This is a genomic window from Paucihalobacter ruber (genome assembly GCF_006494535.1).
GTDB lineage: Bacteria > Bacteroidota > Bacteroidia > Flavobacteriales > Flavobacteriaceae > Paucihalobacter > Paucihalobacter ruber.
In genome coordinates, this window is the sequence record NZ_VHIQ01000006.1 from 1 (window position 1) to 115,343 (window position 115,343).

Annotated in this window: 97 protein-coding genes and 1 rRNA gene (1 of these 98 running past the window's edge); 34 read left to right on the top strand and 64 right to left on the bottom strand. The window is 35.7% G+C overall.

From position 1 onward, the window contains the following. Window positions 1–87: ribosomal RNA gene (gene rrf / locus FJ651_RS11850) — 5S ribosomal RNA — on the top strand; the annotation flags it as partial. A 457-nt stretch (window positions 88–544) separates the two neighbouring features. Here the strand turns inward: rrf and FJ651_RS11855 are convergent. The 12 genes from FJ651_RS11855 to FJ651_RS11910 all read right to left on the bottom strand — a co-directional run bounded on the left by FJ651_RS11855 (window position 545) and on the right by FJ651_RS11910 (window position 28,695). Then, window positions 545–11,305, bottom strand: a complete 10,761-nt coding sequence (locus tag FJ651_RS11855; protein WP_140990750.1) for an HYR domain-containing protein — start codon at window positions 11,303–11,305, stop codon at window positions 545–547. A 358-nt stretch (window positions 11,306–11,663) separates the two neighbouring features. Continuing rightward, window positions 11,664–16,040 carry an immunoglobulin-like domain-containing protein gene (locus FJ651_RS11860; RefSeq protein ID WP_140990751.1) on the bottom strand — a complete coding sequence of 1,459 codons (4,377 nt, stop codon included), beginning with the start codon at window positions 16,038–16,040 and terminating at the stop codon, window positions 11,664–11,666. Between the two features lie 142 nt (window positions 16,041–16,182). Next, complete coding sequence (locus FJ651_RS11865) at window positions 16,183–16,413, bottom strand: DUF6095 family protein (protein WP_140990752.1); 231 nt, start codon at window positions 16,411–16,413, stop codon at window positions 16,183–16,185. Next, the gene (gene murQ / locus FJ651_RS11870) at window positions 16,391–17,221 is read right to left on the bottom strand and encodes an N-acetylmuramic acid 6-phosphate etherase (protein WP_140990753.1); all 831 of its coding nucleotides are present in this window, start codon (window positions 17,219–17,221) and stop codon (window positions 16,391–16,393) included. The genes FJ651_RS11865 and murQ overlap by 23 nt, the downstream gene beginning before the upstream one ends. Window positions 17,222–17,320: 99 nt before the next feature. Beyond that, window positions 17,321–18,136 carry a DUF4249 domain-containing protein gene (locus tag FJ651_RS11875; RefSeq protein ID WP_140990754.1) on the bottom strand — a complete coding sequence of 272 codons (816 nt, stop codon included), beginning with the start codon at window positions 18,134–18,136 and terminating at the stop codon, window positions 17,321–17,323. Between the two features lie 3 nt (window positions 18,137–18,139). After that, window positions 18,140–20,515 (bottom strand): TonB-dependent receptor, encoded by a 2,376-nt coding sequence (locus tag FJ651_RS11880; protein ID WP_140990755.1) that lies wholly within the window; start codon window positions 20,513–20,515, stop codon window positions 18,140–18,142. A gap of 79 nt (window positions 20,516–20,594) precedes the next feature. Beyond that, the gene (locus tag FJ651_RS11885) at window positions 20,595–22,820 is read right to left on the bottom strand and encodes an NADP-dependent isocitrate dehydrogenase (protein WP_140990756.1); all 2,226 of its coding nucleotides are present in this window, start codon (window positions 22,818–22,820) and stop codon (window positions 20,595–20,597) included. A gap of 750 nt (window positions 22,821–23,570) precedes the next feature. Continuing rightward, window positions 23,571–23,921 carry a 50S ribosomal protein L19 gene (rplS, locus tag FJ651_RS11890; protein ID WP_140990757.1) on the bottom strand — a complete coding sequence of 117 codons (351 nt, stop codon included), beginning with the start codon at window positions 23,919–23,921 and terminating at the stop codon, window positions 23,571–23,573. Window positions 23,922–24,058: 137 nt separating this feature from the next. Continuing rightward, window positions 24,059–24,742 carry a tRNA (guanosine(37)-N1)-methyltransferase TrmD gene (gene trmD / locus FJ651_RS11895; RefSeq protein ID WP_140990758.1) on the bottom strand — a complete coding sequence of 228 codons (684 nt, stop codon included), beginning with the start codon at window positions 24,740–24,742 and terminating at the stop codon, window positions 24,059–24,061. Between the two features lie 6 nt (window positions 24,743–24,748). Then, the gene (locus tag FJ651_RS11900; RefSeq protein ID WP_140990759.1) at window positions 24,749–25,369 is read right to left on the bottom strand and encodes a tRNA (guanine-N1)-methyltransferase; all 621 of its coding nucleotides are present in this window, start codon (window positions 25,367–25,369) and stop codon (window positions 24,749–24,751) included. Window positions 25,370–25,684: 315 nt separating this feature from the next. Further along, window positions 25,685–27,133 (bottom strand): glyceraldehyde-3-phosphate dehydrogenase, encoded by a 1,449-nt coding sequence (locus FJ651_RS11905; RefSeq protein ID WP_140990760.1) that lies wholly within the window; start codon window positions 27,131–27,133, stop codon window positions 25,685–25,687. A 143-nt stretch (window positions 27,134–27,276) separates the two neighbouring features. Then, a complete protein-coding gene (locus FJ651_RS11910; RefSeq protein WP_140990761.1) occupies window positions 27,277–28,695 on the bottom strand; it encodes a S1C family serine protease in 1,419 nt (472 codons plus the stop codon). 122 nt (window positions 28,696–28,817) lie between these two features. Between FJ651_RS11910 and dapF the strand changes: the two genes are divergently transcribed. From dapF to FJ651_RS11935, 5 genes are all read left to right on the top strand, one after another. Beyond that, window positions 28,818–29,600 (top strand): diaminopimelate epimerase, encoded by a 783-nt coding sequence (gene dapF, locus FJ651_RS11915; RefSeq protein ID WP_140990762.1) that lies wholly within the window; start codon window positions 28,818–28,820, stop codon window positions 29,598–29,600. Continuing rightward, window positions 29,594–30,118, top strand: coding sequence for a GNAT family N-acetyltransferase (locus FJ651_RS11920; protein WP_140990763.1), 525 nt, complete (start codon window positions 29,594–29,596; stop codon window positions 30,116–30,118). Before dapF ends, FJ651_RS11920 begins: the two co-directional genes overlap by 7 nt. 1 nt (window position 30,119) lies before the next feature. Next, a complete protein-coding gene (gene mltG, locus FJ651_RS11925; RefSeq protein WP_140990764.1) occupies window positions 30,120–31,160 on the top strand; it encodes an endolytic transglycosylase MltG in 1,041 nt (346 codons plus the stop codon). Next, window positions 31,160–32,050 carry a DUF2279 domain-containing protein gene (locus tag FJ651_RS11930; RefSeq protein WP_140990765.1) on the top strand — a complete coding sequence of 297 codons (891 nt, stop codon included), beginning with the start codon at window positions 31,160–31,162 and terminating at the stop codon, window positions 32,048–32,050. The genes mltG and FJ651_RS11930 overlap by 1 nt, the downstream gene beginning before the upstream one ends. 107 nt (window positions 32,051–32,157) lie before the next feature. Beyond that, window positions 32,158–32,832: a peptidoglycan-binding protein LysM gene (locus FJ651_RS11935; protein WP_140990766.1), complete on the top strand. Its 675-nt coding sequence runs from the start codon at window positions 32,158–32,160 to the stop codon at window positions 32,830–32,832. A 3-nt stretch (window positions 32,833–32,835) separates the two neighbouring features. On the opposite strand, the gene FJ651_RS11940 is transcribed toward FJ651_RS11935, so the two are convergent. The 3 genes from FJ651_RS11940 to dnaA form a co-directional block, all read right to left on the bottom strand. After that, window positions 32,836–33,546 carry an SAM-dependent methyltransferase gene (locus tag FJ651_RS11940; RefSeq protein ID WP_140990767.1) on the bottom strand — a complete coding sequence of 237 codons (711 nt, stop codon included), beginning with the start codon at window positions 33,544–33,546 and terminating at the stop codon, window positions 32,836–32,838. 67 nt (window positions 33,547–33,613) lie between these two features. Next, complete coding sequence (locus FJ651_RS11945) at window positions 33,614–34,069, bottom strand: low molecular weight protein-tyrosine-phosphatase (protein ID WP_140990768.1); 456 nt, start codon at window positions 34,067–34,069, stop codon at window positions 33,614–33,616. 9 nt (window positions 34,070–34,078) lie between these two features. Further along, window positions 34,079–35,506, bottom strand: a complete 1,428-nt coding sequence (gene dnaA, locus FJ651_RS11950; protein ID WP_140990769.1) for a chromosomal replication initiator protein DnaA — start codon at window positions 35,504–35,506, stop codon at window positions 34,079–34,081. A gap of 188 nt (window positions 35,507–35,694) precedes the next feature. Here dnaA and FJ651_RS11955 point away from each other — a divergent pair, with 188 nt between their 5' ends. Next, window positions 35,695–36,105 carry an acyl-CoA thioesterase gene (locus tag FJ651_RS11955; protein ID WP_140990770.1) on the top strand — a complete coding sequence of 137 codons (411 nt, stop codon included), beginning with the start codon at window positions 35,695–35,697 and terminating at the stop codon, window positions 36,103–36,105. Here the strand turns inward: FJ651_RS11955 and FJ651_RS11960 are convergent. From FJ651_RS11960 to ribD, 4 genes are read right to left on the bottom strand one after another with little or no spacing between them, the layout of a single operon-like run. Beyond that, window positions 36,102–36,710 (bottom strand): IMPACT family protein, encoded by a 609-nt coding sequence (locus FJ651_RS11960; protein WP_140990771.1) that lies wholly within the window; start codon window positions 36,708–36,710, stop codon window positions 36,102–36,104. The genes FJ651_RS11955 and FJ651_RS11960 overlap by 4 nt on opposite strands. Continuing rightward, window positions 36,710–37,573, bottom strand: coding sequence for an EamA family transporter (locus FJ651_RS11965; protein WP_140990772.1), 864 nt, complete (start codon window positions 37,571–37,573; stop codon window positions 36,710–36,712). Before FJ651_RS11965 ends, FJ651_RS11960 begins: the two co-directional genes overlap by 1 nt. Further along, window positions 37,570–38,181, bottom strand: a complete 612-nt coding sequence (locus FJ651_RS11970; protein WP_140990773.1) for an HAD-IA family hydrolase — start codon at window positions 38,179–38,181, stop codon at window positions 37,570–37,572. The genes FJ651_RS11965 and FJ651_RS11970 overlap by 4 nt, the downstream gene beginning before the upstream one ends. Then, window positions 38,174–39,223 (bottom strand): bifunctional diaminohydroxyphosphoribosylaminopyrimidine deaminase/5-amino-6-(5-phosphoribosylamino)uracil reductase RibD, encoded by a 1,050-nt coding sequence (ribD, locus tag FJ651_RS11975; protein ID WP_140990774.1) that lies wholly within the window; start codon window positions 39,221–39,223, stop codon window positions 38,174–38,176. Before ribD ends, FJ651_RS11970 begins: the two co-directional genes overlap by 8 nt. Window positions 39,224–39,257: 34 nt before the next feature. Here ribD and FJ651_RS11980 point away from each other — a divergent pair, with 34 nt between their 5' ends. From FJ651_RS11980 to FJ651_RS11995, 4 genes are all read left to right on the top strand, one after another. Further along, window positions 39,258–39,749, top strand: a complete 492-nt coding sequence (locus tag FJ651_RS11980; RefSeq protein WP_140990775.1) for a GNAT family N-acetyltransferase — start codon at window positions 39,258–39,260, stop codon at window positions 39,747–39,749. Continuing rightward, window positions 39,746–40,609: a peptide chain release factor N(5)-glutamine methyltransferase gene (gene prmC / locus FJ651_RS11985; protein WP_140990776.1), complete on the top strand. Its 864-nt coding sequence runs from the start codon at window positions 39,746–39,748 to the stop codon at window positions 40,607–40,609. The genes FJ651_RS11980 and prmC overlap by 4 nt, the downstream gene beginning before the upstream one ends. Before the next feature lie 16 nt (window positions 40,610–40,625). Continuing rightward, window positions 40,626–42,620, top strand: a complete 1,995-nt coding sequence (gene ligA / locus FJ651_RS11990) for an NAD-dependent DNA ligase LigA (protein ID WP_140990777.1) — start codon at window positions 40,626–40,628, stop codon at window positions 42,618–42,620. A gap of 95 nt (window positions 42,621–42,715) precedes the next feature. After that, entirely contained in the window at window positions 42,716–43,456 is a 741-nt protein-coding gene (locus FJ651_RS11995; protein ID WP_140990778.1) for a hypothetical protein, read from the top strand. 4 nt (window positions 43,457–43,460) lie between these two features. Here the strand turns inward: FJ651_RS11995 and FJ651_RS12000 are convergent, their stop codons facing one another. Further along, the gene (locus FJ651_RS12000) at window positions 43,461–44,372 is read right to left on the bottom strand and encodes a metallophosphatase (RefSeq protein ID WP_140990779.1); all 912 of its coding nucleotides are present in this window, start codon (window positions 44,370–44,372) and stop codon (window positions 43,461–43,463) included. Window positions 44,373–44,375: 3 nt separating this feature from the next. Beyond that, window positions 44,376–45,131 (bottom strand): 5'-nucleotidase C-terminal domain-containing protein, encoded by a 756-nt coding sequence (locus FJ651_RS12005; protein ID WP_140990780.1) that lies wholly within the window; start codon window positions 45,129–45,131, stop codon window positions 44,376–44,378. A 69-nt stretch (window positions 45,132–45,200) separates the two neighbouring features. On the opposite strand from FJ651_RS12005, the gene FJ651_RS12010 reads away from it, so the two are divergent. The 12 genes from FJ651_RS12010 (at window position 45,201) to FJ651_RS12065 (ending at window position 56,890) form a co-directional block, all read left to right on the top strand. Beyond that, a complete protein-coding gene (locus FJ651_RS12010) occupies window positions 45,201–45,722 on the top strand; it encodes a DUF6913 domain-containing protein (protein ID WP_140990781.1) in 522 nt (173 codons plus the stop codon). Next, window positions 45,719–46,594 carry a 4-hydroxy-tetrahydrodipicolinate synthase gene (gene dapA / locus FJ651_RS12015; protein WP_140990782.1) on the top strand — a complete coding sequence of 292 codons (876 nt, stop codon included), beginning with the start codon at window positions 45,719–45,721 and terminating at the stop codon, window positions 46,592–46,594. Before FJ651_RS12010 ends, dapA begins: the two co-directional genes overlap by 4 nt. Window positions 46,595–46,701: 107 nt before the next feature. Continuing rightward, window positions 46,702–47,502, top strand: coding sequence for an outer membrane protein assembly factor BamD (locus FJ651_RS12020; RefSeq protein WP_140990783.1), 801 nt, complete (start codon window positions 46,702–46,704; stop codon window positions 47,500–47,502). A 10-nt stretch (window positions 47,503–47,512) separates the two neighbouring features. Then, window positions 47,513–47,842: a DNA-directed RNA polymerase subunit omega gene (locus FJ651_RS12025; protein WP_216746151.1), complete on the top strand. Its 330-nt coding sequence runs from the start codon at window positions 47,513–47,515 to the stop codon at window positions 47,840–47,842. A gap of 11 nt (window positions 47,843–47,853) precedes the next feature. Next, complete coding sequence (gene coaBC, locus FJ651_RS12030; RefSeq protein WP_140990785.1) at window positions 47,854–49,065, top strand: bifunctional phosphopantothenoylcysteine decarboxylase/phosphopantothenate--cysteine ligase CoaBC; 1,212 nt, start codon at window positions 47,854–47,856, stop codon at window positions 49,063–49,065. Then, window positions 49,058–49,945, top strand: coding sequence for a type IX secretion system protein PorD (porD, locus tag FJ651_RS12035; protein WP_140990786.1), 888 nt, complete (start codon window positions 49,058–49,060; stop codon window positions 49,943–49,945). The genes coaBC and porD overlap by 8 nt, the downstream gene beginning before the upstream one ends. Before the next feature lie 68 nt (window positions 49,946–50,013). Further along, window positions 50,014–51,666, top strand: a complete 1,653-nt coding sequence (recN, locus tag FJ651_RS12040) for a DNA repair protein RecN (protein WP_140990787.1) — start codon at window positions 50,014–50,016, stop codon at window positions 51,664–51,666. A gap of 126 nt (window positions 51,667–51,792) precedes the next feature. Further along, the gene (locus FJ651_RS12045) at window positions 51,793–52,611 is read left to right on the top strand and encodes an enoyl-ACP reductase FabI (RefSeq protein ID WP_140990788.1); all 819 of its coding nucleotides are present in this window, start codon (window positions 51,793–51,795) and stop codon (window positions 52,609–52,611) included. Window positions 52,612–52,821: 210 nt separating this feature from the next. Continuing rightward, window positions 52,822–53,829, top strand: coding sequence for a glycosyltransferase (locus tag FJ651_RS12050; protein ID WP_140990789.1), 1,008 nt, complete (start codon window positions 52,822–52,824; stop codon window positions 53,827–53,829). 110 nt (window positions 53,830–53,939) lie between these two features. Beyond that, complete coding sequence (coaE, locus tag FJ651_RS12055; RefSeq protein WP_140990790.1) at window positions 53,940–54,524, top strand: dephospho-CoA kinase; 585 nt, start codon at window positions 53,940–53,942, stop codon at window positions 54,522–54,524. Window positions 54,525–54,604: 80 nt separating this feature from the next. Further along, complete coding sequence (locus FJ651_RS12060; RefSeq protein ID WP_317130888.1) at window positions 54,605–56,176, top strand: sensor histidine kinase; 1,572 nt, start codon at window positions 54,605–54,607, stop codon at window positions 56,174–56,176. Window positions 56,177–56,179: 3 nt separating this feature from the next. Next, a complete protein-coding gene (locus FJ651_RS12065; protein ID WP_140990791.1) occupies window positions 56,180–56,890 on the top strand; it encodes a response regulator transcription factor in 711 nt (236 codons plus the stop codon). A 49-nt stretch (window positions 56,891–56,939) separates the two neighbouring features. Here the strand turns inward: FJ651_RS12065 and miaA are convergent, their stop codons facing one another. From miaA to FJ651_RS12095, 6 genes are all read right to left on the bottom strand, one after another. Then, window positions 56,940–57,848 (bottom strand): tRNA (adenosine(37)-N6)-dimethylallyltransferase MiaA, encoded by a 909-nt coding sequence (miaA, locus tag FJ651_RS12070; protein WP_140990792.1) that lies wholly within the window; start codon window positions 57,846–57,848, stop codon window positions 56,940–56,942. Beyond that, window positions 57,841–58,674: an ion transporter gene (locus tag FJ651_RS12075; RefSeq protein WP_140990793.1), complete on the bottom strand. Its 834-nt coding sequence runs from the start codon at window positions 58,672–58,674 to the stop codon at window positions 57,841–57,843. The genes miaA and FJ651_RS12075 overlap by 8 nt, the downstream gene beginning before the upstream one ends. Before the next feature lie 71 nt (window positions 58,675–58,745). Continuing rightward, window positions 58,746–60,701: a DUF3857 domain-containing protein gene (locus FJ651_RS12080; protein ID WP_140990794.1), complete on the bottom strand. Its 1,956-nt coding sequence runs from the start codon at window positions 60,699–60,701 to the stop codon at window positions 58,746–58,748. A 45-nt stretch (window positions 60,702–60,746) separates the two neighbouring features. Next, window positions 60,747–62,108 (bottom strand): exonuclease domain-containing protein, encoded by a 1,362-nt coding sequence (locus FJ651_RS12085; protein WP_140990795.1) that lies wholly within the window; start codon window positions 62,106–62,108, stop codon window positions 60,747–60,749. A gap of 76 nt (window positions 62,109–62,184) precedes the next feature. Continuing rightward, a complete protein-coding gene (locus tag FJ651_RS12090; protein WP_140990796.1) occupies window positions 62,185–62,874 on the bottom strand; it encodes an ABC transporter ATP-binding protein in 690 nt (229 codons plus the stop codon). 61 nt (window positions 62,875–62,935) lie between these two features. Next, entirely contained in the window at window positions 62,936–63,712 is a 777-nt protein-coding gene (locus FJ651_RS12095; protein ID WP_140990797.1) for an O-methyltransferase, read from the bottom strand. 113 nt (window positions 63,713–63,825) lie between these two features. Here FJ651_RS12095 and FJ651_RS12100 point away from each other — a divergent pair, with 113 nt between their 5' ends. Both FJ651_RS12100 and FJ651_RS12105 read left to right on the top strand, forming a co-directional pair. Continuing rightward, on the top strand, window positions 63,826–64,053 hold the full coding sequence (locus FJ651_RS12100; protein ID WP_140990798.1) for a hypothetical protein: 228 nt from the start codon (window positions 63,826–63,828) through the stop codon (window positions 64,051–64,053). Next, window positions 64,053–64,625: a phosphatase PAP2 family protein gene (locus FJ651_RS12105; protein WP_140990799.1), complete on the top strand. Its 573-nt coding sequence runs from the start codon at window positions 64,053–64,055 to the stop codon at window positions 64,623–64,625. Before FJ651_RS12100 ends, FJ651_RS12105 begins: the two co-directional genes overlap by 1 nt. Here FJ651_RS12105 and FJ651_RS12110 read toward each other — a convergent pair. Genes FJ651_RS12110 through FJ651_RS12120 form a run of 3 tightly spaced genes read right to left on the bottom strand, consistent with a single transcriptional unit; the run spans window position 64,612 to window position 67,571 of the window. Next, window positions 64,612–66,195 carry an ArnT family glycosyltransferase gene (locus tag FJ651_RS12110; RefSeq protein WP_246085369.1) on the bottom strand — a complete coding sequence of 528 codons (1,584 nt, stop codon included), beginning with the start codon at window positions 66,193–66,195 and terminating at the stop codon, window positions 64,612–64,614. The genes FJ651_RS12105 and FJ651_RS12110 overlap by 14 nt on opposite strands. Before the next feature lie 31 nt (window positions 66,196–66,226). Then, entirely contained in the window at window positions 66,227–66,850 is a 624-nt protein-coding gene (locus FJ651_RS12115; protein WP_140990801.1) for a lipid-A-disaccharide synthase N-terminal domain-containing protein, read from the bottom strand. After that, window positions 66,843–67,571, bottom strand: coding sequence for a glycosyltransferase family 2 protein (locus FJ651_RS12120; protein WP_140990802.1), 729 nt, complete (start codon window positions 67,569–67,571; stop codon window positions 66,843–66,845). The genes FJ651_RS12115 and FJ651_RS12120 overlap by 8 nt, the downstream gene beginning before the upstream one ends. A 98-nt stretch (window positions 67,572–67,669) precedes the next feature. Between FJ651_RS12120 and FJ651_RS12125 the strand changes: the two genes are divergently transcribed. After that, the gene (locus tag FJ651_RS12125; RefSeq protein ID WP_140990803.1) at window positions 67,670–68,611 is read left to right on the top strand and encodes an NAD-dependent epimerase/dehydratase family protein; all 942 of its coding nucleotides are present in this window, start codon (window positions 67,670–67,672) and stop codon (window positions 68,609–68,611) included. On the opposite strand, the gene meaB is transcribed toward FJ651_RS12125, so the two are convergent. Both meaB and FJ651_RS12135 read right to left on the bottom strand, forming a co-directional pair. Further along, complete coding sequence (gene meaB / locus FJ651_RS12130) at window positions 68,606–69,676, bottom strand: methylmalonyl Co-A mutase-associated GTPase MeaB (RefSeq protein WP_140990804.1); 1,071 nt, start codon at window positions 69,674–69,676, stop codon at window positions 68,606–68,608. The two genes, FJ651_RS12125 and meaB, sit on opposite strands and share 6 nt — an antisense overlap. A 7-nt stretch (window positions 69,677–69,683) precedes the next feature. Continuing rightward, complete coding sequence (locus tag FJ651_RS12135) at window positions 69,684–70,256, bottom strand: DUF2911 domain-containing protein (protein WP_140990805.1); 573 nt, start codon at window positions 70,254–70,256, stop codon at window positions 69,684–69,686. A 137-nt stretch (window positions 70,257–70,393) separates the two neighbouring features. On the opposite strand from FJ651_RS12135, the gene FJ651_RS12140 reads away from it, so the two are divergent. After that, window positions 70,394–71,083 (top strand): peptidoglycan DD-metalloendopeptidase family protein, encoded by a 690-nt coding sequence (locus FJ651_RS12140; RefSeq protein ID WP_140990806.1) that lies wholly within the window; start codon window positions 70,394–70,396, stop codon window positions 71,081–71,083. A 55-nt stretch (window positions 71,084–71,138) separates the two neighbouring features. Here the strand turns inward: FJ651_RS12140 and secA are convergent, their stop codons facing one another. The 8 genes from secA to FJ651_RS12180 form a co-directional block, all read right to left on the bottom strand. Beyond that, window positions 71,139–74,495: a preprotein translocase subunit SecA gene (secA, locus tag FJ651_RS12145; RefSeq protein ID WP_140990807.1), complete on the bottom strand. Its 3,357-nt coding sequence runs from the start codon at window positions 74,493–74,495 to the stop codon at window positions 71,139–71,141. A gap of 165 nt (window positions 74,496–74,660) precedes the next feature. Beyond that, a complete protein-coding gene (locus FJ651_RS12150) occupies window positions 74,661–74,882 on the bottom strand; it encodes a DUF2795 domain-containing protein (protein ID WP_019387375.1) in 222 nt (73 codons plus the stop codon). 110 nt (window positions 74,883–74,992) lie between these two features. Continuing rightward, complete coding sequence (locus tag FJ651_RS12155; RefSeq protein ID WP_140990808.1) at window positions 74,993–75,568, bottom strand: cob(I)yrinic acid a,c-diamide adenosyltransferase; 576 nt, start codon at window positions 75,566–75,568, stop codon at window positions 74,993–74,995. A gap of 49 nt (window positions 75,569–75,617) precedes the next feature. After that, on the bottom strand, window positions 75,618–76,283 hold the full coding sequence (locus FJ651_RS12160; RefSeq protein WP_140990809.1) for a YggS family pyridoxal phosphate-dependent enzyme: 666 nt from the start codon (window positions 76,281–76,283) through the stop codon (window positions 75,618–75,620). Between the two features lie 3 nt (window positions 76,284–76,286). Then, on the bottom strand, window positions 76,287–77,525 hold the full coding sequence (locus FJ651_RS12165; protein ID WP_140990810.1) for a DUF1015 domain-containing protein: 1,239 nt from the start codon (window positions 77,523–77,525) through the stop codon (window positions 76,287–76,289). A gap of 56 nt (window positions 77,526–77,581) precedes the next feature. Continuing rightward, on the bottom strand, window positions 77,582–78,469 hold the full coding sequence (locus FJ651_RS12170) for a 3-hydroxybutyryl-CoA dehydrogenase (protein WP_140990811.1): 888 nt from the start codon (window positions 78,467–78,469) through the stop codon (window positions 77,582–77,584). Window positions 78,470–78,486: 17 nt separating this feature from the next. Beyond that, a complete protein-coding gene (locus FJ651_RS12175; RefSeq protein WP_140990812.1) occupies window positions 78,487–79,119 on the bottom strand; it encodes a sterol desaturase family protein in 633 nt (210 codons plus the stop codon). Window positions 79,120–79,126: 7 nt separating this feature from the next. After that, window positions 79,127–80,089, bottom strand: coding sequence for a Gfo/Idh/MocA family oxidoreductase (locus FJ651_RS12180; protein WP_140990813.1), 963 nt, complete (start codon window positions 80,087–80,089; stop codon window positions 79,127–79,129). A 129-nt stretch (window positions 80,090–80,218) separates the two neighbouring features. Between FJ651_RS12180 and FJ651_RS12185 the strand changes: the two genes are divergently transcribed. Beyond that, a complete protein-coding gene (locus tag FJ651_RS12185) occupies window positions 80,219–80,860 on the top strand; it encodes a protein-L-isoaspartate(D-aspartate) O-methyltransferase (RefSeq protein WP_140990814.1) in 642 nt (213 codons plus the stop codon). Here FJ651_RS12185 and FJ651_RS12190 read toward each other — a convergent pair. The 3 genes from FJ651_RS12190 to smpB all read right to left on the bottom strand — a co-directional run bounded on the left by FJ651_RS12190 (window position 80,857) and on the right by smpB (window position 84,525). Then, complete coding sequence (locus tag FJ651_RS12190; RefSeq protein WP_140990815.1) at window positions 80,857–81,399, bottom strand: hypothetical protein; 543 nt, start codon at window positions 81,397–81,399, stop codon at window positions 80,857–80,859. The two genes, FJ651_RS12185 and FJ651_RS12190, sit on opposite strands and share 4 nt — an antisense overlap. A gap of 125 nt (window positions 81,400–81,524) precedes the next feature. After that, a complete protein-coding gene (locus tag FJ651_RS12195; RefSeq protein WP_140990816.1) occupies window positions 81,525–83,996 on the bottom strand; it encodes a DUF5686 and carboxypeptidase regulatory-like domain-containing protein in 2,472 nt (823 codons plus the stop codon). Window positions 83,997–84,069: 73 nt separating this feature from the next. Next, window positions 84,070–84,525, bottom strand: coding sequence for an SsrA-binding protein SmpB (smpB, locus tag FJ651_RS12200; RefSeq protein ID WP_140990817.1), 456 nt, complete (start codon window positions 84,523–84,525; stop codon window positions 84,070–84,072). 89 nt (window positions 84,526–84,614) lie between these two features. Here smpB and FJ651_RS12205 point away from each other — a divergent pair, with 89 nt between their 5' ends. Next, window positions 84,615–85,364: a DUF6503 family protein gene (locus FJ651_RS12205; protein ID WP_140990818.1), complete on the top strand. Its 750-nt coding sequence runs from the start codon at window positions 84,615–84,617 to the stop codon at window positions 85,362–85,364. Here FJ651_RS12205 and FJ651_RS12210 read toward each other — a convergent pair. From FJ651_RS12210 to clpB, 4 genes are all read right to left on the bottom strand, one after another. After that, window positions 85,357–86,241: a histidine phosphatase family protein gene (locus tag FJ651_RS12210; RefSeq protein ID WP_140990819.1), complete on the bottom strand. Its 885-nt coding sequence runs from the start codon at window positions 86,239–86,241 to the stop codon at window positions 85,357–85,359. The two genes, FJ651_RS12205 and FJ651_RS12210, sit on opposite strands and share 8 nt — an antisense overlap. A gap of 53 nt (window positions 86,242–86,294) precedes the next feature. Beyond that, window positions 86,295–86,993: a purine-nucleoside phosphorylase gene (gene deoD, locus FJ651_RS12215; RefSeq protein WP_140990820.1), complete on the bottom strand. Its 699-nt coding sequence runs from the start codon at window positions 86,991–86,993 to the stop codon at window positions 86,295–86,297. Between the two features lie 27 nt (window positions 86,994–87,020). After that, window positions 87,021–87,683 (bottom strand): deoxyribose-phosphate aldolase, encoded by a 663-nt coding sequence (deoC, locus tag FJ651_RS12220; protein ID WP_140990821.1) that lies wholly within the window; start codon window positions 87,681–87,683, stop codon window positions 87,021–87,023. A gap of 332 nt (window positions 87,684–88,015) precedes the next feature. Next, on the bottom strand, window positions 88,016–90,625 hold the full coding sequence (gene clpB / locus FJ651_RS12225; RefSeq protein WP_140990822.1) for an ATP-dependent chaperone ClpB: 2,610 nt from the start codon (window positions 90,623–90,625) through the stop codon (window positions 88,016–88,018). A 162-nt stretch (window positions 90,626–90,787) separates the two neighbouring features. Between clpB and ytxJ the strand changes: the two genes are divergently transcribed. Continuing rightward, a complete protein-coding gene (ytxJ, locus tag FJ651_RS12230) occupies window positions 90,788–91,174 on the top strand; it encodes a bacillithiol system redox-active protein YtxJ (RefSeq protein WP_140990823.1) in 387 nt (128 codons plus the stop codon). Window positions 91,175–91,181: 7 nt separating this feature from the next. On the opposite strand, the gene FJ651_RS12235 is transcribed toward ytxJ, so the two are convergent. The 5 genes from FJ651_RS12235 to FJ651_RS12255 form a co-directional block, all read right to left on the bottom strand. Further along, the gene (locus FJ651_RS12235) at window positions 91,182–92,354 is read right to left on the bottom strand and encodes a hypothetical protein (RefSeq protein WP_140990824.1); all 1,173 of its coding nucleotides are present in this window, start codon (window positions 92,352–92,354) and stop codon (window positions 91,182–91,184) included. 75 nt (window positions 92,355–92,429) lie between these two features. Then, the gene (locus FJ651_RS12240) at window positions 92,430–93,992 is read right to left on the bottom strand and encodes a M28 family peptidase (protein ID WP_140990825.1); all 1,563 of its coding nucleotides are present in this window, start codon (window positions 93,990–93,992) and stop codon (window positions 92,430–92,432) included. An 82-nt stretch (window positions 93,993–94,074) separates the two neighbouring features. Then, window positions 94,075–95,109 (bottom strand): M28 family peptidase, encoded by a 1,035-nt coding sequence (locus FJ651_RS12245; RefSeq protein ID WP_140990826.1) that lies wholly within the window; start codon window positions 95,107–95,109, stop codon window positions 94,075–94,077. Between the two features lie 84 nt (window positions 95,110–95,193). Continuing rightward, the gene (locus FJ651_RS12250) at window positions 95,194–95,532 is read right to left on the bottom strand and encodes an FUSC family protein (protein WP_140990827.1); all 339 of its coding nucleotides are present in this window, start codon (window positions 95,530–95,532) and stop codon (window positions 95,194–95,196) included. Window positions 95,533–95,535: 3 nt separating this feature from the next. Beyond that, window positions 95,536–96,309, bottom strand: coding sequence for a DUF3108 domain-containing protein (locus FJ651_RS12255; RefSeq protein ID WP_140990828.1), 774 nt, complete (start codon window positions 96,307–96,309; stop codon window positions 95,536–95,538). A 204-nt stretch (window positions 96,310–96,513) separates the two neighbouring features. On the opposite strand from FJ651_RS12255, the gene FJ651_RS12260 reads away from it, so the two are divergent. Together FJ651_RS12260 and FJ651_RS12265 are read left to right on the top strand one after the other, a co-directional pair. Then, window positions 96,514–97,362, top strand: coding sequence for a DUF2911 domain-containing protein (locus tag FJ651_RS12260; protein ID WP_140990829.1), 849 nt, complete (start codon window positions 96,514–96,516; stop codon window positions 97,360–97,362). 66 nt (window positions 97,363–97,428) lie between these two features. Then, window positions 97,429–98,304 carry a hypothetical protein gene (locus tag FJ651_RS12265; RefSeq protein ID WP_140990830.1) on the top strand — a complete coding sequence of 292 codons (876 nt, stop codon included), beginning with the start codon at window positions 97,429–97,431 and terminating at the stop codon, window positions 98,302–98,304. On the opposite strand, the gene FJ651_RS12270 is transcribed toward FJ651_RS12265, so the two are convergent. The 11 genes from FJ651_RS12270 to FJ651_RS12320 form a co-directional block, all read right to left on the bottom strand. Further along, on the bottom strand, window positions 98,301–99,287 hold the full coding sequence (locus tag FJ651_RS12270; protein WP_140990831.1) for a Gfo/Idh/MocA family protein: 987 nt from the start codon (window positions 99,285–99,287) through the stop codon (window positions 98,301–98,303). The two genes, FJ651_RS12265 and FJ651_RS12270, sit on opposite strands and share 4 nt — an antisense overlap. Next, the gene (locus tag FJ651_RS12275) at window positions 99,277–100,974 is read right to left on the bottom strand and encodes a sodium:solute symporter (protein ID WP_140990832.1); all 1,698 of its coding nucleotides are present in this window, start codon (window positions 100,972–100,974) and stop codon (window positions 99,277–99,279) included. Before FJ651_RS12275 ends, FJ651_RS12270 begins: the two co-directional genes overlap by 11 nt. Window positions 100,975–101,103: 129 nt before the next feature. Further along, the gene (locus FJ651_RS12280) at window positions 101,104–103,614 is read right to left on the bottom strand and encodes a PIG-L family deacetylase (RefSeq protein WP_140990833.1); all 2,511 of its coding nucleotides are present in this window, start codon (window positions 103,612–103,614) and stop codon (window positions 101,104–101,106) included. A gap of 113 nt (window positions 103,615–103,727) precedes the next feature. Further along, complete coding sequence (gene corA / locus FJ651_RS12285) at window positions 103,728–104,810, bottom strand: magnesium/cobalt transporter CorA (protein WP_140990834.1); 1,083 nt, start codon at window positions 104,808–104,810, stop codon at window positions 103,728–103,730. A 6-nt stretch (window positions 104,811–104,816) separates the two neighbouring features. Next, window positions 104,817–105,347: a mechanosensitive ion channel domain-containing protein gene (locus FJ651_RS12290; RefSeq protein ID WP_140990835.1), complete on the bottom strand. Its 531-nt coding sequence runs from the start codon at window positions 105,345–105,347 to the stop codon at window positions 104,817–104,819. 49 nt (window positions 105,348–105,396) lie between these two features. Next, window positions 105,397–106,338: a septum formation inhibitor Maf gene (locus tag FJ651_RS12295; protein ID WP_140990836.1), complete on the bottom strand. Its 942-nt coding sequence runs from the start codon at window positions 106,336–106,338 to the stop codon at window positions 105,397–105,399. Between the two features lie 26 nt (window positions 106,339–106,364). Continuing rightward, window positions 106,365–106,955: a Maf-like protein gene (locus FJ651_RS12300; protein WP_140991025.1), complete on the bottom strand. Its 591-nt coding sequence runs from the start codon at window positions 106,953–106,955 to the stop codon at window positions 106,365–106,367. Window positions 106,956–106,957: 2 nt separating this feature from the next. Continuing rightward, window positions 106,958–107,884 (bottom strand): geranylgeranylglycerol-phosphate geranylgeranyltransferase, encoded by a 927-nt coding sequence (locus tag FJ651_RS12305; protein ID WP_140990837.1) that lies wholly within the window; start codon window positions 107,882–107,884, stop codon window positions 106,958–106,960. 4 nt (window positions 107,885–107,888) lie between these two features. After that, window positions 107,889–108,203: a hypothetical protein gene (locus FJ651_RS12310; protein ID WP_140990838.1), complete on the bottom strand. Its 315-nt coding sequence runs from the start codon at window positions 108,201–108,203 to the stop codon at window positions 107,889–107,891. Between the two features lie 10 nt (window positions 108,204–108,213). Then, the gene (locus FJ651_RS12315) at window positions 108,214–108,744 is read right to left on the bottom strand and encodes a KdsC family phosphatase (RefSeq protein WP_140990839.1); all 531 of its coding nucleotides are present in this window, start codon (window positions 108,742–108,744) and stop codon (window positions 108,214–108,216) included. Beyond that, a complete protein-coding gene (locus tag FJ651_RS12320; RefSeq protein WP_140990840.1) occupies window positions 108,731–109,492 on the bottom strand; it encodes a Rossmann-like and DUF2520 domain-containing protein in 762 nt (253 codons plus the stop codon). The genes FJ651_RS12315 and FJ651_RS12320 overlap by 14 nt, the downstream gene beginning before the upstream one ends. Window positions 109,493–109,675: 183 nt before the next feature. Here FJ651_RS12320 and ccsA point away from each other — a divergent pair, with 183 nt between their 5' ends. Beyond that, complete coding sequence (ccsA, locus tag FJ651_RS12325; RefSeq protein ID WP_140990841.1) at window positions 109,676–112,876, top strand: cytochrome c biogenesis protein CcsA; 3,201 nt, start codon at window positions 109,676–109,678, stop codon at window positions 112,874–112,876. Window positions 112,877–113,014: 138 nt separating this feature from the next. Here the strand turns inward: ccsA and fahA are convergent, their stop codons facing one another. Beyond that, window positions 113,015–114,304, bottom strand: coding sequence for a fumarylacetoacetase (gene fahA, locus FJ651_RS12330; protein WP_140990842.1), 1,290 nt, complete (start codon window positions 114,302–114,304; stop codon window positions 113,015–113,017). Window positions 114,305–114,414: 110 nt separating this feature from the next. Here fahA and glyA point away from each other — a divergent pair, with 110 nt between their 5' ends. Beyond that, window positions 114,415–115,343: the 5' portion of a serine hydroxymethyltransferase gene (gene glyA, locus FJ651_RS12335; protein WP_140991026.1), read on the top strand. The gene runs 346 nt beyond the window's last position; 929 of the gene's 1,275 nt are visible here — the first part of the coding sequence; it begins with the start codon at window positions 114,415–114,417; its stop codon lies beyond the right edge, outside the window.

The following is a 115,343-nucleotide window of genomic DNA, read 5'->3' on the forward strand; positions in this document are numbered from 1 at the left end:
GCTCACCTCTTACCATTCCGAACAGAGTAGTTAAGCCCGTTAGCGCCGATGGTACTGCGTTTGTGGGAGAGTAGGTCATCGCCTTTTTTGAAAAGCCATTCAGCTAGTCTGAATGGCTTTTTTTGTTTGTAGACTTTTTTGCTTGTTGCTGATCTATCTTAAGATAACAAATGCCTCAATGAGCATGAGCTAAATAGTTTGGCATCCTGAAAGTAAAGGTCATTACTTTTCTACCAAACTTAGCTTTAATACACTATCCATACACCATCCATACATCATGACCCGTCCTAAAATAACTATACAGACCAATTAGTGATATCTAAAAGAATTAATTGTACTCTTCTATTGATTAAATGACAAAAGATGACTTCTAATCTCATTCTTATTTAGATATAGACGGATTTAAAATATCTATCTAAATTTCAATAAGGACAGGAAACTGATTTTAGATTCCTTCACAATCTAATAACTCAATATCTAGTCTTAACAAAAAAAATCCCCTCTAAAAAGAAGGGATTTTTGGTTTACTATTTTAAAATACTTGTTAGTATTTTACAAATCTCGTGGTTTTACTAAACTTGTCTTGTGTTATTTGAACAATGTAAACCCCACCTTCCAAATTATCACCAAAAGTATAAACTTCGTTAGCTCTAAATGTTCCTGTATGAACTAATTTATTGCTGGTATCGTACACTTCAATTTTAGCATCGTTTACCAAATCAACAGTTTTTAATCTCACATTAAATATAGCGTTTGATGGATTTGGCCATGTAACAACATCGAAATCTAATAGACTGCCATTACCCGAATTATCAGTAATCGGGAAACGAGTTAATGGTGCGTTAATTTCACAAGGCCCGCACACATCATCTGCATTCCATATAACATTGATACTGCCATGCACTCTATTAGCGATAAACAAACCGGTCATGTATGTTGGCTCAGCCGCATTATTTCCTTTGGCATTGGCACCTTTTACAAATATTTCGCCACCATTAGAATAAATTCGCGCCCTAACATCTGAACCTTTTTCTATTTGTACATCATCATTTACAAAGAATACCACATTATTCCCGAATGAATTGATCACACCATTTTGTGCCAGTCTAAATTTGGTGTTTATAAATACGTTGGCACAGCCGGCGAATTCAATATTAGCACCGTCGGATGTTCTTAATTCATTTATATAAACATTAGATTCATTAAATGTTACAGTGGCACCTTGATTAACCGTAACAATGTTATAAACGGCCTCATTTAGCGTTAACGATTGCCCGTTAGCTATTGTTATGCTTGGACTAGCATTGTTAGACAAGGTATTAGTTACAAAATCCGGTAAAGTTGGATTGGCAGGTTGATTGATTTGCTCGCCAATTGAACTACCTTGATTTAAATTAAAATTAGCCGCTTGTCCAAATCCAACCACGGTACTGGCCTGGAATAGTTTAACGGTACCGTTAGTTCCTGTTACACCGATGGCTCCCGTTTCAACTAAATTTGAATTATGCAAGAAAATATCTTCAAATGCCAAAATAGTGTACGATGAGATTAATTCTCCTGCATCGAAACCTGAAACTGTGAAAGATTCTGTAGTTACACAATTTGTTTCAGAAGTAACGGTTACCGTATAGGTTCCATTACCGGAAACATTTACAGTACTATTATCGGTGGCACCAGAGATTCCGTCACCAGACCATACAAAAGATCTAATTTGAGAGTCGGGCTGGGTAGTGGTGGCCGTTAAGACCAGAACAGCACCTTGACAAAATTCGGGTAATTCACCTGACGAAATAGTTACCTCAGGAATAATACCTTCAACGGTTACAACTGAAGTACAAGTACTACTGTTACCGTTTACATCTGTAACTGTTAAAGTGACTGTATATTCGCCAATATCATCACATCCAAATTCATTTGGGAAAACAGAATAACTCGCTATACCACAGGCATCAGAAGACCCGTTGTCTACATCTTGCCCAATAATACTTGCAAATCCATTTTCATCTAATTGCACGGTAATATCTTTACAAATAGCTATTGGATCTACATTATCCTCTATGGTTACAGTAGCATCAGCTTCTGCAGTATTACCATTGGTATCGGTTACCGTCAGGGTTACCGTATTTGGTCCAACATTAGAACAATCAAAAGTATTAGGGAATACTGATAAAGTGTCAATACCACAGGCATCATTGCTACCGTCATTTATATCGGAAGGCTGAATACTGGCGTTACCATTGGCATCTAACTGTACTGTGATGTCTTTGGTGATGACCTCAGGATCTACATTGTCCTCAACAAAAACAGTAGCTGTACAAGAAGCAGTATTTCCATTACTATCGGTTACAGTTAATGTTACCTCATTAGCACCTACATTATCGCAGCTAAATACTGTTTGGCTCAAACTTAAATTGGCAATACCACAGGCGTCAGTGGAGCCATTATCAACGGCCTGAGGCGTAACGCTAGCATTTCCATCAGCATCAAGTTGAATAGTTACATTCTGACAAAGAGCAACGGGTGGCGTATTGTCTACTACCAATACGTTGGCCTCACATTCCGATACATTACCACTAACATCGGTTACGGTTAAAATAACGTTATTTGCAGAATTAACAATTTCAATATCATGATCTCCAAGATTCGATACATCATTTTGTGCAAATTGCGTCCATTCTGTTGGTAATGATGCTACAAAATTAGACACATTACCTTGTTGTACATTGATATTTCTTACCAAAGTAGTTCCGGCAGTTGAAACACCACCCGAAGTCCACCCTGATGGTCCCGGATCTTGTCCAATTACTCCAATAATGTCAATGGCAGTATTGTTGTCATTATTTACTAGAGCTATGGCATCATTACCATCGAATATTAAATCTGGAGAAAACCAATTTGTAGAAACTCCTGTTATACCTGGTGCTGCGGGATGAGAGATTTTAAATACTGATCTATCAGGAATAGAGAATGCTAACCCAATGGTAGTTGGTGTAGAGCTGCCATCCTTGTAAATGTTAATGCTATAGTTGCTTACCAACACGCCATTTACAGCTTCTCCTAACACCACTTCGTTTCCGGTTCCGTTATATATTTCAATCCAATCATTGTTGCCGGTGCCATCAACATATTCTGAGATGATTAACTCGTCTAAATCACCTCCAATATCTGCACAAGTAAAATCTGTTTTACTGATAGACAAGCTAACCGGACTACAGTCGTCAACAGAATTATTATCTAAATCGTTGGCAGTTATACTTGCATTTCCATTTTCATCCAGCGTTATGGTTATATTTGAACAGTTTACTACTGGTGGTGTAACATCTTGTACAGTGATAATTTGATCGCATTCAGTAAAGTTACCAGCAGTGTCAGTAGCTCTCCAGGTACGTGTGATGGTATAGTTATAATAACCGCGATCGTTAATATCGTTGACTTGTGTACTGACATCACTTTCGGTAATTGTCACATCCAAGCAATTATCAGATCCTGTAGCAACACCTAATGCGTCGCTGCTGGTAGGGTCTTCACAGTTAATAGTAATATCAGCCGGACAATCAATCGTCGGCGCAATAACATCTTTAGCCGTTAAGGTAACGGTAGCTACATCTGTATTGCCTGAGGCATCGGTAGCTGTTACGGTTACTTCTACAGTTTCATTATGCGAAGAAGCCACTACAGTTCCGGCAAGGGGTGATTGTGTAATTGAAAAACTACAATTGTCGGTAGCTGAAGAACCATCTACTAAGTCAGGAATAGTGATAGAACAGTTGGCATCCAGATTTACATTTTGGTCTGCTTCTGCAGTAAGTACAGGAGGTATAACATCTATAACGGTTACATTCGCCACACAACTTGATGAGTTGCCATGAATATCGGTTACTGTTAGTGTTACCGGTATTCCTCCACCGGATCCAATTACTGTATGACTTCCTAAATTTGAAGCGGTATTTATTGGGAATGAGGTCCATTCTGTTCCTAGCGATGGGAAACCTGGAGTATTATTGGTATTACCATCTGTGATGTTTGGATTTCTTACCAAAGTTTGATCTGCAGTAGAAATAGAACCAGAAGTCCATGCAGTACCGGGATCTACACCAATTTGACCGATAATATCTATAGGCGCATTTCCTTTGTATAGAACTACCGCATCATCACCATTGTACCAACTTGATGAATTTGTCTGGTCAGCTGAAGCAAGAATGGCAGCACTAGAACTAGATTGAGCTAATACAAATACATCTCCATCTTCAATTGTTCCTGTTAAATTAATAGTTAAACCGGCACTTGAATTTCCATTAAAGAACATCTTAATATTATAGCCTTCTGCTTGTAAATTTATTGGTGTTCCGGTTCCGTTGTATATTTCAATTGCTTTATTATTTCCACTACCTTCAATATATTCTGAAATAAACAAATCGTTTGATAAGGGCGCGTCATCTGTTGACAAGTCATCACAATCAAATGAAGTTTGCGAAGCAACAATAGATTCAATCTCGCAATTATCGGTAGAACCGTTGTCAATATCTTCGGTTGTAATAGTAGCCACACCGTTTTCATCAAGCTCAATAACAATGTCTTTACAAATAGCGGTTGGTGCTTCGTTATCGGCTACCGTAATGGTTTGCGTAACGGTAGTTGCTGCATTGCCATTGACGTCTTGTACATTCCAAGTAATAATGGTAGTACCAACCGGGTAAGAATCAGATAAGGCTAAACCATCATCTCTAGTGCCTTCGGGTTGACCAACATTACAGTTATCCGTAGCAGTAGCAGAAACTTCTACAATAGCACCACATTCTCCTTCATCTGAATTTACTGATTGGTCACCGTTGGTTGCGATGACTGGTGCAATGTTATCGACTACGGTTACATTTGCTACACAGGTTGAAGTATTACCATGAATATCGGTTACAGTTAAAGTAACATTTACGCCGTTTCCAGAGCTAAAGCAAGGTTGTGGTGTAGTAGCAGAGTTTCTTGGAGTAGGAGTACCTGAGCTAAAGTCGACAGTGTTATTATCTGTATCGGTACAGCTATTGTTTCTAATAGCAGCTGTTGAATTACTTAAAGTTTGGGTAGCACCACTTCCTTCAAAGCAATTAGCACTTCCATATCCGACAAAATCTATAATTTGAGAACCGGTTGGACAGCCTCCTGAGAGAGAGGTAGTCGTGTTAGCTAGTAATACTTTTCCATTCGCACCGGCTAAATTGATGGTTCCACTAATATCGGGATTAGGTAGCGCCACTCCGTTAGTGCCGCTGGCACCGCCAATTAGATAGTATTGCCCTGGTTGTATAATTCCAGAGAGGTTGGTTCTATTATTCCATGTTGTACCAGTTGCTGATGCATATTGCACAGACCATCCGTTTAAATTAACCGGTGTTTTACCGCTGTTAAACAATTCAATAAAATCTTGATTGAAAGGAGCGCCGGCATTACCGCCACCACCGTAAACTTGAGAGATGACCACTTTGGTAATCTCTTCAAAATCGGTTGATACATCCTCACAATCAAAACTATTTTTATCAATACTGATAGAGGCAATCTCGCAATTATCGGTAGAACCGTTATCAATATCTTCGGCTGTGATAGTAGCCTCGCCGTTTTCATCAAGCTCAATAACAATGTCTTTACAAATAGCGGTAGGTGCTTCGTTATCTGCTACCGTAATGGTTTGTGTAACGGTCGTTGCCGCATTGCCATTAACGTCTTGTACGTTCCAGGTGATGGTGGTAGTGCCAACAGGGTAAGGGTCAGAAAGTGCTAGTTCATCGCTTCTTACTCCAATTGGATCGCCCACGTTACAGTTATCGGTAGCAGTTGCAGAAATTTCTACTAGGGCACCACATTCTCCTGCATCTGAATCTACTGCTTGGTCACCGTTGGTTGTGATGACTGGTGCAATGTTATCGACTACGGTTACATTAGCTACGCAGGTTGAAGTATTACCATGAATATCGGTAACGGTTAGGGTTACCGAAACAGCTGCGCCGGAACTAAAGCAAGGTTCCGGCGTAGTAGCCGAATTTCTTGGGTTAGGTGTAGCGATACTAAAGTCCGCTGCGTTATTATCGGTATCTGTACAGCTGTTGTTTCTAATGGCAGCAGTTGTATTATTTAAGGTTGGGGTTGCAGCACTTCCTTCAAAGCAATTAGCATTTCCAAAACCAACAAAATCTATAATTTGAGAACCGGTTGGACAAGTGCCTGATTGAGCTGTAGTAGTATTAGCAAGTAATACTTTACCATTGGCTGCTGCCATAGCAATAGTTCCAACAGCATCTGGTGTTGGTAAAGCTACAGTACCACCAGATCCAGCTGCTTGTTGTATTAAGTAATACTGTCCAGGTTGAATTGTACCAGTTAATGCGGTAACTGCCCATGATGAACCAGCTGATGATGCATATTGCACGGACCATCCGTTTAAGTCAACCGGAGTGTTACCACTGTTAAATAATTCAATAAAGTCATTTGTTAAAGTTGCACTACTATTTCCGCCACCACCGTAAACTTGAGAGATGACCACTTTGGTAGTTGCTTCACCTAGTAGATCCTCACAATCAAAAGTATCTTTATCAATGCTAATGGAAGCAATCTCGCAATTATCAGTTGAGCCGTTATCTATTTGATCGGCTGTGATGGATGCCTGTCCGTTCTCATCTAATTCAACTGTGATATCTTGACAAACGGCTGTTGGTGCTTCGTTGTCAACAACAGTTATAATTTGCGTTACTTCAAGAGCGTTATTACCATTAACGTCTTGTACATTCCAGGTGATGGTGGTTTCACCAACCGGATAAGGTGCATTTAAAGCTAAGCCGTCGTTTCTCACTCCTTCCACCGCATCAACAACTAAGCAGTTGTCTGTTGCTGAGGCAGAAACTTCTACTAAGGCACTACATTCTCCTGCATCTGAATTGACGGTTTGGTTGCCGTTGCTGGTAATTACCGGAATTTCGTTGTCAGTGACGGTAACAGTGAAAGAAGTTTCCACAGCGTTATTGCCATTGACATCTTCTGCATTGTAGGTAACAGTTGTAGTTCCTAACGGGAAAGTATCACCGGAATTAAAATTAGTACTCAAAGTAGCACCAGGACAGTTATCGCTCACAGTAGGAGCAGTCCAAGTTACCACCGCATCGCAACTACCGGCATCTGTATTCACCGAAATATTGGCAGGTGTGTTGTTGATTACCGGGATTTCGTTGTCAGTGACGGTAACAGTGAAAGAAGTTTCCACAGCGTTATTGCCATTGACATCTTCTGCATTGTAGGTAACATTTGTAGTTCCTAACGGGAAAGTATCACCGGAATTAAAATTAGAACTCAAAGTAGCACCGGGACAGTTATCGCTCACAGTAGGAGCAGTCCAAGTTACCACCGCATCGCAACTACCGGCATCTGTATTCACCGAAATATTGGCAGGTGTGTTATTGATTACCGGGATTTCGTTATCAGTGACGGTAACGGTGAAAGAGGTTTCCACAGCGTTGTTGCTGTTAGTATCTTGAGCATTGTAGGTAACAGTTGTAGTTCCTAACGGAAAGGTATCACCAGGGTTAAAATTAGAACTCAAAGTAGCACCTGGACAATTATCGCTTACAGTAGGAGCAGTCCATGTTACCACGGCATCACAACTACCGGCATCGGTATTTACCGAAATATTGTTAGGCGTATTATTGATTACAGGGATTTCGTTATCAGTTACAGTTACATCAAAAGAGGTACTCACGGTACCACATAAATTTGAAACTTCAATAGTTACAGTTGTTGTTCCTATTGGGAACACAGATCCTGAAGGTGTAGAATAGTTAACTGAAGGCGCAGGTACACCGGTAACAACGGCATCTGGATAGTTGACTGTAGCGCCACATACACCGTTATCAGAATTTACAGATATGTTCTCATAGCTATTAGTAATAGCAGGTGCTTCATTTACTGTTAAAACACCACTGTTATTTCCGGTTCCATTCCAGAAACCACCTGTACCACCATACTGCCATTCACATCCATTTAAAGAGTAACGGAATGTATAATAATAAGTACCGGCTGCATTTGGCGTAAAAGTATATTGGTATTCATCATTATTTCCTACTTGAACATTAAAGGGCGCATTATCCCATGTAGTCCAAGTTGAAGGATTTGTATTTTCGGTATTATAACCAAACTGTGCTACAACACCTGCACCAGGACCTGCGGCCTCAGTTACATTAAATTCAAAAACCTGACCAAAGGCAGTTAAGCTTCCACCTAAGCAAATTTCAGCCTCAGAAGGGAATTGTAAATTGGCAAAGGTGAATAAAGGTTGAACTACAATAGTTCCGGAAAGTTGTTGAGATGTGCAATTATTGCCCGTAGTTGTTACTGCATAATTAAAAGTGCCAGATTGGGTTGGTGTACCACTTATGGTAAAAATATTCCCACTTAAAGAACCCGACACACCATTAGGCAATCCGGAAACATTAGTACCGTTGGCACCACCACCAATGGTGTAAACAATATTTGAAATATCGGTATTTGGGCAAAGGGTTTGGTTGGTATCCCCGGAAGTTAGACTTAATTCGTGATTTTCGAGAACTGATAGCACACCGCTGTTATTGCCGGTGCCGTTCCAAAAGCCATTATTAGTACCACCGTATTGCCATTCACAGCCATTTAGTGAATAGCGAAAAGTGTAATAAAAAGTACCTGTTGCGCTGGGTGTGAAGGTATATTGATATTCATCATTATTACCAACTTGTACATTAAATGTTGCATTATCCCAAGTTGTCCAGGTTGAAGGATTTGTGTTATCGGTACTGAAACCAAATTGAGCAACAATGCCTGCGCCTTGTCCCGGAGCTTCTGTAAGACCGGCTTCGAACACCTGACCAAAGGCAGTTAAACTTCCACCTAAGCAAATTTCAGCCTCGGAAGGGAATTGTAAATTAGCAAAGTCAATTAATTGTTGAACTTCAATAGTTCCTAAGAGTTGTTGAGTTTCGCAATTATTTCCGGTGGTTGTAACTGTATAATTAAACGTACCTGATTGGGATGGTGTACCACTTATGGTAAAAGTATTCCCACTTAAAGAACCAGACACACCATTGGGCAATCCGGAAACATTAGAGCCGGTAGCACCACCACCGATGGTGTAAACAATATTTGAAATATCGGTATTTGGGCAAAGTGTTTGGTTGGTGTCGCCTGAAGCTAGGCTTAATTCGTGATTTTCAAGAACGGTTAGTACACCGCTGTTGTTGCCGGTGCCATTCCAGAAACCGCCTGTACCACCATATTGCCATTCACAGCCTTCTAGAGAGTAACGAAACGTATAATAAAAAGTCCCGATTGCATTTGGTGTAAAGATATATTGATATTCATCATTATTTCCTGCTTGTACATTAAATGTCGCATTATCCCAAGTTGTCCAAGTTGCAGGATTTGTATTTTCGGTACTGAAACCAAATTGAGCTACGATTCCTGCGCCTTGTCCTGGAGCTTCTGTAAGACCGGCTTCAAAAACTTGACCAAAGGCCGTTAAGCCACCACCAAGACAAATTTCAGCTTCGGAAGGGAATTGTAAATTAGCAAAGTCAATTAATTGTTGAACTTCAATTGTTCCTGTTAATTCCTGTGACGCACAATCATTTCCTGTGGTAGCCACAGTATAATTAAAAGTACCAGATTGGGTTGGTGTACCACTTATGGTAAAAGTATTCCCACTTAAAGAACCCGACACACCGTTAGGCAATCCGGAAACATTAGAGCCGGTGGCACCACCACCAATGGTGTAAATAATATTTGAAATATTGGTATTTGGGCAAATGGTTTGGTTGGTGTCGCCTGAAGTAAGACTTAATTCGTGATTTTCAAGAACTGTTAACACGCCGCTGTTATTGCCGGTGCCGTTCCAAAAGCCGTTATTGGTACCACCATACTGCCATTCGCAGTTATTTATGGAGTACCGGAAAGTGTAATAAAAAGTACCGGTTGCGTTTGGTGTGAAGGTGTATTGGTATTCATCGTTGTTACCGACCTCTACATTAAAAGTAGCAGTATCCCAATTAGCCCAAGTATTAGGATTGGTATTTGCTGTATTATAGCCAAATTCAACGTCGATACCTGGTGCTTGTCCGTTAGTGGCATTGGTAAGGCCATCTTCAAAAATTTGCCCAAAGGCTGTTACGTCTCCACCTAAGCAAATCTCTGCAGAAGCAGGGAATTGTAAATTGGCAAAGTCAATTAAACTTGTAGCGTTGAGAGTTCTGGTTTCAATATTTGTGAAATTACCTGAAGTTACACTAAATTCTACTAAATATGAACCAGTCGCCGGAGGCGTATAAGTGATTGAGGAAGAAGCACTGCTGCTTTCCAAAGAGCCCGAAGTGAATATGTTACCGTTAATGATCCACTGATAACTTACATTAGTTTCAGTTCCAATGTAAGTTCCTGTAAAACTAATTGGGGTTAATCCACAAAGTTGAATCGGGTTCTCAATTGGTTGGGTTATCTGCGCATTGATCGTACCGCCGGCAGCTACAACATCACCAAATGATCTGACTCCTGAACCACCACCAGAACAAGCTGCATATTCACTTATTCCAATAAAAATTTTGTTGTTGTTATTACAGTTTCCTGTAATATTTCCTGAAATTATGATGACTGCGTTAGGATTGGGTAAGGATAATTGAGCTCTATTACCGCTGAAATTAAGAATTCCTGAAATATTAATAGTATTGGTATTGAGCGTTATATTGTACTGTTGACCATTATTACCTCCACCAAGAACAAGTGTGCCTTCAATATTAAGGTCACCCATTTGATTGGTTGTAAATGTTGAAGGTATGGTAATGGTATTGCCTGGTTGTATGGTTACAGTATTGTTTCCAGCATTTTGTCCAGGATAAGTAGTGGCATTAACCCAACTAACACCATCAAATACCTCCCAAGAAGCTGCTGAGTTCCAAACAGACGGACCAGTGCCTTTTGATCGGTAATCTCCGCTATTATCGGCTAAAAACGAGAAAGTTTCAGCCTCTTTTTGTGTTGTTCGAGCAAGGGGCGCACTGTTACTTTCGTTTTTATTGTTTGAATTAAAATTTACGGTGGCAGTTTGTTTACTTTCACCAGAGGTTAATTTTTTTAAGGCACTTAATTGAAATGCAAAAAGCTTTATACCTTTAACGGTTAATTTGTTGATACTGTTAGTAAAACTATTGTTACTTGTTGGAAACAATGTAGTCGTGCTTATGTTTGCTGTTGATGAAAAACCTATGTTCAACAACAAAGCAAAAGCAGAAAAAAGTAGTAATTTTTTCATAATGTAAGGGTTAGTTAGTCAAAATTGAATATAATATAGGGTTGGCACCAGCATTTTTTGCGCCATTTTTTAAATATTGGAAGTATGAAGTTTTAAAATACATATAGGTTAAAAGCATACATAAAAATGCATAACAGACGTAGTAAGCTACGCTCGATTGTTTAACTTTTTAATAAAATTTGCTATTAACCCTTTTTATAAGGATGAAGTAAATGTAGTATTTATGCACTTTGGTTGGTTATTACCGTTTTTAGTTTTCGATGTTTTGATTATTTTTTTAGGTGAAATTGATCTTATTTCAATACTTTTCGTTTAAAAGCAAAAATTAACGATGAATCCATAAAGCTTAGTATTTCTTTCAATATTGCACTACTATCTTCTTGCTTGAGATTTTAATATTTTGGGAGTGAGCATTCACTATATAGATACCTTCAGAAATATTTTCTACTGGTATGAGAATGGTATTTGAAGGCTGTTCCATCTGATTTGTATTCCACGTTTGTACGTTTTGTCCAAGTAAATTGATAAGCTCAATGGTTGTAATTTCAATTCCATTAGGGTAGCTAATCATAATTTGGTTGGAGTTTAACAAATATTTGATGCTGATGTTGTTTTCGGTAAAATCTTTAACCGTCAACGTATTTGTGGGTTTGAAGGTGATATAAAATCTATCTATATAGTTGTTGGCCATTAAATTATCTGTAAAATTGATGCCGTTAATACGATGGGATGTATTGGTGAGTGCATCGTATAGATAAACATCTACGGGTTCTTCGAAATTTTCAAGCGCTGTTAATTCTAACTCGACTAATCCGGCTGTTTCCAGAAAAATGTTGACCGGATACATTTTTGAGTCGTCAAAATCACCAACGCCTTGTATAATATAGTTTTGGTAATTGATATTCCAGGAAATATCGTTGGGTAAGGTTTCGGAATTAAGGGCGTCGTAACCATAATTAACGCCATCGTCGGCCTGATTATTCGGTACAAATCCTAACAGTAAGTGTCTTGCAGCGCCATCAGGAGCGGTGAATTTTAGTCGTATGCGTTTAATTAAGTTTTCGTTACTATTCTCGCTGTTTTGATTTGTAGATCTCATAAATATGGAACCGTTATCAACTTCACCTGTAACAGCTTCTTTAACAAAAACCCGTTGATCGTTTTCAAAAATTAAAGTGCCACCAACATCATTAGCTTGGACTAAGAAGCCTTGGGCAACAGCAATGTGGCGCTCAGGAATTTTAGCCGGCACGCCTAAATTGCTAATGTCTGGAGGAGATACTGCCGGAGTTCCTCCTGTTAAAGTGTAGGCCGCATAACCCCCTTGGTAGTCCCTTAAAATGTGGGTGTTGTTAGTTTCAAAATGTTCCCAGAAATACAGTGTACCCAGCATGCTGCTACTATTATCTAAAATAAATTCATGGGCGTCTATGGCCGACGGATATGGATTGCCTAATAATGCTGAGTAATTTGCAGTAATAGGCGAGGTAATATAACCATTATTGGGTTGACCAATAAAGGTATAATTTTGTTGCGGGCTAGTACTACCGCTGCCTTTCATTAAAAAGCCCAATCCTACTGCTACGTCATCGGTTTGGTTAATAGCACGCCAGTCGGCATAAGAATTTATGGGGTAATTTTCGTAAAGATACAACCATCGGTTACTTAAAGTAATTGGTGTAGTATTTGGATTGGCATCAACTGCACCGGTCCACAATACCGGTTGTAAACCGTCGTGAAGCACGTTACCAATGGTATAATTAAAACCGTCTGCACTTACCGGCGAACTCCAGTAGTTGTAATTAAAAAGGTTTGAAGTGCCTTGCTGATCGCGATGTAAACTTCCTGTTCCCGAATAATCAACAATACTGTTAATGTCTTGCAATAATTGCGATTCGCCAACTAGTTTTAAGATGCCATTCAACTTTAAATAATTGGTAACTCTTAAGCTTTGCCCATCCGAAGGATTGGAGTTTTCAATAACTAAGGTATTGTCATCAACCAATAAGCCTAGTACAGTCAGGTTGTTATTACCTGACGAGATGTTATGAGATGTTCTAACTATATTCCAGTCAATTGGAGTAGTGTTATCAATACCAATACTATTAGGAGCGGCTTGTACATTTCCATGTAGCCAAGTATTATTGTCGGTCCAGTTGCCATTATTATTACTAATGTAGGGCAGTGGTGCGGTTTCAGGCTGCAAGGTGGTCATAAATCTTAACAGTCCGTTAATACCATTAGCGTTGGTTGGCACGAGGTTACCACCAAATAGATCGCTGTTTTGATTCATGCGGTAGTAGCCCCTCAATTCGTTCCAGGTTAGTCCGTCGATATCTAAGGGAACTTCAGAACATATAATCATACCACCGGAATTTTCAATTTCCTGATTCATCATTGTTCTGATTTGATTTTCAGATAGCGCCACATTCCAAATCCTAAATTCATCCATACCACCGTCAAAATAATTTCGGGGTCTAAATGGAGGGTTGACAGAGTTGTGCATGGCACCAACAATAAAATCGGAAGTGTTTTCAATGGGTAAAGCACCTGTAGTACTGTTGATAAGTACACCGTCAATATAAAGCCGATAAGTGTTATTTTGAAAGGTTACGGTGACATGATGCCATTGATTGGTATTCATCCGGTAAGGTGAACTTAATGCTTGGGCATTATTCCAGTTAAACGAGATATAATTATCTACCAGTCTAAGATCATATCCGTCAACCAAGTTGTTGACTTCTCGTTTTGAAAGTATGGTTTGAATACTATTGTTTTGTGCTTCAGGTTTAACCCAGAGTTCTAAGCTAAAATTATTGGTTAGATTGTAATTATTTCTGAAGGTGATATTGTCGTCAACACCATCAAAATCTAAGGCGCTACAGTTGATAAAAGTTACTGTTATAGAATCACTTATAGATCGACATGGATCTGTAATGGTCCAGGTTAAAATATAGGTTTCACCAACATCACCTGTAAAAGTTGATGTGGGACTTGTTGGATCAGAAAAACTAAAGTCGGTGGTTTGACCTGAAGTAACCGTCCACAATCCTGAAGCATTGGTACCAATAACCGAGTTGGCGGCTAAGTTGATGGTAGTTTCGGTACAAATATTATTTGTGAAATCATCACCTGCATTAGCAGTAGGGTTGCTAATAACTACTTGAACCTCTCTTGAAATGGTTGAGCAGTTTCCATAATCATCGCAAGTGGTATAAATAGCGGTATAGGTGCCTTCGGTACCGAGGTCAATTGCGGCTGTGTCAATTTCTAAAGTATGTGCTGAACAATCAGTTGTAGTTGCTCCTAATTCAATATAAGGTGTGCAAGCTTCAATTATTTGTGGATTATCACCAATGAGTGTAATTTCAGGAGCGGTGGAATCTACCACTTCCACAACTCTAGTCATTTCGATGGCCTCATTTCCGTCGTTGTCGGTAATGTTATAGCTAACGATATAAGTACCAATAGTGCTGGTATCTACATTTGAAATATCTATAACTAAACCTGAAGTCAGGTCTGTACCAAAACAAGGTTCAATGGCAATAGCATCCAATTCTATGTAAGGACTACAGGCCTCAATTATTTGCGGATTATCACCTAAAATGGTAATTTCGGGAGGTGAGGTAATGGTCACGTTTACAATGCGTGTAATTTGTGCAGCGACGTTATTGCTGGCGTCCATCAAATTATAGGTTACTGTATATTCGCCAATTGTATTGGTATCAATACTTGCATTATCAACTACAACTGCTGAAGAAACATTACCAAAACATGGATCAATGGCAATAGCCCCTAATTCCGTATAGGTTGAGCAAGCACCAATATTAAGAACACTTGGTCCCACCAATGTTAAGGTTGGAGCGGTGGTATCTACCACATTTATGGTTCTAAATACTGTATTGGCGGCCACACCAAGACTGTTACTAACGTTGTATGAAACTTGATAAGTGCCTACTGCGCCGGTGTTGACTGCTGAATTGTCAATAATGATATCGCTCGTTAAATTACCTAAACACGAATCCACAGCAGTCGCACCATATTCAATATATTCATCGCATGCTTCCAGCACGATGGTATCAGAATCTATTAAAGTGATAACCGGAATTTGTGAATTTTCTACAATGATGTTGATGCTACAGCTCGCGGTGAAACCTGCCGAGTCGGTTACGGTATAAGTCACCACGGTTGTACCAATTGGATATCTGTCGGTGGCATCTGCACCACCGCTATTGTAATCATTTACTACAGAAATAATACTACAGTTGTCGGTAGCATTCGGTATAGGAACATTTACCAAGGCATTGCACTCTCCGGGAATGGTTTGAACTGTAATATCAGATGTGCATGTAATTTGTGGTTCCTCGTTATCAAATACTGTAACGGATTGGGTTGAGGTCGTAAAATTTCCTGAAGCATCAGTAACAGTCCAGGTTACAATAGTCTCTCCAACAGGAAAAACAAATCTTGGTGGATTTCCTACCGGCGACACTGAAGGTGTTACCGAGGCTACACCGCAAAAATCGCCTCCGGTTGGTACGCTTAAAACACCTTCGGTGATTGACGCTGTGCACTCACCAATATCTGTAGGAAGTAAAAGATTTGGTGCAGGTAACAGGATTATTGGAGGCGTTACATCATTTTCGCAGGCATTTCTGCTCCAAATAATATAAATGCTTAAAGACAACATCACTATTGACATGATGCCTATTAGATATTTGTATTGCGCCTTCAAAAGAATTTGTTTCTCAACATTAATCTATAAATGTAGACGAGACAAAATGACTGCTCAAAATAAATCGATTAACTGCAAGATAAATCTCCTAAACTATGCAATTGACAGCGCAATATTTATATCAATTAAATTTGAAGAATCACTATTTCTTAAACATACTCTTCATAATGGTATTCAAACCATAAAAAGCCATAACGATCGCCACCAAACAAATCAAACCGCCTACAATTATGGTTATTATGGAAAGATCACTGCTTTTATTAGCAATACCGATGTACAAAAGTGTAGGCCCTAAAAACATCATTAGTCCGGTTAAAGCCATTATTTTGATGCCTTTATAAAGTAACTGTTTATCGGTTCTGGGTTGTGTCATTTTGATAAGAAGTTATAGCAGCCCTCACATTGTTGTGTTTTAAGAGTAAGGCTTCGGCCTCAGGTTGGGAAAGTTTTAGCTCGTCCATAATCATTTTGGTGCCACGTTCCACCAATTTGTTATTGCTTAGTTGCATGTCGACCATTTTGTTCCCTTTGATTCGGTTAAGCTTAATCATGACGGAAGTGGAAATCATGTTTAAAATCATTTTTTGAGCAGTGCCTGCTTTCATTCTGGAACTTCCTGTAATAAATTCCGGTCCGACTACAACTTCAATTGGGGATTTTGCTAAAACTGACAAAGGACTTCCCGCGTTGCAAGTGATACAGCCTGTTGTGATGTCGTGTTGATTACATTGTTCTAAGGCACCCAAGACATAGGGTGTAGTGCCCGAAGCTGCAATGCCTATAACCACATCGTTTTTTGAAATATCCATGGCTTTTAGGTCTACCCAGCCTTGGGTTAAAGAGTCTTCGGCAAATTCAACTGCTTTTCTGATGGCGTTATCACCACCTGCTATTAAACCAATCACCATGTGGTGTGGTACTCCAAAAGTGGGTGGACATTCACTGGCGTCCAAAATGCCAAGTCTGCCACTGGTACCGGCGCCTATGTAGAACAGTCTACCACCTTGTTGCATTTTATCTGCGATAATGTCAACAAGCGATTGTATTTGAGGAATAACTTTTTGAACTGAAGTCGCAACCGTTTGGTCTTCCTTATTAATAGAAGTCAAAATTTGCTCGGTACTCATGTGTTCAATATCTGAGTAGTGCGAATCTGATTCTGTAATTTTTTTAAACTGCATAGCGTAAAATTACAAGTTTTTACATTAGCATTTATGAAGGATAAATTATTTTTTAACTTGTTGATTAAAGATTATGCTACAAGTAGATACACGTTAAATTTACTGAACAACATAAATAAACTCATCCATCTCTGACAGTCTAAAATAGCCAAAAGGAAAATGATCAGGATTGGTTTGGTTAATGACATTACCTCTAACAGTAGCAGGTTGCGTCTCAAAGGGTCCACCACCTTCTTCGCTGATTTGTTGCAATAAAATAAACATAAAATTGTAAAAGCGTTCTGAAGTGCCGTGAATTCTAATAGTTACCTCGTCACCGGCACTTAATTCTTCTTCAGTATAAAAACCAAACATTGTGTTTCCATTGGTAAATTCATCGTTATAGACTTCCAGACTAGGAATGGCAGGAATATCGCTTATAAACTCAAAAAAGTAATAATTTTCTTCGTCGGCCGGATCGTGGAAAAATGCTTTTAGTTCGGTTTCTTCACCACTAAAACCACCCTCATTATTTTGTTCAACAAAATCTATAGGAACCACCGGTTTAAGTGTTTCGGTGGCCGTGTAGATTTCATCTTCGTATATGATTGTTAGGTTATAAGTTTGGTCAATGATCGGTACAAAATTATTATTAATATAAACGCCACTGTTACCAATTTCATTAAAAGTGAATTGTTCGTTGGCACTGTTTGTAATATAGACTACGGCGTTATTAGCAGGTTGAATAGTCTCTGAAAAAAACGGTGCGGTGAGCGAAAGTTTTATGCTTTGCTCATTACCGGCAGTACCTTTTTGCCAGTTAATAGACGCTTCTATCACCAATCTTGGTGCTTCGGTATTTAAGTCGACATCTATAACCTCTTCACAAGAAGTGAAGCTTAAAAAAATGATTAAGAGTATAATTAGAGGTTTCATTTTTTAAAATTTAAAATTATAGGTTACAGAAGGAATAGCACCAAAAATCGCTAACCTTACAGCTTCATTTTGACCGGTATTTCTATCTTGTCTAAAATTAATTGAAGCCGCGTTTTGGCGATTATAAGCATTGTAAATACTAAAAACCCACTGACCCTTCCAACGTTTTGTACTGTTAGGTTTTGGGTTGTAAATGGCAGAAATGTCAAGCCTGTGGTAACTTGGCAACCTACTGGCATTCCTTGATTCAAAACTTGGAATTGATAAGCCGTTGTAGATATACTGTCCGTTTGGAAACGTTACAGGTAAGCCTGTTTGAAACACAAAATTACTGCTAAAGCTCCATTTAGGATTCAAGTCATAACTGGCTGTTACAGATATATCATGAGTTTTGTCCCAAGGCGTACTGTACCATTCGCCATTATTAATACCCGTTTCCAGTGCTGTTCTTCCGGGTGTTTGTTGTTCAGATTTTGAAAGGGTGTAAGCTAACCATCCTTTAAATTTTCCTTCGTTTTTCCGAAGCAAAAATTCAAGTCCGTAAGCACGGCTTCTTCCGTTTAGAACAATTTGCTCTATGGCATTGTTGGCAATTAAATCGGCACCGTCAATATAATCTATTCTGTTTTGGATGGTTTTATAAAAACTTTCAATTTCAAGCGAGTAGTTATCATTATCGAAAGTTTTAAAATACCCTATGGCATACTGGTCTAAGAGTTGTGGCTTTATAAAATTACCGCTTGGTGCCCAAACATCGAGTGGTGTGGGAGAAGTGGTATTGGATAACAAGTGTAAATACTGACTCATTCGGTTATAACTGGCCTTAACAGCAGCGTTTTGATTTAATTGATAGGCCATGGAAAAACGCGGTTCGAAATTAAAAAACGAAGCAATTACATCGGTTCTATCTAAACTTTCAGTGCCAATGGGTCTGGCTTTTTCATAAATTTGAAGTTCCTGGTTAAAGACAACGGCTTGGTTGTTTTCGTAAACATTTAATTCGTCTTGTCCCAATCTCAAAAAAGAACTCAATCTCAATCCGTATGAAATTGAAAATTGATCACTTATTTGCTGTTCGGCATCAATATATGCAGCATTTTCGAAAGCGTATTTTTTAGTAAGGTCAAACGGATTAATACCCGAAGTCTCAGTAGTTGGTCTAATTTCTCCCGGATTAAAACTGTAATAAATACTGTTTAAACCGTATTCTAATTTTAGCTTAGGCGATAAATAGTGTTTCAAATCGTAACGAATGTTAAAATTTTGAATTCCTGAATTCCAGTCGAATTCAACGAAGTTTAATTTTAGACCGTAGTAATAATCGGAGTAAATTAAAGAGAGATTTGCAAATAACTTATCATTAAACAAATGGTTCCATCTAAAGTTTAGCACCGAATTACCATAGGTATTTTGAAAACTATCTGATATTTCAAAAACATCTCTGCCAAAATATCCCGAAACATAGATACTGTTGTTTTCGTTTAATCGGTAGCTTATTTTGGTATTTAAGTCGTAAAAATAAGCGCTGTTATCTATGTCAAAAAGAGGTAAGAATAAATGCGCATAGCTGCTTCTGCCTGCAAATAAAAATGAGCCGCGGTCTTTTACAATGGGGCCTTCGGCTAATAATCTGCTTGATACTAAACCAATACCGCCATTCATTTTAAATTCACTGCTATTACCTTCTTTTTGATAAATATCGAGTACAGAAGACACTCTGCCACCGTACTTAGCAGGTATGCCGCCTTTGTAAAGTTTTAAATCTTTGATGGCATCAGGGTTAAAAACAGAGAAAAAACCAAATAAATGCGAAGAATTAAAAATGGTGGCTTCATCCAATAAAATTAAATTTTGGTCTACCGCGCCACCTCTAACATTAAACCCCGAAGATCCTTCTCCGGCATTGGTAACACCGGGAAGTAAGGTAATGGCTTTCACCACATCTACTTCACCCAATACCACCGGAATTTGTTTAATAGTATTTATAGATAGCGCATTGAGGCTCATTTGTGGACGCTTTAGGTTGATGCGTTCGACATTTTCTTTGATAACCACCTCATCTAAACTTTGGGCTTCTTCGTTTAAAGCAAAGTTTAAGGTAATGTTTTCTCGTAATTCAATAGTTTTATTAATAGTACTGTAACCAATGTAAGATGCTTGTATGTTATAATTTCCTTCGGGTAGGGTAATTGAGAAAAATCCGTATTCATTTGTGGTGGTGCCGGTTTGTAGCTCGGTAATGATAACTGTCGCACCAATAAGCGTTTCGTTGGTGCTGGCATCAGTTATGGTTCCTCTTAAAGTAAATTTACTTTGGGACTGGACGAATAAGCCCATAAAAAAAACTAGGAAAAGTATTCCTAATTGTTTATTGTTCATCTTTGCTTTTTAAGAATTAAACAAAAATAGAAAAAGCTCCCAGTTGCAGAGAGCTTTTAACAGTAAGTTAATAATGTTATTATATATTGGTAATGATTTGATTAAAAAGCTCACAAGGTCTCATAGCGTTATTTGCTAATGTTTCATTTGGGAAATAATAGCCGGCTATATCAACGGGTTGACCTTGTATGTTATTCAATTCGGAAATGATTTGAGTTTCGTTTTCTTTGAGCTGTTTAAAAACATTCGAAAAAGTCTCTTTTAGTTGAGTATCATTGTCTTGATTTGCTAATGCTTCAGCCCAATATAGGGATAGATAAAAGTGACTGCCACGATTATCAATTTCACCGGCTTTTCTTGAAGGAGATTTGCCATTGTTCAGCAGTTTTTCGGTTGCATGATCTAAGGCATCTGCCAAAATTTGGGCTTTCTGATTGTTATTTGAATCTGCTTCATGTTCCAAAGAAACTGCAAGCGCTAAAAATTCGCCTAAAGAATCCCATCTTAAATGATTTTCTTGATTAAACTGCTCAACGTGTTTTGGAGCAGATCCGCCGGCACCGGTTTCAAATAAGCCACCGCCATTCATTAATGGAACAATAGATAGCATTTTAGCACTGGTACCAACCTCTAATATTGGAAATAGATCTGTAAGATAATCTCTTAAAACATTTCCGGTTACCGAAATAGTATCTTTGCCTTCTTTTACTCTTTTTAGAGTATGTAACGCGGCATTTTCTGGAGACATGATGTCTATTTGAACTCCATCAGTATTAAGCTGAGATAGATATGTTTTTACTTTGGTAATGATTTGTGCATCATGCGCACGATTTTGGTCAAGCCAGAAAACTATAGGCATTCCTGAAGCTTTACCTCTTTTAACTGCTAATTCTACCCAATTTTTTATTGGTGCATCTTTTACCTGACACATACGCCATATATCTCCGGCTTCTACTTGGTGCTCAAATATGACCTTACCATTTTTATCTTCAACACTTACCTTGCCACCAGATATTATTTCGAAGGTTTTATCGTGAGAACCGTATTCTTCAGCTTTTTGAGCCATTAAACCAACATTGGGTACAGTTCCCATTGTGGTGGGATCAAAAGCGCCATTTTCTTTGCAGAAATTAACGGTTGCATCATAAACACCTGCATAACTACTATCAGGAATTACAATTTTTGTGTCCTGTAGTTGTCCGTTTTTATTCCACATTTTTCCAGAAGTTCTTATCATCGCCGGAATTGAAGCATCTATAATCACATCACTTGGTACATGAAGGTTGGTGATGCCTTTTTCTGAATTCACCATGGCAACATCAGGACCGTCATTGAAGGCTTGATTAATGTCCTTTAGAATTTCGTTTTTTTGGTTTTGCGGTAAGGTTTCTATTTTACTTAAAACATTTCCAAAACCGTTATTTGGATCTACTTCTAATTCAGAAAATACGTGAGCATACTTTTCAAAAACCGGCTTAAAATAAGTGGTTACGGCATGACCAAAGATAACAGGATCAGAAACCTTCATCATGGTAGCTTTCATGTGTAAAGAAAACAGCACATTCTTCTCTTTAGCGTCTTTAATTTGAGTTTCTAAAAAATCTAATAATTGATTTTTACTCAAATAAGTGGCATCAATTATTTCGCCCTCAAGAATTGGAAAGTAATTTTTTAAAGTGGTATTGGTTCCTTTGTTATCAGTAAAAATAATTTTTATTTCGGTAGCCTTATCTAGGGTTACTGATTTTTCATTGTGGAAGAAATCGCCAGACCGCATTGTGGCAACGTGTGTTTTCGAATCTTTTTGCCATGCTCCCATAGAATGCGGGTTGTTTTTGGCGAAGTTTTTTACCGCTTTAGGTGCTCTTCTGTCTGAATTACCTTCTCTCAGTACCGGATTAACGGCACTCCCTTTTATTTTGTCGTATCTGTTTTTAATTTCACGTTCTTTATCATTTGCTGGTGTATCAGGGTAATCGGGGATATTATAATTGTTTTCCTGAAGCTCTTTAATAGCAGTCTTTAATTGTGGCACAGAAGCGCTGATATTTGGTAACTTTATGATGTTAGCTTCTTTAGTTTTAGCCAATTCTCCCAAAAATGTTAAGGCATCTTCCTGTTGTTGTTCTTTTGATAAGTAATCAGAAAAAGCAGCCATTATTCTACCGGCTAAAGAAATGTCCTTAAGTTCGATATTTATGTTTGCTGTTTTGGTAAAGGCTTTTACAACGGGTAGTAATGATCTTGTTGCTAATGCCGGAGCTTCATCTGTTTTCGTATAGAAAATAGTTCCTTTTTTTGTCATTGTTTTTGAAGTAAAAAATTGAATTATTTAGTGGGCTGCAAATATACAAATTTTTAGGCCTTGAAACCCTTTTAAACCAAGTGGTTTTTGCAATTGAAGGAAAGAATAATTGTAGACTAAAATACAAAAGCCATATCACTGCAGCGAACTGCTATGACATGGCTTTCTTTGAAATAGTTTTTAGTCTGTAATTTCAACCGAAGTTGACTAATTAATTTACATTAATTTTTTAGAACCTACCAAATTGACTATTTCAAGGTGAAATGAAACCTGCTTTCAAAATGTATCTACTAACAACTTTTCATTTCTTGACTTGTTTTTCTTGATGTTTAATCTTGTTTCTATCACTTTCGCAACAACAAACCGTTCCTAAACATTACCTAATTGCAGCCGCAAAACTAATTTCACGTTACTTTCGGCTTTCCACAACATCAAATTTACAACGGAGTGTAACTTTAACGATGCTTCTTGATTTTTACGACTTAACACGCCTACACGCGCCGCCTCCAAATCTCAAAAAACAAACCAATATATAAAGAACGTTACTTTACAAACATTTAACATAAATTTGAAATTACTCTCAAAACCAAATTAACTTTGTTGCTAAATGTTTAACAAATGTATGAGCTTATTTTAAAATTCCAAATTTTTTAGGTCGTTAGATATACACATTTTATAAACCTACTTTATTAACATTTGTTAATAAAAAAGCCCCGCGTTTGCGAGGCTTTAAATATGAATAGCATAGAATTATTTTCTAACTTCTTTAATTCTGGCTTTTTTACCTGTAAGACCTCTGAAATAGAATATTCTAGCACGTCTAACTTTACCTTTCTTATTGATTTCAATTTTTTGAAGTGCAGGTAGATTTAATGGAAAAATTCTTTCTACACCCACGTCACCAGACATTTTTCTAATGGTGAAAGTTTCGGTTGCACCTGTGCCGCGTCTTTGTAAAACCACACCTTTAAAGAACTGCGTTCTTACTTTTTCGCCTTCGCGAATTTCGTAGTAAACGGTTATGGTATCACCGGCACCAAAGTTTGGTATCTCTTTTTTTTGGATAAATTCGTCTTGTACAAATTTTACTAAAGGATTCATTTTTGAATATTTAAAAAAGTTTATTCAAACCAACATTCACGATTATCGCCAGAGGTTAATTTAAATTGGCTGCAAAAATAATCAATATTCCTTAATCTACAAGAGTCAATTGACTTTTTATATTGTAAAGAAAAAAATTAATGTTCATCAGACAACAAATCCGGTCTTCTTTCCTTAGTTCTTTGATAAGACTGCTCGTCTCTCCATTTTTCAATCTCAGGAAAATTTCCGCTAAATAAAATTTCAGGAACTTTATAACCTTTGTATTCTCTGGGTCTTGTATAGATGGGTGGCGCTAGAAGATTGTCTTGAAATGAATCGGTTAATGCCGAAGTTTCATCACCTAGTACTCCTGGAATTAAACGTATAACGGCGTCGCATAAAACTGCTGCAGCTAATTCACCACCAGAGAGAACGTAGTCTCCAATTGAAATTTCCTTGGTTACAAACATATCTCTAACTCTTTGGTCTACACCTTTGTAATGGCCGCATAGAATAATGATATTTTCACAAAGTGAAATTTGATTGGCTATTTGTTGGTTTAAGGTAACGCCATCGGGCGTCATGTAAATAATTTCGTCGTAGGTGCGTTGTTCTCTTAGTTTAGAGATACACTTATCTATTGGTTCTATGAGCATTACCATGCCTGCGCCACCACCGAATTGGTAATCATCTACAGATTTATATTTATCTGAGGTATAGTCTCTTAAATTATGGAAATGTATTTCAACTAAATGATTGTCAATGGCTCTTTTTAATATGGATGCTTCAAACGGACTTTTAAGTAATTCAGGTAATACCGTGATAATATCTATACGCATTTGATATTATTTACGCGGTTTTTGCTTGTTTATTTCGTCTTGAAGTTGTCTTCTTACTTTTTGTTCGCGCTCTAATGCAACTCTGCGGTGTTCTTCAAATTCTTCTTCAACTTCTACGAGTTTTTTCTTAGTTGAATTTGTTATTGAATTACTGGCGTTGAATTTATAAATAAACAAGAATAACATTAATAATAAAACACCAATAACCGCCCACATGATGGTGCTATATCCTGTTTTACTGAGTTGTAAACCAAATAACTGCATGCTATCTTTTTCGGTAATTGTATTATCGAGTTTTAATTTTGTACTATTTAAATCGTCTTTTAATTTAGACAATTCTTCACTCTGTTGTTCAATTACCAGTGAACTTTTTACAACCTCACTTTTCACCTGATTCAAAGAGTCCATGACATGCGATTTGAGTTGTTGAAGCCAAACTTTCTTCACAACTTTATAGTCTTGATAGTTATTAGAACGCTGAATTACGTATTCAAATTGATTTTCAACATCGCCTTCAGTGAGTGATAATTTATCTTCTTCTGATGTTTCGTCGGTTTGTTGAGCAGTTACATTAAAAACAACTAAAAAACTAAAAATTAAGGTGATAAATTTGAATTGGTGTTTCATTTTATTTCCGGATTAGGATCTTATTGAGTTGGCAATATAAAAAATATAACTTAAAAATTTATGTTTCATTGTGCATTTAAACAGAATCTTATCTGAAAATTTCAAATGCTTAGAAACTTATGATTCTAAAATAAATAATAGCTTCAAAATTTGAGAGGTGGAATTTTCGTTGCAACCAATCTCGTTTACCAATTAAAAAAACATCAAATTACTTTAAATAAAGTCCTTGAGTTTGTTTGATAACTTGAATTTTATTTTTGAAATTGAATCATATAAATTTATCAATCAGAGCCCTTAGGCTATAAAAAGAACATTTTAATAATAGGAGTATCGCCTCACCTTCGAAACGTATTTAGCCAGCCTGATTACCTGATGACTATAACCATATTCATTATCGTACCAAACATATAAAACAATATTATTACCGTTAGTATTCACAATGGTGGCTTTACTGTCGAAGATTGAAGGAGCGGAGCATCCTACAATATCACTCGAAACCAATTCGTCGCTCATCTCAAATTTAATTTGTTCAACTAAGTCACCCTCAAGTGCATATTTTTTAATCAAATTATTTATTTGGTCTACAGAAGTAATGTTGTTAACCTCCAAATTTAAAATAGCTAAAGAACCATTGGGCACCGGCACTCTAATTGCATTTGAGGTTAGTTTACCTTCTAATTGCGGTAGTGCTTTGCTAACGGCTTTGCCGGCTCCGGTTTCGGTAATTACCATGTTGAGTGCCGCTGCGCGGCCTCGTCTGTATTTACTGTGAAAATTGTCTACCAGATTTTGATCATTAGTGTAGGCATGAATAGTTTCAATATGGCCCGATTTAATACCTAAATTTTCTTCAATAACTTTTAAAATGGGTGTTATGGCATTGGTGGTACATGAGGCCGCCGAAAAAATATCGTATTTGTCGGGATTGTATTCCAGGTGGTTAACGCCATGAACAATGTTAGGAATTTCTTTTCCCGGTGCTGTAAACAATACTTTGTCAACACCTTTAGATTTAAGATGTCTTGAAAGTGCCGTTTTATCTCTAAAGGCGCCGGTGTTATCAATCACCAGAGCATCTTTAATATTGTAGGCTGTGTAGTCTATATCTTCGGGGTTGTTAGCTGAAATTATGTTAACGGTAGTGCCGTTTATAATTAACGACTCATTTTTAATATCGGTGCTAACTGTTCCTGGAAAATTACCATGTACAGAATCATTTCTTAATAATGCAGCTCTTTTTTCTAAAATGGTTTGATCTAGTGTTCCTCGGGTAACAATAGCTCTTAATCGAAGCTGACTGCCCTTTCCGGTTTTTGCCATAAGCTCACGGGCAACAAGTCGGCCAATACGACCAAATCCATAAAGTACAACGTCTTTTGGTTTAACAGCTTTATAGCTTACAGAATCTTTTAGCTTATCGGCTACAAAGGCGGTTGCATTGTTATATTTAGATTCTGCCATTTGAAATTCGTAGGTGAGTTTACCAATGTCTAATTTCGCCTGCGGAATATCAAGAGTTTTAATGGCTTTTAAAATATCGACCGAATCAAAAATTGAAATGGGTTTTTGAACAAAATTTCCGGCATATTCGTGTAAATTTAAAATTTCGCTCACGCTTTTGTCTATAAGCTGATTTCTGAAGAGCACCAGCTCAATTGCTTTATCATACCATAAATCGTTTACTATTTTGATGAATTCTACGGTAGCTCTTCGCCTGTCGGCCTGAAAGGCAATTTCTTTTTCAAATGGTGTTAGGTTGTTCATGTGGTGTTGATGTATTTGATTGTAAAATTTTCGCAAAAATAATATATTTCAAACGTTTTCGTAAGTGTTTTTTGCTATAAAAAAACACCTCTAATTTAAGTGATAAAATAGAGGTGTTTTAGAAAGTTTATAAGATATAAATACTAATTCTGGAAGTAATATTTTTCCTTTTCACCGTTGCTATTGATAATTTCAACAGTTACGGCTTCGTAAGGTGAAAGCTCACTTTTAATTCTTTCCACATCGTCAATGTTGTAAATTTTTTGATTGTTAATTTTAGTGACAATCGTTCCTTCTTTAATGCCATTTTGAATCCAGGCATCTCTCAATCGCTGATTTTCGGTGAGTTTTTCAATTTTTAATCCGTAATCCAGCTTAAATTTTTTGAGTTCGTCTTTTGATGGCTCTTTAAGTGTACCTACGATGCCAAAATTTGTAGTGGTTCGTTTGGCTAATGTTACACTGGTAGTGTTGAGTTTATTGTTTCTTAAAAATTTAACTTCAACAACATCGTTGGGTTGTTTTGTTTTTAAATAACCTTTCATATCGGTGAATTTTGATATTTTAATGTTATCAACCTGTTTGATGATATCACCTTTTTTCAATCCTGCCAATTCAGCACCTGAATTAGATTCTATATCTTCCACATAAAAGCCTTCGGTTTCTTTGGTGTTGTATTTTTCGGCTAATTCGCTGTTCAATGAACCGCCAACAACACCTAAAATACCTGTTTGTACGCTACCGTACTCCAGAATATCGTTAATGATTTTTCTGGTAATGTTACTTGGTACAGCAAAAGCGTAACCAATATAAGACCCGGTTCTTGACGAAATGGCCGTATTAATTCCTATTAATTCTCCATTAATATTAACCAAGGCCCCGCCTGAGTTACCAGGATTAACAGCAGCATCGGTTTGTATAAAAGCCTGCTCGTATCTTCCGGTTAAATCCCTTGACTTGGCACTAATAATACCGGCCGTCACTGTAGATGTCAAATTAAATGGATTGCCAATTGCCAAAACCCATTCACCAACTTTGGCATCGTCTGAATTGCCAAAAGTTACATAAGGTAGGTCTGTATCCGTTTCAACTTTTAGTAAGGCAATGTCGGTTTTGTTATCTGTGCCAACCAAAGTTGCGGGTAAAATTCTATTGTCGTTGGTGGTGATTGAAATTTCCCTGGCGCCTTCAATAACATGATTATTGGTTACAATATAACCATCGGGAGAAATGATAACGCCACTACCTGTGCCTACTTGAGCGCGCTGCGACTGTCTTCCAAAAAATAAATCGCTTAAGCTTGTTGGTGCCGAAACAATGGCTGTATTTTTAACATGAACAACTGCATCAATGGTTTTCTCGGCAGCTGTAACGAAGTTTGGTGTGTCTTCAAAATACGCGCTGTCTGAGGTTCTGAAATTCGCAGGAATAAAACCAGGTTGCTGCTCAATTGCAGTTGTTATAACCTGATGTTTATTTGAATCTTCTAAATAAATGTAACCGGTAAGTGCAATGGCACCGCCTAGAAAAGCCACCGCTAAAACAGAAAGCATTTTTTTCATAATTACGTGTTTTTTTGTTTCAACTTCAACGTTAAAATTATAGTTTTATTAAAATTGATTTTTAAGTTTAACGACTATTTAACAACATAATTTCCCGTGTATAATTGCTATATTTGCGCCAGATGAAACTAACTTTTTACAAATATCAAGGTACAGGAAACGACTTCATAATTGTTGATAATCGTTTGTTTAAAATTGGCAAAAATGATACCAAAAAAATTGCGCACTGGTGTGATAGACGTTTTGGCATTGGTGCTGACGGATTTATCATGTTAGAAAATCATCCTAAATATGATTTTAGAATGGTTTATTTTAATGCAGATGGTAATGAAAGTTCTATGTGTGGAAATGGCGGCAGATGCATCACCGCCTTTGCAAAATATTTAAAAATAATTGATAATCAAACAACTTTTGAAGCTATTGATGGTCTACACGAGGCCCAAATTGATGATAACGGTATTGTGAGTTTAAAAATGCAAGATGTTGAATCAATCAATAGTAACAACGACTTTACATTTTTAGATACCGGTTCGCCTCATCACGTAAAAATGGCAGAAAATGTTTCAGATATTAATGTCAAGTTGGATGGCGCAGCCATAAGATACAGTGATTTGTATAAGGCTAACGGTTGTAACATTAATTTTGTTGAACAACTTTCAAACAACACATTTAAAGTTAGAACTTACGAAAGAGGCGTAGAAGATGAGACGTTTTCTTGTGGCACCGGTGTGACGGCTGTTGCATTGGCTATGCATGCCAACAAAAAAACCACCGAACAAACCGTTCAACTCATTACCGAAGGTGGTGATTTACAGGTAAAATTTGATTCTTCCGGCAAAGGCTATCATAATATTTGGCTTATTGGACCTGCTGTTCAGGTATTTAAAGGAGAAATTGAATGGTGAATCTCGTTGGTGATAAAGTTATTTTAAGGGCCTTAGAACCCGGTGACTTGGATATTTTATATAACACCGAGAATAAAATCGACCTTTGGTATGTTAGCGACACCGTTACACCCTTTTCTAAACATATTCTTAAGCAATATATAGACGAATCTCATCGGGATATATACGATGCCAAGCAGCTTAGATTGGCTATTTGTTTACCCGATAATGCCGTGATAGGCTTTATAGATTTGTTCGATTTTAATGCGCAACACAGGAGAGCCGGCATTGGTCTTGTGATTGTTAATGAGCTTAATCGTAGTAAAGGATACGCAAAAGACGCACTTAAAGTTTTAATTAACTACAGCTTTTCATTTCTGCAATTGCACCAGTTGTATTGCGATATTACCGAAGATAATAACGATAGTTTAAATTTGTTCAAGTCTGTTGGTTTTAATGAAATTGGTGTAAAAAAAGACTGGGTTTATACTAATGGCACCTATAAATCTGTTTTAATGTTTCAAATTATAAATGCATAACATGTATATCAAAAAAATTTTACTTTTTATCGCTCTAATTGGAATTGGTATTGGCGCTTATTTCGCCTACTACGTTTACAATGTTATGATTGCGCCTAACACTGCTTTTCAAAATGAAAAAGCTTATATTTTTATTGAATCAGAGGCCGATTTTAATGAGGTTAAAGCGCAATTAGAGCCGTTGTTGAAAAATAGCGAGACTTTTACATCGTTAGCAAAACAAAAAAAATATATCAATAACGTTAAAGCCGGTAAGTATGCTATTGTTAAAAACATGAGCAACAACGATATTATCAATACCTTACGAAGTAAGAATTTACCGGTTCGAGTTTCATTTAACAATCAAAATACTTTAGAAAATTTAGCAGGCCGAATTGCTGTTCAAATTGAAGCAGATAGTTTGAGTCTACTTGACAGTTTTAAGGATGAATCATTTTTTAAGACTGCAGGTATTAACGAAGCATCTGTATTAGGTGTATTTATACCGAATAGTTACGAGTTTTTCTGGAATACTTCTGCCGAGCAATTCAGAGAACGAATGCTAATCGAGTTCAAAAAATTCTGGAGTACAAGACAATCAGCTTTGAATGCTATCCAAATGACAGAGAACCAAGTCATCACTTTAGCATCTATTGTTCATGAAGAATCCAAACAAAAAGAAGAACAGCCTATAATTGCTGGTGTTTATATGAACAGGTTACGCATTAAAATGCCTTTACAGGCAGATCCAACGTTAAAATTTGCGGCCTATCAACTTCCGCAATATAAAGATGTGGTGATTAAGCGTGTTTTAAATGTCCATAAAACTATCGAGTCGCCTTATAATACTTATAAAAATTTAGGATTACCACCCGGGCCAATTGCCATGCCCGATATTTCTGCTATTGATGCCGTGTTAAATTACAAAAAACACGACTATCTTTATTTTGCAGCCGATGCCGAACGCCCCGGATTTCATAAATTCGCCAAAACACTTCAGCAACACAACATAAATGCCAGGGCGTATCAAAATTACCTATCCAAAAATGGAATTTTGCGATAATGCTCAAGGTTTTTTTGTTTGTTTTACCTTTTTTTGCTTTTAGCCAAAATTCGTCATTTTTAAAACCTAGTGATACACTTCATAAAGCAAGAATAAATTTTGTTATAGCCACTCAAACAACCTTGTCGGCCACTTCCATATTAGCATTAGATCGTTTGTGGTATTCAGATTTCGAACGAGGTAGATTTAAAAGTGTTAATGATAACAGCCATTGGCTACAGGTTGATAAAGCAGGTCATGCATTTTCAGCCTATCAGCTGAGTAGGCTAGGAGCCAATAGTTTAAATTGGGCTGGTGTTTCGAAAAACACACAACTTATTTACGGAACCGGCATGGCAATGGGATTTTTAACGGCCATAGAAATTATGGATGGCTTTTCGGAAGAGTGGGGATTTTCATGGGGCGACATGGCTGCTAATGCCTTAGGAGGCGGTTTGTATGCAGGACAAGAATTACTTTGGAAGGAACAGCGAATAGCACTTAAATTCTCATTTCACCAAACGCAATATGCTTCGCTCAGACCCGAGACACTAGGCAATGGATTATCGGAAGAAATATTTAAAGATTACAATGGGCAAACCTATTGGTTGAGTTTTAATTTACATTCCTTTTTTAAAGAATCTAGGTTGCCAAAATGGTTGAATGTTGCCTTTGGTTATGGCGCTGAAGGTATGTTAACTGCTGAAGAAGATGATTTATTAGATGGTATAATCAGTCCGGAGAGATACAGGCAATTTTACCTGAGCTTGGATGTTGATTTAACTAAAATAAAAACAAATTCTCACTTACTACGAACTTTATTTGATGTTTTTAACCTTATCAAGATGCCATTTCCTGCACTCGAAATTAATGGCAAAGGTGTTGTAAAACTGCATTATATCTACTTTTAAACGTCGTTAATCCTTGTTTTTTGTTAAATCAACAAATAGTATTATCTTTGCAGGCTGAATTTGTAAAGCTTATTTGGGGAAATTTTGCTTTACTAAAAAAAGCTATTATGATTAAAAAATGCTTTAATTATATTGCAATCCCTCTGGCAATAATTGCTGCCCTTTTCACCGGATTTTATTCCGGTAGCGAAACAGACTTTAGTGAATACTCTACTGAAGGTTTAGACTTACATTTTACAGTTTCTCACGATTTGGCAATGTTAGAACACGATATAGAAGTGTTTAATGCTTCAGAGAGTGTTTTGGAACATTATATGCCTTATTTAGGAAAAACTTATGTTGCTTTTAAAGAGGCTGTTGGATTCAAAGAATCTCGCGGGAATTATTTTTCGGTAAATGACTTTGGATATTTAGGTAAATATCAGTTTGGTGCCGAAACTTTGCAACTTATTGGAATTTACAATCCTGACGCTTTTTTGTACTCTCCTGAACTACAAGAGCGAGCATTTTTGGCAAATTTGCAACGTAATAAATGGATTTTAAGAAAGGACATCAAAAAATACGACGGAAAAGTAATTAATAATGTAAAGATTACCGAATCGGGTATTTTAGCCGCTGCGCATCTTGCTGGTGCGGGAAGTGTTCAAAGATTTTTACGTAGTCAAGGTGATAACAACGTTAGCGATGCTTACGGATCTTCGGTTGCTTATTACATGAAAAGATTTTCAGGTTATGACACTTCAACCATTGCGCCTAATAAAAAGGCCAGGGCAATGTTATAAGATTTAGTCTTTATGAATAATAAATATGGTGGGCCTTTTATGAAGGTCCACTTTTATTTTAGACCATTTTGCCGCGGTTGTTGTTTTGATAAACTGCGTATTCAAGGTAATATCGCATGCCACACACAAACGGGTATCGTGATGTAATGTCTTAAGCAATTCTTCAAAAATTTGATTATTTCTATAAGGTGTTTCGATAAATGATTGCGACATGTTGAGCTCTTTAGATAGTTTTTCTAATTGTTTAATTTTTTGCTTTCTATCTTGTTTATCTATCGGGAGGTAGCCGTTAAAAGAAAATCCTTGTCCGTTCATACCGGAAGCCATCATACTTAATAAAATTGAAGACGGACCCACTAACGGAATTACCTCAATACCTTTATCATGTGCGAGTTTTACAATATCTGCACCGGGGTCTGCAATAGCCGGGCAACCGGCATCGGACAATAAACCTACTGAAATACCTTGATCGCAAACATCTAAGTAATGTATCATTTCTTCGGTATTGGTAAATTTATTTAAATGATAGATGGTTAACTTTGGTTGTGACTTGCCCGGGTAAATGTTTTTAATAAATCGTCTGGCTACCTTTTCTGTTTCAACAATATAATGATCAATATCCTCAATGGCTTTTTTAACTGTTATAGGTAATACTTCAAATGGGGCATTATCACCTAAAGTTGTTGGTATGAGATATAGTTTGCCTTTTTTCAAGAGAAGTTAATTTATTTTATGGTTTGCTCTGTTTTTAATTAATTAAAAATAACTGAATCAATTTAGTTTATGTATCCAAACTATTGGCAATAATGGTGCAGGTTTCATCTAGAAGTTTAAAGACAGCTTCAAAATCTTTAATGTCGCCGTAGTAAGGATCCGGTACATTTTTAATATCAGAGAATGGATTTTCATCCATAATTAGTTTTACTTTTTTTGCATGATCTTGGTGTTGTGCTAGACTTAAAATATTGGAGTAATTAGACTGGTCCATAGCATAGATAATATCGAACCTCTCAAAATCAGTAACCGAGAATTGCCTGGCCGACTGGTAACTAATATCGATGTTATTTTGCTTTCCTACAGTAATCGATCTTCTGTCGGGTTGCGAACCAATATGATAACTTGCTGTTCCGGCAGAGTCAATATAAAATTTATCAGATGGTAACTTAGACTCAAGAATGCCATGTGCCAGTGGTGAACGACAAATATTTCCTAAACAAACCATTAAAATTCTGGTCATAATAGGAATTTACATTGATAATTTTTTAGAAAGGTCGTCTACGTATTTTCTAAATTGTTTATCGGTGGTAGTAAGGTTGTCAACTGTTTTACAAGCGTGTAATACAGTTGCGTGATCTCTTTGACCAATCTGGGAGCCAATACTGGCTAATGAGGCTTTGGTGTATTTCTTGGCGAAGAACATGGCCAGCTGTCTCGCTTGTACAATATGTCTCTTTCTGGTTTTAGACTGTAAGGTGTTAATATCCATTTGAAAATAATCAGACACCACTTTTTGAATATAATCTATGGAGACTTCTCTTTTTGTGTTTTTTACAAACTTTTCTACAATTTCGCGGGCAAGGCCTAAAGTAATTTCTTTTTTGTTGAAAGATGATTGCGCAATTAACGAAATAATAGCACCTTCCAGTTCACGTACGTTTGTCTTAATGTTTTTTGCTACGTATTCAACAACATCATCGGGCATCTCTACGCCGTCTCGATACAATTTGTTTCTGAGAATAGAAACACGTGTCTCAAAATCGGGAGTTTGTAATTCGGCAGACAATCCCCATTTAAACCTGGATAGCAAACGTTGTTCTATATCTATCATGTCTACGGGTGCTTTGTCACTGGTGAGTATCACCTGTTTTCCGTTTTGATGCAAGTGATTAAATATATGAAAGAAAACATCTTGTGTTCCGGTTTTGCCTGAGAAGAATTGAACGTCGTCAATAATTAAAACGTCGATAATTTGATAAAAGTGAATAAAGTCGTTGCGATTATTCTTTTTAACGGCTTCAATGTATTGTTGTGTAAACTTTTCAGCCGAAATATAAAGTACCGTTTTTTCAGGATATTTATCTTTAATATCTACCCCAATGGCGTGCGCTAAATGGGTTTTTCCCAAACCTACACCGCCAAAAATAAGCAGTGGATTAAATGAGGTACCACCCGGTTTATTGGCTACCGCAATACTGGCATTTCGCGCCAGCCTGTTAGAATCACCTTCAAGAAAATTTTCAAAACTGTAATTGGGATTTAACTGAGATTCAATTTTAATGTTTCTAATACCCGGAATTACAAAGGGATTTTTTAATTCCGGATTTTTATTGTTAAAAGGTACGTCAACGTCTTGTGCCTTTACTGCTGTTCTTTGGGTACTTGGAATACGCTCGGTATAAGGTTGTTTGTTGCCATAGGTGTTTTCCATTTTAATAATGTAAACCAGTTTAGCAGACTCACCCAACTCTTTAGTTAATGCTACTTTTAAGATTTTAACGTAGTGTTCTTCAAGCCATTCGTAAAAGAATTTGCTGGGCACTTGAATGTTAAGTGCATTTTCCGTAAGCTTTACTGCCTTAATAGGTTCAAACCAGGTTTTGTAGGCCTGAGGTTGTATATTGTCCTTTATAAATTCGAGGCAATTATTCCAAACCGATTGCGCAGTTACATCCATTCTAATTTGATACTTTTGTTGTTAGTTAGATTAGCAAAAAAAAAGAGAATTGGAATTTCTCTTTGGTTATTTGTTCGAGACAAATATGTGAACAAAATTCTTAAAAAAAAAATCAAATAGGGTTGTTTTTTAATTAATTTTTTTCCACGTTTAACCGGGATGAAAGTACAAAATTTATTTTAAAGCAAATGTCAGAAAATTCTAATATTAGTGAGTTCAAGATAAGAGTACGATACGGAGAAACCGATCAAATGGGAGTGGTTTACTATGGTAATTACGCGCAATATTTTGAGGTTGGAAGAACCGAGTGGCTAAGAAATTTCGGTATTACTTATAAGCAAATGGAAGAAGAAGGCTATCTGTTGCCTGTGATTTCACTTCATATAAAGTATAAAAAGTCAGCAGCTTATGATGACTTGATTACTGTTAAAACTTCTTTAGTTAAAATGCCCTCGGTTACCATAGAATTTAATTACGAAATTTTAAATGAGAGCGGTGATCTTTTAGTTGAAGGAAATACTGTTTTGGCTTTTGTGGATATTAACAGGAATAGGCCTACAAGATGCCCCCAATATCTTTTAGATAAACTGCAAAATTAATCGTTTAGAGGAGTTATTTCGAGCTCAAAGTGGCTTTTTAAAATAGATTCGACTTTCTCTGCATCGGTCTTTCTAATTTCGAATTCAACATAACACTGCTCATTAAATTCTTGTTTCAGGATTTTAAGTTGAAAGTCTTTTATAATTCTCTTTACTGTGTTTATGTTTTTATATTCGAAAATCAGACCGTAACATTGACTGATTGTTTTTTCAATAATTACAGAATCCTCAAGGGCTAACTGAGCTGTAGATTTATAGGCATTAATTAAACCGCCTACTCCAAGCTTAACACCACCAAAATATCTAACAACTACCACCAAAACATTTGTTAAATTGAAAGATTGAATTTGCCCGTAAATAGGCATACCGGCTGAATTGTTTGGTTCGCCATCATCGTTAACTCTGTATTGCATATTCACGACACCTAATCTGTAGGCGTAGCACCAATGGTTGGCCTTTTTATGTGCTGTTTTTAAATGGTCGATGTGTAATTTGGCCATTTCTTCATTTAAAACAGGAAAAGCATAACCGTAAAACTTGCTACTTTTATCTTTAAACAAAGTTGGTTCGGTAGGTTTTTCTATTGTTAAATAAGTGTCTTCCATCAGGCAGAAGTTACTAAAATAATTGATAGAACAGCTAAAATGATTCCTGTGATGTTCTTTAAACTCAAACGCTCTTTAAAAATAACAAATCCTAAAACCGAACTTAGCATCACAATAGAAACATTATTAAGCGTAAAGATGGTAGAACTTTCGCTGCCATTGTACTGAAGTGCTTTGAGCAAGAAATAAATAGAGTAGTAGTTCACTATTCCGAGTACTATACCTGCCGGGATACTTTTAAAATCAGGCATTATAGCTTTGGTTGAAAACTTTAAAATAAGAATTGCAAAACCAACCGCCGCAGCACAGGCGAAAATAGTTGCAGAAAAAATGGGTATGCCATTGCTTTCAACATAATTACTTTCAATAAATTTTAAGGAGGTTTCAATAATTCCCGATCCAAAAAATAAAATGGTTGGTAGAAGAATAGATTTGGTTAATGGTTGGTTTTCTTTGGTTTTAATCGAAGCCAGATAAACTGCTATTAAAGCTACCAATATACCGGCTATTTTAAGAAAACCAGCTTTTTCATTGTAGATGTAGATTCCAAAAATAATAGGAATAATAACACTCATTTTACTTGCTACCGATGCAATGGAAATACCATTTTTTTGTGCAGTAATGGCCATAACATTAAATATGGCAATGAACAAACAGCCTAGAATTACAGCCCCAACAAACCACTTGGAATTGTAGATAACCTCAAAATTAATAATGTTGTCATAGCTTAAAAAGCCAACCGTTGCAGCAACAAAATAATTTACAACAATGGCCTGAAGGGTATTTATTTTGTAAATATTAAGAAGTTTGAACAAAATAAAAATAGCCGTTGAAGAGAGTATACTAAATATTAGATATATCAAAATAGATGGGCTTGTTTTGTAAATAACTCTATAATATCATCAGTTTCGGGATTGATATTCCATGTATTGACACCAAGCATTTCAGCAGCAATAGTATTTTCTTCTGTATCGTCAATAAAAAGTGCCTTTTCCGGATTTGTGTTAGTTGTTTTTAAAACAAATTCGTAGATGTTGGCATTGGGTTTTCTTAAGTTTATTTCGTGAGAAAGAAAGAACCAATCAAAACAAGCTTTAAATTCATCGTAAAATGGCACGGTTGCCTTAACATAATTTATGTGAATATGGTTGGTGTTGCTCAGTAAAATAAGTTTAAAATGACCTTCGTTTTTCAATTGTTTTAAAAAATCTAATCGGTATTTAGGAAAATCTTTGATCATGCTGTTCCAGCTTTCAATGATTAAATTGTTATTCAACCATGGAAAATGAGACTTGTAAAACTGTAAAAATATTTCATCATTAATTAAACCCGTTTCATACTGTTGATTCATTTTGGTAACGATGTTAGGAATGTCATAGGTTCTTAATATTTGTAAGGCACTTTGGTGAGCGCCTTTTTTGTCCAGATTGATGAATACATCACCAAAATCGAATATCAACGTGTCAATCATTTAAATAGATAGTTAAGTTATCGTCAAGAATAAGTTGACTGTAAATTGTTCTGCCTTTAAATTCTGGTGCCTTTAAACCGTTTTCAAAAATTTTACTACCTGTGAAAACTCTGGCTTCATCCCATAAGTTTTCAGCAATAAAAGTTTGAAGCGTTTGGTGTCCACCTTCAACAATAATTGAATTAATGTTTAAGTTTTTCAAGACGCTACAAATTTGTTTGGCAATGTTGGCCTGATCTTTCCAATCAATAAAAACAGTTTCAATATTAGTATTAGAAATTAAATTTTGGTTTTTACTTCCAATTATAATTGTTCTTGCTTGATTATTAAAAATATTGGCCGTAAGTGGTAATTTATTAAATTGATCCATAACAACTCTGATGGGATTTTTTCCGCACCAGTCTCTAACCGTTAAACTTGGATTATCTTCCAATACTGTGTTTGTTCCAACAAGAATTGCTTGTTCTTCTGCACGCCACTTATGCACCAATTGACGCGAATAGGCATTGGTAATCCAAACAGGCAATTTATGAGATTTTGACAAAGGTGCTATAAACCCATCCAGAGTTTGTGCCCACTTTAATATAATATAGGGTCTGTTTTTGTTATGGTAAGTGAAAAAGCGTTTGTGATGTAATTTACATTCATCTTCAAGAACGCCAACTATGACTTCGCAACCTGATGCTCGCAGTCTTTCGATACCTTTGCCGGCCACCAGCGGATTACTATCTAAACAACCAATAACAATAGTTTTAATTTGATGTTTTATGATTAAATCGCTGCAAGGTGGTGTTTTTCCATAATGTGAACATGGTTCTAACGTAACGTATAAAGTACTTTCTTTTAATAAAGACTTATTGTTAACAGTATTAATAGCATTAACTTCGGCGTGCGCTCCACCGTATGGGCTGGTATAACCTTCGGCAATAATATGATCTTTATGCACAATAACGCAGCCTACCATAGGGTTTGGAGCGGTGCTGCCCAAGCCGTTTTTGGCAATTTCTATGCAACGTTTTATGTATTTTTCATGTATCTTCATGCCGAAAAAATCAAAACAAAAATAATACATTTAAGTGACTGACAATAATTATGTCATCAGGCCAATTCAACCGGATGATAACGCGAAAATTGCTGTAACCATTCGCAAGGTATTAATCGAAATGGGTGTACCCAAAGTTGGCACGGCCTATGCCGATAAGGCACTGGATAGCATGTTTGAAAATTATCAACAACAATCAGCCCGGTATTTTGTAATTGAACTTAATGACGAGATTATAGGAGGTGCCGGAATTGCACCACTTGATAATTACAATGGGCCAGTTTGTGAACTTCAAAAAATGTATTTTTTACCTGAAGCCAGAGGAAAAGGCTTAGGTTTACAAATGATGACTATTTGTTTAGAATTTGCAAAAAGTGCAGGTTTTAAAACAGTTTATCTTGAAACTATGCCGTATATGAAAGATGCCCAAAAACTATACAATAAAGTAGGTTTTAAATATATTGACGGGCCAATGGGCGATACCGGTCACTATTCTTGTACAGTTTGGATGATTAAAAATATATGACTTTAGCAGCGCTTCAAGAAAAATTCCATAGTGAGTTAAGTTCGGTTTATGACCAAAACGAAGTTGATGCTATTTTTTATAGCCTTGCAGATCATTTTCTTCAATATAACAGGTTAAATGTTTCTATTAATAAAAGTATCGAACTTTCAGAATCAAATTCTCAATTATTTTCAGAAGTAATCGAAAGATTACAGCAACACGAGCCCGTGCAATATATTACAGGCGTTGCGCATTTTTACGGACTTATATTTAAAGTAAACCAACACACCTTAATTCCGCGTCCAGAGACCGAAGAGTTGGTTGATTGGGCCATAAAGCTTATGGATAAGCCAAAAACTAACCTTAAGATATTAGATATTGGTACGGGCTCGGGATGTATAGCCGTTAGTTTAGCCAAATATTTAAAACAATCAAAAGTTTATGCAATCGATATAAGTGATCAGGCTTTAAATGTAGCCAGAGAGAATGCTAAACTTTCTCAAGTTGATGTAGAATTTGTAAAGGCCGACGTTTTTAACTTGGATTTTAATGCTGAGTTATTTCAGAATCAATTCGATTTAATTATATCTAATCCGCCATATGTAAGAGAATTAGAGAAAGTTGAAATGAAACCAAACGTGCTTAATTTTGAACCATCACTAGCATTGTTTGTGCCTGATAGCGACGCGCTAAGATTTTATGAAGCCATTGTTAAATTGTCATTGCAAAATTTAAAATCGGGCGGATTATTAATCATGGAAATTAATCAATATTTAAGCAAAGAGATGCTGCATCTCATAGAAATCTATAATTTTGAATTAATTGAATTTAAAAAAGATTTATTTGGTAATTTTAGAATGATAAAAGCCGTAAAACCCTAATAATTTGTACGATTTAATGTCAGTAGAAGAGACTATTTTAAAATTAAGAGAAGAATTACACAAGCATAATTACAATTATTATGTGCTTGATAATCCTGTTATTTCAGATTTTGAGTTTGACAAAATGCTCGAAACCTTGCAGAAATTAGAGGAACAACACCCTGAGTTTTTTGATCCAAACTCGCCAAGTCAGCGTGTTGGTAGTGGCATTACCAAAACTTTTGAAACAGTGATGCATAAAAATCGAATGTACTCACTTTCAAATTCGTACTCAACCGAAGATTTACTGGATTGGGAAAACCGCATTAAGAAAATGGTTGACGGACATGTTCAATACACTTGCGAACTCAAGTACGACGGCGCTTCAATTAATTTAACTTACAAAAACGGATTATTACATAGTGCGGTTACACGTGGTGACGGTGAAAAAGGCGACGACGTTACCACCAATGTAAAAACAATAAAATCTGTACCTTTAAAATTGAATGGTGATTATCCGGATGAGTTTGAAATAAGAGGTGAAATTATTCTGCCGCTCGAAGGCTTTAATAAAATGAATGAAGAGCGCATTGAGATAGGCGAAGAACCTTATCGAAACCCGCGTAACACGGCCTCCGGAAGTTTAAAATTACAAGATAGCAGCGAGGTTGCTAAGAGGCCGTTAGATTGTTTGCTTTACAGTATTAAGTCCGATAATTTAAATGTTGACAATCAGTTTGCCAGCCTGCAAAAAGCACGCGATTGGGGTTTTAAAGTTCCAATTGAAGCTAAGTTGGTGAATTCAATAGATGAGGTATTAGATTATATTAATTATTGGGACAAACGCCGTCACGATTTACCTTACGAAATTGATGGTGTGGTAATTAAGGTTAATAGTTTTGCCCAGCAAGACGAGTTGGGCTTTACGGCTAAATCGCCCAGATGGGCCATGGCTTATAAGTTTCAGGCCGAACAGGTGAGTACGGTTTTAAATTCCATTAGCTATCAAGTTGGTCGAACGGGTGCCATCACACCTGTGGCCAATTTAGAACCGGTTGAACTAGCGGGAACCATTGTAAAAAGAGCCTCATTGCATAATGCCGATATTATTGCGAAATTGGACGTTAGAGTAGGTGATACTGTTTTTGTAGAAAAAGGCGGCGAAATTATACCAAAAATTATTGCAGTAGATTTTTCAAAGCGATATGAACATTCTCAGCCAACGCAATACATAGCAAATTGCCCTGAATGCGGTTCAGAACTTATAAGAACTCAAGGCGAAGCACAACATTATTGTCCTAACTATAACGGTTGTAAACCTCAAATAGTAGGAAGAATACAACATTTTATATCAAGAAAGGCCATGGATATTGATGGTTTAGGCTCAGAAACTGTGACTTTACTTGTAAATGAGGGTCTAATTAGTAATTATTCTGATTTGTATGAATTGTCAAAGGAGCAAATTGTGCCCTTAGAACGAATGGCTGATAAGAGTGCTGAAAATTTAATTAACGGCATTGAGGCATCTAAGCAAATACCGTTTGAAAGAGTTTTATATGCTATAGGCATTAGATATGTAGGAGAAACCGTAGCTAAGAAGTTGGCCAGACATTATAAAAACATGGAACATATTGCTTCCGCAAATATTGAAGAATTAAAATCAGTTGACGAAATTGGTGAGAAAATTGCCGAAAGTGTCAAATTGTTTTTTGATGATGAAGCAAACCTGAAGATTCTGGAAAGGTTAAAAAGGTTTGGGTTAAAATTTGAATTAGATGAAGCGGTTTTAGCCAACCAAACCGATAAATTAAAAGGTATGAGTATTGTTGTTTCAGGTGTTTTTGAAAGCATCTCGAGAAACGATTTAAAAAAACTAATCGAGGACAATGGAGGAAAGGTATCGTCATCTATTTCTTCAAAAACCTCTTATGTGGTTGCGGGTACAGATATGGGACCCAGTAAGCGAGAAAAGGCCGAGAAATTAAATATCGAAATTATAGATGAAGTAAAATTTCTTCAATTATTAGAGTAAATTCTTACAATTCAATAAAAAATATCGATAAAAAGTAAAATAAATACGTTTATATGTAAAATATTTTTATATTTGAAATTCCAAATCGTTTTTACATGTATAAAATTAAAGCTTTAAAAGCCTTTTTAATCACAGTTGCAGTAGCATTTATTATTCTTCAGATTTTAGAATTGGAGTTTTATGGTGCCGGATTAAAAGTGGTATTATTTTTAGGTCTTAACCTCTTGTACCATCTAGAAGTTAAAGAAAAAACATGGTTTTTTAGAATCTTCTTATATTTATTCACGCTCGGTGTAGCCATTGATTTTATTGCATGGCTTTTTGCATATGCAGAGAATTTTACATTTGAAGGATTTTTTTATTATTCAGCAAACATATTGTTTATAACGAGTTATGCTGTTATTATTGCTGAAATGCTAAGTGCTCTCAACTTGAAATCTGTGGTTAAAAAGTTGCCAGTTCACATTTTGGTATTGTTAATTCTCGACATTTTTAGTGTTATTATTGTTACTGAGACTACCGAAAAAGTATTAAATCCAACTGAATATATCTTAGAATTTGTCTACAACTCAGTCGTGATGATATTATTATCTGTAGCTTTACTCAATTACATCTACAGAGATGATATCAAATCAATGAATATGCTTTTGGCCTCAATTTTAATAGTATTTTCTGAAATCATTCAAATGGCTTACTTCTATATTGCAGACAATAATACCTTCAATATAATGTGTTCTGTATTATTGGTCGGTGCGTTTTTATTTTTCTACATTCAATCTACTTTAAAACATGGTAGACCAATTATGGAAACATTTAGCGAGGACCTTAAAATATAATAGGTTACACAATTATGGTGGCGCCATCATTGCCTTTTTTTTCTGTTTTATCAAAGTAGAAATCAATTCTGCCCAAATACAAGCCAAAACAACCAACCTGATTTACAAGTAAATTTTTGCCTTCTTTATTTTTAACTACTGTTGGTTTTTGTAAAAAGGTATGTGTATGACCACCAATTATTAAGTCTATATCTTTTGTTGCTGCGGCTAGTTTTAAGTCGCTTATTTTGTTTGGGTTGTTACTGTAGTTATATCCCAAATGCGAAAGGCAAATCACTAAATCGCATTGCTCATCAACTTTTAAAACACGAGTGGTTTCCTCGGTCATTTCAACCGGCTCTAAATATTCGGTTTCTTTATAAAGTTTTTTATCAACCAAGCCATTTAATTCTATACCCAAACCAAATATTCCTATTTTAATACCGTCTTTTATAATGATTTGATATGGTTGCACGTGGGTGTCCATAACAGTATTTTTAAAATTGTAATTGGCCGATACAAATTTAAAATCGGCATGCGGTAGTTGGGCGTAAAGTCCGTCAATGCCATTATCAAAATCGTGGTTTCCGAGGGTGGCCACATCGTATTTTAGTTTACTCATTAGTTTAAATTCTAGTTCGCCACCGTAATAATTAAAGTAGGGTGTTCCTTGAAAAATATCACCGGCATCAAGTAATAAGGTGTTAGGATTTTCCCTTCTAATACTTTCTATCAAACTGGCGCGTCTTGCTATACCACCTTTGTTGGCATTACGACCGTCTTCAGGACCAAACGGATCGATATGACTGTGTACATCGTTAGTATGTAGAATTGTAATTTTTTTTAGCGGTTTACTAAATGATTGTAGAGATAAGCCGCCCAATCCTAAAACTAACGAGGCAGCACCGGTTTGTTTGATGAAATTTCTTCTTTGCATTAGCTATTTTTTTTGTGTAAACCTATCGTCTTTGATTGGATTAATCGTATCAACTTTTTTAAAATAATCAATTAAAATATTTCGCACCTTATAATCAATAGATAATGAACTTTCGTTAGGCTGAAAAAAGGTCATACCATCGCCCCCATTGTACAAATAGTCGTTAGTGGCTACATAATATGTTTTATTGTAATCTATTGGTAGATTATTGATCAAGGATTCTGTTATCTCATGATTTTTATCTAATTCAATTTTTAATCCAGAAATAGGATGTGCCCTTTTTGCTTTAGTCAGGTAAGCTAACAGGTCTTTTATATTTTGTCCTTTTAGACCAACTACTACAATTGAGTTTTCAAACGGCATTACCTCATAAGCCGTTCGGGTTGTGATATTTCCTTTAGAAATAACAGATCTAATGCCGCCGTGATTTAATAAAACAAAATCTATGTCATTACCGGTTCGAGATTTAAAAACCGGATTAGATAGTTCAAAAACAGCATCAGCTACAAAGTTGCCAATCGCTGTATTTAAATCGCCATCACTTTTAGAATAAGTATCTACCGAGTAACACAGTACACTGTCTAAATCTTTATTTATTTTTTCGCGATAAGGTTTTACAAAATCATCTATGCTGCTATTGCTTGAAAAGCTGTCGTTTATTTCAATTCTTTGACCTTCAATTTTAACAAGTGTTACTTCCTTTTTACAAGATACAAGCAACAGTATCAACATAAAGGATAGCAAGTGAGGTTTATTCATAAAATCAGTTTAAGTGTTAACAAAAAATTGTGACTGCTTTTGCTAACTTTGTCCAAAGGTTAAATATAAATGTTTTTAAGGGGTTTTAAAGAAAAGTCCAATCAAAAATTTATTAATAAATTATTAAGTCAAGCGTCTTCAAATCAACAATTGGGCGATTTACAAACTGTTGGTGTGCTCTTAAGTTATGAAGAGTTTGATGATTTTGAGGCTTTTAGAAAACTTTTTAAAGAATTAGCATTGACATCACCAAAATGTAGGGTAGCTGCTTTTATTCAAGACGAAAAGCAAATTACAAACACCTGGAACACCTATTTTATACCAAAAAATATAGGCTGGAAAGGTAAGATTTTAAGCGCTGATTTAGAATCTTTTATAAAGCAAGACTTTGATATTTTAATTGGCTATTACACCAAGAATGATGTCGATATCAATTTAATAGCGGCTCTTTCGAAAGCGAAGTTTAAAATAGGTTTAAACGGTGCAGATCAACGAATTTTTGACCTTTTAATTAATGTGAACACCAATCAGTTAAACGTATTTAAAAAAGAATTAAAAAAGTATTTGAAGATTTTAAAATTTATTACATGACAAAGTTCTATGGAACCGGCGTTGCCCTAATTACGCCTTTTAAAGAAGATTTATCGGTTGATTTTGACGCGCTTGAAAAATTAGTGCAATACAATATTGATAACGGTACCAATTATTTGGTAATTAGTGGAACCACAGGTGAAAGCGTTACCATTACCAAAGAAGAAAAAGTAGCCATTATAGATTGCGTAAAATCTATAAACGAAGGACAATTGCCAATTGTTTTGGGAATTGGCGGTAACAATACTCAGGCAGTGATTAACGAAATAAAGTCCACAAATTTTGATGGTATTGATGGCATTTTATCTGTTTCACCTTATTATAGTAAACCAACTCAAGAAGGAGTTTATCAGCATTTTAAGGCTATCTCAGAGGTAAGCCCATTACCAATAATAGTGTACAACGTTCCCGGAAGGACGTCTTCTAACATGCTTCCTGTAACAACGTTAAGACTGGCTCGCGATTTTAATAACATTATAGGTGTTAAAGAAGCAGGAAATAATGTAGCTCAGTATTTACAATTGTTACGAGACAAGCCTGAAGATTTTTTAGTTATTTCGGGCGATGATGATTTAGCGCTTAGTGTTGTTTTGGCCGGTGGAGCAGGCGTTATATCAGTTATCGGGCAAGCACTCCCAAAAGAATTTTCCAAAATGATTCAACTAGGTTTAAAGGGTGAAGCCAAAGCGGCATATCAACTTCATTTTAAATTGATGGAAATTACCTCTTTAATTTTCAAAGAAAATAACCCTGCGGGCATTAAAGCAGTACTCGAGGCATTAAATATTTCCAAATCGCTGGTAAGGTTGCCACTGGTTCCGGCTACAACTAATTTAAAAGAAGAAATATCTAAGGCTTTAGCAGCAATCTAACCTGTGTAATTCAATTTAATATAGAATAGATTAGTGAAGTGATAAGCAATACAATAAATGTTTTTAAATTATGTTTTATTTATGTACTTTTGCCCACTGTTTTTAATATGAAGAAACTCTTATATATATCGTTCATTTTTGTAGTATTCTCTTCTTGTAGCGACTTTCAAAAGGCGCTCAAGTCTGAAGATATTTCAAAAAAGTTTGAAATGGGTACATCATTGTTTGAGGAAGGAAAATGGAACAAAGCCAATAGATTGTTTGCGCAAATTGTGCCACAGTACAGAGGTAAACCACAGGCAGAAAAGCTGATGTATATGTATTCAATGACTTTTTACAACATGGAAGATTATTATGTGGCGGCTTATCAATTTGAGCGTTTTGAAACCAGTTATCCCAATAGTGAAAAGGTTGAAGAAGCTTCGTTTTTAGGCGCAAAAAGCGCTTATATGTTATCTCCCAAATACAGCAAGGAACAAAAAGAAACCATACAGGCAAGTGAAAGATTGCAATTGTTTATCAATAAATATCCCGATTCTGAATCTTTACCCGAAGCCAATCAAATGGTGAAAGAATTAGATATTAAGTTAGAAAGAAAGGCTTTTGAAATAGCTAAGCAATATAATTTAATAACAGACTATCCGGCATCAATAAAGTCTTGTGAGAATTTTATACTCGAATTTCCGGGAAGTACTTACAGAGAAGCTACCTTTTATGTGAGATTTGACAGCGCTTATAAATTAGCTGTTAACAGTGTTGAACAAAAAAAGGAAGAGCGTGTTAAAGATGCCATTAAATATTTTGAGGCCTATAAAAAAGCCTATCCAAATGCAGAAAATATTCAATTGGCATCAGAAATGCATAAAGAATTAACAGACATACAAAATCAATTCAATACAAAAAGCTAAAAAGTTTATGATGGATTTAAAAAATACCAAGGCTCCTGCTTCTACAATTACTTACAATCGTGAGGAAATTGATGCTACAACTAATAATATTTATGAGGCAATTTCAGTAATTTCTAAAAGAGCTGAACAAATTAATACTGATATAAGACGCGAACTTGTTGATAAGTTAGAAGAGTTTGCAACTTATAACGATAGTTTAGAAGAAGTTTTTGAAAATAAAGAACAAATCGAAGTTTCAAAATTCTACGAAAAATTACCAAAACCCCACGCTTTGGCAGTTCAAGAATGGTTAGACGATAAGATTTACTACAGAAATACTGCCGATACTACACCGGAGTAATCCCAAATAGGATGTCTATTTTAAGCGGTAAAAATATTCTTGTTGGCATTAGTGCCGGCATAGCTGCTTATAAATCGGCACACTTAGTAAGAGGTTTTATTAAAGCAGGTGCTAACGTCAAAGTCGTTATGACGCCTGCTTCTAAAGATTTTATTACACCGCTTACGCTTTCAACACTTTCTAAAAACCCTGTTTTATCTTCTTTTACAAATGAAGAAGATACCAATGCTGTTTGGAACAATCACGTCGAGCTTGGCCTTTGGGCCGATTATTTTATCATCGCTCCCGCAACGGCTAACACCATTTCTAAAATGTCTACAGGCGAATGCGACAACCTTTTACTCGCTACTTATCTGTCGGCCAAATGTCCTGTGTTTTTGGCGCCGGCCATGGATTTAGATATGTATAAACATCCCGGAGTTACAACAGCTTTGACAAAATTACAATCTTATAACAATATTGTAATTCCTGCTACTTCTGGTGAATTGGCTAGCGGACTAATAGGTGAAGGCAGAATGGCCGAACCCGAAGCTATTGTTGCGTTTGTAGAACAATATGTTTTATCTGGCTTACCGCTATTCGGAAAAAGAATGCTAATCACTGCGGGTCCAACTTACGAAGCTATAGATCCTGTTAGATTTATAGGTAATCACTCCAGTGGTAAGATGGGCTTTGAAATAGCCAAATGTGGCGCAAATTTAGGTGCTGAAGTTGTGTTGATTTCAGGTCCGAGTGCCGAACACATCCATGATAACCTTGTTAAAAGAATTGATGTTGTAAGCGCTCAGGAAATGTATGATGAGGTTCACAAACACTACGATAATGTTGATATCGCGATACTTTCGGCGGCAGTGGCCGATTTTAAACCAAAGTTTATTTCAGATATAAAAATAAAAAAGCAAGAGACTGCGTTATCTATTGAGTTAGAAAGTACCAAAGACATTTTAAAAAGTCTGGGAGACATGAAAACACGACAATTTTTGGTTGGCTTTGCCTTAGAAACTAATGACGAGATTAATAATGCCACTAAAAAATTAAAGTCGAAAAACTTAAATTTAATAGTGCTCAATTCCTTAAATCACAAAGGTGCCGGTTTTGGTGTTTCAACTAATAAAGTTACTTTTATAACAGATCAAAACGAAGTTATTGACAATGATCTCAAATCTAAAGCCGAAGTTGCTTCAGATTTGGTACAATTAATAATCAAAAAAATAAATGCGTAACTTTTTTATTTTAATTGCGGTATTTTTTTCGGTTCAATTGATGTCTCAAGAACTCAATTGCAAGGTAGTTGTTGATGCACAGCGCACTGCTAACCAAAACATTCAAATTTTTAAGGCGCTTGAAAAACAATTAACCGAGTTTATCAATAATACTAAATGGACCAACAAAACCTATAAGGCGCAAGAAAAGATTAATTGTAATATGGTTATTAACGTTCAAAATTACGATAGTAACTTTTTTACGGCAACACTTCAGGTTCAGGCTTCCAGACCGGTATATAATTCGGCTTATACCACACCAATTTACAATTTTAACGATAGAGATTTTTCGTTTGAGTATCTAGAGTTTCAAAATTTGGTCTACAATCCCAATCAGTTCGAGTCTAATTTAATATCTGTTATCACTTTTCATATTTATATGATTTTGGGAATGGATGCCGATACCTTTTCTAATAATGGCGGTGATGAGTATTTTGTGCAGGCGCAGACCATTGCAAATTATTCGCAACAAAGTAATGCTAAGGGTTGGAGTTTACAAGACGGTCTTCAAACCAGATTTGCTTTGATTGACAATATTTTGTCACCAACTTTTGCCGAAGTAAGGTCTACTATGTATTCTTATCATATACAAGGTTTAGATCAAATGAGCGCTAATCCAATGAAAGCTAAGCAAGTAATTGCCTCACTTCTTCCTGAGTTAGATAAAATGAACAGGCGTAGACCCAATTCTTTCTTAATGCGCGTTTTTCTGGATGCCAAAGCCGATGAAATAGCGCAAATCTTTAGTGGCGGACCAAGTGTAAACATCTCTGAGGTGCTAGAAACCCTCAATAGAATTGGTCCAACCTACACCAGACAATGGAGTAGCATAAAATTTTAGAGCCTTTTTCTAATTAGCTTACTTTATTTCATTTTTACACTAACTTTGTGTTTCAATTTTAAGCACGGGTGTTAAGTAATCTAAATATTAAAAATTACGCATTAATTCAGCAATTAAATGTCAAATTTGATGCTGGTTTAACTATTATTACCGGCGAAACCGGAGCCGGTAAATCTATTTTATTAGGTGGTCTTGGTTTAATAATGGGTAAGCGTGCAGACCTGTCGGTGGTGGCAAATTCTAACGATAAATGTGTGGTTGAAGCTGCTTTTGAAATTGACAGATATCAACTTAAAGATTTTTTTGAAGCACAAGATTTAGATTATAATTCTACCACCATTATTAGACGTGAAATTTTACCATCGGGTAAATCAAGAGCTTTTGTAAACGATACACCGGTTACTTTAGAAGTTTTGCAATTACTGGCTCAAAAATTAATCGATATACATTCGCAGCATCAAACCCTCGAACTTACTAACGACGAGTTTCAGTTTAATATAATCGATGCATTGGCCGACAATGGTAAAGATTTGGAGTTATACAAAAACACGCTCAAAACTTATAAAACTGAAAGTATTACACTTCATCAACTAAAAGTAGAACAAGCTGAGGCGCTTAAAACCTTAGATTACAATCAGTTTCTACTCTCCGAATTGCAAAATGTAAACCTGGAAAATACAGATTTAGAAACTTTAGAGCAGGAATTTGAAACACTTAACAATGTAGAATTTATAGCCGAACAACTCTCTTTAAGTCAGAATTACATAGCAGAAGAAAATTTTGGTTTGATAGGAAAACTAACTGAGTTAAAGCAGATGCTTTCCAAAATATCAGGTTTTAATAAACGATACGAAGACTTAAAAAATCGTATTGAAAGTATTTTAATAGAATTAAAAGATATTCATTTAGAAATTGAAAGCGAAACCGAGTCGCTTGAAACGGATCCATCGACTTTGGAGGCGATTAACGAAAAATTACAACTATTTAATAATTTGTTTAAAAAACATGCGGTTGATGATATTTCAGGATTAATTAATATCAAAAAAGATTTAGAAAATGCTGTTGATAAGTCGTTTGGAAACGATAACCAAATTAAACAGCTGGAACAATCTATTGAGAAGTTAAACAGAGATTTGTTAGAAATTGGAAACAGACTGCATCAAAACAGGGTAAAAGCAATTCCGGTTTTAATTGAGAAAATAACATCTATATTAACAGATTTGGGTATGCCAAATTCCGATTTCAAAATTGATTTTGAAAAAACTAAAGAGTTCAAATCAAATGGTTTAGACAATATTAGCTTTTTATTTTCGGCTAATAAGGGTATGCAGTTTCAATCACTTAAAAAATCAGCTTCAGGTGGTGAATTGTCCAGAATTATGATGGCTATTAAAACCATTTTGAGTAATTATATACAAATGCCAACGCTTATGTTTGATGAAATAGATACCGGAGTTTCGGGCGAAATCGCCAACAAAATGGCTGACACCATGATAAAATTGAGCAAAAACATGCAGGTATTTGCCATTACACATTTACCACAAATTGCTGCAAAAGGTCAAGCTCACTTTAAAGTTTATAAGCATGATACAGGCTCAAAAACCGAAACTAATTTGAAGTTATTGTCAGAAAACGAGCGTATTAATGAAATAGCTCAAATGCTTAGCGGCAGTAGTTTGCCAAGTTCGGCCATCGCACACGCCAAACAATTGTTGAATTAAATTATTTTCGAATTAAACTTTACATTGAAACTTTTTTAACTTTGAAACAATAAACTAAGAACCGTAAATCTGCCTGATCGGCAGGAAGGCAACGAACATTAAACTATAAACCACAAACAAAACATCATGTCATACAACTTACTTAAAGGAAAAAGAGGAATTATTTTTGGTGCTTTAGATCCCAACTCCATTGCATGGAAAACAGCAGAGCGCGTTTACGAAGAAGGCGGCACATTTGTTTTAACCAATGCGCCAATAGCTATGCGTATGGGGCAAATTAAAGATTTAGCCGAGAAAACTAATTCGCAAATTATTCCCGCAGATGCTACTTCTTTAGAAGATTTAGAAAATTTAGTGAATCAATCTATGGAAATTCTTGGCGGTAAGTTAGACTTTGTTTTACATTCCATAGGGATGTCTATTAACGTGAGAAAGGGTCGTCACTATACAGATCAAAATTACGATTGGACTCAAAAAGGCACCGATGTTTCTGCAATGTCTTTTCACAAGGTAATGCAAACGCTTTACAAGGCCGACGCCATGAACGAGTGGGGAAGTATTGTGGCCCTTACTTATATGGCGGCGCAGCGCGTTTTTCCGGACTATAACGATATGGCCGACAATAAGGCTTATTTAGAAAGTATTGCCAGAAGTTTTGGTTACTTCTTCGGAAAAGATAAAAAGGTAAGAGTAAACACTATTTCTCAGTCTCCAACGCCAACAACAGCCGGTCAAGGTGTAAAAGGGTTTGATGGTTTTATAGCCTATGCCGAAAAAATGTCGCCTCTTGGCAACGCCACAGCCTTAGATTGTGCCAATTACACAGTAACCTTATTTAGCGATTTAACCCGAAGAGTGACTTTGCAGAACCTCTTTAACGATGGCGGATTTAGCAACATGGGTGTGAGTGATGCCATTATGGATTACTTTATGAAGGACGAATAAATAAACCAAAAATAAAATATTACTAAATATCAATAATCAAGTATTGAATTAGATTAATTCCTTTTGGATGTTTTTTAATTTTGTTCTAGTCAATAAAATAGGAATATTTTTTCCAAGAAAAAAACTCAATTACAAATCTTATGAAATATTGATATTCAATATGTTAATTTGTAATGATTAGTTAGTATTTTATGATGACCTTTACAGTAGATGAGTTTTAAAGAGATTTCTTTTATAATACCAGTTTATAATAGGCCAGATGAAATTCACGAGCTTCTCCAATCTTTTTTAAAACTGGAAGGTAATTTTTTATTTGAAGTCCTCATTATTGAAGACGGTAGTACGGTACCGGCAAAAGCTATTGTCGAGAAATACATAGATTTACTAAATATTACTTACTTTTTTAAACCCAATACCGGTCCTGGTGACTCCAGAAACTATGGTATGAAGCGGGCCAAAGGAGATTACTTTATAATTCTTGATTCTGATTGTTTGCTGCCTTCAAACTATCTTAATGCTATAGATAGTTATTTAAAAATGAATAACGTTGACTTTTTTGGTGGTCCAGATGCCGCACATCCATCTTTTTCTCCTTTACAAAAGGCTATTAATTTTGCCATGACATCCTTTTTAACTACTGGTGGTGTAAGAGGAAAAGAAGCGCAATCAAAAAAATTTCAACCCAGAAGCTTTAATATGGGGCTGTCCAAAAAGGCCTTTGAAGCATCGGGAGGATTTGGTAATATTCATCCCGGTGAAGATCCTGATTTAAGTATCAGGCTCTGGGATCTTGGTTTTAAATCGGCTTTTATTAAAGATGCTTTTGTATATCATAAACGACGTATTTCGTGGATTAAGTTCTATCAACAGGTTCATAAATTTGGACTGGTAAGGCCCATTTTAAATTTTCGATATCCGCAATACAGTAGTTTGACTTATTGGTTTCCTTCTTTTTTCATTTTTGGTTTGTTGTTGGCTATTATATTGTTTTTTTTAGGAATTAATTTTGCGCTATTGTGTTTTGCGTTTTATTTTTTATTGTTATTTGTCTTAGCGTCTGTAAAAGAGAAAAGCCTGTTTATTGGCATGATGGCTGTTTATGCCGTTTTTATTCAGTTTTTAGGTTATGGCACAGGTTTTATTTTTTCGTATGTTAATATTCATATTTTAAAGAAGGACGCCATTCAAATATTTCCGCAACTCTTCTATAAAAATTAGCATACATTCACCATTAAAAGAATTGAATATTAGATGTTTTTTGAATAGGTAAAATAACTAACTTTAACCAATGGCTTTTATTAATTTAATTTTTTAAATTACAATTAATCATGAAAATTGTTGGTATAACAGGTGGTATTGGTAGCGGAAAAAGTACCGTTGCCAAGATGTTTGCAAGCAAAGGTATACCTGTTTATACCGCTGATGACGAGGCTAAGAAATTAATGAATACTTCAAAAGTAATTAAAAGACACCTTACTAATTTATTAGGTGAAGCATGTTACAAAAACGGAGAGATTAATAGAGCCTATATTTCATCAAAAATATTTAATGATAAATCTTTATTACAACAAATAAATGCCATTATTCACCCCAAAGTAGCTACCCATTTTAAGCGCTGGTTAAAAAAACAAACAGCGCCTTACATCATTAAGGAGGCGGCTATCATCTTTGAGAATAGTTTACAAGACCAGTACGACGTAATTATTTTGGTTGTAGCTGATAAATTTACACGTATACAGCGTATTTTGAAAAGAGATACAACAAGTGTTGACAAAATTGAAAATGTAATGAAAAATCAAATGTCTGACGAAGAAAAAATCAAATTATCTCACTATGTTATTTATAATCAAGATTTAGATGAAACTGCTCAACAGGTTACTAAAATACATGGCAAAATATTAGAATCTCTTTGAAAATTTCTAAATTTTAACATTTTTGTTAATGTAAGGTTAAATGGTCAAATCTCTAAATGTTAAAATCTTAAATTTGAACTGTGCGTAAAAGGTTTTTCGTCATACTGGTGATATTAATGAGCTTGTCGCTAATTGGTATCATATTTGTCCAAGCTTGGTTTATCGATAATAGCTTAACTAATGAGGAGAAGCAATTTACGCTTAATGTGAAGCGTTCATTGAGTTTTGTTTCTAAGGCAATAGAGGATAAGGAATTCCAATATTACAGTTCCAAAATGATGGAATTGATAAAAGAAGGTGGCGTTTCAGATTCTGTTAAACTTAGAGAAATGATTGTTCGATATCGGGACGAAGACCGCAACGAAACAACCATATACAGAAATATCATTTCTGAAGAAAGCTTTAAAGTACCTTCTTTGTTCTTTGAAATAGGTTTAGACAGTGTAAATGTTAGTCGTTTATTCAACCGAAGAGAAACCATGGTTTTCAATGAAAACAACTTAGATGGTAATTTCAGTGTAAAACCGGAGGAAACCATTGTAGAATACTCAGCCTTAGACGAAGTTGCCAAAAAATTGTTTGAGCAAGGATATCGACAATACTATAAAAACTACCCGGTGTATAAGCGTATTGATACTGAAGAAGTAAGGCAATTGCTTGATGATGAATTGAATTCTGAAGGTATTAATATAGATTTTGAATTTGCTATATACGACAGAGATTTAGCCACAAAAGTTCAAAGCGATAATTTTGAATTAAATAAATCAACAAATTATGGAGTTCCCATTTTTTTGGATAATAACAACCAAAGTGATTTTAATTTAATAGTCAATTTTCCTGATCGCACTAAGTTTTTGTTTTCAAATTTAATTTGGCTTATTGTTCTTTCAATATTTTTTACAACCATCATTATTGTAGCTTATTCTAATGCGGTGTATCAATTAATTAAACAAAAACAGATTTCTCAAATTAAAACAGACTTTATCAATAACATGACTCATGAGTTCAAAACACCTATCGCCACAATAAATTTGGCTTTAGATGCAATAAAGAATCCAAAAATCATTGATGACAAAGAAAAGGTGTTGCGATACATTCAAATGATAAAAGATGAAAACAAACGCATGCATGCTCAGGTTGAAAATGTACTTAGAATTTCGAAACTAGAGAAAAACGAACTTAACATCAGTAAGGAAAGACTTAAATTACACGACATAATCGATGCAGCCGTGTCTCATGTTGATTTGATTGTTGAAGATAGACAGGGCTACATTAAAAAACATTATAGTGCCGCAAAATCATCGGTTTTGGCTAACGATACTTATTTTACGAGTGTTATAGTTAATATTTTAGATAATGCTATAAAATATACTGAGGGGCAGCCTGAAATAAATATTTATACCGAAAACATAGGCAATAACATCATTTTAAAAATTGTCGATAATGGTATTGGTATGTCTAAACAAGTTCAAAAACGTGTGTTCGAGAAGTTCTATCGCGAGCATACCGGAAATGTTCATAATGTAAAAGGCCACGGCTTAGGTTTGGCATATGTAAAACAAATTGTTGATGACCATCAAGGTCATGTATCTGTAGAAAGTGAAAAAGGAAAAGGTAGTGTCTTTACTATAAAGCTACCATTAATATCATAAATCATGGAAGAAATAAATAAGAAAATTTTATTGGTAGAAGACGATCCAAATTTTGGAACCGTTTTAAAAGACTATCTAACAATGAACAACTACGATGTTGTTCTTGCTAAAAATGGAATGGAAGGTTTTGAAAAGTTTAAAAAAGACGATTACGACCTTTGTATTTTAGATGTGATGATGCCTTATAAAGATGGTTTTACCCTTGCTAAAGAAATAAGAGAAAAAAATGCCGATGTGCCAATTATATTTTTAACCGCAAAAGCCATGAAAGATGATGTGCTTAAAGGTTATAAGGTTGGTGCAGACGACTATCTTAACAAACCTTTTGATAGCGAAGTACTTTTAATGAAAATAAAAGCCATTATGCAACGCAAGGCAACCGATACCGTTGCCGATAGCAAGCAGTTTGAATTTAAAATTGGTAAATTCCACCTAAATTCAAAACTCAGATTTTTAAAGTACGATGGCGGCGAGCCTATTAAATTATCTCCAAAAGAAAACGATTTATTGCGTTTGCTGGCATTGCATGAGAATGATTTAATGCCACGTGAATTAGCACTTACAAAGATTTGGAGAGATGATAATTATTTTACTTCCAGAAGTATGGATGTTTACATCGCTAAACTTCGTAAATATTTAAAATTAGACGAGACCGTTGAAATTTTAAATATCCATGGCGAAGGTTTTAGATTGGTAGTGAACAGAAATGACTAAACTAAACTTTATTTAATTTGAAGTCCGGCATTAACCTGTCGGACTTTTTTTATTCGTTTATTTTGCTTTTAATAAATTCCAAAATAATATTGGTATCGGTTTTATAATCAAACCACTCAATGCTATCATCTTTTCTAAACCAGGTAAGTTGCCTTTTGGCAAATCTGCGGGTGTTTTTTTTAATTTCAGAAATGGCAAATTCTAAATCTGTTTCTCCTTCCAAATAAGCAAATAACTCTTTATATCCAACGGTATTAAGCGCGTTTAAATGTTTATGGGGTAATAATAATTTAGCTTCATTTAATAAACCTGAATTCATCATTTGGTCTACACGTTCATTAATGCGATTGTAAATTATAGGTCTTTCGGCTGTTAAACCAATTTTTATTATTTCAAAATTTCGTTTTGGTTTTGGGTTGTTTAAAAAATCTGAATAGGGCTGACTACTGCCAATGGTAACTTCCAAAGCTCGAATCACTCTGTGCGGATTGTCAATTTCTATAATGTCATAGGCCTGCGGGTCTAAAGTTTTTAATTTATTGGCTAATGCACTTAAACCTTTTTGCTCGAGTTCAATGTTTAATTCCAACCGTACTTTAGGGTCTATTTCGGGGAAGCTATCTAAGCCTTTGGTTACGGCATCAATATACAAACCTGAACCGCCTACCATTACGGCAACATTGTGTTTAATAAAAATTGTTTTTAAACATTCAATAGCATCTTTTTCAAAATCACCAACGGTGTATTTATCGTGTATTGAAATATGTTGAATAAAATGATGTTGAGCATTATGCAGTTCTTCGGGTGATGGCACAGCAGTACCTATAAACATTTCTTTATAAAATTGCCGGGAGTCTGCTGATAGAATTTCGGTATTAAAATAATTGGCAATTTTGATGCTTAAGGCTGTTTTGCCAATAGCAGTAGGCCCAATCATAACTATTAGGTATTTACTCATTATCTAATTTTGTACCACATTTTCTGCAGTAAGCAGCATCTGAATTGATGATATCAACACCACAATTTTTACAAGCTTCCTGGTTATTTGGTTTTGTGTCACCTCGTGTTGAGGCGTATTCAGCTGATATGATTCCTGTAGGTACGGCTATAATGCCATAACCAATAATCATAATTAAAGTTGCTAACATTTGTCCGAGTGGCGTTTGAGGAGTAATATCTCCAAAACCGACTGTGGTTAAGGTAACAATACACCAATAAATACTTTGTGGAATACTTTTAAAACCATTTTCAGGACCTTCAATTAAATACATGATGGTTCCTAAAATAACCGAAATAATTAAAACGAAAAAGATAAAAATAAATATTTTAGACCTGCTCTGTTTTAATGCTCTTGTCAAATTATTGGCTTCGCCTACAAATCTTATCAACTTTAAAATTCTGAAGACGCGTAACAACCTTAAAGCTCTAAAAACCGCTAGAAATTGCGTGTCTAAGATGAAAAAAGACAAATATTTAGGTATAGTAGAAAGTAAATCGACAATACCATAAAAACTAAAGATGTATTTTTTTGGTTGCTGAACACATATAATTCTTAATATATATTCAATTGTAAACAATATAGTTACAACCCATTCTGAAATGTCAAAAAATGAATGATATTTATTGTCGTACGATTTAACGCTTTCAAGCATTACAATAACAATACTGTAAAGTATAGTTATAAGTAAAACAATATCAAATAATTTTCCAGCGGGGGTATGCGTACCGTATATAATGGTATGTATTTTACTTCTCCAACCGGGATGTGGTTTGGTGGCGCTCATAAATTGCAATATTATATTGCTAATTTAAACAGAATAAGCAGAATTACTAATTTAACCACATAATATTGTGGTTAGGACTGTTTGCGTTCAAGTAAAATAAAACTATTGTTATTAATATCTATTATTTTTCCAAAATATTCTTTGAAGTATTCGTAATACTCGTAGTTGAAGAGTGTATCGTTGATATTAAATCTAAAGTACAAACTAACTTCTTGATCGTTATAATCGGTTTTAAACATGATTGTTCCACGATTATTTGGCAAGTTGAAATTTTGATCTTTTGGGATTTCTTTTACTGTATAAAAATCATTAAGCTTAATTTTGAGACTATATAAAAATGCTTGTTTAAAACCAAAATCTATTGGATAGGTGCGCTCTTGTAGCTTGAAAGGATTTGAATTATATAATTTATTTACCATTGGATTCAAATAAATGCTATTTCCAACAACATCTAAATCCCACGTAATTGTCGCTTCTTCAATAAAATCAATTGCAGCTTTATCTGAATTGGTAACTTTATGATTATTAAAAGTAATGGTTGTTTCTTTATTGTCTAGGTTCTCAATATACTGACTTGGATTAGCGAAATATGTTTTTTTTAAAGGAAGTGCAAAGTAGCCAGTACTGGTAGTATTAAAAGTTCCTGTTAACACATTTCTTGATTTGAATTCTAAATTTGATTTAATTTGAATAGTCGATGGCTTTTTTGGTACAATATCATACCAATAACTCCCGAATTTAAGGTCTAGCACCCTACCATATGAATTGAGACACTTAAAAGGAACTTCTCCGAAAGCCAGATAAGGATCGCTGGCATCTAACAAATAATTTTCGCCATTAAGCTTTAATAGTACAAGCATATAATTAAACTCTGTAATTAAAGGAAAAAGTTTGGTTGGAAATCCGTTGTTTCGGGTAGAGATTAACATTGGGTGTACTTCAAAATCGTGACTTTTTAATATGTTGTGCAACAGCATATTAATTTCAGTTGCAGTACCTGAACGCTTTGTTATAAGTTCATCTACATTCTCGCCAAAGCTTCGGTTTATTTCATTCCAGACAAAATTTTTCTGAATGAAACCATAAATAGTTTGAGCTTTTTCTTCCGGGTTCTCTATTTTTGTCACTGCTTCTGGTACAACTACTTTATATTTAAAACCTTTGCTTAATTGTGCACCTAAACTTTTACTGCTTCTTAATTGCTTATCTGCATCTTCCCAAGTTTGGGTATATTGTTTAATGCGTCCATCGAAATACCTCAATGTTTTTAATTCGTACTCAATTCTTGAGCGATAATTGTCTTCAGTAGTCATAAACTCTTCCGGAATAAAAGCAGGTATATTTTTCATGGCATATTTTGAAATGGCGCAATTAGCAGCTGCGCCACTCAATACAATGCATCCTTTATCAATGCTTTGCTCGTTTATATCAAGAGGTTTATTACCAATTAACTTGATATGATATTCATACATACCGGGTATACTTGTGTTATATTCACTATAAAGCTTTGGTATTTCCCGTTGAAAATCCCACGGATGATACTTGCCAAAAAAAGGCGAAGTTTTAGTATAGCTATAAGTAATTACTGATCCTTGTTTTACGTTAGGCAATAAAAATTTCACTATGTCAACATTTTTATTGTAATTTTCAGTATATATCTGATCTTTGGATAATTGAAAAGTACGGGTTTCGTCATTTTCAATATTATAAGTTGTACCTTTAATATCTGTAATTTTTTCTTTATCACCACCAACATAAATCGGTATTTCTATATCGCCATAATTGAGTCCGTCTTTTGTTAGGATTTTTATTTTCCTTTTAACTTCTGTAATAAGATTAAATGACCTGTCATCCACATAAGAATTGCCGTATTCATAAATAACAAGTGCATTGGCTGTTGAGTCTTGTGGAAAGGTATTGGTTAATAGATCGTTTCGTGTAACTGTTAAATCTTGATTGTTAAAGCTGTTTTGGGAAAGTAAAACACTATGCAGTATTAGTGTAATAAAAAATATTATTTGCTTCATTATAAGGGTTTGTATAATTTTAAGAATGAGCAATTATAATAAATTTCAAATAAAGGTCTTAACCTTTAAATGTTTTTTTTGCCGCATGTAACCTTGAATAATGTGCTGTGTATCGCGGTTATTAGTCATAGGAGATATGATATTTTTTAATATTTCAAGGTTGTTGAGTTGGAAATTTAAGTTAACATAACCAACACCCATAAATAATCCGTTTTCAATAAGTATAACGCTTCGTTCGTCGTGTTGTCTGCCACGGTCGATAATGGCCATATTTTGATGATTATAGCTGTATTTTTTAATCATTTCCTGAACGCGAGCATTGTATAATTCAGATGGTTCTTCTAAAACGCAGGCACCTTCACATTGCTTAATTTCGTAATTAAAACAACTGCTTTTAGAATGAGATAAACCGGTAAGTTTCAAACACAGGTTAAATTGCTCAACAATATTTAGCATAAAACTTTTGGCGCTGTTAAAATTGGCAAAAGTACTTATGGCTTCGGTGTTATTAACGTTGCTTATTTTAAGATTGATGTAGCCATTATCATCAACAAACTGATAAATACCATGAGTAAAAACGGCTCTCTTTAAAGCGTGGTTTAACACCGGTTTATTTTTTTTAATTGCTTCACTTTCTTTTAAAAGCGCTATCAATTCGCTACCGGTTGTTTCATAACTTACTGAAGCCACTTCGAGTTGAATTTTTTTTGATTTTGAATTGGTTCCGGTAAAATGCTGGTTAACACGTTTTTTTATATTTTGGCTTTTACCAATATAAATAATGTTTCCTGATTTATCGTGAATGTAATAAACACCGGTTTGAGATGGCAAATCCTCTAAGATATGTTTTAAGTTTGTTGGAAGCGTATCTTTTTTATCGGTTAGAATACTGTCCTTAATAATAGTTTTTCCCGAGTCTTTATTGAGCAATATTTTAAAAAGTTGTACGGTTGCCCATGCGTCGCCATTGGCACGATGTCGGTCTATCATTGGTATACCTAATGATCGGGACAGTTTTCCTAGACTATATGATGGTTGTTCCGGAATAAGTTGCTGAGATAAACTAACTGTACAAAGTGCTTTTCTTTGGTAATTGTAACCTAAGCGATTAAACTCTGTTTTTAAAATTCTATAGTCAAAGTCGGCATTATGTGCTACCACTATGCAATCTTCTGTAATTTCAATGATACGCTTGGCTACTTCGTAGAATTTTGGTGCATTTCTCAGCATGTTTGAGTTAATGCCGGTGAGATTTACCACAAAGGGTTGAATCTCGCGCTCAGGATTTATCAAACTTATAAATTGATCTACCACATCATGGCCGTCAAACTTGTAAATTGCAATCTCTGTTATGCCTTCTTCGTTGTACTTACCACCGGTGGTTTCTATGTCGAGAATTGCGTAAATAAATTGAATATTTTGGATTAAAATGAAATAATTATAACGCCAAAATTACAATTAAAATACAATTCGCAGGTCGCTTTTAACGGTCTTTTTTTACGTCACTTTCAACAATTCCGTCGCGTAATCTTATGATTCTATGTGCGTGACTTGCAACGTCTTCTTCGTGCGTAACTAAAATAACGGTATTGCCTGCGGCGTGAATATCGTCAAACAACTGCATGATTTCTAAGGAAGTTTTCGAATCGAGATTTCCGGTAGGTTCATCGGCTAAAATTATAGACGGTTCATTCACCAAGGCGCGCCCTACCGCTACACGTTGTCTTTGTCCGCCCGATAACTGATTAGGTTTGTGGTCCATTCTGTCGGCTAATCCAACATCATGAAGCACTTTTGTGGCGCGTTTTACTCTGTCGGCTTTGCTTTTTCCGGAGTAAATCATGGGTAAGGCCACATTATCTAATGCCGTCGTTCGAGGTAGTAAATTAAAGGTTTGAAAAACAAAGCCTATTTCTTTGTTTCTTATTTCGGCCAATTCATCATCGGTCATCTTGCTAACATCTTGTCCGTTTAAAATATAAGTGCCACCTGTTGGTGTGTCTAAACAGCCTAAAATGTTCATAAGGGTAGATTTTCCAGAACCTGATGGTCCCATGATGGCAACGTATTCACCGCGTTCAATATCTAAATCGATGCCTTTTAAAACGTGTACTATTTCGTTTCCTAGTGGGAAGTCTCTTATAATATCTCTAATTTCTATTACTCTACTCATTAAATTTTAGGTTAGTCGCGTTAAAATATTACTTCTATATGACGAAAAAAACAACTTCATGTTACAATCTAATGTAAAAATGTTCTTTGTTTTGTTCTTTTCTAAAAAACATAATTCCAAAGTAAAAAGTGTCAATACTCACAGTTACTTTTGGGTGGTTTACAATTGTTTTCCATGCCTTTAGCATGCCTTCAGACCAATAGATATCATCAAAAATCATAACTGTATCATTATGTGCCGATGGTAATAAAGTTTCAAAATAATTGATGGTTGCGGTTTGATCGTGATGACCATCAATAAAAATTAAATCCCATTGGTGATTTTTTAAATTTTTTAAAGCAATTGAAAACTGTTCATTAATTATTTCAACATTGTTAATCCTATACTCTGCAAGTTTTTTTCTAGAAAAATCTGCCAATTGTTGACTGCCTTCTACACTAACAACCTTGGAAGAGTTGTTACCAACTGCCAAAGCTGCGGTTCCCATACCAAGGGCCGTGCCTAATTCTAAGATGTTTTTTGCGTCTAAATAGTTGACTAATCTATATAATAAAAATGCTTTTTTGATAGTAGAACCAGAGGTTTTAGCGATGGCTGATACTTTTCTGAAATTGCTGTCAAACTTTTTAGATCCACTTCCAAAATCTTCAATTTCTTTTGTTTGTTGGTTTGAAATTAAGCTAGCTCTGTATTTTCTTAGAGTTACATAATCTTCATATTTTTTCTTATCATAAAAACAACGGATAACCAAATTATAAACGAAAGGTGAGTGAACGCCGTGTTGGTTATTCGACCTAAGCAAAAAATTCAGATACGATTTAGCTGCGTGGGTATTCATAAAATACAAAAATAAGGTTTGTATCAACCAAATTTGATTTCGATTAAAATAAAATTCAAGTTCATGTTGCTTACGTCTCTATTTTTTTAATTTTGCCTTAAATCGATTAATGTATGACTTTACCGAAATTCATTCTTGGGGATAACACCGATTTTCCTGAAGATGTTTATATAATTCACACGGAATTCCCAAGATTTATAATCAATATGCAAAATGATGAAGTGGAATGGTTTGAAGATTTTGATAATGAAGACCAAGCCGAATTACAATTGGAAATGGAAAGTTTGATTTCTGCAGCTCAGGCCTTTTATGATAGAGAAGTTGAACGCTACGAAGAATAATGCTGGAGCAAATTTTAGAATACGACACACAATTATTTCTATACCTAAATAAACTTGGTAGTGAGCGCTGGGATGCACTTTGGCTATTGATTACTCAGGAGTTTACCTTTGTGCCACTTTATGCTATTTTACTGCTTTTAATTTATAAGAGCTTCGGGTTAAAACCTTTATTGTTGTTTATTTTGGTAATTGCTGTAATGATTACGTTTACAGACCAAATCACCAATCTTTTCAAGCATACGGTTCAAAGACCAAGACCTTGCAGATTAGATGAACTGGCCAACGAAGGTATGCGTTATATTGCTTCGCGTTGTGGTCGTTATGGGTTTTTCTCCGGTCACTCTTCAAACTCAATGGCTGCCGCTGTTTTTGGAGGTTTGTTATTGAGAAACTATTTCAAAAATCTCATTTTTATTTTATTATTCTGGAGTTTTATTGTAGGCTACAGTCGCATTTATGTAGGCGTTCACTATCCTTTGGATTTGTTTTTTGGATTTGCTTTTGGTGCACTTACGGGATTCGCTTTTTATAAATTAGCCTTGTACTTAAAAGGTCGTTTTATAGTTTCTTAATCTTTAATAATTGCACAGTAAGTCTGTTTTTGTGGCCTTTGCTACCAACTTTAGACCAATTTAAATCATAGGTTTTTAGCCGAATGATTTCAAAGTTTTGTTCAAGAAACGCTTGTTGAGAATCTTCCAGATTTGTAACTAAAATGGCCAATTCTTTATGTTGCGAAATACTTGCTAACTCATCAATATCTATTTCAGGAATTTTATCGCCGTATTGCCAGATTATTTCAGGTGAAACTTCGTTTAAATTAAAAAGATTGATGTTTGAAAAATTGATTTCCTCTTTCAAATCTGTTATCGGGGTATAATTGTGTTTAGGTAAATGTTTAACCAATGGCATTCCGAAGAATAAAATACTGCCATAAAATGCAACTGATGCAATGGTTAGATTTTTAACATCCCTTTTTTTAAGAAACCACATCATTGTGGTGCCGCTTGCCAATGCCGAAAATATTAACAAGGTGCTGTAAAACCAATCGGCAAAAATTACTTCTTTAAATTGAAATAATAATACAGCCGGAATTGCTAAGGCTACGATTATTAAAATCGAAAAATGAAACACAGGCGCTATTTTTTCCTTCAGTTTGAAATATTTAAAATGTTTGATAACATATTCCATGTAAAAACCACAATTCATAGCCAACGGAATTAAAGTAGGTACTAAATATCTCGATTTTTTTTCAGGAACCAACGATAGTAATACCAATGATGCCAACACCCAAATTAAACTAAATTGGTAAGCCTTTAAATTGCTAACTTTATTTTTTAAATAGGGATACAGTAAACTTACAAATGCCGGAATGAGCCAAAGTCCGCTATTTGCAAAAAAGCTCCAATAATAATAAAATGGTCTCACATTATAGCTATTCCAGTTACCTGTTTCTTTTTCTGTTATTTTTAAAAAGGTATCAGGATCTACCATTCTTACATACAAGAACCACCAACCACCAATTAAAAGAGATAAAATGACCACTCCTATTATTTTTAATACGACAGGTTTTGAAAATTTGTATTTGTAAACTATACCATAGGCAATTAGGAAGGGTAGAAGCAAGGCGTAAATTGAAATTGGACCTTTGGATAAAATAGAACAACCTATAAAAAACGAAGCGATAAAGAGATATAAATTGTTTTTATGAAGAAAATGTTTTAATAAAAAAAGTATTCCAATTATCATAAAACCATGAGTATAAATATCCCATGGTGCTTCAAAAATAATGGCGAGAATGTAGAAAGATGTAATTGTGATTACCGAATTTAACAGAGCGAGATTAAAGTTATTGACTAATTGTTTTGATATTGCGAAAATACCGTAACTGCTAAGTCCAAACATTAAAATGGCGGGTAATCTTAAAGCCCATAATTTTTCAAGACCAAAAATGAGACCGAACAGTGCAGTAATCCAGGTAGGTAGCGGTGGTTTTTCGTACCTAGCTTCTCCGTTCATGGTGGTTAATAACCAGTTGCCGTCGTCAATCATTTCTCTGGCAGTGATAAAATTTCTGGCTTCCATAATACTTATCGGTAAAACATCGATATGAAACACCAACAACAAAGTAGTAATAACCACAATGAACAAACCCGGATATGTTTTTAAAATTTTAAGCACTTTCTTTTCTAATCAACATTAAATTTCGAATGTAAATAATGAGTCCAAATCCGTGACCGGCTAATAGCACAGGATCTCTTCTAAAAACAGCATACGTTAAAATAAGCGATGCACCAATAATACTCAATAACCAAAAACCTAATGGTAACGATGATTCTTTTTTTCTTTCAGAATAAATCCATTGATAAATAAATCTGAATGTAAAAATGATGTGAGCAATGACTCCTAACAATAATAACCAAAACGGAATGTTTTCATTTTTAAAAAGGATTTCTTTATCTATAACATTGTTATTGTAGTAGTAAATAACAATCAAAACAGGAACTAAAAGTAAAAACACTCTAATAATTACCGGGAATTTCGGCCACTGTCCTTGCAAATGAAGATTTCTTATGTAGATAAAGTAAGTTAAACTTTGCCCCAACATAATAGCAAAATCCTGTCTCAAATACCCGTAAATAAAAAGTAAAAATGACGCTAGTAAGCTAAAAAACCAGAAGAGCGCAGGTGTTACAACTTTTTTTTGTTTTTCGGAGCTCAACCACTGCACAATTAGTCTACCCGAAAACAGAATTTGCGCTATAAAACCGATGCTGTAAATAATCCAGTTACTCACCTAAAGAATTACTTTTTTTAGCCAATGTGTAATTAATATATTTTTTCTTCATCCATAAATAGGCAAAACAATCCATCAATGGCCCTAAGAGTCTATTCCATAACCCAAAATTCGCTTTACCGGCAATTCTCGGAAAATGTTGTACCGGGATTTGAATAATCTTACCATTTTGTAACAAAATCATAGCAGGTAAAAAACGGTGCAACCCTTTAAACATTGGTATTCGCTTTGCGTAATCTGTATGAATGATTTTTAACGGACAGCCGGTATCATCCATACCGTCGTTAGTAAAGGTTCGTCTTATACCATTAGCAATTTTTGAAGACATATTTTTAACAAATGAGTCTTTTCTGTCGGCTCTAACTCCGGTAACCAAGTGGTAATCTTTACTGTATTCCAGCAATTTATTAAAATCTTCAGGAGAGGTTTGTAAATCGGCATCTATGTAGCCAACCAAGGGCGTAGAGGTATAGTCAAAACCGGCTTTAATAGCCGCACTAAGACCTCGGTTTTCTTTAAAGGAAATGAAAGTGAAATCCTTATTTCTAGTGCAAATTTCTTCAATTAGCTGCTGGCTTTTGTCCGTAGATCCATCGTTTACAAATAGTACTTTCGATATAACCGAAGCATTTTTAAAGAATTCAACACATTCTTTTTCAACCCTTAGTAAATTATCTGCTTCGTTATAAACAGGAATTACAATGGTTAGCTGATAAGACATAAATTTAAGTTAGCGTAACAAATGTAAACAAATAATCAAAAAGAAATAATGGATTGTTTAACCGAAATTTATGTAATTTGCATCCGAATTTTTGAATTATGAAAATATTAGTAACAGGTGCCGCCGGTTTTATTGGTTCGCACACAGCCGAAAGACTGGCAAACTCTGGTCACCATGTGATTGGGGTTGACAACTTTAACAGTTATTATAGCGTGAAGCTTAAAAAGCTGAATGCTTTGGCGGCAGAGCAGTCTGGATGTAAGATTATAGATGCCGACTTGAGAGATGCATCGATGTATAGTGATTTGCCAACCGATATTGACTATATCTTTCACTTTGCAGCGCAGCCCGGTATTTCATCTACTTCAACTTTTGAAGATTACTTCACTAATAATATTTTGGCTACAAAATTATTAGTAGATTATGCTTTAAACTGCGAAGGGCTTAAAATGTTTGTTAACATTGGTACTTCTTCAATTTATGGATTAGAAGCCACTTTCCCAGAAACTAAAGCACCCGAACCTGCCTCTTATTATGGTGTTACCAAACTAGCTGCAGAACAGTTAGTATTACAGCATGCCCGAATGAAACAGTTACACGCCTGTTCATTTAGATTGTACTCGGTAATTGGGCCGCGTGAGCGTCCCGAAAAAATGTATACCAAATTAATTGAATTAGGGTTAAATGATGAACCATTTCCATTGTTTGAAGGTAGTGAATCTCACTTGAGAAGTTTCACTTACGTTGGTGATATTGTAGATGGGCTCGTTAGCGTCATTGGCAAGGAAACCGTGCTAAATAATCAGGTCATAAATTTAGGTACCGAAGTTGAACACACTACTCAGGAAGGTATCGATGCTGTATCGAAGGTTTTAAATAAAACAATCGCTATTAAGGTAATGCCAAAGCGCATGGGAGACCAACTTAGAACAAAGGCAAATATTGACAAGGCAAGAGAACTACTTAATTACAACCCGCAAACTACCTTGTTAGAAGCAGTGAAATACCAAGTTGACTGGTATAAACAGAATTTTTTATAACGACAGCAGGTAGTCTGCCGCCGCAAAGGGCGTAGTTTCTCCTGCTTCAATAAGTTGAATTTGTTTTGAAAGTTCAGCTTTAATTTCAGACCGCTTGTAGAAATTTCTTGTAATTCTGTCTTCAATAGTTTGTTTCAACCATTGCTTGTTTTGGTCAATTCTATTGCTCTCAAAATGCCCTGAAATTTTTGTTTTTTGAACAAACGCTTCAATAGTTAGCCATAGTTCTTTAATACCTGTATTTTCTAAGGCACTGCATAAACTTACTGTTGGTACCCATCCTGATGTTTTAGGCGGATACAAATGCAATGCACGTGAGAAGTCTACTTTAGCATTTTTAGCACGAGTAATATTATCACCATCAGCTTTGTTGATGACGATGGCGTCTGCCATTTCCATAATCCCGCGTTTAATGCCTTGTAATTCGTCGCCTGCTCCGGCAATCTTTAACAATAGAAAAAAATCAACCATACCGTGTACAGCGGTTTCACTTTGACCAACGCCAACGGTTTCAATTAAAATGGTATCAAACCCGGCAGCTTCGCATAAAATGATAGATTCTCTGGTTTTTCTTGCTACACCACCCAATGAATTTCCTGATGCCGACGGTCTAATGAAAGCTTTATTAGATTTCACCAAAGATTCCATTCTGGTTTTATCACCTAAAATACTGCCTTTACTAACTGAACTGCTAGGGTCTACTGCAAGAACAGCTACCTTTTTATTATCATTTATAAGCTGCATGCCAAGCGCTTCAATAAAAGTACTTTTACCAACACCTGGAATACCTGTAATTCCAACTCTAACAGACTTTCTAGAATGTGGTAAACAGCCCATAATTATTTTGTTCGCCTTTTGTAAGTGATCGGGTTGTGTGCTTTCAATCAGAGTAATTGCCTGACTCAAAGCGGTGATATTGCCTTTTAAAATCTCAGTAACCAGGGCTTCAGGTTCTTGCGTTTGCTGTCTTCTTTTTTTGATAAAAGCGGCCGACTTTTTACTCAAAAATTCAGGTTGTTTAACACCTTCTTTTTCACTTAAAGCACTATGTTTTTTACGGCTCAAAATATTGTTATTGGGTTACTTTTAATTCTTCAATTGGTACTGCAATTTTAATCTGGTCCCAAACCATGGTGAGATATAATTTTCCGGTAGTATTGTCAAATCCAATGGTAAATTGTTCAACTACATTATCTAATTTTTGAACTGCAGCTTCAATATCCACAACATCATATTGCGGCTCTCGCATGGCTTTCATAGTTTCATCTACACCCCACGTATACATTTTGTTGTTCAAAAATACTTGCCAACTGTTTTCATTGGGTATGGTCCATAACGTATAATCTCCTTGGGGTAAGTAAATACCATCAATCATTAAATCTTTATTGGTTTTAAAAACAGTAGCTTCATTAGCTCCGGTTCGCCAAACCTGACCAAAAGGAATCAGTGCCCCGAATATCTCCCGGTCTCGTTTAGAAGGTCTATTGTAATTTACACTTAGTTTTAAATCGTTTAATTGAAAACTAACAGTGTCTTGCGGACTTAATCTTGGTGAGAAGATATTCTCTACAAAATGTAAATACCCCAAGAGTGCAATAGCTGCGAGAAATAGTAAAATTAAGAGTCTTTTAAGTAAGTAATTCATTTAAAACTGAGATAAAGTCATGTTTACTAATTAAACGCAAGTTATTAAAATTTATGTTTAGAGCCTTGATTTTAGTTACTACATTTTAGGATGAAAATAGGCTTTCATTTGTATTTTTACAACTAAGAAATGCGATAATGAATAACTTTGAAAATCTACTTATAAAATTATCAACTGAGGCAGCATCTGTTTTACCTGATAGCATTAATAAAATTGATTTTTGTAAACTGGATTTATCAGTTTTTAATGATGCCATCAGACCGGAGGTTTTTGAGTCGTCTGTGCTTTTAGAAAATTTTGTCTGGGCTCAAATGAAAAGAAATAATGCCAAAGTAGCCGTAGGAGGTTATTTGGAACCTCGTGGAATTTATAGACGCAGTACTCATTTTAATGAAGGAGACACCTTAACCGAAAGAAATATTCATTTGGGTTTAGATCTTTGGATTGAAGCCGGTACCCCGATTTTTGCCCCTTTAAATGCAGAAGTGCATAGTTTTAAGAATAACCAAAATTTTGGCGACTACGGACCAACCATCATCCTTAAGCATCAAGTTGAGGGCTTCGAATTTTATACCTTATACGGACACCTCAGTTTAGAATCTTTAAAGAATTTGTTAGTTGGCCAAAAAATTGCAAAAGGACAACAAATAGCTACACTCGGTACTGCAACTGTAAATGGCGATTATCCACCGCATTTACATTTTCAAATTATAAAAGATATTGAAGATTATAGCGGCGATTATCCCGGTGTTTGTAGCAAACTTGAACTTGGTTACTACATGAAAAATTGCCCCAATCCAGATTTACTTATAAACTTGTTTAACTAAAAAAGTCTGACAATTTTTAATTGCCAGACTTTTTTTAACTCTTATTTTAATTGGTTTAGTCTTCAATTAAAACCCAATCGCCTTTGGCAATCATAGGCTCAGCTTGTTTGTATTTAAGTGTTTTATTTTCGCCACTCAACACGTGCTTGATGGTTACCTTGTCGTTTCGGCCAATTTTTGGTTTATCCCTAACAATGGTTTCTACCGTTTGAGCGCTTCTTTGGGTATTGGCACCGGCAGCTCTTGATTGCGCTGATCGTTCGTCCATATTAGGGATTTCCTCTTTTTTGGTTTCTAATTTTTCTTGTCTTCTGGCGCGAGCTTCTTGAATATTGTTCGTGGTTTCAGACGGTAACTCGCCCTTAAACAAGAAGGAAATAACTTCTTTGTTGATTTGATCTACAGTGCTTTTAAACAGTTCAAATGCTTCGAATTTATAGATTAACAATGGATCTTTTTGCTCGTGAACTGCCAATTGCACCGATTGTTTTAATTCGTCCATTTTACGCAAATGCGTTTTCCAAGAGTCGTCAACGATGGCTAAGGTGATATTCTTTTCAAAGTCGTTGATGAGTTGTTTTCCTTTAGATTCGTAGGCCTGTTGCAAATCGGTTACAACCTGCAGTTGCTTTATACCATCTGTAAAAGGCACAACAATTCTTTTGAATTTATCCCCTTGATTTAAATAAACGTTTTCAATTATAGGATATGCCAAATCTGCATTGCGCTGCATCTTGTCTTTATAATGTTTGAAAGCGGCCTTGTAAACTTCCTGAGCCAGTTCCATGACAGATTTTTTTGAAAACTCGGTTTCATTCACCGGACTGCTAATTGAAAAATATCTGATGAGTTCAAACTCAAAGTTTTTATAATCGTTGGCCGTCTTGTTGGTTTCGGCAATTAATTCAGAAGTGTCGTAAATCATATTGGCGATATCTACCTGAAGTCTTTCGCCCTTTAGTGCATTTCGTCTTCTTTTGTAGATAACTTCACGCTGAGCGTTCATAACGTCGTCATATTCCAATAATCGTTTTCTCACGCCAAAGTTGTTTTCTTCTACTTTTTTCTGGGCGCGTTCAATCGATTTTGAAATCATACCGTGCTGAATTACTTCGCCTTCTTTCAATCCCATTCGGTCCATCATTTTGGCGATTCGCTCACTTCCAAAAAGACGCATTAAATTGTCTTCTAAAGACACATAGAACTGCGAACTTCCTGGATCACCTTGTCTACCGGCTCTACCTCTCAACTGTCTGTCTACACGCCTTGAATCGTGACGTTCTGTACCAATAATAGCTAAACCACCGGCGGCTTTTACCGCATCGTTCAATTTAATATCAGTACCTCTACCTGCCATATTGGTAGCGATGGTAATTTGTCCGGGCTGACCGGCTTCGGCTACTACATCTGCTTCTTTTTTATGCATTTTAGCGTTTAAAACGTTATGCGGAAGCTTTCTAATATCAAGCATTTTTGATAGTAACTCGCTAATTTCAACCGAAGTTGTACCAATTAAAATAGGCCTTCCTGCAGCCGATAGTTTAGTGACTTCGTCAATAACAGCATTGTATTTTTCGCGTTTGGTTTTATACACCAAGTCATCGCGATCGTCTCTGGCAATTGGTTTGTTAGTTGGAATTTCTACTACATCAAGTTTATAAATCTCCCATAATTCTCCTGCTTCTGTCACTGCAGTACCTGTCATACCGGCGAGTTTACGATACATTCTAAAGTAATTTTGAAGCGTAATGGTGGCGAACGTTTGTGTGGCGGCTTCGATTTTTACATTTTCTTTGGCTTCAATGGCCTGATGTAAACCGTCACTATAACGACGACCGTCCATAATACGGCCTGTCTGTTCATCTACAATCATTACCTTGTTTTCCATAACAACGTATTGCGTATCTCTTTCAAAAAGCGCATAGGCTTTAAGTAATTGATTGAGCGTGTGAATGCGTTCACTTTTCACATTGAAATCTCTAAATAACTCTTCTTTAAGTTTAGCTTCTTCTTCTTTAGGAAGATTTTGATTTTCAATTTTGGCAATTTCCATTCCCATTTCGGGCATGATAAAAAAGTCTGGATTATCTTCTCCCGAAAGAAATTCCACACCTTTATCAGATAACTCTACCTGATTATTTTTTTCATCTATTACATAGTACAAGTCGGCATCAACCTTCGGCATTTCGCGGTTGTTGTCTTGCATGTAAAAGTTTTCGGTTTTTTGAAGTAGTTGTTTAACACCTTCTTCACTTAAAAACTTAATTAAGGCTTTATTTTTAGGAATACCGCGATAAACCTGTAATAATTTAAAACCGCCTTCTTTTGTGTCTCCAGCGGCAATTAATTTTTTAGCCTCAGCAAGAACACCAGTGAGGTATTGTCTTTGGATCGAAACCAAGGATTCAACATTAGGCTTTAACTCGTTAAACTCGTGTCTGTCGCCTTCAGGTACCGGGCCTGAAATAATAAGAGGTGTACGAGCGTCGTCAATTAATACTGAATCGACCTCATCAACAATAGCGTAATGGTGTTTTCTTTGTACGATGTCTTCGGGTGTGTGGGCCATGTTATCTCTAAGATAATCAAAGCCAAATTCGTTGTTGGTTCCGTAGGTAATATCGGCTAAATAAGCTTTTTTTCTGGCGGCTGAGTTGGGCTGGTGCAAGTCAATACAATCTACACTTAAACCGTGAAACTCAAAAAGTGGTGCCATCCAGGCGCTGTCGCGCTTTGCCAGGTAGTCGTTTACGGTTACTAAATGCACGCCTTTTCCTGCTAGAGCGTTCAGGTAAACAGGTAAGGTTGCTACCAAGGTTTTACCTTCACCGGTTTGCATTTCGGCAACTTTACCCTCGTGAAGGGCAATACCACCAATTAGCTGAACGTCGTAATGAATCATATCCCAGGTGATGGGTTTTCCGGCCGCATCCCAGGAGTTACTCCATGAGGCTTTATCATCGGTTAAAGTAACGTAGCTTTTTGCCCCTGAAATTTCCCGGTCGAAAGGGCTGGCATGTACCGTTATAGTTGTGTTATGGAAAAATCTTTTTGCGGTTTCTTTCATTACCGCGAATGCCTCGGGAAGAATGTCGTTGAGAACAGCCTCGGTTGCCTTAAATATATCATCGTCTATGGCGTCTATTTGCTGATAGATACCTTCACGCTGGTCTATGTCTTCGGTCTCGTTAGCTTGAGTTTTAAGTTCTTCTATTTGCTCAAAGAATGGCTTTCTGGCTTCAGCAATTAACTGTTTAAATTCTTCGGTTTTGGATCTTAACTCGTCATGAGACAAGGCTTCCAGGCCTTTTTCGAAAGTTTTTATTTTGTCGACTATTGGCATGATGGCTTTCACATCTTGCTTGGATTTGTCGCCAACAAATACTTTTAATATTGAATTTAATAAACTCATATATGTTTTGATTTGAAGCTAACCCCAATTTGTTGGTTAGCCTTTTTTATTTAGATTTTAGTTTGGTTTTTATAAATACCATCAAAGATAACACTTGTATGGCTTTATAAAAAGAAAATAAAAAAAGTCTCACTGAGAGACTTTCTTTATAATTGATTTTGATTTTTAATATTCGTCCTCGTTCCAGAGGTAATCCTCATCGGTAGGATAATCTGACCAGATTTCCTCGATGGAGTCATAAGAATCACCTTCGTCTTCAATAGATTGAAGGTTTTCAACAACTTCAAGAGGCGCACCGGTTCTGATAGCGTAATCTATCAATTCGTCTTTAGTGGCCGGCCAAGGCGCGTCACTTAAGTAGGATGCAAGTTCTAGGGTCCAATACATTGTAAATGCGATTTAAATTTTTGCAAAAATAATTTTTCTATTCAATTAAACAAGAAAAAACTGTATTAATTAATCACTAATAAAAAGAGCGTAATAAAAGACCTGAAATTTTACGAATTCTTCTTTGGAATCCATTTAATTTCTTCGGCTTTTAGCTCATAAGACAACTTTCGTGCCAATACAAAAAGATAGTCCGAAAGTCGGTTTAAATACACTAAAGTAGTTTCGTGAAAAGGAGAAATCTCGTAAAGTGCGGTGGCCAAACGCTCGGCGCGACGGCAAACACAGCGACAAATATGACAGATTGACACGGTTGGATGACCACCCGGTAACACAAAATGTGTCATTGGTGGTAACTCTTGATCCATTGCATCTATAGCTTTTTCAAGCTGCTCAACATCATCGTTAGAGATTTTTGGAATATTAAGTCGTTCTTGACCGCTTTTTAAAATAGCTTTATCAGGATCGGTTGCTAAAATAGCACCAACAGTAAACAATTTGTCTTGAATTTGCATTAAGAATTCCTTGTGAGAGTGCTCCATTTGTTGATCGCGCAATAATCCTATGTTTGAATTAAGTTCATCAACAGTGCCATAACTTTCAATTCTAATATGGTGTTTAGGAACTCGTGTGCCTCCAAAAAGCGCTGTTGTTCCTGTATCTCCTGTTTTGGTATATATTTTCATTTGCTATTTTTTAGGTTTTCAGTTAGTAGATAATGTCACTTACTTTTTATTAATAAATTCTCTCTCCAAAGATAGAACTTCCTACCCTTATCATATTACTGCCACGATCTATGGCAATTTTAAAATCACCACTCATGCCCATGGATAAAACGGTCATTTGGATATTAGAATTATTCATGTTTTTGAATAGGTTGAATGCTGATTGCAGTTTGTTGAATTCGGAACTTAATTGTTCTTCATCGTCAGTAAAGGTAGCCATGCCCATTAAACCAGTTATTTTAATATGGTTTAGTGTTTTAAGTTCATGGCTTTCTAATAAGGCTTTTGCATCTTCGACCGAAAGCCCAAATTTAGAATCTTCTTCGGCTATTTTTATTTGAAGCAAACAATTAACTACCCGATTGTTTTTTTGTGCTTGCTTATTAATTTCGTTTAAAAGTTTAAAACTGTCAACGCCGTGAATTAAACTCACAAATGGCGCCATATATTTAACTTTATTGGTTTGAACATGACCAATCATGTGCCATTCAATGTCTTTTGGCAGTGCGTCATATTTATCTGCCATTTCCTGGATTTTATTTTCACCAAAAATGCGTTGTCCGGCATTATAGGCTTCTAAAATGTCTTCATTTGGTTTGGTTTTTGAAACCGCCACTAATTGCACATTTTCAGGGATTTGAGATAAAATGGTTTGTAAATTTTCTTGAATACTCATGTGTTAAAATTCATAAATGGTTAATCCACTGCGCAGTTTTGGTAAAATGTAGGTGCTTTTTGGGGGCATGGTAAGGCCTTCGTCTGCTATGGCTTTTACTTGATTGATATTGGTGGGAAACAAACCAAAGCTTAGTTTAAACTCACCATTATCTACCATGCTTTTCAACTTGTAAACATCATATCTGCCATTAGCGTACTCTATGCGTTTATCTTGTCGTAAATCGTTGATGCCTAATATTGGTTGCAGTACAGTTTTAAAAAGAATATGAGCATCTAAATGGTCTAAAGAACTTATAAATTCGTATTTGCTTAACCTTAATTTAAGAGCGTAATATTCGCCTTCTAAATACATGCTAAATTCATGCATATTTGAAGGCTGAAAGGGTTTTTTGCCGAAATTTTCAATTTTGTAGTATTCGTCTAAACGAATTAAAAACTCTTTTGTGGTTAAACCGTTCAGGTCTTTAATCAATCGGTTAAATTCGTAAATACGAAGGTGAGATTCAGGCAGGAAAAAGCACATAAAATAGTTATAGGGTTCTGTTCCTGTGTGGATTGGATTTTTACTTTTTTCTTCCAGATATAGCAAATGCGAAGAAGCACAACGATGGTGACCATCTGCAATATAAAAGACACCAATATTTTTAAACTCTTGCTGAATTTTGACAATGATGTCTTCATCCTCGAGTTTCCATAGATAATGTGTGTCCCGATAAGTCATGGTAAACTCATAGTCTGCAAACTGCGTTTGCACTTGTTTAATAAGGTCAGAGACTATCTGGTTGTCTTTATGCGTTACCAATACAGGTTCTGCATTAAAACCGACATTTTGTAGATAGGTTTTAAAGGTTTCTTCTCTTTGTTTTAAGGTGTCTTCGTGCTTTTTAATGAGGTTGTTTTCGTAGTCTTCGGCATGTGCTAAAGCAATGATTCCGCTAAATTCAAAATTATCTCGATTAATTATTTTATAAACGTAAAATGATGGCTTTTCATCTTGCAAAAACACGTCCTCTTCTTTAAACTCTAGGTATCTGTTTTTTACCAGTCTGTAACGTTCTTCTCCTGTAATGACCTGGTCAAATTTATAACCCGGATTAATAATGTGTAAAAAGCTAAATGGATTGTAATGCATGCGCGATTCACGTTCTTCGGCAGTGTAACTTTCGTAAGGTCTGGATGCTACCAAACCCACCTTACTGCGCGTGGGTCTTACTGCTTTAAACGGAATGATTCTTGGCATAATTAAAATAAAACCAAGTTATTAAACCTGGTTTATTGTTTTTTTACAAATTTATTTTATACAAATTGTGGCGATACTGTTTCGGCCTTTTTACTTTGTGAATAGTCGTAAAAACCTTCACCCGATTTTATGCCATATTTTCCGGCACGTACCATATTAACCAACAAAGGGCAAGGAGCGTATTTCGGATTTTTAAAGCCTTCATACATCACATTTAGTATGGATAAACAAACATCTAAACCAATAAAATCGGCTAATTGCAGTGGCCCCATTGGGTGTGCCATACCCAGTTTCATAACGGTGTCAATTTCGTGTACACCTGCAACGCCATTATATAAAGTTTCGATGGCTTCGTTGATCATGGGCATTAGAATACGGTTGGCGACAAATCCCGGATAATCATTGACTTCAACCGGAACTTTTCCCAATGCTTTTGATAAGTCCATGATGGTGTTGGTAACTTCATTGCTGGTGTTGTAACCGCGAATTATTTCAACCAATTTCATAATCGGCACCGGATTCATAAAATGCATGCCGATGACCATTTTAGGTCTTGAAGTTACAGCTGCAATTTGCGTGATAGAAATTGATGAGGTATTCGTCGCCAGAATGGTGTCTTCAGGACAAGCCTCATCTAACTGCTTAAATATTTTTAATTTGAGGTCTACATTTTCGGTAGCGGCTTCTACTACCAAACTTGCGTATTCAACACCGCTAACCACATCGGTAAAAGTGGTGATGTTATTAAGGGTGTTTTGTTTATCGGCTTCAGTGATAACCGCTTTGGCGACTTGTCTGTCTAAATTTTTTGAAATGGTGTCCATTCCTTTTTTTAATGCAGATTCACTAACATCTATGAGTTGAACTTTAAAACCTGATTGTGCAAAAGTATGTGCAATGCCGTTACCCATTGTTCCGGCGCCAATTACTGCAATATTTTTCATTTGTTAATATTTAATAGTTATGATTTAGGTGGCATAGTGCCAAAAACTCTGTCCCAAAAAGTGTTTGAAACCCCAAAACACTTATCCGGGTATTTATAATGATGTAAAATATGATGTTTCCAAGGATACGAAAATCTTTTGGGTGCTTTGTAAACGTGAATAGCGCGATGCAAAAACGAATACAACAAATATCCAATAAAAAATCCGGGAAAAAATGCCCAAGTATAGATTTGAATATTAACTAGCCAAAACGCCAGGTAAAAGATTCCAAATAACATCGAGGCCATAATTAAACCTGGAACCGGTGGCATAAGTAAACGATCTTTATCGTTAGGATAAAGGTGATGAGACCCATGCATAATAAAGTGAAAACGCTGCATAATCTTGTTATCACTAATCCAATGAAATAAAAATCTGTGAAGTATATATTCTGCTAAAGTCCAGAAGAGTAGTCCCAAGACAAATAAACTTATAAAGTTTAAAATAGATATTCCTTTTTCAATGATGGCATAAGCAGAGATTGTAGCTATCGTTAAACCGTAGACCACAATATTTTGTGTTAAATTGGTTTTGGTAAGGCTTTCTAAAAACGGATTTTCGAAAATTTGGGCTTGCCCTTTTCTAAATTCGGTTGTTACTTTATTAGCCATGACTTCATCATTTAAAACAATCAATTATTTGATAAGCAACGCGTAAGGCTTCGGTGCCTTCGCTAAGCGATACTTCTGGTGTTTGGTTGTTGTTAATGGCGTTGGCAAAAGATTCTAACTCGTCTAAGATGGCGTTATTGGGTTCAATTTTTGGATTATCAAAATAGATTTGTTTTTTAACACCTTCAGCGTTTTGAAGTATCATATCAAAATCTCCCGGATTTTCTGGCGCGTCTTTCATTTTAACTACCTCGCTTTTTTTCTCAAGAAAATCAACCGAGATATAGGCATCCTTCTGAAAAAACCTGGATTTACGCATATTTTTAAGTGAAATTCTGCTGGAAGTTAAATTGGCTACACAACCATTTTCAAATTCTAATCTGGCATTGGCAATATCAGGAGTTTCACTAATCACCGAAACACCGCTGGCATGCACACTTTTCACTTTTGATTTTACAACGCTTAAAATAATATCGATATCATGAATCATTAAATCTAATACTACCGGAACATCGGTACCACGCGGATTAAATTCGGCCAACCTATGAGTTTCAATAAACATCGGGTTTTCAATTTTATCCTTAACACCCGTAAATGCAGGATTAAAACGTTCTACGTGTCCAACTTGACCACGAACGCCGTGCTTTTTAACTAAATCTCTTAGTTTTTCGGCTTCTTCAACAGTGGTTGTGATAGGTTTTTCTATAAAAATATGTTTACCTTTTTCTATGGCCATTTTGGCACAGTCAAAATGATTCAATGTGGGCGTTACAATATCAACCACATCAACAGCGTCAATTAAGGCTTCAATATTATCAAAATATTGGTATCCAAATTCATCGGCAACTTTTTTGGCATTATCATGCATTGGATCGTAAAATCCAACTAATTGATAATGCTCAGATTGGTTAAGCAGCCTTAAATGAATTTTCCCTAAGTGACCGGCACCAAGTACACCAACTTTTAGCATGATTTCTATTTTTTTTCAAAAATAATTGATTTGAGCCTAAAAATCTATTAATGGTTTTATAATTTCCTGTGTTTTTGTCTTTGAACTTACTTTGTATTGGGCTAAATTAGCCCTTAAAACGCATCAAAATTGAAAGACACTTTAAAGCATCAGGGTTTACGAAATAAATTGGTTAAAACCATTAAGGATAAGGGTATTAAAAGTGCTGCTGTTTTGCAGGCTATTGGTCGGGTACCCAGACATTTATTTATGGATTCAGGGTTTTTAGATCATGCCTATGTTGATAAGGCCTTTCCGATTGCCGCAGATCAAACTATCTCTCAGCCTTATACTGTTGCATTTCAAACGGAGTTGTTAAATGTTAAAAAGGGTGATGTAATTTTAGAAATTGGTACCGGAAGCGGTTATCAAACTGCGATACTTTTAGAACTTGGTGCTAAAGTTTATACAATTGAACGGCAGCAGGAGTTATTTAGAAAAACCTCACTTTTCTTACCTAAAATAGGTTACAGACCCAAAAAACTAATTTTTGGGGATGGTTACCAGGGCTATGAGGAAGGGGCACCTTACAGCGGTATAATAGTAACGGCCGGAGCTCCCATGGTGCCAAATGCCTTATTGTCTCAATTGGCGGTTGGTGGCAGATTGGTGATTCCGGTTGGAGACGACATACAAATAATGACTTTAATTATCAGAAAAAGTGAAACTGAATTTGAAAAACACGAGTATGGAGAATTCAGGTTTGTGCCACTTCTTGAAGATAAAAACTAGCCTCTGGGTAAATATTGTTTAGGAATTGGATTGCTCTCGTTTTCTTGTGTCCAGTAAACGTTTAAAATCCACCAGCGTTCGCCATCGTTTAGTAACTGTATACTGTTAATACCACGCATAAAGGGTTCGGTTTCGCCGGCACTTCGGTAGGCCTGATAAGTGCTGAATACATGCGCAATGTTGCCAAATTCCTGTACTTCACGATTAATTTCCACCTCAAAAAAACCATTTTCAACCAACCAAGCGCCTGAGGTTTTGATGTAGTCTTGCGGACTTAAATGACGGGCAGCAATTTTTCCTTCAGGTGTTTTTCCGGCCGGAATGAGTTTAGCGCTGGGGTGAAATAAAAATTTAAAATGCTCCCAGTCGCGTTCTTGTGCTTTTTCACCTGAAATAACGGCGTACAAATTTGTAATAATGGCATTTATACTGCTTACTGATGATGAATAATCTTTTTCTTTCGTATTTTCTGTTTCTTGAGAAAGCATATTGTAAGAAGTAAATATCGCAAGAAGGCTAACTAAAAGTAATTTTTTCATTGTATTAAATTTTGAGCAAATTAATGATAAGTGTTGAATTTTTAAGCTATGAAAGCAAAAAAACAATTATATTCGTTCAACCTGTCCCCAAAGCATTTAGTGGATTCGTGGCTTACAAACAAACTTCAATTAAAGAAACTCAGCCCAAAAATAATGGCATCGTTTAAATAGCCACCTTGATAAGAGCGCACGTAGTCTAATCTTAAAAATCTAAATTTTCCCCAGCCAATATTATCCAATCCAATGGAGAATTCTTGATATGGTTTATTTTCGGTTGTTGACAAATTATGAAATCCAACTACGGTATTAAATCCTAATTTGTTTAATAAAGGAATTTTATTTAACAAAAACCCTCTAAAATTATGCTCAAAGTGACTCTCAAAGTAGCTGTTGTTGGTACTTAATCTATAATATTCCAGATTGTTAAATACGTTGGTGTAAGTTCCGGTCATGCCTACATTTGTTTGGTTACCGTTAAAATGTTGAAAATCCATAAAGGCAACGTTTTCAGCGTTAAAAAGTTTTCCAACTCGCATGTTATAGCCAAATCGGCCTTTGTTTGATACATCAAAATTTTGATATAATCGGGCTTTAATTTGTTGAAAGTTGTAATCGGGATTGGTAGCACCCATACCTTGCTCATAGCCTAAAGTTAAGGTTGGATACGTTTCGTTATTTAAATTGACTTTAGTGTTTGGGTAACTCATATAATTTTGACCAAAGTTAATTTGCGTAGCCAGATTTAACTTTACAATATTGTGTGTTTCAAAAGGTGCAATTCCAAAAGCTGTCGGGTCTAACGGATTATTACTGGAGAAAACTTTGCTATCGCTATTGATAAATACTTGATCGCTAGTATTAAACAAGGCTTTTCTGCGTTCGTAACTAATGTTTCCGAAGAGCCTGAATCCGTTGAATAATTCTTCGGAATATCCGAGCGACAAATAACTTTTATCGTAAAGTTTCATGAAGTTATTTTCAAAGAATAAACTGGCAACACTGTTAATTAAAGGGGAAATGGGTTCCATCTCATTAAACTGTTGGGTTGTGATACCACCGGAAAGTGAAATTGTTGCACGGCTTACATTATTGAATTTGTAAAGTAAACTACCATTAACCCGTAATCTGTCGTCTGAAAAACCGTAATCAAAATTGGCACGAGCCGAAAAATAGCGCTTGTATTCGTCGTAATTTTTTACGTAATACAATCCTGAATTTATATGATAACCTTGTACTGTATTGTAATTTACTTTTGATGTTATACCATCATACCCAATTCTGTAATTTTTATGTGAATCTTGATAACTGTAGCCGGTAATAGGCGACATTAATTTAAATTTATTGCGTTCACGGTCTATTGAATCTAAATAAGGTTTTGATTTTTTCACCAGTTGAATGCTGTCCTTCTTTAAGTAATCCTGAATTTCTTCGCCGGTTAATGGCACCGGACGTTTCACAGTCCAGTAAGCACTGTCTTTTTTGTTGGCGTTTTCAACAAACGAGACCAATTCACGACTGAAATTACGTTTGGTAATATTGTTGTTAAAACTGTAATTACTAAATACTGCCGTAAATTTTCCGTTGCCTTTTATTCCAAAAATGCCATATTGAAAATCGAAGTTTTGCGACATAAGTGCCCAAATTTGGTCTTGCGCCGAATATTTAAAATTTTGGGTTAAAACAAAGTTATCTGCTGCAGGAATACCGGCTTGCTCACCTGTTATTTCTAATTCAAGTCCGTAGATGGTCCATTGGTCTTCAACAATATAGATGTAGCCTGAAAAAACACGATCATTCTTTTGCTTTGGAATAACCGCAATTTTATTAATTAGGTTGTTATTGTCGTCATAAAAGGTGCCTTCAAGCTTATAACGATAGTGACCAAAAGCGAAATCTGCAATGGGAGAGACTACCTGAACTCCCAATTCTACTGTATTTTGATAAAAATTGAAATTGGCGTCTAATGCAGTATTAAAACTAAATCCACTGTCATCACCGCTAACTTTAGAGGCTGTTATAGTTTCTTTAAGTTTATCTGGAAAAAGATATTGGAGTTTTGATGTGGTTTCAGACAAATAAATAATACCGCTTCTAGTAGAATCTAAACCACCACCAAGATCTCCCAACTCAACCCCTAAAATTTTTTCAGGGGCATTTTTTATTCTTATCAAACCTCTTGAATAAAAATCGGCTGTGTAAGTTTTAATCTTGTTTAAGTTAATCTTCCTGTTTTTAATAGCATTTCTGATGATGGCATTGCCCGGATTGTCCTCGGTGCTTACAAATACTTCGTTTAAAGATATTTGTGCTTCAGTAAGTACCATGTTTTGTTCAAACGGAAATGCCTTTATATCTAATTCTAACTTTTTTGTGGTGTATCCTAAAAATTGAAATACCAAGGTGTATGTCCCTGGTTTTTTAATATTTAACTCATAAATGCCATCCTCGTTAGTGGTGGTGCCGGTATAAGTGTTTTCAAGAAAAACATTCACGTAAGCGAGCGGTTCGTTTTTATCGTTAATAACTGTGCCGGTTATTTGAGCAGCGGCATTATAACCTATTAAAAATGTGATAAGTAATACAATTAGTGACCTCATTATGTTGGTAATATTCTTACAAACATAAGTGTATTGACTTAGCTTTATGTTACAGAAATTGTAAATTTTAAGTTTAAAAACTTTTTTTAATGCGGTCTAAATCGCGCTTAACATCACGGTCTTTAATGGTGTCGCGTTTGTCGTATAACTTTTTACCTTTTGCAAGAGCAATTTCAATTTTTGCTAGGCCGTTGTCGTTAATGTAAAGTCGTAAAGGAACAATAGTCATACCTTTGGTATTCACTTCTTTTTGTAATTTCTTGAGTTCTCTTTTGTTGAGTAATAGTTTGCGTTCGGCTTTAGGTTTGTGGTTGTAATAAGTGCCGTATAGATATTCTTCAATGGTCATATTGATCACAAACAATTCGCCTTTATCGTTAAACTCGCAAAAGCTTTCAGCAATGGAAGCTTTACTGTCTCGAATGGATTTTATTTCGGTACCTGTAAGCACAATGCCGGCGGTATAAGTATCGATAATTTCGAACTCGAACCGTGCGCGTTTGTTTTTAATATTAACCTTGTTTTGCATGGGTTGCAAAGGTAGGTATTTTAGGATAATTTATGAATATCACTGAAAGCTAATCTGTATTTTTGCGACATTAATTTGAAAACAGTTATATGAGATATTTATTATTGATTTTATTAATAGGATTTTTGACAGTTTCCTGTAAAAATGAAAGTGATCAGTCGATGCCTAATGCTAAAGAAATTATCGAGAGATCTATTGAAGTTTCTGGTGGTGAGGTGATTGCTAATAGTGAAATTTCATTTAAATTCAGAGAGTTGTTTTACAAAGCCAAAAGGCAAAATGGTTTGTTTGAATTCAGCAGAAGAAGTATTAAAGACGATTCTGTTATAGTTGATGTTCTTACCAACAGTAAATTTGAAAGATTTGTAAATGACAGCCTTGTAGATTTATCTGATGAGGATATCAAAAAATTTACCAGTTCGGTAAATTCTGTACATTATTTTTCGGTGTTGCCTTTTGGATTGACCGATAAGGCTGTAAATCATAAATATCTTGACAGTAGCGAGATCAAAGGTGAAAAATACCATGTAATTGAAATCACTTTTAACAAAGAAGGCGGTGGCGAAGATTTTAACGATGTGTTTTTATATTGGATTAACAAAAATAATTTTAAGGTGGAATATTTGGCTTATCAGTATTTTACTGAAGGTGGCGGATTGCGTTTTAGAGAAGCATCTAATGAGCGCTATGTTAACGGTGTTCGTTTCGTGGATTACAATAATTATAAACCTGAGACCAAATTAGTAAAACTTACAGAACTGGAAGCCTTATTTACTTCGGGTAATTTAGAATTACTATCGAACATTGAATTGGAAGATATTGAGTGTGTAATCAATTAACAACTAATAATTGATCTGTCACCTTATTCCCGACTATTGTAACAATAAATAAGCAACCATTTTCACTATCTAAAATTTCGGGGTATTTATTCTCTCCAATTAGTTGATTGACGATTTGCGGAATGGTATTGCTGTGTCCAGTAATAAAAACGGTTTTACCTTGGGTAAGTTGTAAAAATTCATCTTTAACTAGGTTATGAGCATCATAAATGGTTGGAGTAATGTTGGTTCTTTCAGCCACAAATTGCGCCGTTTGAATAGTTCGGTTGTAGTTGGTGGTGTAAACCAAATCAAAATCTACATGATTTAAAATGGCATTCCATTTTTTGGCACGCTGAAAGCCGGCTTCTGTTAAGTCAGGATTTTTATTTTCTGGATTACTTCGGTCTTTTTCGGCATGTCTTACAAGGTAGTAGGTGGTAGGTTTGGGTTGGTTGGTTTCCTGATGCGGACCTTCCCAAATAACCTGTTCTATCATCCATTTGCCATTGTCTTTAGAAAGCAACATGTAATCTATACCCCAAACTGCGGTTACTTTTGCTGAGGCAATGTGATTACCAATATCTAAAACTTCAACTTTTCTAATTTTGTTTTCATCACGGGTTCTGCCTTCGGCTTTCATTTTTGTAACAAAATCCATAGCATCCTGATAGTTCATGTGCGCATAAAAGTCGTAATTGCCTGAGTTTTCATTTTGTTTATATCCAAATTTGTAAAGTCTTGGTTTCACAGCCGCTTTCAACTTAACAGTATCACCTTTGTAAAAGGCGTCAATATAATTATTGAGGGTTATTTCAATTGCTGCTTTGTCATAATTGATTTGTGCATTTCCAAACTGAAATATTGCAACGAGTAGGAATGTTAAAATATGCTTCATTTAATTAAATAATAGGTTATTTAGCAAAGAGTTAAATGTTAGATGTTTTATAACTAAGCCAATTCTAAAGCAATTTCGACCATTCCTTTAAATGTACTTTCACGTTCTTTAGAGGTGGTTCTTTCACCTGTAACTAAAGAGTCTGAAATGGTTAATAAAGACAAGGCATGAACTTTATGCTTTGCGGCCACGGTGTAGAGTCCGGCAGATTCCATTTCAACGCACAATACGCCAAATTTAGACCATTTTTTATAGGACTCAAAGTCGTCTGCATAAAACACATCACTGGTAAAAACATTGCCCGCTTTAACATTGATATTTTTAGCTTTTGCAATTTCAATAGCTTTTATAAACAATCCAAAATCGGCAGTAGGTGCGTAGTCTGCGCCACCAAAACGCAACTCATTAACAGCCGAATTTGATGAAGCGGCCATGGCTATCACAATATCTCTGATTTTTACATCTTCCTGGTAAGATCCTGCGCTGCCAACCCGAATAAGGTTTTTAACTCCGTAATCATTAATAAGTTCATGTGCGTAAATAGAAATACTTGGCACACCCATTCCCGTTCCCATAACCGAAATGCGCTTACCGTTGTAAAGGCCGGTATAGCCAAACATATTTCTAACTTTATTAAAACAAAAGCTATCTTGTAAAAATGTTTCTGCAATCCATTTGGCACGTAACGGATCACCCGGCAACAGAATTGTGTCTGCAATATCTCCCGGTTTTGCTTCAATGTGTACGCTCATGGCGTAAAGATATAAATTTAGCTTTGATTAATAAGCCAAAGTAGGTTCTTCATTGTTTACTATTGTTACGCCCGAAGAGGTTCCAATTCTATCAGCACCTGCTTGAATATATTTTACGGCCTTTTCGTAAGTGTTTACACCGCCTGAGGCTTTTATCTTTAGTTGGTCTTTAACGGTTTTTCTCATAATTTTAACGGCCGTTAATGTGGCGCCACTTTTTGAGAAACCGGTAGAAGTTTTAACATAATCTGCATTGGCATCCATGGCTATTTCGCAAGCCTTGATGATTTCGTTTTTTGACAGTTCGCTTATTTCTAAAATTACTTTCAAAATTTTATTGCCAATGGCAGACTTCACATCGCTAATGTCTTTTAAAACGGCTACATAATTCTTGCTTTTTATCAATCCGAGGTTGATGACCATATCAATTTCGTCTGCCCCTTGTTCAACTGCGTTTTTGGCTTCAAAAACTTTGGCTTGTGTAGACATGGCTCCTAACGGAAACCCGATGACGGCGCATACTTTAACATCGCTTTTAGCTAAATTGTGTTTAGCGAGAGACACATAACAGCTATTAACGCAAACAGCTTTAAATCTATTTCTTTTTGCTTCGTTGCAAAGGGTGGTAATTTCGCGTTCGGTAGCCGTTGGCTTTAAAAGCGTGTGGTCAATGTAATTCGAGATGTTCATAATACGTAGGTTTCCTGATTGTTTTTAGTTCGTCAAAAAGATTTATTAGGTGTAAATTTGGGAATCAATAGCAATACAAATCTACATATTTAAACGATAGGTTTTACTTAAAATTATGCAAAAGAGGCTTTTTGTCGAAATTTTAGCACTTCTTCCGATAAAATATTGACAATTAATTTGCTGTCTTTAGTTAAAATTTCAAAAAAAACAAGAAATATGTAGTTATATTAAATGAAAAAAGCAACACGTCTTTCCCGAAAGAATTTAGCGCTGCTTTTTTACTAACCAACCAACTATATGACTATTTAATCTATTTTATGTTACAATATTTTTTAAAATTCTTCAACCACCAAATCACCTTGGTTTCTAAAAACCAGTTGACCGTCGAATTCATCTAGTAAAATGATACTGTCTGTAGTAACCTTACCTGAAAGTATTTCTTTACTCAAAGCATTTAATACATCTTTTTGAATCACGCGCTTTACGGGTCTGGCACCGTACTCTGGATTGTAACCTTTTTCGGCCAGATAGTTGATAGCTTCAGATGTGGCATCAAAGGTAATACCTTGCTTGGCAATCATTTTTGTGATGCCTTTTAGTTGTAGGCCAACTATTTCTAAGATATTTGGTTTAGAAAGAGGCGTAAACATGATGGTATCGTCAATACGGTTTAAAAACTCCGGTCTGATATTTTGTTTTAACAACCCAAGTACTTCAATTTTGGCGGCTTCCATAGCTGTATCAATATCTTTTACGGCATTGAATTTTTCCTGAATGATATGGCTACCCATATTTGAAGTCATAATGATAATGGTATTTTTAAAATCGGCTACACGACCTTTGTTATCGGTAAGTCTACCTTCGTCAAGCACTTGTAACAAGATGTTGAAGGTGTCTGGATGCGCCTTTTCTATTTCATCTAAAAGCACAACCGAATAAGGCTTACGTCTAACTGCTTCGGTTAATTGTCCGCCTTCGTCATAACCCACATAACCCGGAGGTGCGCCAACCAATCTGCTTACCGCGTGGCGTTCTTGATATTCGCTCATATCAATTCGGGTCATGGCGTTTTCGTCGTCAAACAGGTATTCGGCTAAGGCTTTTGCTAATTCGGTTTTACCAACACCGGTAGTTCCTAAAAACAGGAAGGTTCCTATGGGTTTTTGCGGATTTTGCAAACCGGCACGACTACGTCTTACGGCATCACTAACGGCTTCAATAGCTTCTTCCTGACCAATAACACGTTTGTGTAATTCATCTTCCAATTTTAGTAATTTGTCGCGCTCGCTTTGCAGCATTTTAGTAACCGGAATACCGGTCCATTTCGCAACTACTTCGGCAATGTCATCGTAGGTAACTTCTTCTTTAATAAGCGAGCTTCCAGACTGGTTTTCTTGCAGTTCTTTTTGAAGTTTTTCCAGTGCTTCCTGAGCATCTTTAATTTTACCGTATCGCAATTCTGCTACTTTGCCGTAATCGCCTTCGCGTTCGGCACGCTCGGCTTCCAGTTTATAGTTTTCAATATCCGATTTTCTGGCTTGAATGTTTTCAACCACTTCTTTCTCGCTTTTCCACTTTGCGTTCAAGGTGTTGCGTTCTTCTTTTAAATTAGCCAAGTCTGCTGAAAGCGATTTTAATTTTATTTCATCCTTCTCACGCTTAATGGCTTCAATTTCAATTTCTAATTGCATGATTTTACGGTCGAGCACATCTAATTCTTCGGGTTTGGAGTTAATTTCCATACGAAGCTTAGAAGCCGCTTCATCCATTAAATCGATTGCCTTATCAGGTAAAAATCTGTTGGTAATGTAGCGTTCAGATAATTCAACAGCACCAATAATGGCTTCGTCTTTGATACGAACCTTGTGGTGTGTTTCGTATTTCTCTTTAATACCACGAAGTATAGAAATGGCACTTTCGGTATCGGGCTCATTAACTACTACCTTTTGAAATCTACGCTCAAGCGCTTTGTCTTTTTCAAAATATTTTTGGTATTCATCTAAAGTGGTAGCACCAATGGCTCTCAACTCACCACGAGCTAAGGCCGGTTTTAGAATATTGGCAGCATCCATAGCGCCTTGTCCTCCGCCGGCCCCTACTAGAGTGTGAATTTCATCAATAAACAAAACGATATCACCATCGCTGCCGGTTACTTCTTTGATTACGGCTTTGAGTCTTTCTTCGAACTCACCTTTGTATTTAGCGCCGGCAATAAGCGCGCCCATATCTAAGGCAAATATTTGTTTTTCTTTTAAGTTTTCAGGGACGTCACCATCAATAATTCTGTGCGCCAAACCTTCGGCAATGGCTGTTTTACCTGTACCGGGTTCACCAACTAAAATAGGGTTATTTTTGGTGCGTCTTGATAAAATTTGAAGTATACGTCTTATTTCTTCATCTCTGCCAATTACCGGATCTAACTTGCCATCGCGGGCTAATTGATTCAGGTTTTTAGCGTATTTATTTAATGCATTATAAGTTTCTTCTTGACTTTGAGAAGTGACCCTGTCACCTTTGCGTAATTCTTCAATGGCCGCATTTAAACCCTTTTCAGTAACGCCTTGGTCTTTTAGCATTTGAGCAATCTTGCTGTTGGATTTAAAAATGGCAAGAATTAAATGTTCGATAGACACAAAATCGTCTTTCATTTTTTTAGCGATGATAGCGGCTTCGTTGAGCGATTTATTGGCTTCGCGAGACAACATTAAATCGGCTCCGGAAACTTTAGCAAAGCTTTCTAGTTGCTTGTCTAGTGCTAATTGTAATGTGCCTGCATTGACATTCAATTTTTTAAGAATGAAAGGCAAGACGTTTTCATCTACTTCAAGAACACCTTTAAATAGATGTTCGTTTTCTATTTGTTGATGCCCAAGTTGCTGCGCTAGTTGCTGAGCAGCTTGAATGGCTTCTTGTGATTTTATGGTAAAATTATTCAAGTTCATGGCTTTTTGTTTTTAGTTTAATTTTGAAAGGTCAATTTTATTGCCAAATAATTTTAGCCGACAAAATGTCGGAATGACTTGATTTTTAGATGACTTTTTGTCTGTGTGTAATGAATTGGAATAATTACGACTACCTTTGTGAATACTTATAAATTAAACCATATGGGCTTATTTAATTCTATTTTTGGCAGTGGAAATTCTGGCAGTGAAAGTCAACTGAATTGGAATCATTTAACCGATTTACATCAATTAGAAAGCATTAAAACTAACTCGGTATCTAAAGTACAACTCATTTTTAAACATTCTACCAGATGCGGAATTAGCAGAATGGTGTTAAGTCAGTTTGAAAAGTCTTACCATTTTAATGACCAAGCCTTTGATTTGTATTATTTAGATTTATTGCAACACCGAAATATCTCCAATGAGATTAGTGAAAGCTTTGGAGTATACCACCAATCACCTCAATTATTGATAGTTAAAAATGGGGTAGTGGTGGCGCATGAATCACACGGAAGCATCAACGACCTAGATTTAAATCAATATTTATAATTTTCAATTATTGAAATTTATAAGACCTAATAATGCGTTTGAGTTGTTGTTTTAGGTCCTCGCCACAGTCAAACACCATTTGCTCATTTGGAGGAAATGGCACGCGTGGGTTGTTGATTAAATTAACATCTTCAGGTAACAAGGCGCGTTTATCACCTCTGTAAGATGCGAAATAATTTTCGAAAGTAAACTGACTTTTTATTGGAAATCTGTCTAATAGTTTTTTAGCTGCTAGGTCTTTAAATGCAACAACACCAATAACTTCACTGGTTTTAAACTGGCCTATTTGCAGTACAGTTGCTCTTACCGTTACAAATTTATCAATTTTTATATCGTTTCCTAGGCTGTCTTTCATCACGTTTCCGTTGCGATCTAATTTGTACTGCCAGCCGTCTTTTATCTCTCTTTCACGCACAAACTCTTTTTCTCTTAACTGTTCGGGGGAAATGTTGATTTGCGCCAACTGCAAGGACATGGCGTAATCGTAGTTGCGATTTTTTTCTCTTTCTGAATGAAAAACAGTCCAAAATTTGTCTAATCCGTAAGTGTTGAAATCGAGAAGAAAATCTTCAAGTCGTCTGGGAATAACCTGATTTGATTGGTTCTCAATAGAAACCAATACATAATCGGTGCCTTTATAATAGGCCTGAGTCATTAAGTTTCTAACATCTCTGTAATTTGGGTTGATGCCCTCGATATATTCGAACTCATTATAAGCCGAACGGGCATCTAATTTGTTTGGCGAATTGAGTAAATTCTGTGCTTCGTCATAAATATAAGCCGATGCTTCATTCTTATAATTAGCAATTTCAGTATTATAATTGGATGTTCTAAACAAAACTTCTTTTCCGTTAGCGTACAACGGCAAAACGGCTTTTACAGCGTTTTGTCTTGAATCTAAAGCTCTATAGGTTTCCAGTATTTGGGGTGTATTTGCACTATTGTTTTGTAGTTTCAACAATTCTATTTGATTTAAGTCTCTTTCATTAGCCTTGTTGTAGGCGTTTTGAAGTAAATAAACCAGTTCAGGGTTTTTATCTTTATTTTTTCTGAGTTTGTTTAAGGCATCAGTAATGGCTTGATTAAAATTACCTGTGTTGATGTTTTTTTCTACATTTTTTGTGCTGCTACATCCAAAGATTAAAAATAAAGCAGGAATAATTAGGTGTAAAAATTTCATTAGAAAGCTATTTGAATTCTGAGGCGAAAGATATAAAAAAAAGCGCCGTCTGTTTTAGGCGGCGCTTTTGAAATTTTAATTGGCTTTATCTACCACAATTCTTTCGTCTCTATTGGCGAGTTCCCATGCCGTGTAGAAGACTAATTTGGCTCTGTTTTCCAACAAGTCGTATTCAATTTTATCTGGCGTGTCACTAGGTTTGTGATAATCGGCGTGTGTACCGTTAAAATAAAAAATTACCGGTACATTATTTTTTGCAAAGTTGTAATGATCTGAACGATAGTAAAATCTGTTTGGATCGTTTTCATCATTGTATGTGTAATCTAATTCAATTTGTGTGTGTTTGTTGTTAACAGCTTCAGAAATCTCATGGAGTTCTGTACTAAGCTTGTCGCTTCCTATAAGATAAACATAATTTCGTTCGCCTTCGCGTTTGGGATCGGTTCTTCCAATCATATCAATATTGAGATTGGCGACAGTATTATCTAATGGGAAAATTGGATCAACATCAGCGTAATAGGCAGAGCCTAATAAGCCTTTTTCTTCTCCGGTAACGTGGAGGAATAGAATCGTTCTTTTTGGTGAATAGCCGTTTTTAGCAGCCTCTTGAAAAGCCTGCGCAATTTCTACGATGGCTACTGTACCGGAGCCATCATCATCGGCACCATTGTAAACTTGTCCGTCTTCTATGCCTACATGATCTAAATGCGCTGAAATAACAATCACCTCGTCTGGTTTTTCACTTCCTTTGATGTAGGCTACTACGTTTTCTGAAATCACTTCCGTTACATCGCTTGAAATATCGATGGTTGCTGTGATATTTAAAATTTGGGCTTTGTCTGAAGTTAAAACATCAGCATATAAGGCAGTTGCAAGCGCTTCATTCACCATTAAAGCAAACATATCTGCCTGTTCTGATTTTAGACTTAATCTACCACTTCGGCCTTGTTGACCCTTTAACCAAGTGGCATATCTTGGAAACGATTCGTTGTCAAGAAGAATCAAACCTTTAGCACCTTTTTCTCTAGCAACCTGTAACTTAGAGCTCATAGCTTGTCTGCCATTTACCCATTTGGTTGGTTCTGAACTACCGCTGGTTACATAATTACCATTTTCGTCTTTTGGTTCGCCTGCTTTAATTAAAACTATTTTATTAAAAACGTCGATATTAGTGTAATCTGAATAATTATCTGAATCTATACCGTAAGCTGCGTAAACTAATTCATCTATTTTATAATTATTGAGATTAGCTCCGGACAGGGCAACATGATTTTCGAAGTTTTCAAAGATTTTGTCGCCAATCTTTAGGGTAGCATTTACGCCACCACGTTTTTCTAATGGTACTGTTTGAAAGTAATTATCGCCTCCTAAAGGAGAAGCAATATCCAGATCAACATACTTCTGTTTTAGATATTCTACCGCTTTTTTCTGTCCGGGTTCTCCTGTATCTCTGCCTTCAAATTCGTCTGAGGCATAAACGTACAACATATCGCTCAACTCTTGCGCCGTAATGGTTTGAGCATAGGTGCTTACAGCTTCTTCGTAGGTAATGTTATTTGTTTTTGAATTAGCGGTTTGGTTAGAACTTCCGCAAGACAATATAACGGCTGTAGATAAGCATAAATAAAGATATTTCATAAACCAGATTTTAAGGTTAGAATGCAAATTTAAACTAATTAGGAAAACAAAATGTTAATGTTTTCCTATGAAAACAGGTGATTTATTCGATGAGGTCTAACTCCATTCTGTGGTCCATATTAGCCAAATACCAAGCAACTGTAAAAATGTATTTGCTGCGTTTTTCGAGTAGTTGATAATTAATTTTGTCTTCGGTATCTGTGGGTTTGTGATAATCTTCGTGCTCGCCGTTGAAGAAAAATATGACGGGTATGTTGTGTTGAGCAAAATTGTAGTGATCAGATCTGTAATAATAACGGTTAGATTCGTTCTCTTCGCCATATCGATAATCTAAATCGATTGTTGTCGCTAGTCCATTGGCTTTTTCGGCAATAAATTTTAGTTCGTTACTGTGTCTGTTCACACCTATTAAATAGAGATAATCATCGGTCGGTTCATGTTTGTAGTCTGTTCTGCCAATCATATCCATATTTAGCATGGCAGTGGTTTGTTCAAGTGGGACTAGCGGATTTTCTGTATAATATCTTGAGCCTTGCAAACCAACCTCTTCGGCAGTTACATGAAGAAATATGATATTTCTTTTTGGGCTATATCCGTTTTGCGCTGCTAACTTAAATGCTTGTGCTATTTCCATAACTGCCGCTGTGCCCGAGGCGTTGTCATCGGCACCGAAATAAATTTGGTCTTCAACAATACCTTCGTGATCGAGGTGTGCCCCAATTATAATGTATTCATCTGTATAGTCGGTACCTTTAATAAAAGCAATCACATTTTCTGATGTGCCATATTTTTCACCTAAATAGCTTTCGGGAACTATTTGAGAATAATTTGGTGCGGCTTCTAAGGGTTCAATACTATTTGTTTTATAGTAATTTTTAACGAAAGCTGCAGCCATTTCATGACCTTTTTGGCCAACTCTTCTGCCTTCGTATTTGTCTGATGCCAGTTCTGAAATAATTAATTTTAAATCGACTTGCGAGATAGTATTGGCATACGATTTTATAATTTGAGGTTGCTCGTAAACAACGCCATCTTTAAGGTTTTTTATCTTTTCAGAATATCTTAAAGTGGTACAAGAACCAACCAAAAACAATGCGGTGAGAAAGGTAATCTTCATTTATAAGCAAATTTTTGTCAAATAAAGCAAAAAAATAGGGAATGCTAAAATGTATTCCTTTAAAAACGTAAGAATTAGATTACATTATTCAAAATCTATATCCAATGCTTCAAGTTCTTTCAACGATTCTTCCTGAGATTCTTGTTCTTTTATGTTCATTTCTTCTTGGGCTTCTTCTTTAACGATTGCCTCAGTAAATAATGATTTATAAATCATAAAACCAAGTGCCACAGCTGAAAGCAATAAAATATATTGAACCGGCTTATTAGACTTATCTTGTTTTTTGCTCAATATATAAAGCAGAATTGAAAGTGTAATTGCCAGTAAAAGTGGAAATAAAGCAATATTTGAAAGTGGAGTTACAGCCAGTACTAACGCAAGGATAGCTGCGATAAAGGCAATTATTTTGATGAAATGTCTCATAGTTTAATGCATTAATCCGGTAGCCGATTTAATTTTGAGTTCTCCGTTTCCAACGGGGATTTTAAATTTTCCGTAAACCGGAATTTTGTTGGCGTCGGCGGTTAACCAAAGTACAAAATCTGAATTTTTACCAAGCTCATTGTTTCTTGGTAACGAGATACCCAGTTTATAACATTCTTTTCGACCAATGGCTGTATTGATGGTTTCTTTACCCAGCATTTTTACCGAAACGGTAAATTCTTTGTTATCAAACAGAATGGTAAATTGAGAAGTATCATTGGTTTTTGCTTTATCAATATCAAGATTTCTAAGTTTGTAGAGCGTTGTCACCAAATCGTTGGTATTTGCACCAATAGTAAGAGTTTTGCGTTCCTCCCAAAATTCGCCTTTGCTGTTTTTTTTGCGCATCAAGCTATTTACTGTTTTAGTTTTTGGATTGAAGTTATATTGCATAAACTTGTAATAACCACCTTCGTCAATATCTCGTTTGTAGAGGTATGGGGTTAAATAAGTTGGACTCACATAGCTTTCGTACAAGTCTCTTATTTTGAAAAAATTATCCCATTTGCTATAAGTTACAGCTGTGGTTTTTAGATGTAGTAAGGTAGATTTTGAAGTTTTAACCTCGTTGACCTGCATGGTAACTTCGGCTATATCTGTAAGAATTCCAGACATGTTGTACGAAGCTGTAAATACCAGTTTTTCGCCCGACGTTATGGTTTTATTTTGAGCAAACAACAGTGAATTTACTAACAAAAATAAGAGCAATAGTCTCATAAATTCAGTTTTATAATTGCGATTAACGCATTTAACGTGCCGAAATTACAATAGTTGATTCAAAAATTGAACTTTTTTATCTGCATATCTAAAATGCAATCTGAAATTTGTTTATACCTTTATACTTTTCTTAACAAAAAAAAAGCTGTTGAAAGAGTAATTTTATGCAATTATTTAATTGATTATTAACTTAAAACTATACACATGAAAAAACTATTATGCGGCTTATTTATTGGCTCTTCGATGCTGTTCGCTACAGCGCAAATTGAGGCCCCACAACCAAGCCCGTTCAGCAAGGTTGAACAAAAAGTTGGCTTAACCGATGTAACTGTTGAATATTCCAGACCGAATATGCGCGGCAGAACCATTTACGGCGATTTGGTGCCTTACGATAAATTGTGGCGTACCGCTGCCAATAAAAACACCATGATTACTTTTAGTGATGATGTTACTGTAGACGGCCAGACTTTAAAAGCCGGTAGTTATGCTATTTTTACAAAACCGGGTGCTACCAACTGGGAAGTTTATTTTTACACCGATACCGAAAATTGGGGTGTGCCAAGAAATTGGGATGAGAACAAGATTGCAGCTAAGACAACTATTCAAGCTGTTAATATTCCTTTGACTATGGAAACATTTACTGTAATGTTCAACGATTTATCTAACAGCGGTGCAGTTCTAGGAATTATTTGGGAGAATACGTATGTGCCAATTCCATTTACTGTACCAACCGATAACAAAGTAAGCGCGTCTATCGAAAAAGCTATGGCAGGTCCCTCTGATGCCGATTATTTTGCGGCAGCAGTTTATTATTTAGATGAAGGAAAAGACATAAATAAAGCAGTAGAATGGATTGATAAAGCAGTTGAGATGACATCAAATCAACCACGATTTTGGTATTTGCGTCAACAATCTTTAATTCATGCCAAAGCCGGTAACAAAAAACAAGCCATTGCAGCAGCAAAAGCGTCTTTAGAAGGTGCTAAAAAAGCAGGAAATGATGATTATATCAAAATGAACACCGAATCCTTAAAAGAATGGGGCGCGATGTAAATTGTAAATGATTTTAAGGCTATTCATAAAAACTAAATTTGAATAGCCTTTTTACCTTCAGATATTATGAAATTATATTGGCTTATTGTATTATTAAGTATAGTTTTTTTAGGTTCGGCTCAAACATCATTAGTTAAAATACCTAAAGAGGATCTCAATTTTAAATACAATAATGGAACTAAGGTCTATTTTAAGAAAGTTGATTATTTTAATTACGACTCGAATAACTATCTATTAGATTCAATGATAGTTAAAAACGATACGATCCAATTTAAAAAAGAAGAAATCGGTCAGCAACTTTATTTAATTTCAGATTCAAAAAGTGTGCCTCTTACTTTTTTACCTTTAAGGCAAGATATTCAAAGTTATACCTACTTTTATTGTGGTGAGTTTTACAAATATGACAACTATATCCTAATTAATAATTCGTTTTCTAAAATCGAATACGATTATTTAAGAAAATATTACAAAAGAATTTCGAGAAACGACATAGGGAAGTATTTATATAAAGGTCCGAGTTATAAAAAAATGTCAGTCAAAGAGGCACTTTCAAACCTGGAAAAACAAAAACTTAAGTTTCTGCATAATCTTGAACATCGTAACGAAGAATTTTCAGCAGAATTTATTAATTACATTGAAACAGAAATAAATTTACATGTTATAAATCAATTTCTGAATTGGTACGAATTTGTTTATAAAGTTGAAATAAATAAAGAGTTTAGTGAGACTAGTAAATCGACAATTCATGAAGACCTTTATTCGCAGTTCTATAATGGGCAATGGAATAGAAATTCAATTCAATACTTTAGAACTGTACAGCGAGTATTGAATTATCAAGAAAGTAAGAGAACTGGTAATTTCAAAATTTATAATGAAGAAATACATAATAAAGACGAGATACTTAGAGATATATTTTTTAAAACGCTTGCTTTTAAGAATTAGGTTCTTTTATACACTAAACCAATTTCATTTTTAACCAAATCTAAAAGTGTCATTAAATTTCTGCTCATTTCGAATGACATCACATCGCTTTCTGTTTTCTCAGAATTTAGTAATGAATTAAAGTGAACAATTTCATAGAAGTATCCGTTATATGGGACTTCAAAATTAAATACCTGCTTGGGTTTTCCTGTTAAACTTAATGATAAAGTTGTTGGTGCATGAAATCTTGAATGTAGTTTTAAAACGCCTTTGGTTCCTGCAATGATGGCTTCGGTTGGGGTTTCTTCTAAAAAGGTGCTGTTTAATTCAGCTGTAATTCCGTTGTTATAATTAAAAAGTATATAACATTCACTGTCGGCACCATTGTTGAAAAATTTGCCCTTAGCTGAAATTTTTTCAGGCATGCCCAAAATACTCAAAGCAGCAAAAATTGGGTAAATGCCTATATCTAATAAACTACCGCCACCAAGCGCTTTATTAAACACTCTTGAACTCTCATCATAAACCGGTTTAAAACCAAAATCGGCTTTGAGATTTGTTATTTCGCCTAATACACCACTTTCTATAATTTCTAAGGTTTTTTGATAATGTGGTAAGAAATAAGTCCAAAGTGCTTCCATCAATAAAATTTGATTGGAAGTGGCAATTGAAATCATTTTTTCAACTTCTGCGCTATTCAAGGCCAGAGGTTTTTCGCATAGTACTGCTTTCCCGGAATTTAAGCATAATAGAGTGTGTTCGAGGTGAAAACTATGCGGTGTTGCTATATAAATGGCATTTATATTGGTGTCGTTCGCTAGGTCTTCATAATTATCATAAGCTATTTCAGCATTGAATCTCGCTGCAAATTCTTTAGATTTAATGCTACTACGAGAAGCAACAGCATACAATTTTGCATTAGGCACTTTTACTAAATCTTCGGCAAATTTGTGAGCAATTTTACCCAACCCGATAATGCCCCAATTAATTGTTTTATCTGTCATTTGATTTAAAATATGAAAGTTGCATGAGTGACATTGCCAAGCCAATTACAATAAAACATCCTATAAAATTTAGCCACAAATAAGGCAATTTGATATAATCCCAAAAGTCCAGTAAAAACAACGTAATTACTATCAATTGAGTGATAATAGCCGCTATAAATACCGCCGTTCCTCTTACCGTTTTAAAGAAAAATGCCAGTAAAAAAATACCCAGAACATTGCCGTAAAATATAGAGCCTATGATGTTTACCAGTTGTATAAGATTATCGGCCAAATAAGCCACACAGGCAATGGTAATGGCAATAATACCCCAAATAAATGTAAACCATTTGGTTGTTTTTACGGTATGAATCTCGTCTGTTTTCTTGTGCCGTGCGTATAGATCTAATGTAGTTGTAGTGGCCAAGGCATTCAGTTCACTGGCGGTTGAAGACATGGCGGCACTTAAAATTACAGCTAATAGTAAACCAATTAAACCTCGAGGTAATCGGTTTAAAATAAAATGAATAAATACGTAATCTTTATCGTTGGTTTCTACATTAACCTGTAGTTCTTCGGCAGCTTTGCTAATTAGATCTTTGGACAGTTCGCGCAAGTTATCAAGTGCTTGATTATTATCTTTAATGAATAAATTCATTACTTCATCATCCTTGCTATAATTATTGCGAAGGAATTCTTGCTTTACCTCAAACAATTTTTGTTGTTCCAGCTGAATGGCTTTATAGTCTTCGGCGTAACTTGAATTTAAAACGGTTTCAGTAGCTAGTGGATTAAAATTTAATGGAGAAGGATTAAACTGATAAAACACAAAAACCATCACGCCAACTAATAAAATGAAGAATTGCATGGGCACTTTGAGTAAACCGTTGAACATGAGCCCCAATTGCATTTCTTTCATAGATTTACCCGAAAGATAGCGTTGCACCTGACTTTGATCGGTGCCAAAGTAGGAGAGAGCTAAAAATGTACCGCCTATTAGTCCGCTCCACACAGTATATCTGTTTTCCAAATCGAATGAAAAATCTAAAATATCAAGCTTATCACTGGCTGCCGCAATGTGCAAAGCGTTACCAAAATTAATGTCTTCTGGTAAGTAGCTCATTATTAAAAAAAAGGCCGCAAACATACCGCCAAAAATAACAGCCATTTGGTGTTTTTGAGTCACACTAACGGCTTTTGTACCACCACTCACAGTATAAATAATAACCAATAAACCGATGATGATATTCAATAAATTTAAATTCCAACCCAATACCACCGACAGAATAATGGCCGGAGCGAAAATGGTAATACCGGCAGCCAAACCGCGTTGAATTAAAAATAAAATTGCGGTAAGTGTTCTGGTTTTTAAATCGAAGCGTTTCTCTAAAAATTCGTAAGCAGTGTAAACATTTAGTTTATGATATAATGGAATAAATACCAAGCAAATAATCACCATGGCAATGGGTAAACCAAAATAAAATTGAACAAATCCCATACCGCTACTAAAGGCTTGTCCGGGAGTAGATAAAAAGGTAATAGCACTGGCTTGCGTAGCCATCACACTTAAACCTACTGTATACCATCTGGCAGTATTGCCTCCGCGAACGTAGTCTTGTACACTTTTTTGTTTTCTGGTTTTCCAGGTACCGTAGGCAACAATTCCAAAAAGTGTAAAAGCCAATACCAGCCAGTCTAAACTTTCCATACTAAAAAGCTTTCATAATGAGGTAAAATAAAAAAATGTAAACCGCATTAGCAATTAAAATGACTGTGTAAAATTTTTCCCATTTATAGGTTGCCTTTTCATTAGGTTGGTTTGCCATATCAAGGAGTCTTAATTAGAAGAAGTTTTGCCTAAAGATAACATATTTGCGAATAAGCGATAGGCACCGCTAACACCTTCAGGAAATTCTCTAAAGAAACTCAATCCGGTGTAAACGTAAAAACCTTTTCCATGCTGTGCTACCAGTAAACTTCCGTGTTTTGGAGATTCGTTGGAGTCATTCATGGCTAAAATTGCCGTAAAATCATTACTCCATTCTCCGGGAAAATAGAGACCGCGTTCCTGCGTCCAGTTGTTAAAATCTTTAGCCGTTATTTTATTGGGAAAATTTAATACCGGATGGTTTGGAGCCAGAAATTCGACAGCGGCAGTTTCATCGGCAACTCGATCGCGTGATAATTTTAAATCAAATGGCGCCAATTCTCTGGTAACAAGTCCGCTACTAGTATTGTATTGCACTATTAAATTGCCGCCTTTTTCTACGTAATCAAACAGTATTTGTTGCTTGTATCTTAGAGCATCAATGGTATTGTAAGCTCTTATACCCGTTACAATGGCATCGTATTTTTCAAGTAGTTCCGCATTGATGTTATCGGGATTAATGATCTCAACTTCATAACCTATTTGTTTTAAACTTTCAGGAACAACGTCGCCTGCGCCTTCAATATACCCAATTAAATTGCCTTGTTTTTCTATGTCGAGTTTTACGAGTTTGGTTTTACTTTGAAGCAGTACCGTTTGAAATGGAATATGGCTGTAATCTATTTCTATTTTTTCCTGACTGTATATTTCCCCATCAATTTCAACCTGCGGAATTAAATAGGTTTCATCCTCGTTTTGCGGCGCTTCAATGGTAAAAACATAGGTGCGTTCATCGTTTTTTAAAGGAATATCAACATCGTATTCCGAAGGAGAAATACGCCAGTTATTGGGATGTTTTAAACGCAATTTACCTTTAATGTTATTGGTATTGGCTTGAACCGAAAATGAAATAGTTTTAGCCGAACCATTGTTAAAAATCATCACCTTTTCGTTGCTTTTTACAGTTGCTTTCGGAAGAATTTCAAAAGGTTTGTATTGTTCGCCCTTATCCGGTTTTGAATAACGATAAACAACTGGTTTAATTATTTCTAAATTAATACCTTCAACTGCGATATTGAAGACTACATGCATGGCAGGTTCTGATAATGGTTGACCAATTTGTTTTTGGTTCTTAACCTTATACATACCTGTACTGCCTTCATCTAAAAGCCAATAAGCGCTGGTGTAGCCGGTGTTTTTATCTATAGAAGCTTCTAATTGATAGTTAAATATTTCATTGTTTAAAAGTGGTTTATTTGTGTCAATCTGTTTACTTAGCTCTTGAAGATATAAACCATTTAATGTGATGTTTGAGTTACTTCGGTTAATGGCCTCAATATTTATGGTTACGGTATCTAAAGGTGTTGCTGTAGCAACTGCCGAAGCGGCTTCTAGGTACAAGCCTGCACAAGCCTCTATAACTGCTAAGAGTTCTTCAGACTTAATTTGTTTCCAATGCTCGTCTTCAACATTTTGAAGAAGTTGATAAGCTTTTACCAAATCGGGTAAGTGTTGTTCCGGATTTGTAAAATTGAAGTTAGATTCAATTTTGGTTAAAATTTCACCTACGGCAGTACCGCCTTTAATCCGATTCCAACTGGTATCGATACCATCAAATATATTGGAGTTATCGTTTAATTTTTCACCTTTTAGAAATTCAATGTATTCGTTTTGTGAACCTCTGTTGGTGAGTCGGCCAAATCCCTGACATAAATGCTGACTGCTGGCAATAGCAGCTACTTCGTTGTTTGATAATCCTTTAAGCGGATAATAAACACCAACATCAAAAGTAATCATGTTCGATTTGTCTGCCTTTTCAAAGTTTTCTTCGTTCCCGTAAAACCACCAAGACGTATTAAAAAAAATGCGTTTTGGTTGCCAAGTAGACGTAAATTTTAACTGCTCGGGATTGACCTTAGGGTTAGCTGCCAGGTCAAAAGCTTCTAGGCTTAACATGGCCGATGAGGTGTGATGACCGTGCGTACTTCCCGGTGTTCTGTGGTTAAACCTATTAATGATGATATCTGGTTTAAAAGTTCTAATGGCCCAAACTACATCGCTCAAAACAGCATCTTTGTCCCAAATTTTTAAGGTTTCATCAGGATGCTTTGAAAAGCCAAAATCGTTGGCGCGAGTAAAAAGCTGTTCACCACCATCAATGGAGCGAGCCGCCAAAAGTTCTTGCGTGCGAATAAGACCTAATAGGTCTCTCAGTTCGGGACCAATTAAATTTTGGCCTCCATCGCCACGAGTAATAGATAAGTATGCAGTTCTGGCTTTTACGCTGTTGGCCATGTAAGATATGAGTCTTGTGTTTTCATCATCGGGATGTGCAGCTACATACAATACAGAGCCTAAAACATTTAGCTTTTGTACGGCTTCAAAAATCTCTGAACTGTTTAGTTTTTTTGGTATTTGGGCCTGTAAAAGACTCAACGCGCATATAGCCAAACAAATAGTGATATTGATTAATCTTTTCATGGTTTAGATTGGTATGAATCGATTCAAATATAGAAAAACAATACAGCTATGGGTATTGCATTTAAAGTTTCTTTAACTTAACCCTTGAGATTGTTTCTATGAAATTCTTATGATTACAACCATTTTTTTCTTTTAAAATAGAAAATCATACCAATAACAATTAAAAACATCAATCCTAAAAGAATAAAATAGGCATTTTGGTAATGAAGCTCCGGAATGTTTTCAAAATTCATTCCGTAGATACCTGCTATAAAGGTTAGCGGAATAAAAATAGTGGCGATAATGGTTAGTACTTTCATGACTTCATTCATACGGTTGCTAATGGCCGTCATGTGCATATCCATTAAACCCCAGATCATTTCTCGGTTAATGTCAATGTTTTCAAGTATCTGAATAATATGCTCATAAACATCTCTAAAGTAATTGGCTGTTTGTTTGTTAATAAGTGGATGTTCCGATTTTTCAAGTCTGCCAATAACCTCCCGAAGTGGGAAAACAGATCGCCTGATGCGCAAAACTTCTCGTTTTAATTCTTGTATTTGCGTGGTTACATGGTCATCAGATTTGCCGTTGAAAAGTTGATCTTCTAAAGTTTCAACTTTATTACCCAATGTTTCAATAACCAAATAATAATGATCCACAATGGCATCAATTAAAGCGTATAATAAATAGTCCTGATTAAAGCTTCTAATTCTTGAAGGTGTAATTTGTAGTCTCTCCCGAACACCGTTAAACACATCACCTTCAGCTTCCTGAAATGTGAGCAAAAAATTATGACCCAAAATAAAACTTACTTGCTCGCTATTAAGATTACCATCGGTATCGTACTGTAACATTTTAAGCAGTATGAAAATATAATTTTCGTTTTCGTCAACTTTTGGTCTTTGGCCCACATGCACCACGTCTGCAATGCTAAGTGCATTTATTTTGAGCTCATTACAAAGTTTTTCAATGCTTTGTGTATGGTTTAATCCGTTGAGATTTGCCCAAAGTTTTGAGCTTTCATTTTTAAGTTTTAAGATGTCTTCAACCGTTGTAACACTCCCTTTTTCAAGGTTTTGCTCGTTGTACGAATGGTAGTCAATAACAAGATCTTTATCTTCTTTATGGCCAGTGTAAATCACAACACCGGGTTTTATCCCAATTTGTTTTTTGAAATTAGAAGAGCGTTTGTTAGATTTTCGTTTTTGAGCCATAAACAATTAGCGGTCTTTAATCTCTGCATCAATGGCATTTTTTTGTACTAAAGTGACTGCTTTTTGGAGCATTAAATTATTAGGGTACGTAACCAAATCGCCATTATCTAAACGTAAATGTAGTTGAAAAGCCCTAATGTCTTCAATGATGGCTTCAATTGGAAAATCTTTATCATGGATACTTATTTTATCTCCTACTTTATACGGAAATGAGAAAAACATGATAACACCCGAAGTAACGTTACTTAAAATTGACCAAATAGCAAAAAGGGCTACACCAATAACTGCAAAAACCGAAGAAAAAACTACAGCAATATCAGAGGTATCAATACCAAACACAAATGATTCTGCAAAAATAAATAGGATTGCTAAAACAACCGTAGAATAACGATTAATGAGTCTTACCCTGGCAATGTTAATATTATTACTCTTGCCGAGTTTAATCACCAACTTCCTAATTATAAACCTAATAATAATAAATATAGCCAGTAGTATAAACGTGACAATAACCGGCTTTTTGTAAGCTTCGATAAACATGATATAATTTAAGTTATGTTGTGTAAAGATACTTCAAAAGGATGAAAAATTATAATCCGAGTTGCGCGCGCAAATAACTGTTGTCTGGTTTGTTTTTTTGCCAGTAGGGTTCCAAAATGGTATTAATTCTTTTGGCAGTTGTGGTTAAAATAGCACCATCGGCACCATCGGTGTAACTTTCTTTAAATGAATCTATTGTGTATGGAAAATCGCTTTTAAAATTAATTTCCAAACTGCGTCCTAAATCGGGATAGTAAACAGCATAAGTACTATCGGTTAATTTTGCCGTTGCCTTGTATAACTTAATTTGGCGATGTTTTAGTCTTAAGTATTCAAGAGAAGGAATTATCTTAATATCTCCTGTTGGTAGACTTTTTGGATTGATTCTAAGCTGATTAAATAACTCGTTTTCTAAAATGGTTTCATCTAAATTAAATTCCTCATCAGCTTCACCTTCAAAATAAGAATGAGACAGCACTTCAAACTGGCCGCGGTTATTGATTTGGCTGTAGACTTGTCCGCACCATTCCTGAATAGAAGCAGTAACTTTTAATGCGTGATAATTATTGCTTAGCGGATAAAAGGTACTTTGCATGATGTGGTATGGATAAATACCTGTATTAAAATCTTTAGTAGCATTTAGTTTTAAAACGCCGATGTTTTCAGAATCTTTACTATCGGCCTTTACCTGTACATCCGGTAAAAAATCTTCGGTCACAAAAATTAAAACAGCGCTACCTTCGTGCATTTCGCCATACCTGGCTTGTTCAAGTTTATAAGAACTTATTTCGGCTTTGCCGTTAAACCAATACATTTTAAATTCATCTGAAAGCTGCTGAGCATCTCTGTATGGAGAAGCCGATTTTAATTTATTGGTATTTTCAGTTGTTGCAGTTGTCGCCTCGGGTTGAATGTTTTCACATGAAAAAAAACAAAATCCGACGTAAAGTAATGTGATTAAAATGGTTTGTTTGAAGGCAAAAGAATGCATATTTTTTATTTAAAAATACAAAGATTTTAAATAGTCGCCATGTTGTTTAACGTTTCATAAACAAGATGTAGCGGAAACCCAACCACATTTAAATAAGAGCCTTCAATTTTTTCAACACCTATATAGCCAATCCATTCCTGAATGCCATAGGCACCAGCTTTATCTAAAGGTTTGTAGTTGGTAACGTAATAATTAATTTCTTGATTAGTAAGCGCTTTAAAATAAACCTTCGTAATACAATGTAGCGTTTTTTGTTCTTTTATTGACGTAAAACATACTGATGTGATGACTTCATGACTGCTATTGCTTAAATTTTTAAGCATTCTTTTGGCGTCTTCCTCGTCTACCGGTTTTTCAATAGCTGCATTGTTATGCCAAACAATGGTATCGCTGGTAATCAAAATATCATTAGCATTGAGTTCATTTTTAAAAACTTTGGCTTTAAGAGCGGCAAGATAGTTGGTGATTTCTTCTCGTTTGAGCTCAGGTTGATAAACTTCATTAACAGGTTTAATACGTACTTCAAAATCAACATTTAAGGACTGCAATAATTCTTGTCGTCGGGGTGAAGCCGAAGCTAAAATAATGTGATGGTTTTTTAGTTTTTCACTTAATATCATTATGCCAATAAAAATTTATAGAGTAACATTGAGAGCATTCCAAACAACATAATTATTTTGTATTCAAGGCTAATGAGTGAAAAGGTTTTTTTTGCTTTAGCCGAAAACAACTGAATACTGCAGTAAATTAATGGTAAAATAACTGTTATAACAAAGTAAATAATGGCAATATTTTGTTTGTTTAAGTAGCTAAAAACATAGTAAATAACGCCAAAAACGGGTAAGAGAGAGAGAGCGAAAATTATTCTTACAGCCCGATCGGTACCAACTAAAATGGGCAAAGATTTAACACCAACTTTATAATCGCCTTGAATATCTTCAACACTTTTAATTAATTCACGAATAAAATTTAGAATGAATGCAAAAATAGCATAATCTAAAAGTATTTTAAAAATGGTCAATTGGGTGCTGCGGTTTTCGGGTGTTAACACAGGAAGTAATTCAAATACGCCGACTATTAAAATACTAAAACCAACCAATAACGAAACTGTTAAATGACCCACAAGAAATATATATTTTAGATAGGTAGCATATAAGTACAAAACTGCCGATATAATAATGAATAGCACAAAAAAAGCGCTTTTTTCGACTGTTTGAGCTACAATAAACCCTAAAAGCACACCCAAAAGATTTAATGCCAAATACCAATTGAAAGCCAAGTTGCTACTGAGATGTTTATCGATGATTACACGGTTAGGATTATTAATTTGATCTGCTTCTACATCTTGAATATCGTTGATGATATAACCGGCTGCTGCAAGACATACTGTTGACAGCACAAGAAGAGAAAATCCGTACCAATTTAAGGTAGATTGTACACCAAACTCAGGAATTAAAAGGCTAAATTTAATTAAGCATTGCATCAAAGCCAGCATTAATAAATTGGGCCATCTAACGAGTTTTAGAAAGTATTTTAATTTGTTCATAAAGTTATCGGGACATGATTTGAGTGATGAGGTAAAAAATAATCCAAGCTACTATAAACGCTAATATAAGACTAGCGGCAATGGTGTGTTGTCGAACCCTTAATCGCTGTCTTCTAATTTTGCGCTTAATGAACCTCTTGTCTTCATCGGTTAGATTACTGTGTAGAAAATCTATTTTATAATGTAATCGGGTTTCGTGGTGTAAACGTTCTTTAACTTCAGAAAAAGGCAGTTTAGATTTTCGGTTAAAAACACCTTGGTTGTTGCCAAAACCTATGTAACCAAATCCCGTGCTATGTCTGCGTCTGGGTCTTTCCAATGTTATCAGATTAATCGTATTTGGCGTCAAAATTTTGTTGCCATTTGCCATGAACTTTTAGCACTTGTTCAATAACATCTCTTACACAACCTTTACCGCCGTCTTTATGGGAAATATAATGAGAAATGGCTTTTATTTCAGACACGGCGTCTTGCGGACAACAAGCCATACCAACCATTTGCATCACTTCGTAGTCGGGCAGATCGTCACCCATAAACAAAGCCTGTTCGGGTTGGATGTTGTAACTATCCATGTATTCCCGTAATTCGTCTTTTTTGTGATGGGCACCCAAATAAATATCGGTTACGCCCAAGGCTTTTAATCGTTCTCTAACACCTTCGTTAGTGCCACCCGAAATAATGCATACGTTAAAACCTGCTTTTAGCGCTGCTTTGATGGCATAGCCGTCTTTGGTGTGCATGGTACGCAGCATTTCGCCATTGGTGGTAATGGTAATGGTACCATCGGTTAAAACACCATCTACGTCAAAGACAAAGGTGGTAATATTTTTAAGATAAGTTTTATAACTACTTGATTCCATGTGTTTTTTTTATTGACTCGGTTAAAAGTTGGTAGATAGCTTCGTGATGTTGATTTTCAATCAGTTTCAAATGTCGCTTGATGGTTTTTTTATCGTTGCGTTTAGCCGGACCAGTTTGCGCTATAAAAGGTGACATTTCTTGCACTTTTAAGGCGGTTTCTAAGATTAAAGGTTTTAAAATATCGAATTCTACACCTTTATTATCGGTTATTTCATGCGCAACTCTGTATAGTTGATTCACAAAATTATTGGCAAAAACAGCAGCCAGATGTATTACTTGTCTTTGTTCTGTATCGATTATAACACTTTTGCAATTGAGTGCTTTGGCTAAATTAGCCAATAGGTCTAAATCTGATTTGTTGGTAGATTCAATGCAAATGGGGACTTGAGAGAAATCGATGTCTCGATGTTTTGAGAAGGTCTGGAGGGGATAAAAGACAGCACGCCTGTTGTTTTGTCCCATGTGTCTGAAATGCAGACTCCCCGAAGTATGCGCTACCAATCGGTCTTTAAAAGGTAACTGTTTTGAAAGTTGCGCTATACTGTCGTCACTCACTGCAATGATGTAGACATCAGCAACAACCAAATCGTTTAAATTATCGGTGATGTCTACGCTATTCTGGTAGGCGTAAATATGATCTAAACTTCTGTTATACCATTGTACAAGGTTAACATTTTTAGCCTTAATAAAAACTCTGTAAAGATGGGTACCTACATTTCCGGCACCAAGAAGTACTACTGAAATCATGAGGCTAAAATAACCAAGTATTACGGTAAAAAAAAGAAAATCTAAAAGAGCTTTAAATTGAAAGATTCTCTTTATTGACTTTCACGAAGTTTTGCTTGTATTTAACAGTTTTATTAGATTTTGAGTAATAAGAATACAAACAAAAAGGCTTAATTTTGCAATTCAAAAAAAATTGCTTTCACCATGCAGAAAAAAATTGCTCAGTTTTTATTCTCAACAAAATTAACGGCTGTACTTTTTATTGTTTTTGCGGTTGCTATGGCTGTAGGAACTTTCTTAGATGCAGGCGAAGAAACTTCTCCTACACCTTTTACAAGACAAGTTATTTACAATACCTGGTGGTTTGAGGCTATTATGGTGTTTTTCGTGATTAATTTTGTTGGAAATATCTTCAGATTTAAACTGTATAAGCGTCCAAAATGGTCAACGTTGGTATTGCACCTGGCCTTTATATTTATTTTGGTCGGGGCATTTATAACTCGTTATATAGGCTATGAAGGCATGATGGCCATAAGAGAGGGCGATACAGAGCAAAGTTTTCTTTCTCAAAAAACTTATGTTACCGTTTATGTTGACGGCGATTACAAAATAGACGGTGTGCCGCAAAGATGGGCCAAAGAGTATGAAGTTGATTTTTCTCATAGACTCAATAATAAATTTGAGCATACCATTTCTTACGATGACCAAAGAGTAGATATTTCTTTAGAAAAATTTATTAAGGGTGCTGAATTAGACGTCATTCCCGACGAAACCGGCGAAACCTATCTTAAAATGGTTGAATCTACAGGTGGTGCACCACATAATCACTTTTTAAAAGATCAGTCAGAAGCCTTATTGCACAACATCCCGTTTACGCTTAATAATCCAAAAAAAGGAGCTGTTAACATTACCGAAGTAGACGGGCAACTCTTTATTGAATCGCCATTTGAAGGTGAATTTATGACGATGGCCACCGGTACGCAAGGTGTTTTGTATAAAGACAGCATTCAACCACTGGCTTTGCGTTCCAGATACATTATTGGAAATTTACAAATGGTATTTCCAAAACCAATGGTGACCGGTAAATTTGATCTGGTTAAAAAATCTCAAATTTTAAAAGGTGATGAAGATGGCATTGTTCTTAAAGTTAGCTCAAATGGTGAAACCACTTACATGAATTTATTAGGTGGTCAGTATATGAGTAATCCGTTTGTAAGTGAAGAGATTGCCGGACTCAAAATATCGGCTAAGTACGGCCCGAAGATTTTAGATTTGCCCTTTCAGATTAAATTAAACGATTTTATCGCAGAGCGCTACCCGGGTACAGAAAAGAGTTACTCTTCATACGAAAGTAAAGTAACCGTAATTGACCCCAATCAAGAGCCGTACGATTATAGAATTTATATGAATAATATTTTAGATCATGGTGGCTATAGATTTTTTCAAGCCAGTTTTGATCCCGATGAAAAGGGTACCATACTTTCTGTAAATCACGATTTTTGGGGAACATGGATTACCTACTTTGGTTATTTTATGTTGTATTTTGGTTTGATCGCTATTTTATTCGATAGAAAGTCAAGGTTTGGTGAATTGGCAAAAATGCTTGAAAAAGTGAGAAAGAAAAAAACAAAGATTTTGGCAATCTTACTGATGTCGATTGGTTTAACAGGATTTTCTCAAGATCATTTTGAAGGTGATGGTCATGATCACAACACCAATATTTTACCGCCTACAAAAGCACAAATAGATTCCATATTAAGGTCTAACGTCGCGCCAATTGAACACGCGCAGAAATTTGGAAATTTGGTGGTGCAGGATTTTAGCGGACGCATGATGCCGGTTGATACTTATGCGTCAGAGTTAATTAGAAAGCTAAGTAAACAAGACCATTACGAAGATTTTAATGCCAATCAGCTATTGCTTTCTATGCAAGAAAGTCCGTTGTTATGGTATAACGTTCCTATTATTTATTTAAAACCTAAAAAAGGCGATTCTATCAGAAGCATCATAGGGGTTCATAAAGACGAAAAATATGTGTCTTTGATTGACTTTTTTAGCGAAAATGGTTCGTACAAGCTGGCGCCATATCTTGAGGATGCTTATCGGGCACAGGTTCCGAATGCTTTTCAAAAGGAATTTAAAGAAACAGATCAAAGGGTTAATTTGCTTTATAACACCATTGAAGGCCGAGCATTAAAGTTTTATCCAATTCCCGACGATGAAAATAACACATGGGTTTCGCCAATAGAGTTTAGAGAGAAAGATTTGCGTAGCCAGGTGGCAGATAGTATGTATGCCAATTTTATTAATAACGGTTTTTCAACTTATTTGTTCAGTCTGAATAATGCCAAACAGTCTGGCGATTTTACCCAAGCTGAAAATATTTTAAACGGTCTAACCAAAATTCAAAATACCTATGGCAGCGCAGTTATGCTGAACGAGCAAAAAGTAAAAGCTGAAGTTGCATACAATAAATACGATATTTTTAAAAGATTGTTTAGCTGGTATTTGTATGCCGGTGTACTGATGTTTGTGTTACTGATGATGCAAATATTTAAATATAAAAGCAGGCCTTTAGATATTGCGGTCAATATATCTAAATACATCATTTTTGGCCTTTTTCTTGTTCACACTTTAGGATTAATTGCCAGATGGTATATTTCAGGTCATGCGCCATGGAGCGACGCCTATGAGTCTATGATTTACGTGGCCTGGGCTACCATGGGAATGGGTTTGGCTTTTGGAAGAAAAAGCGATTTAACCATTGCTTCAACGGCATTTGTAACTGCCATGATTTTAATGATTGCTCACTGGAATTGGATGGATCCTGCCATAGCCAATTTGCAGCCGGTTTTAGATAGTTATTGGTTAATGATTCATGTGGCGGTAATCGTTGGTAGTTACGGTCCGTTTACCATTGGAATGGTCTTGGGTGTAGTGACGCTTTTACTGATGATTTTTACCACAAAAGAGAATAAAATTAGAATGGATATCAACATCAAAGAGTTGGTAATAATAAATGAACTGGCCTTAACCGTAGGTTTGGTTATGCTTACTATTGGTAATTTCTTAGGTGGTATGTGGGCTAACGAAAGTTGGGGGCGTTACTGGGGTTGGGATCCAAAAGAAACCTGGGCGTTGATTAGTATTATGGTATACGCGTTTGTGATACACATGCGTTTGGTTCCGGGATTACGTGGCAGGTGGTTTTTTAGTTTGATGTCGGTCATTGCATTTGGAAGTATCATCATGACCTACTTTGGGGTGAATTTTTATTTGGCTGGATTGCATTCATACGCCAGCGGCGATCAAATACTGAGCTATCAATTTATTGGCGGGAGTTGCGCCGTAGTTGCTATTCTTGGGGCTTTGGCTTACAGAAAGTATAAGCGGTTTTATGCGTAAATCAGACACGAATTTCACGAATTTGCACTAATTATTAAGGTTAATCCGACATAATTTTTAGCGTTTAAAAGCTGATAAAATCATATTTGTCCGCATTATTTATTCCGCGAGAATCCGTGAAATTAGTGTCTGTTTATTTTACTTTTTCTTAGGATTAAAAACTGGTAATAGTTGATTCACCACACTTCCAAAACCAATTCTAACATCGTCATTTTCGCAGTAGCCTCGCATAATCACCGTATCAAAATCGTTGATGAATTTGCGCTCGCTGCCATCTTTCATTTTTATTGGTTTTTCGCCACGCCAGGTTAATTCTAGCATAGAGCCGTAAGTATCGGGTGTTGGACCTGAAATGGTGCCACTTCCCATCATGTCTCCCGAATTTACCGGACAACCATTAACAGTATGGTGTGCCAGTTGTTGTACCATATTCCAGTACATATATTTAAAGTTAGATCTGGAAACAACGGTTTCCTTCGCGCCTTTAGGTTTGATGGCTACTTCTAGATTGATGTCAAAACTTTTATTTCCGGAATACTGCAAATAGGGAAGTAGCGGTTTCACCGGTTTTGGACCCTTTACTCTAAAAGGTTCTAATGCGTCTAGTGTTACAATCCATGGAGATACCGACGAGGCAAAATTCTTTCCTAAGAATGGTCCTAGTGGTACATATTCCCACTTTTGAATATCTCTGGCACTCCAGTCGTTAAATAAAACGAGCCCGAAAATGTATTCTTCGGCTTCTTCAATGGGTATGGGTTCACCTAAATCGTTGGCATCGGTGGTTATAAATGCCATTTCCAATTCAAAGTCTACCAGTTGAGACGGTGCCAAAACAGGCGTGTCACTCCCTGCAGGTAAAATTTGACCTTGAGGTCTGTGAATAGGTATTCCCGAAGGAATTATTGATGAACTTCTGCCGTGGTAACCAACCGGAATATGCAACCAGTTTGGCAACAAAGCATTTTCCGGATCCCTAAACATTTTACCAACATTAGTGGCATGCTCAAGACTGCTATAAAAATCGGTATAATCGCCCACCAAAACTGGTAGTTTCATTTCTATTTCGTCTAAACGAAACAATACAATTTCTTTGTGTTTTTTATTATCTCTTAAGGTGGGATTGTTACTGTCAAATATTTCGGCTACCCGATTTCTTACAGCACGCCAGGTTTTGCGGCCGTCTGCAATAAAATCGTTTAGTGAATCTTGCAGAAAAATATCATCGGTTAAAGGAATACCATCAAAATATCCTAATTGATGTAAAGCCCCTAAATCAATGGCCGTATCTCCAATTCGCGTACCAATGGTAATGATGTCCTCTCTGGTTAAAAACACACCAAAAGGAATGTTCTGAATAGGGAAATCTGAAGTTTTACTTACATGTAACCATGAACTGCGGTTGGGATTATTGGCTGATAACGGCATCTTGAATTGTTGATTAAATTTTAATAAATATCATTCAAATATATGTTTTTTGCTGTATTAAACTAATGCTTATTGTTATTTTTGACAAAAAATTAAACATTATAAGCGCTATGGAACGTGACCATCAAATTTTTGAATTGATTCAAGCCGAAAAAGACAGACAAATAAATGGAATAGAACTTATTGCTTCCGAAAACTTTGTGAGCGATCAGGTAATGGAGGCTGCCGGTTCTGTACTTACCAACAAATACGCCGAAGGTTATCCGGGTAAGCGTTATTATGGCGGTTGCGAGGTTGTTGATGAGGTAGAGCAAATAGCCATTGACAGAGCTAAAACCTTGTTTGGTGCAGACTATGCTAATGTACAGCCACACTCTGGTAGTCAAGCAAATACAGCCGTTTTTCACGCTATTTTAAATCCCGGAGACAAGATATTAGGATTTGATTTGTCGCATGGTGGTCATTTAACCCACGGTTCTCCTGTGAATTTTTCGGGAAAACTTTACAAACCTTCGTTTTATGGAGTTGAAAAAGAATCTGGTGTTTTAAACTACAATACCATCAGTGATATTGCAGAAAAAGAAAGACCACAGCTAATAATTGCAGGTGCTTCGGCTTACTCAAGAGATATCGATTTTAAGAAATTCAGAGAAATTGCCGATAATGTTGGAGCCTTGTTGTTGGCTGATATTTCACATCCTTCAGGATTAATTGCTAAGGGTATTTTAAACGATCCAATACCGCATTGTCACGTGGTTACCACAACTACTCATAAAACACTTCGCGGCCCGCGTGGTGGAATGATTTTAATGGGTAAAGATTTTGAAAATCCATTCGGACAAACATTAAAAAACGGCAATTTAAAAATGATGTCGTCATTATTTGACGGCGGTGTATTTCCTGGAAATCAAGGCGGACCGTTAGAACACATTATTGCAGCAAAAGCCATTGCATTTGGCGAAGCTTTAAGCGATTCGTTTATGCATTACATTCTTCAAGTAAAGAAAAATGCAGATGCAATGGCCAAAGCATTGGTGGC

Excerpts from the sequence above, each read along its gene's own strand:
- FJ651_RS11855 (WP_140990750.1), bottom strand. The coding sequence starts at position 11,305 with ATGAAAAAATTACTACTTTTTTCTGCTTTTGCTTTGTTGTTGAACATA.
- FJ651_RS11865 (WP_140990752.1), bottom strand. The coding sequence starts at position 16,413 with ATGACACAACCCAGAACCGATAAACAGTTACTTTATAAAGGCATCAAA.
- murQ (WP_140990753.1), bottom strand. The coding sequence starts at position 17,221 with ATGCAGTTTAAAAAAATTACAGAATCAGATTCGCACTACTCAGATATT.
- FJ651_RS11875 (WP_140990754.1), bottom strand. The coding sequence starts at position 18,136 with ATGAAACCTCTAATTATACTCTTAATCATTTTTTTAAGCTTCACTTCT.
- FJ651_RS11880 (WP_140990755.1), bottom strand. The coding sequence starts at position 20,515 with ATGAACAATAAACAATTAGGAATACTTTTCCTAGTTTTTTTTATGGGC.
- FJ651_RS11885 (WP_140990756.1), bottom strand. The coding sequence starts at position 22,820 with ATGACAAAAAAAGGAACTATTTTCTATACGAAAACAGATGAAGCTCCG.
- rplS (WP_140990757.1), bottom strand. The coding sequence starts at position 23,921 with ATGAATCCTTTAGTAAAATTTGTACAAGACGAATTTATCCAAAAAAAA.
- trmD (WP_140990758.1), bottom strand. The coding sequence starts at position 24,742 with ATGCGTATAGATATTATCACGGTATTACCTGAATTACTTAAAAGTCCG.
- FJ651_RS11900 (WP_140990759.1), bottom strand. The coding sequence starts at position 25,369 with ATGAAACACCAATTCAAATTTATCACCTTAATTTTTAGTTTTTTAGTT.
- FJ651_RS11905 (WP_140990760.1), bottom strand. The coding sequence starts at position 27,133 with ATGAACAACCTAACACCATTTGAAAAAGAAATTGCCTTTCAGGCCGAC.
- FJ651_RS11910 (WP_140990761.1), bottom strand. The coding sequence starts at position 28,695 with ATGAAAAAAATGCTTTCTGTTTTAGCGGTGGCTTTTCTAGGCGGTGCC.
- dapF (WP_140990762.1), top strand. The coding sequence starts at position 28,818 with ATGAAACTAACTTTTTACAAATATCAAGGTACAGGAAACGACTTCATA.
- FJ651_RS11920 (WP_140990763.1), top strand. The coding sequence starts at position 29,594 with ATGGTGAATCTCGTTGGTGATAAAGTTATTTTAAGGGCCTTAGAACCC.
- mltG (WP_140990764.1), top strand. The coding sequence starts at position 30,120 with ATGTATATCAAAAAAATTTTACTTTTTATCGCTCTAATTGGAATTGGT.
- FJ651_RS11930 (WP_140990765.1), top strand. The coding sequence starts at position 31,160 with ATGCTCAAGGTTTTTTTGTTTGTTTTACCTTTTTTTGCTTTTAGCCAA.
- FJ651_RS11935 (WP_140990766.1), top strand. The coding sequence starts at position 32,158 with ATGATTAAAAAATGCTTTAATTATATTGCAATCCCTCTGGCAATAATT.
- FJ651_RS11945 (WP_140990768.1), bottom strand. The coding sequence starts at position 34,069 with ATGACCAGAATTTTAATGGTTTGTTTAGGAAATATTTGTCGTTCACCA.
- dnaA (WP_140990769.1), bottom strand. The coding sequence starts at position 35,506 with ATGGATGTAACTGCGCAATCGGTTTGGAATAATTGCCTCGAATTTATA.
- FJ651_RS11955 (WP_140990770.1), top strand. The coding sequence starts at position 35,695 with ATGTCAGAAAATTCTAATATTAGTGAGTTCAAGATAAGAGTACGATAC.
- FJ651_RS11960 (WP_140990771.1), bottom strand. The coding sequence starts at position 36,710 with ATGGAAGACACTTATTTAACAATAGAAAAACCTACCGAACCAACTTTG.
- FJ651_RS11970 (WP_140990773.1), bottom strand. The coding sequence starts at position 38,181 with ATGATTGACACGTTGATATTCGATTTTGGTGATGTATTCATCAATCTG.
- ribD (WP_140990774.1), bottom strand. The coding sequence starts at position 39,223 with ATGAAGATACATGAAAAATACATAAAACGTTGCATAGAAATTGCCAAA.
- prmC (WP_140990776.1), top strand. The coding sequence starts at position 39,746 with ATGACTTTAGCAGCGCTTCAAGAAAAATTCCATAGTGAGTTAAGTTCG.
- ligA (WP_140990777.1), top strand. The coding sequence starts at position 40,626 with ATGTCAGTAGAAGAGACTATTTTAAAATTAAGAGAAGAATTACACAAG.
- FJ651_RS11995 (WP_140990778.1), top strand. The coding sequence starts at position 42,716 with ATGTATAAAATTAAAGCTTTAAAAGCCTTTTTAATCACAGTTGCAGTA.
- FJ651_RS12000 (WP_140990779.1), bottom strand. The coding sequence starts at position 44,372 with ATGCAAAGAAGAAATTTCATCAAACAAACCGGTGCTGCCTCGTTAGTT.
- FJ651_RS12005 (WP_140990780.1), bottom strand. The coding sequence starts at position 45,131 with ATGAATAAACCTCACTTGCTATCCTTTATGTTGATACTGTTGCTTGTA.
- FJ651_RS12010 (WP_140990781.1), top strand. The coding sequence starts at position 45,201 with ATGTTTTTAAGGGGTTTTAAAGAAAAGTCCAATCAAAAATTTATTAAT.
- dapA (WP_140990782.1), top strand. The coding sequence starts at position 45,719 with ATGACAAAGTTCTATGGAACCGGCGTTGCCCTAATTACGCCTTTTAAA.
- FJ651_RS12020 (WP_140990783.1), top strand. The coding sequence starts at position 46,702 with ATGAAGAAACTCTTATATATATCGTTCATTTTTGTAGTATTCTCTTCT.
- FJ651_RS12025 (WP_216746151.1), top strand. The coding sequence starts at position 47,513 with ATGGATTTAAAAAATACCAAGGCTCCTGCTTCTACAATTACTTACAAT.
- coaBC (WP_140990785.1), top strand. The coding sequence starts at position 47,854 with ATGTCTATTTTAAGCGGTAAAAATATTCTTGTTGGCATTAGTGCCGGC.
- porD (WP_140990786.1), top strand. The coding sequence starts at position 49,058 with ATGCGTAACTTTTTTATTTTAATTGCGGTATTTTTTTCGGTTCAATTG.
- FJ651_RS12045 (WP_140990788.1), top strand. The coding sequence starts at position 51,793 with ATGTCATACAACTTACTTAAAGGAAAAAGAGGAATTATTTTTGGTGCT.
- FJ651_RS12050 (WP_140990789.1), top strand. The coding sequence starts at position 52,822 with ATGAGTTTTAAAGAGATTTCTTTTATAATACCAGTTTATAATAGGCCA.
- coaE (WP_140990790.1), top strand. The coding sequence starts at position 53,940 with ATGAAAATTGTTGGTATAACAGGTGGTATTGGTAGCGGAAAAAGTACC.
- FJ651_RS12065 (WP_140990791.1), top strand. The coding sequence starts at position 56,180 with ATGGAAGAAATAAATAAGAAAATTTTATTGGTAGAAGACGATCCAAAT.
- miaA (WP_140990792.1), bottom strand. The coding sequence starts at position 57,848 with ATGAGTAAATACCTAATAGTTATGATTGGGCCTACTGCTATTGGCAAA.
- FJ651_RS12075 (WP_140990793.1), bottom strand. The coding sequence starts at position 58,674 with ATGAGCGCCACCAAACCACATCCCGGTTGGAGAAGTAAAATACATACC.
- FJ651_RS12080 (WP_140990794.1), bottom strand. The coding sequence starts at position 60,701 with ATGAAGCAAATAATATTTTTTATTACACTAATACTGCATAGTGTTTTA.
- FJ651_RS12090 (WP_140990796.1), bottom strand. The coding sequence starts at position 62,874 with ATGAGTAGAGTAATAGAAATTAGAGATATTATAAGAGACTTCCCACTA.
- FJ651_RS12095 (WP_140990797.1), bottom strand. The coding sequence starts at position 63,712 with ATGAATACCCACGCAGCTAAATCGTATCTGAATTTTTTGCTTAGGTCG.
- FJ651_RS12100 (WP_140990798.1), top strand. The coding sequence starts at position 63,826 with ATGACTTTACCGAAATTCATTCTTGGGGATAACACCGATTTTCCTGAA.
- FJ651_RS12105 (WP_140990799.1), top strand. The coding sequence starts at position 64,053 with ATGCTGGAGCAAATTTTAGAATACGACACACAATTATTTCTATACCTA.
- FJ651_RS12120 (WP_140990802.1), bottom strand. The coding sequence starts at position 67,571 with ATGTCTTATCAGCTAACCATTGTAATTCCTGTTTATAACGAAGCAGAT.
- FJ651_RS12125 (WP_140990803.1), top strand. The coding sequence starts at position 67,670 with ATGAAAATATTAGTAACAGGTGCCGCCGGTTTTATTGGTTCGCACACA.
- FJ651_RS12135 (WP_140990805.1), bottom strand. The coding sequence starts at position 70,256 with ATGAATTACTTACTTAAAAGACTCTTAATTTTACTATTTCTCGCAGCT.
- FJ651_RS12140 (WP_140990806.1), top strand. The coding sequence starts at position 70,394 with ATGAATAACTTTGAAAATCTACTTATAAAATTATCAACTGAGGCAGCA.
- secA (WP_140990807.1), bottom strand. The coding sequence starts at position 74,495 with ATGAGTTTATTAAATTCAATATTAAAAGTATTTGTTGGCGACAAATCC.
- FJ651_RS12150 (WP_019387375.1), bottom strand. The coding sequence starts at position 74,882 with ATGTATTGGACCCTAGAACTTGCATCCTACTTAAGTGACGCGCCTTGG.
- FJ651_RS12155 (WP_140990808.1), bottom strand. The coding sequence starts at position 75,568 with ATGAAAATATATACCAAAACAGGAGATACAGGAACAACAGCGCTTTTT.
- FJ651_RS12160 (WP_140990809.1), bottom strand. The coding sequence starts at position 76,283 with ATGAGTATTCAAGAAAATTTACAAACCATTTTATCTCAAATCCCTGAA.
- FJ651_RS12165 (WP_140990810.1), bottom strand. The coding sequence starts at position 77,525 with ATGCCAAGAATCATTCCGTTTAAAGCAGTAAGACCCACGCGCAGTAAG.
- FJ651_RS12170 (WP_140990811.1), bottom strand. The coding sequence starts at position 78,469 with ATGAAAAATATTGCAGTAATTGGCGCCGGAACAATGGGTAACGGCATT.
- FJ651_RS12175 (WP_140990812.1), bottom strand. The coding sequence starts at position 79,119 with ATGGCTAATAAAGTAACAACCGAATTTAGAAAAGGGCAAGCCCAAATT.
- FJ651_RS12180 (WP_140990813.1), bottom strand. The coding sequence starts at position 80,089 with ATGCTAAAAGTTGGTGTACTTGGTGCCGGTCACTTAGGGAAAATTCAT.
- FJ651_RS12190 (WP_140990815.1), bottom strand. The coding sequence starts at position 81,399 with ATGAAAAAATTACTTTTAGTTAGCCTTCTTGCGATATTTACTTCTTAC.
- FJ651_RS12195 (WP_140990816.1), bottom strand. The coding sequence starts at position 83,996 with ATGAGGTCACTAATTGTATTACTTATCACATTTTTAATAGGTTATAAT.
- smpB (WP_140990817.1), bottom strand. The coding sequence starts at position 84,525 with ATGCAAAACAAGGTTAATATTAAAAACAAACGCGCACGGTTCGAGTTC.
- FJ651_RS12205 (WP_140990818.1), top strand. The coding sequence starts at position 84,615 with ATGAGATATTTATTATTGATTTTATTAATAGGATTTTTGACAGTTTCC.
- FJ651_RS12210 (WP_140990819.1), bottom strand. The coding sequence starts at position 86,241 with ATGAAGCATATTTTAACATTCCTACTCGTTGCAATATTTCAGTTTGGA.
- deoD (WP_140990820.1), bottom strand. The coding sequence starts at position 86,993 with ATGAGCGTACACATTGAAGCAAAACCGGGAGATATTGCAGACACAATT.
- deoC (WP_140990821.1), bottom strand. The coding sequence starts at position 87,683 with ATGAACATCTCGAATTACATTGACCACACGCTTTTAAAGCCAACGGCT.
- clpB (WP_140990822.1), bottom strand. The coding sequence starts at position 90,625 with ATGAACTTGAATAATTTTACCATAAAATCACAAGAAGCCATTCAAGCT.
- ytxJ (WP_140990823.1), top strand. The coding sequence starts at position 90,788 with ATGGGCTTATTTAATTCTATTTTTGGCAGTGGAAATTCTGGCAGTGAA.
- FJ651_RS12235 (WP_140990824.1), bottom strand. The coding sequence starts at position 92,354 with ATGAAATTTTTACACCTAATTATTCCTGCTTTATTTTTAATCTTTGGA.
- FJ651_RS12240 (WP_140990825.1), bottom strand. The coding sequence starts at position 93,992 with ATGAAATATCTTTATTTATGCTTATCTACAGCCGTTATATTGTCTTGC.
- FJ651_RS12245 (WP_140990826.1), bottom strand. The coding sequence starts at position 95,109 with ATGAAGATTACCTTTCTCACCGCATTGTTTTTGGTTGGTTCTTGTACC.
- FJ651_RS12250 (WP_140990827.1), bottom strand. The coding sequence starts at position 95,532 with ATGAGACATTTCATCAAAATAATTGCCTTTATCGCAGCTATCCTTGCG.
- FJ651_RS12255 (WP_140990828.1), bottom strand. The coding sequence starts at position 96,309 with ATGAGACTATTGCTCTTATTTTTGTTAGTAAATTCACTGTTGTTTGCT.
- FJ651_RS12260 (WP_140990829.1), top strand. The coding sequence starts at position 96,514 with ATGAAAAAACTATTATGCGGCTTATTTATTGGCTCTTCGATGCTGTTC.
- FJ651_RS12265 (WP_140990830.1), top strand. The coding sequence starts at position 97,429 with ATGAAATTATATTGGCTTATTGTATTATTAAGTATAGTTTTTTTAGGT.
- FJ651_RS12270 (WP_140990831.1), bottom strand. The coding sequence starts at position 99,287 with ATGACAGATAAAACAATTAATTGGGGCATTATCGGGTTGGGTAAAATT.
- FJ651_RS12275 (WP_140990832.1), bottom strand. The coding sequence starts at position 100,974 with ATGGAAAGTTTAGACTGGCTGGTATTGGCTTTTACACTTTTTGGAATT.
- FJ651_RS12280 (WP_140990833.1), bottom strand. The coding sequence starts at position 103,614 with ATGAAAAGATTAATCAATATCACTATTTGTTTGGCTATATGCGCGTTG.
- corA (WP_140990834.1), bottom strand. The coding sequence starts at position 104,810 with ATGGCTCAAAAACGAAAATCTAACAAACGCTCTTCTAATTTCAAAAAA.
- FJ651_RS12290 (WP_140990835.1), bottom strand. The coding sequence starts at position 105,347 with ATGTTTATCGAAGCTTACAAAAAGCCGGTTATTGTCACGTTTATACTA.
- FJ651_RS12295 (WP_140990836.1), bottom strand. The coding sequence starts at position 106,338 with ATGCATTCTTTTGCCTTCAAACAAACCATTTTAATCACATTACTTTAC.
- FJ651_RS12305 (WP_140990837.1), bottom strand. The coding sequence starts at position 107,884 with ATGAACAAATTAAAATACTTTCTAAAACTCGTTAGATGGCCCAATTTA.
- FJ651_RS12315 (WP_140990839.1), bottom strand. The coding sequence starts at position 108,744 with ATGGAATCAAGTAGTTATAAAACTTATCTTAAAAATATTACCACCTTT.
- FJ651_RS12320 (WP_140990840.1), bottom strand. The coding sequence starts at position 109,492 with ATGATTTCAGTAGTACTTCTTGGTGCCGGAAATGTAGGTACCCATCTT.
- ccsA (WP_140990841.1), top strand. The coding sequence starts at position 109,676 with ATGCAGAAAAAAATTGCTCAGTTTTTATTCTCAACAAAATTAACGGCT.
- fahA (WP_140990842.1), bottom strand. The coding sequence starts at position 114,304 with ATGCCGTTATCAGCCAATAATCCCAACCGCAGTTCATGGTTACATGTA.